Here is a 99,805-nt window from a genome sequence, read left to right as displayed (position 1 = left end):
TATCGGAATTGGTATAAAATAACTTGTTTTCTGTAAAAAAGGTATAAAAAAAGGACATCCAATTAAGGTATGTCCTTTTAACATCTCTATTATGTAAGCTAATAATTAGCTTACATAATTATTGCTAATTAAAGAGCAACGATGTTTTCAGCTTGAGGGCCTTTTTGACCGTCAGTAACTGTAAATTCAACTTTTTGACCTTCAGCAAGAGTTTTAAAACCTTCACCAACGATAGCGTTGAAGTGAGCAAAAACGTCTGGACCGTTTTCTTGCTCGATAAAACCAAAACCTTTAGCTTCGTTAAACCATTTTACTGTACCAGTAGTAGTAGACATATGTGTATCCTATAAATATTTAAGAGTAATTGTGCTAATACATTTAACATTAAGTTAATGTTTAGCGGGTTTGCTAAAAAGAGTTGATATTACTTATAAATCAGGACGTGTTACAGATATCTTATCTAAAGTAAGCATGAGATAACATCGAAATGGTGTACAAAAAAATAAACTAACTTCAAGCTAGTTGCATTATATAGTTAGCGGCTAGGATGTCAACAAATAGTATAAGTAAAGCTGTAAGTTAAAATAAAAAATAAACTTAAAGCTTTACTGTATACATCCAATTTATCTCTATAATTTAAATTCTTGTACAGATTGTTGTAGCTCTTCTGCTAAGCGGGCAACTTCACTACTTGAAGCGGCTGTTTGCTGTGAACCGGCAGTTGTTTGCTCTGCGATTGTTACAATTGATTCAAGGTTTTCACTTATTTCATGGGCAACAACACTTTGCTCCTCCGCTGCAGTTGCTATTTGTGAACTTCTATCAAATGCTTCATGTACTGCGTGAGTGATAATTTCAAGTGCTTGATCTGCTTCTTCACTTTGTGTCACACATTCGCTAGCTTTAGACTTACCTGCATCCATCACTATTACCGCTTTGCCAGCACCGGTTTGTAGTGCTTCTATCATTGTTTGGATTTCAGAGGTGGATGTTTGTGTTCTGCTGGCAAGTGTTCTTACTTCATCAGCAACAACAGCAAACCCTCGTCCTTGCTCTCCTGCACGAGCAGCTTCTATAGCGGCATTTAAAGCGAGCAAATTAGTTTGCTCTGCGATGCCACGAATAACATCTAGAATGCTACCAATTGAAGCACTGTCTTGTTGTAATTGGTTGATAACCTGTGCTGCGGACTCTACTTCCGTTGCTAATAATTCAATTGTTTGGCGGTTTCTTTCAGAAATAACTTTTACACGCTCTGCTTCATCATCAGCATGTTTTATTTCACCTAATGCATCGTTAGCGCTTGATAGTACGCTTTGTGCTGTACTACTCATCTCAGTTGTTGCCGAGGCAGCTTGTTCCACTTGATTACGTTGCTCTTCAATAGCACTAGTACTTTGCGCAGTAACAGCAGATGTCTCTTCGGCTGCTGCAGCGAGTTGTGCAGAACGATTAACAATACTTTCAATTAAGTGACGTAAACTATCGATTAATAGATTACAGTTTTTTGATAATTGCGCAAATTCATCCTCACCACTTTCATCGAGTTTTCTTGATAGATCGCCTGAGGCAACAATATTAAGCATTTCATTGACGCGCGCCAGTGGGCGAGTAATGCCAATTAAGGTCATGCGAGCAATAAATAAAGCAACAATAATTGAAATAATCATAATAATTGTTGTTTGTGTCGTGCCGCTACTTACAGAGTCTTCAACCAACTGACTTGTAATAACCGTTGTTTGGTTCGCCAACTCCACTTGTGCATCTAAAATTTTAGTAACTTGTTTTGCTACTTTTTCTACTTCTTTAAGTTGTTGTGTAGCGTTGCTATTAGCGGCTAATTGCTTCGCTTTATGCGATAAAATACCATCGTTTTGTGATAGTAATTGTTGTATATCGTTAAATGCTTCTTGTACTTCTTCCGCAACATCATCAATATCATACTTATTTAGTTCAGCAATAATTGCTGATACTGAATCTTGAGCATCAATTATGTTGCGGTTAATTTCATTTTCAATAAGTTGTGCTGTACTTTCGTTAATAATGTCGCGATATTCTAGTGATGAAGATACGACTGAATTAAACTGTGTTTCTAATCGTTCACCTAATGTAATTGCTTTTTGTAATTTAGAATCAGCTAAATCATGATCGGCCAAGTCTAATAATAAGGTTACGGTGTCATCAGACTTTTCTTCCAGGTTATCTATTTTGTCCGTTAATAGTTGTTTTTGTTCAATGCTGATTTTATGGTTATTAAACAATAACGACCCTGCTTTATAAAAGCTTGAAAAATCGTTTTCTGCTAAACTTAAATTAGTTAATAAACTTTCTTCATCAGCAACTATATTTTTTAGCTCTGATAATATTTGAGTAAATTGGTCTGCAGTATTGTTGTAGTCTTTTAACTCAACGGCTAATCTCGCAAGATCACTCTGGTAGTAACCCTTTAACGTTAAGTAAGTCATTTGATTAAGTTCTAGGGAAAGTTTATTACTCGCTTTTAACGTGGGTATTGCTAATGTTTTTTGTTGCAGCGTTGAGTCGCTGATAGTACTTAAATTTGATAATGAGATGCTACTTATTAGGATCAATAATATGGAAATAGTGGCAAAACCACCAATTATTTTTACAGCTACAGTTAAATTCATAGAGTCCACCAACTTGGAAGGCTACTAACCTAGTTAATACATTTGTTTTTATATAAAGCTTAGCCTGTATCGACTAAAAAAAGGAAATATTTAATTAAATATTTCCTTTTTTATTTTTTTTTAGCGCAAAAGCAGGGGTTGCTAATGTACAATACTAGCTGCTTTTAATCTTTATTGATAGCGGATTGGGTGAAGTATTTTTTGTCGTGCCAGCGCAGCATTGTAAGGTGGTTTCCCCATACGCAACCGGTATCTAAAGGGTATATGTTAGGGTGTGCGACATTACCCATAAGTGAAGCCCAGTGTCCAAAAATCCATGGTGTCTTATTAATAGTTGTTGATAACTCAAACCAAGGTGTTATTAGTGGTTGAACTTCTGTTGGAAGGCTATTTATATTTTCATTTTTATCGGGCGCTTTTTTTTGAGTAAACTCTAAAGAACCATCCTCAAAACAATAGCGCATACGAGTAAAAGCATTAATGCTAAAGCGGAATTTCTCTATCTCCGTTTTAGCTTCTAACCAACTGTTAGGCTCTTCGCCATACATCAAAGATAGCCAATGTTCACGAGAGTCCCCAGCTAATCTTTGTTGAATAAATTTTGCTTGTTTTTTTGCTTCTGAAAGACCCCATTGCGGTGAAATACCTGCATGGCTCATATATGCATTTTTAGCTATGTCGGTAGTTTTTTTATTGCCTTTATTTTTTATCTTGTTGCCATCATTAGATAAAAATTTTGCGTTAGGTATTTTTTGCAATAAAGGCTGTTCAGCAAGCCAATCCATAAGTTCATCAACATCTGGGGCGGCAAGTAAGTCATCTAAATTATCGCTTATTTTAGCTTTTTTTATGCCAGCATGTACTGCTAACAAATGCAGGTCGTGATTGCCTAAAACGACTTTAGCACTTTTACCTAAGGATTTTATTAAACGAAGAGTATCAAGTGAATCTGGACCGCGAGCGACTAAATCACCCGCAAGATAGAGGGTGTCTTTAGTCGTGTCAAAATTTACTTGTGATAACAATGCTGTTAGTTCTTTGTAGCAGCCTTGTATATCACCTACCAGATAAATTGCCATAGGTTATTCTGCGGAGGGAGCAGGATCCTCCGTTAATTCATTGTTTAATATTGACTCAATACTATCGTCACCATTGTCATCACTTTGCTTTTGTCTATTTTTTGACATGCGTCGCTTTTCTTTTATTGGTGCTATTTCAGCTGGGTTATCTACAATAAAATTAGCAAGTTTAATGTAATCATCAAGGGTTAAGTTTTCAGGGCGTAAATTGGCATCAAGCCCTAAATTGGTTAACTGCTCTTCAGTGATCAACTTTTTAAAGCTGTTTCGAATAGTTTTTCTGCGTTGATTAAAGGCGGTTAAACAAACAGTGTTTAATGCATTAATATCTTTCACTGGGTTGGCAATATGCGCATGTGGGATTAATCGGACGATTGCCGAGTCAACTTTTGGTGCGGGCTTAAATGCTTCAGGGCCAATCTCCATTACCGGTAATACTTGGCATTGATACTGGGTCATAATTGATAAACGGCCGTAAGTTTTACAATCTGGACCTGCGGCCATGCGCTCTACTACTTCTTTTTGTAGCATGAAGTGCATATCTTTCACTTTGTCTTTAAAGGTTAATAAATGAAAAATAAGTGGGGTAGAAATATTGTAAGGCAGGTTACCAAAAATACGTAATGGCTTGTCGTCACTTGCTAGTTGGGCAAAATCAAATTTCAACGCATCGGTTTCATAAATAGTTAAATCTTTAGCGATGAAAGGGTGATGGCGTAATCTGTGCGCTAAATCTCTATCTAATTCTACTACCGAAATTTTACCAGCTCGTTCGATAACAGGCTCGGTTAGCGCGCCTAAACCAGGGCCAATTTCGATAAGATTTTCACCTGGCTCAGGGTTAATGGCATCGACAATGTCACTGATCACAGCATCATTATGGAGAAAGTTTTGCCCAAAGCGTTTTTTAGCTTGGTGACCTAAATGTTTTTTGTCGTTCATAGTAATTACTTAATTGATCTTTATGTTTAGCTAGCTCATAAGTGTTATTTGATTAGGGCTAGTCTAATAAATGTTAACCTTAACTACTCGTTTTGGCTAAATTGATGGCATTGTTCATTGCTTCAATAAAACTACCTGAATCGGCGGTTCCTGTGCCTGCTAATTCTAATGCGGTGCCATGATCTACTGAGGTACGAACAAAAGGTAAGCCAAGGGTAATATTAACTGATGAGCCAAAACCTTTATATTTTAATACAGGTAAGCCTTGATCGTGATACATAGCCAATATCGCGTCTGCTTGCGCTAAATATTTTTGTTGAAAAATAGTATCTGCGGGTAGTGGGCCTACTATCTCCATACCATCGGCGCGAAGCTCTGCAAATGTAGGCTCCATTACTTCTATTTCTTCAGTACCTAAATGACCATCTTCACCAGCGTGTGGGTTAATACCACAGGCATATATTTTAGGTGATTCTATACCAAACTTTGTTTTTAAGTCGTGATGTAATATACGAGTCACTTTTTGCAAACGATCAGGGGTAATCGCTTTAGATACATAAGCTAATGGTATATGTGTAGTTACTAAAGCTACACGTAGGCCTTCGGTTGCTAACATCATAACAACGTCGGCACAATTTGCTTGATTTGCAAAATATTCGGTATGGCCGCTAAAGGCAATACCTGCCTTGTTAATCAAGCCTTTATGTACTGGGCCGGTAACAATAGCATCAAACTCACCAGAAATATTTTTTTCGCTAGCAATTCTTAGTGTTTCTACTACATAAGCGCCATTGGCGGTGTCTAATGTTCCAGGAATACAAGGTGCACCTAGCTCAACATTTAAAATAGTTAAGGTACCTGCTTTTTGCGCGGTAACAGGAGCTTTTTGATCGTAGTCAATAAGGGTTAAAGGTAAAGACAGTTGTTTGGCGCGCTCTAGTAACAATGTTTTAGAGGCGATCACAACCATTTCAACAGGCCAATCTTGTTGTGCAACCTTTATGATTAGATCAGGGCCTATTCCTGCTGGCTCTCCAGGAGTAATGGCTATGCGTTGAGTCATTATCTATCGTCCTTTTCAAAAACTTCGATATAAGCTTCATCACGCATCTCTTTTAACCAACGCGCATTTTCCATTGCGTATTTTCGGTTAAATAGAAGCTGATAAGCTCTGTTTTCATTCATTTGTGAGGTGGCATCAACTATTCGTCTATCTTCTAAGTAGACAATATGCCAACCAAAAGAAGAACGGAATGGTTTATGGTAATCACCTTTTTTCATCGTAGCTAATGCATCTTGGAAAGCTGGATCATATTTCTTTGGATCTGACCAGCCTAAATCACCACCTCTTACTGACGTTGGGCCTTCAGAATGTTCTTTCGCTAATTCAGCAAAGGTTGCTTCACCGGCATCAATTTGTTGTAAAAAGCCATTTAATAAAACCTGTGCTTTTTCGTCACTTAAAATAACAGATGGTACAATGAGAATATGACTGGCTTTGACTTCTTCAACTTCAACTACTTCACGGCCACGAACATTTAACACTTTTACTATGCTGTAACCTAGACCCGTACGAATAGGACCTACAACCGTGTCTTTAGGTTGGTCAATGATTAATTCAGAAAAGAGTGTTGGCATTTCATTAATATTCTTCCAACCTAAATTACCACCTTTTAATGCATTGGAATCACCAGAGGATGTTATCGCTATTTTTGCAAAATCAGCGCCTTCATTAAGTAATTCAATAACTTTATTAGCTCTCTCTTTAGCGGCATCAAGATCTTTTTGCTTAGCGTTAGCTGGAAATTCAATTAAAATATGACCTAACTCATACTCTATATCGTTACTGCTTTGCTCTTTCATTATGGTTAATAAGTTATCTATTTCTTGTTGCGATACAAATATTCTCCGTCTAACACTGTTACGGGTTACTTCACCAACAATCAATTCAGTACGAACATCTTCACGATATTTCTCATAATTGGTGCCGTCATTAACAATTGTTTGACGAAATTGCGCCAAGCTCATTTTATTCTCTTGCGCCATTTTTTTTATTGTTTCATCAAGCTGAGCGTCACTAATTTGAATACCCATACGTTCGCCAATTTGAGTAAGTAAATTATCATTAATTAATTTATCAGTTACTTGGATACGCAGAGCGCTATCTGAGGGTAAATCTTGGTTATTATTTATAGATTGTTGTTTGATGGTATTTAATAAGTCTTCAATTTCTGATTCAAGTACTACACCACTATTTACGATAACGGCAACTCTGTCTATTAATTCCTCTTTTGCGTGAACAGTAGAGAGTGTTGCTATGATAAGGCTTGATACAAACAGTAGTTTATTTAGAATATTTTTCATTGTGTTATCTTGTTTTCATTAATTAGGTGATTTATTAAGTAAGCGTTCTTTTATACCGCTTAAGCCGCTATTTTATTTAATTTTGCAAGTAATAAGGTCGTTTGTAGCCGAATATACTTTTATCTAACATTTCTTGTGTGCCAATCGTTGATTGATTGCCATCAAAACCTTTGATGACTAATTTAAAGTCAATACCTGAATCAAAAGCTTCTCGGCCATCGATGCCAATGTTATTAGGATCTAAATTAGAGTTAATATGTCTGTAGTAGGCAATACGAACGGCCCAACAGCAACTTTCATATTGAAAACCTGCATAACTCTCTAAACTTCTCTCCTGCTTTAAGTCTTGCGTTAAACGCCCTACAAAAGCCCAGTTTTTGTTAATTCCAAAGCTAGTTAAAACCGATGCTTGCTCTATGCTCTCTCCTGAGACATTACGAGTGTACCTATGGTTCAATTGAAGTAAATTATATTTTGACATTTGATAGTCAATATTAATCTGCCCTTTATTTGTGTGGTTTTCTAATGTGTTGTATTGAATGTCACCACTAATTTGCCATTGGTGGTTTATTCGATAAAATATATCAGCCGCTAGTGCAGGTTGTACTTCATTAATTTGCCCATTATCTAATAACAATGTATCAATGGGAAGGTTTGAGTTTGAGCTACCTAAATATTGAATACGACCAAGACTTAAACGCAGTATCTCTAAATTATTTTCATTAAGTAAACGGCTTGTTAGACCCCAAGTATATTGATTTGCCGCGGTTATTCTATCTAAGCCACTGTAACTTATATCACGAAATATACCATGAAAATCATCCTGTAAATCAGTTGTATCATATAAACCAATCATCGATTGATCTTTTTCTGGTACGTATAGATATTGTAATTGAGGTTCAAGAGTATGCCGATAATTTTGATTAAATAATAAAACTTCGCGGTCAAAATTTATACCACCATGTATTCTTATTTTAGGTAATGTTCGCGATACTTTTTCTTCCAAAGGACTATCTTGTGCGATGTTATCTTGTTGATAATAAGTGTGTAGTAATTTTATTTCAGAATTTAAGAACCATGCAGGTCTCGCTATAGGGAATGTAAAACCAGCTTCAACGTGATAACGATTAGCTTCAGCTTCATCCTGTTCAGAACTTTGAAAGTTGGTTAGCTCTGAATATATTTCAAATTGTCCATTTAAAAAGTCCAATGGTTGTTGAGCTGATATATCAATGTGCGGTAATGTTTTATAACTTGGTTGGTGGTCACCTAATACTTCAAAATCTTGTAGTTTTATAGAGCTTTGCCATTGTTCGCCAAAATAAGCAATTTCAGCCGTTTGGTACAGGTAAGTGTCGTTATAATTATATTGCTCACTACCGATATCAACTAAATAGTTATCATCGCTGATAGTGGTAAAGTCTAAATAAGCACGAAAGTCATTTGAAAAAGTACCAACATGCTGTATACGAGCTAAATAACGGGCATCATCATTGGTGGTTACTTGTTTATCGTTATTTAAATATTCAATATCAATTTGACCCGATTGCATATTTTTGAGGTAACGAAATTCTGTTTGTAATTGTAAACCACGTTTTGACATATAATGTGGGGTGATTGTTGCGTCATAGTTTTCTGCTATATTCCAATAATACGGAGCACTAAATTCTATTCCTGAATTAGTTGAATTACCTGCTTCAGGATATAAAAAACCGCTTAATCTTTTTTTAGAAATAGGGAAGTAAAAGTAGGGAACATATAAAACGGGTACATCTAAAACTCTAAACTGTGCCCCATAAGCCTCACCAAAATCACCTTTTGCCGATAGGTTTATTTCTGATGCTTTTATTTGCCAATCAGGAACTTCTTGCAAACAGGTTGTAAAGGTTGAATCAGCCAAACTGAGTAAGCCATCTCCGGTTATAACTAGATCTTGAGCGTTACCACGCCCAGGGTTTCCGTCAAGTTGATAAGACGCTGCAGTCATTTGTGTTGAGCGTTCTGCCTTACTGGCACTTAAACTGTCAGCAAAAATATTAATGTCACTACTTTGATATTGAATATTACCAACTGCTTCAATTTGCATTTTTAGTCGGTTAAACGCGAGTTGGTCCGCCATTATTTTTTGAGTTTTATCAACCAAAACAACTGAGCCATTAAATAAAGCTTGCTGATCTTGTTCAATATTAGCTTCTAACGAGGAAATACGAATACTATTGTCGGTTACGGTGACACCTTGACCAATATCACTAAATACAGGTAACGGACAATGACTAGCTAATGAATTTGCTGATGATGTTGTGGTGTCAGATGCTGCGGATACTTTTTGTGCAAAACAAACAAGTAAAAGTAGTAAACTTAACGGTAATGTACGGGAAAAAAGCATTTATTGTCCGAAATATTGTCCGAAAACAGGTGAAAATTTATAAATTGATTTTATAATGATGAATCAGTTATTTTAACGGCTAATTGCTTTATGATATAGCACTTTTTTCAGTTGGGCTAAATTCTTCTGTGATTGTTTAAAAAAACATATCAGCGGAAGTGATTTATTTCCTAGTTTAACGCTTTTCTACATATTTGAAAGATATTATGAGTAAGTTGTTATTTTATTCATTGTTAAGTATTTTAAGCGCCTTAGTTACAAGCTAAAGCAATAGCGTTATCTCATTCTTTTTAATTTAGGAAAATTTAGAAATATGCATATCTGGGGTAAGATTTTAGGTTTCTTATTTGGTTTTATGCTGAGTAAAAGTTTATTCGGTGCATTACTAGGTTTATGGCTTGGTCATATTTTTGATCGCGGTAGAGGATTTAACTTTAATGGTATCGCTGGGGGCAGCGAAGATGATGTTGCTAGGCAGGCAGCTTTTTTTTATACCACTTTTTCTGTTATGGGTCATGTTGCAAAAGCAAAAGGCCAAGTAACCAGCCATGAAATTGCCTTTGCTAGCGCTTATATGGATAAATTAAATCTTAATAATGAATTACGAGAGCAAGCACAAGATGCTTTTCGGGAAGGTAAATCTTCTGGCTTTCCGTTAAAAGATCGCCTTATTAAATTCAAACGCTTGATGGGTAATAGACAAGATTTATTACTAATGTTTTTAGAGATACAAATACAAGTGGCTTTTAGTGATGGCGATTTAGATAGCTCAGAGCGTTCAGTTTTACATACCATAGCTCAGTTTTTAGGATATTCAGCACGAGATCTTGATAACTTATTAGAAATGATTATTGCCGGTAGTAGTTTTCATCAGCAACAAGCGGGCGGTAGTTATAGACAACAAAGCTCAGCTTCGAGACCTAGTACTGGGCAGCAGCTTGATAACGCTTATAAAGTGCTAGGAATAGATAGAAATTCAGACATGAAAGCCATTAAAAAATCGTACCGCAAATTAATGTCGCAACATCATCCCGATAAATTGATTGCCAAAGGCTTGCCGCCAGCCATGATGGAAAGTGCTAAAGAGAAAACTCAGGAGATTCAAGCGGCTTATGATTTAATTGTTAAAGATAATAAGTAAATCGACAGTTTATATCTTAATTTAGTTAGGAGTAATTGCGATAATAACTACCAACCAATTGCTTTTAGCCAACTATTTATTTGTCTAAGTAATTCTTTTTCTGGGTAATAGCCGGTAATAGTATTATTTAGCTGGCGTTGACGATAATAGGTTTTCACTTCTTGTGAGGCCATTACTTTTCTTTGTGGTGCTTTATTAATGACTAAGCTGTTGTCGTGCTTGAGATAAAGATCGAGCACGGGTAACTCAGAGACTGCTAATTGCTGTGCAAATTTTTCATTGTCGCTGTCAATAAGCTCATCATTACTGGACCGGTAACTACTTAATAATATAAGGGCGTTAGGACGCTGACTGTCTTCTTGACTGAAGTTATCAACTAACAGTGCACTATTATTTCCTTGTGCTATTACCACCACAATCCCAGGGTATTCTTTTGTAGTATTCATTATTGCAGTGAATAACACATCAAGCTTGCGCTTGTATTCGGATAGTATTAAGTCATTTTCTTTGATTCTGTCTTCAGTCGTTAAAGCTGCAGAGGGAAAATCTTCAGGTTTATTTTCTGGTTGGATTGCAATAGTGTTCCAACCTTGAGAGGGCAAAGTATTCTGTAAAAAATTAATGGCTTTAGGGTTGGTTGCCCCTTGTTGCCATTCAGGTAATAAAATAACAACCCCTTTACTATTGGCGCTAGTGTATTTTTGCACTAGGGTTATATACTCATCAGGGCCTGCTAATAATGGCTTTACTTGCCCCTTTGTTGAGTAATGTTGTAAGTCGTCTTTTTGTTGTTTGGTTTGACTTACAGGAGGATCTACTTTGTTGCTCTTTGTTGCAGTGTCGATTTTTCCGTCGCTATTTGTATTATTTTTGTCTGCTGCTTCTTTATTTGATAAACCATCATCTGTTTTGTTAAGCGATTGCTCTGTATTATCTTGATTAATATTAGCTGCGGCGTGTGCTAAGTGTATTGAAGTAAGAATGGTTAACAGAAAAATTGAAATAGTTACTAAGAATACATTTTTGATATTTTGATAATGGTAAGTACGCACGAAAACACCTCGAAAATTAATGAATGTCATAATACTTTTTAAACTAACAGCGACTATTACTTACATTACAGTATCGGCGCGTGAGTTAAAAACCTTAGGTAAATGGACATGGTGCGGTAAAGGTAATTTCTTCTTCACTCGTTGGATGAAATAAACGTAAAGTCAAAGCATGTAATTGCAACCTATTACGCATTGTTAATGCATCATCTGTGGCATACAATTTATCGCCCAAAATAGGGTGCCCAATCGCTAACATGTGAACTCTTAGCTGATGTGAACGCCCTGTAACCGGGGTTAATTCAACTAGTGTACTGATAGGCTCACCTGCAAGACTAGCATCTTCATCAGAATAGCTAAGTACACGAAAATGCGTTAAGGATTTTTTGCCACTTTCAAAATCTACCATCTGTTTCGGTCTATTCGGCCAATCGCAAATGAGTGGTAAATCAACACTGCCTTCACTGTCTTTTACATGACCAAATACACGAGCAATATACTGTTTTTGGGTTTTTCTTTGTTCAAACTGGCGACTAATAGCTACATGAGCGGGCTTGTTTAATGCCATGATCATAATGCCAGAGGTTGCCATATCTAAGCGATGCACTATGGTTGCGCTTGGTAATACTCGTTGTACACGATTTTGCAAACAATCTTGATGTTCAGGTAAACGTCCTGGTACGCTTAAAATACCACTGGCTTTATTTACCACTACAATATCATCATCTTGGTAAATAATATCAAGATAAGGCGACATAGGCGGTGTGTATACGAAATCAGGGTTTGCACTCATTATTTTCTCAGTTTCTGTCGTTTAGATTATTTTATCCCATCACAAAAAAAGCTAAGTTCACTTTAGTTTGCGAACTTAGCTTTATACTTGATTAACTTAATATCAATTTAATCAACCCTTAATCAATATCAGTAAGGTAAGTTTGTTAGTGAGTAACTACTATCATTCTTATTGCTTCAAAGGTCAATTGTGCTTTATCAATGTAATGCGTTAACTCTTCTTGTTGTTGGCTAATAAAGTCAATTTCTTCTTGGCGAACACTTGGATTAATTGCTTTTAAAGCGGTCAATCGTTGTTGCTCTGTCGTTAATTTCGTTTGCATTGCCGCTAATGATTTTTCTTGAATAGCGGCAATATGCTCAGCACCGTGAACTTCCGCTTTAGCAACAAGTGGGGCTATTTGCGCTCTAAGTGCTTTAACGAGCTGTAGTGCCATTTGTTTTTTAACAGGTGATAACTGTTTATCAAGCACTTGTTCACTCACTTTATCAGCTAGGTTATTACCGTTTTTGTCCACCAAAATACGTATTGGCGTGGTTGGTAAATAACGACCAAGTTGTAAATGTGCTGGCGCAGTAGCTTCTACTGTGAATAAACATTCAAGGAAAAAAGTTCCTACAGGTAAAGCTTCGTTTTTTAACAAACCAATACTGGCATTACCTATTTCATCACTCAGCACTAAATCCATAACACCGCGAACCATAGGGTGATCCCAAGTTAATAATTGATAATTTTCATTAACTAAGGCGGTATCTCGGTCAAAAGTAACTGTAGTACCATCTTCGGGTAAACACGGGAAGTTACTATTAAGCATATGCTCGCTTTGATTTAAAGCGATGGCATTATCGGCTTTGTCATCTTGCTGAATACCAAAAACATCTAATGCTTGAAACATAAATTGCGGTAAGTCGATACTGTTATCAACTTTTTCGATTTTGTTTACTAGCTCAAGCGCACGACCTTGTCCGGAAGAGTTAAGCTCTAATAGTTTATCTCGACCTGACTCTAACTCAGCTTTAATCGTTAAATGTTTTTGCCAACTATCACTAATGAGTTTTTCAGCTTCTGTTGATTGCTGTTGTGACGTTAATGCTAACGACAGTAAAGTTTCGCCGAAAGTTTCAAAAATTACTCTGCCTGTAATACAGGTATGCTCAAAACCTTGCATACCTTGATGATACCAATCGAATAATAAATGCTGCGCAGAATCTTCAAAATACGGTACGTGTAATTGAATAACATCGGTTTGACCAATACGATCAAGACGACCAATACGCTGCTCTAATAAATCAGGGTTACTCGGTAAATCAAACAATACTAGGTGATGCGCGAATTGGAAGTTACGACCTTCACTACCAATTTCTGAACATAATAATAACTGGGCGCTATCTTCATCTTGGGCGAAGTAAGCTGCGGCTTTATCACGTTCGAAAATAGATAAGCCTTCATGGAAAACAGCAGCACGAATGCCTTCTTTTATACGCAGTGCAGCTTCTAAATCAATGGCAGTTTGCGCGTGTGCACAAATCACTAATACTTTTTCTTTTTTGAGAGTTTGTAATAACTCAATTAAGTAATCAACGCGCGGGTCAAAATCTGTCCATGCTTGCTCATGGTGATCTAAACCATACAACATTTCAGGGGTAAAAATAAATTTAGCTTGTTTAGATTGTGCTAAATTTTCAGGGCTATCGCTGAGCATTAATTCATTAATGGACTCTTCGTATTGCTCTGGCAGCGTTAATGCAGTGGGCATTAATTTTCTAGCAGGGAAGCCTTTAATCGTATTACGCGAGTTCCTAAATAAAATACGGCCTGTGCCATGTCTATCAAGTAACTGTTTTAATAAACCTTGGCGTGTTGCTGCTGATTTATTTGCATCATTAAGTAGAGCAAGTTGGGCTTTAATATCGGTTTCTTTTAACAGCGTCGTTAGAGTGTTTTCTTGTTCAGAAGTAAGCTTTTCACCTTCAACTAAAGCGTTAGCGGCATCCGCAACTACGCTATACTGTGACTCTTCTTCGGTAAATTTTTGATAATCGTAAAAACGATCAGGGTCAAGTAAACGTAAACGCGCAAAATGACTTTCATGACCTAATTGATCTGGTGTTGCGGTTAATAATAGAACGCCAGGAATTACTTTAGATAATTGCTCAATGCATTGATATTCAATACTTGGGTTGTCTTGTTGCCAATTTAAGTGATGGGCTTCATCAACAATCATTAAATCCCATTCTTCTTCAAGGAGGGCTTCATACCATTCTGGATTTTTAGTAATAAAGCCTAAGTTAACTAGTACTAATTGCTCAGTGCTAAACGGATTGGCTTTTTTGCCATCAACGTAATTATCTTGGCTGGTTTCAACACAACGTTCGTTATCAAAAATACTAAAGCTAAGGTTAAAACGACGTAGCATTTCAACTAACCATTGATGCATTAATGATTCAGGTACAATAATTAGCACGCGCTTTGCTCGACCGGTCACTAATTGCTGATGAATAATTAAACCTGCTTCAATGGTTTTACCTAAACCAACTTCATCGGCAAGTAATACGCGGGGCGCAAAACGACTACCAACTTCATCGGCAATATATAATTGGTGCGGAATTAAACTAACGCGGGCGCCAGTTAAACCGGTTAAGTCAGACTGTTGCTGCTGATATTGATGGCTTAAACAATCTTTACGTAAGCGGAACCAATCTAAACGATCGACTTGGCTGTTTAGTAAACGGTCGTGTGGTTTATTGAATTTAATAAAGTGATCTATCATCACTTCTTTTAAACTGGTTTGTTCGTTAGTATCTTGGCGAACCCCTTCATAAGTAATAATGCCATGGGCTTCGCTGTAAGACGTTACTTTTAACATCCAACCTTCGTGGCTTGGAACTAGGTCATCTTTATTGAAAATAACACGCGTTAGTGGGGCATTGTCTTTAGCATATTTGCGAGACTCACCAGTGGCTGTGAAAACAATATTAACGAAGCGATGTTCAACCCCTGTTACTGTTCCTAAACCTTGATCTGATTCACTATCACTGATCCAACGCTGACCTAGCTGAAATGGCATATATATACTTCTCCGACAATTATCTTGTGGCTCCTATTATAATCAGGACTCACTAAATATAAAACTCTGCGATAAAAAAAGGCGCTATGTTACGCGGAATCCTAGACAGGATCATTAAAAAATTATGCTTGCTTCACTAAAAATAAGAGATTACTGTAGTTAAGCTATACTTTGTTTATATTAAAGCGGTTTTATATTTGTTTTGTCGGTCAATCATGGAGATTCGCGATGACTAAAGAGAATATGAATAACGAAAATAAGTTAAGTAATGATTTAAATCACAATTCAGTCCAAACCTCTCAAGCTGAGACTCCGAAGAATCTAACCACTGATTTACCCGAAAACCCTGCAACTATCTACATTTTAGATACTAATATTCTGTTACATGAGCCTTTCGCCTTCTTATCGTTTAAAGAGCATGATGTTGTTGTGCCTATGACGGTTTTAGAAGAGTTAGATTCGATTAAAGATAGAAATAAAGATGTGAGTAGAGATGCCCGTGTTGCTATTAGAGCACTTGAAGATACACTGCGTGATGCTAGTCCTGATGAGGTGTTATCAGGTGTTAAATTACCGCAAAATGATGAACAACACCCGAGTGGTTGTCTTGCTATTATTAATGATTACGCCCTAGAACAAACTGCCCATACTTTATCATTTAATGAAAACGATAATCGCATTATCAATGCAGCATTACACATCCAAAAGAAAACCCCGAATAAAAAAATAGTGTTAGTCACCAAAGACATTAATATGCGCCTCAAAGCGAAAGGTGCTGGTTTAGCGCATGTGGAAGATTATAGAACTGACCAATTAATTGATGATATTCAATTTCTAACTAAAGGTTACCATAAATTTTCGGGTGATTTTTGGGATAAAATTAAAGCTGTTGATACCGAATTAGAAGGCAGAAATACTACTCACTATGTAGCGCGTGATACTGTACCTTCAGCATACATTAATGAATACCTGTTAGATGAAAGCGAAAGTTTTGCTGGTAAAGTTACCGGTTGGGATGATGAACAGCTTGCCATTTTAGATTTAGGCCGGGAGCGATTATTAACGAAAACGGCGTGGGGCATTACCCCTAAAAATATTTATCAGGGTATGGCGATGGACGCTTTACTCGACCCTAATATCGATTTAGTTATTCTTACCGGCCCTGCAGGTTGTGGTAAAACACTTCTCGCTTTGGCAAGCGCCCTTGAGCAAGTTATTGAGCGCGGTTTGTACGACAAAATAATCGTTACTCGAAGTACCCCTGAAATAGCTGAATCTATCGGTTTTTTACCGGGTACTGAAGAAGAAAAAATGGCACCTTGGCTTGCTGCAATCACTGACTCTCTTGAAGTATTACATCAACAAGATGAAAGTATGCACGGCAGCTTAAATTACATTATGGACAAAGCCAATATTCAGTTTAAATCGGTTAACTTTATGCGCGGTAGAAGTATACAAAATGCATTAGTTTTACTCGATGAATGTCAAAACTTAACAGCGGCGCAATTAAAAACCATTATTACTCGTTGTGGTGAAGGCACTAAAATTGTCTGCTCGGGTAATTTAGCGCAAATAGATAGTAATTATTTAACCGCTGTTACCTCGGGACTAACTTATATTGTTGAACGCTTTAAGGATTTCCCAGGCTCTGCCACTATTAACCTAAACGGTGTGGTGCGTAGTCGATTGGCGTCGTTTGCGGAAGAAAACCTTTAACTTAGTTTCGTTATATTAAGTTTCGTTATATTAAATTTTTAGCTATCTTTAATTAAGCTATATTAGGATATTTGAAAAAGTAAACGAAGGTAGCTTGTTATATTAAGCTACCTTTTTTATTGGCTCAAACTGATTATTATCAAAAGTAATTAAGTAACGTTTGATAATAATCATTATTGCTAGATAACCCTTGATGACAGCCTTGCACAGAAATTCTTCCTGCTGCATTAGTATTATGTTATCTATTGAAATAAAGCGACAATTATAGGGAATAGTAAGCGTAAATAAAATTATCAATATCTAGTTGAAGTCGAGTTAATAAGTCACCTGAGCGTAAGTCAAGGTGATCATAAGACAGTAAAGGCTGCTATGTAAGCATGCATTCAGTATAACGAGCCGTGGTACGTACAATCGCTAAAAATCGATTTATTGTACACCTATAAAACTAAATTTTTAATGTCTAATTTAGTTTTACCTAATATTTATATGAATTATTTTTACATTATGAAAATGCATCAATAATTGCTCACCTTGCCTCTGTTATATTAATAGTTTGATTAACTATTAATGATATTAAAGAAGGTTGTTTGGATAAATTTTATAAATATTCATTATTTAAAGTATTACTTAAAACCTTGCTTAAAGTATGTGACTGCTTTAATTTGTTACCTTTGTTATTTCTCCGTTAATATTAAATATAATTCTACTCAATGTTAAGGCAACTCAGTGTACTATCAAACTGGCATTAATACTGTTTTCAGACGCTACAACATAACTGTCGTTGTTGCCTTTATCGTTATTATTTTAGTTGCTTTATCGGTTGCTTCACTACGTTACTTTAATCAAATAACTCAACACCAAGATGAAAGCTTATTAGCATTAAAGCAAGAAGCTCAACACTTAAATGTGATGCTTGAACAAAGTGTGCAAGCCGTTGTGGGTATACAAGTGTTTGCTGAGTATATGCTTGAACATCCTAATGAAGTAAACACTCCAATGCCTGTTTTGTCTCAAGATGATGATATATTTTATTCAGATAAACTTGAGCGTGATGTACTTCAACCTGGCAAAAGGTTAAGTAGCAGTATTACCGGCATAGGAAAAATTAGTCAATTCGATAGTCTTAAAAAGAAAGAAATCGCAATGGCGAATGCATTAACGCCGACTTTTATTGCAGCTCAAAATATTATTGAAGAAGCTAAATGGTTTTATTACATTTCATTTGATAATTTTGTAAATATTTACCCTTGGGTTGATCGTGAAATTTGGCAATTTAGTGAAAATACCTTAGCCAGTGCTCATTTCAAAAGAATGCATAAATTAACACCTAAAAACAATAGTGTTCTTTGGTCATCGCCTTACCTTGATGCTGCGGGTAGTGGTATGAGCGCATCACTTGGTACCGGTGTTTTTCATCAAGGAAAAATATTAGGTGCCGTAGTTATTGACGTAAATCTATCTCGATTGCACGACAATCTATCGGCGTTAGACTCAAGCGATCAAGGGTTAATACTATTTAATCAAGATCATGAGATATTGTTAGCGAAACGATTAGGTAAAGAATCGTTAAGCTATCGCGCTTCTTGGCAAGATTTATTACCGACAGAATTGCAACACCTTACACCTGACGCATTCGCTAAAATGAGTGATGCTCAACGCATTGGCGAGTGGTTTATAGAAAAACAAACTATTGCGGTAAATGGTTGGTCATTACTCAAATACCAACGATTTGCGAATTTTTCAGAGCCACAATACAGCGACTTCATTTTTATATTCTCAATGATGTTTATTGGTTTACTTGCTTTCCTTATGTTAATTAATAGCATGACCAAGCGTACATTTATTAAACCGACTACTGAGTTTATTCGTCATATTCAATATTGTGCTGAAGGTGATCCCGGCAAAGTGACTCCATCAGCTGATTGGTTGCATTGGTTTCAAGTAGTAGAAGATATATTTGTACAAAATAGAACCTTACTATTACAGCTTACCGAACAAAACGATGAGTTAGATTGTCGAGTGACCGAAAAAACGATGGCATTACAAGAAACAAGTGCGAAACATCAACGTGACTACGCTTTACTGCGATCGGTGATGAATGCTATTCCAGAGTTAATTGTATTTAATGATAATAATGGTTTATTGATCGGCTGTAATAATGCTTTTGAACGATTAACTAAACATTCAGTCGAGCAAATGTTAGGTGAAAAATCGGTAAGGTTTATGCCTCCTGAATTAGCCGCAGAAATAAATCGTTTAAATGCGCTTGACGATAATACATACCCACAAAGTGCGTTAATTAAAGCCGGTGACTTTACTTATCAAGGCTTTTGTAATCAATTTACTGACGAACAAGGCAATGTCCTCGGTTCTATTAGTCTTTTTCATGATGTTACGGTACAGCAAGCGACGCAATCAGCGTTGAAAAAAGCTAAGGATCAAGCTGAGTACGCTAACCGAGTAAAAATCCAATTTTTAGCGAATATGAGCCACGAGGTAAGAACCCCGATTAATGCCATGCAAGGTATGATGGACTTGTTAGCGCGTACCTCTCTTGATACTCGACAAGAACATTACTTAATTAATGCTCAAAGTGCTTCTACAACCTTGCTGCATCTGGTTGATGAACTATTAGACTTATCTAAAATAGAAGCGGGTAAAATGGTGGTCAGTCAGGCGCCAGTTAACCTCGCCAATATTATTGATAAAGCACTGAAGTTGAATATGAGCAACATTAACCATCAGCGTGTTGAAATGCTTGTTGATATGAGTGCGACCGTACCGAGTAACGTGATCAGTGATGAAATGCGCCTAGTGCAGGTACTGGCAAATTTATTTAATAATGCCATTAAGTTCACTGAGCAAGGATATATTAAATTAATTGTTGATACTTTATTAAACAATGAAAGTCATGCGCAGGTACGTTTTAGAGTTATAGACACAGGAATAGGTATTGCTAAAGAGAATCAAAGTCATCTATTTACCGCATTTAGTCAGGCTGATGAATCGATGACTCGTAAGTATGGCGGCTCAGGTTTAGGTTTGTCTATTTGTCAGCAAATTATTAAATTACTTGGCGGTAAAATAACCCTAACTAGTCAATTAGGTGAAGGTAGTGAGCTAAGTTTTATTTTGCCATTAGAAAAGGTCGCACTTGATAAGGTGCAAAATAAAATCTCTATCGCTGGCGAAGAAATAAATGATTTTAGTCAAGCAGAATTTACCCGTTTATCTGCAGACTTAGCGCACCCACTTGTTGATAGTGTTACTGTTTATTCGGTTAAACAAAAGCTTACAGAAAGCTTTATCCACAGTATCAAACAGATGAATTGGTATTTATATGAAGTAGATGATATTCAAGAATTATTGTCACTCAATATTGCTAAAGCCAGTGTATTGCTTATTGGAGAGACTCACTTTTCTCAGTTACAGCAACTGCAAACTGAAAAGGCTGTAGTGCAAAGCAAGTCTAGTAATCTATTTAATTTAACGGACTTTAAATTACTGGCCTTATCTCAGCCAGCATTAACCTCGTTGCATAACGAAACTTGTCGATATTTAGATAAGCTTGAAATCCCTTACTTATTAGTCGACTTACCTTTGTTTAGATATGCCCTTGATCAAATATCGAAAAGCTTGTTTAACTTAGATATAGTTAAAAAATTATCATTAGAAGAGTTAAAACCCGTCACTCCAAGCTTCGTAAACAGTACAAGTGAAAAACAGTTAATAAATAAGGAAGTAAGTAATACTAGGTATTTAGAAGCAGATATAGACGTTAAACAAAATCCTAAAAGCGCTATAGACGATGAAGAGGAAAACTTAAAAGATATATCAGTACTTTTAGTTGAAGATAACTTAATTAACCAACTAGTTGCGAAAGAGTTATTATCAAGTATGCAGGCAATAGTCACTATTGTAGATAATGGTCAAGCAGCGCTAGATATACTAGAAAAAGAATTATTTGATGTCGTGCTAATGGATATTCAAATGCCTATAATGGACGGACTCACAGCCACTAAACAACTTAGAAAACAGAGTAAATTTAAATACCTCCCTATCATTGCTATGACCGCTCATGCAAGAGCTGAAGATAAAGAGCAAAGCTTTGAAGCCGGCATGAACTATCACATGGCGAAGCCAGTAACAGGGAAGGTTTTACTGAGTAGCATTAAAGAAGTACTTATGCAAAGTAAAGTGACTAAGCCGCTTGTATAGTTTGTAGCGCTAATTGCAGTGATATCTTTTCTTGGTAACTATTGTTTTGACTTTAAATAAGACACTTTAACTGAACTTTATATTTGGTTTTTATGTTTAGGATTTTGACTATTAAATGAATAGAATTTAATTAATAGAAAAAAGGTGTTCTAACCGTTTAATTGTTTCGTCTATTTTACTAACGTCGGTTGGCGCAATAAAAATAGTATCATCACCGGCAATCGTACCCAGTACACCATCGCTCTTACTTAAGCTATCTAATAGCCTTGCTATTAACTGCGCAGCGCCAGGGCTGGTTTGAATAATTATCATCACCGAATTGTGTTCTATTTCTAATACTAATTGTTTGAGCGGACTTTGTGCTGTGGGCACGCCTAATTCTGCGGGTAAACAATACACCATTTCTTGGCGAGCATTGCGAGTACGTACCGCGCCATATTTACTGAGCATGCGTGATATTTTTGATTGACTAATATTGTTAAAGCCATTGGCTTTTAAAGACTCAACAATTTCACCTTGAGAACTAAATTGCTCTTGTTTTAATAAGTCTTTAAAAACTTGTACAAGCTCTTCTTGTTTGTGTAAACCGCTCATAATCTTTAACTAACCTTGTAATAGAAAAACACTTAAATCGATACCAATGTGATTAAAGCACTAATTTAATTGTTCATCATCGCATAAAATTTCATTAATATAGAATAATTATATAAAATAAATCATGCAACCTAAAAGTTGTTTTAACCGTACAACTTAATTGAATAGCGCGTCATATCAATATTTTAAGTGGATTATAGATAGTTACTGGTTAGCAATTCAGCAAATAGATAATCAATATATGCGTATATAATTTGTCTTTTGTTTGGTTATGCTATATCTTTTGCGCAGAAATAAATTAACGTATTTACTCAAATGCACTAAAATTCTTATGTTAATTAAATAATGCACAATAAATAAACCCATTTATAATTCGGAGATTTCAAATGAAAGTAGCAGTTTTAGGCGCCGCAGGCGGTATTGGTCAAGCGTTATCTTTATTATTAAAAACTCAATTACCAGCGGGTTCTGAGTTAGCTTTATATGATGTTGCACCAGTAGTTCCTGGTGTTGCTGTTGATTTATCACACATCCCTACAGCAGTTAAAGTTGAAGGTTTTGGTGCTGATGCATTAGGTCAAGCATTAACAGGTGCTGATATTGTAATCATTCCAGCGGGTATGCCACGTAAGCCTGGTATGGACCGTGCTGACTTATTCGCAGTAAACGCTGGTATTATCAAAACATTAGCAGAAGGTATTGTTGCTAACTGTCCTAAAGCATTAGTTGGTGTTATCACTAACCCAGTAAACGGCACTGTACCAATTGTTGCTGAAGTATTCAAAAAAGCAGGTACATACGACAAAAACCGTGTATTTGGTGTAACTACTTTAGATGTTATCCGTAGTGAAGCATTTGTTGCTGAACTTAAAGGTTTAAACGTTGCTGAAGTTAAAGTGCCAGTAATTGGTGGTCACTCAGGTACAACTATTTTACCTCTTCTTTCTCAAGTTGAAGGTGTAACTTTCTCTGAAGAAGAAGTTGCTGCATTAACTCCACGTATCCAAAATGCTGGTACTGAAGTTGTAAATGCTAAAGCAGGTGGCGGTTCAGCTACTTTATCTATGGGCGCTGCTGCTGCTCGTTTTTGTTTATCTTTAGTGAAAGGTTTACAAGGCGAAGACGTTGTAGATTACGCTTACGTAGATGTTGCTGACGGCGATGCTGCTTATTTTGCACACCCTGTACGTTTAGGTGTTAACGGTGTTTCTGAAATTTTACCATACGGTGAATTATCTGCTTTTGAAGAAAAAGCTAAAAACGATATGTTAGAAACATTAAACAAAGACATTCAAGAAGGTGTTGATTTTATCAACGCATAATTTTATCAATATATAATTGATAAAGCCTTACTTGCAAAAAGCCCGTCACTTCAATTGAAATGACGGGCTTTTTTTATGTCATTAATTATTTTTTCAAAGTATAAAGTAGGGCAGGTTACTTGGTTTTATTAATAGCGTATTGGCTTATTTGGCTAGCTAATAACGACAAAACACAATAGCCAAAAAAGTAATAAAAGCCTTTACCTACATTCGATATAGTCTCGCTGCTTAATGCCAATTTAATTTGAAAAGAAAATAAAGTAAATTGTTGGTGATTTATTGTTTCTGCATGATTGGTAGATAATACTGCCAGAAAAACCGCAATAACAAACACATCAGCCATTGACCACTTGCCAATAGCGCTAATCACATTAAGTATTTTTTTAGCAAGAGATGTGTTGCTTATAAAATAGGCAGTACACACTAAAGTCGCTTTAATTACAGGTATTGCTATCGAAAAGATAAACAAAGCAATAGCAACCAATAAGCGATCGTCTAACCAAAGCTCGTTGATTGTACCTAATAGTGATAACTCTTTATTGACTAGCTCGGTTGTTAATTGTGAGCCGCCAACATGTGCGTTTGCTTCCATGACTAACGAAAATATAGGTAGAGTAATGCCTGGAATAAATAAACCGATAGCAACAAGGTTTAGAAAAAAGCCTAAATGTTTAGTCATATCTTGCTACCTTTAAACAGTACGGTTAGCAGCAATATGCGCTAATGCAATCAATGCTTTTTTTTGTTCGCTATCAGCAATAACATCGAGCGCTTTGATGGCTTTGTCGGCTTCAATTTCGGCTTGTGCTTGGGTATAACGTAATGAGCCGGTTTCTTCCATAGCAGCAAGAATCAATTCAAGGTTGTCCATGCCGTTACCAAGTTCAATCGCCTCTTTGATGAGTTGTTGTTGCGTACTATTACCGTGTTTCATTGCATAAAGTAGCGGTAGGGTAGGTTTACCTTCAGCTAAATCATCACCGACATTTTTGCCCATTTCTTTAGCGTTTGCAGTGTAATCCATAATGTCATCAACTAACTGGAACGCAGTACCTAAATACTTACCGTAGTCAGCCATGGCTTTTTCGATTTTTTCATCTTGTTTAGCTACTACTGCGGCTAGGCGGGTTGCTGCTTCAAATAATTTAGCTGTTTTGCAGTAAATAACCTGCATGTAACTTTCTTCAGTGGTGCTGGCATCGTTACAATTCATTAATTGTAATACTTCACCTTCAGCAACAATATTGGTTGCATCAGATAAAATATTCATAATGCGCATATCGCCTAATTTAGTCATCATTTGAAATGAACGGGTATAGAGAAAATCACCCACTAAAACACTGGCGCTATTACCAAAAAGTGCATTTGCGGTTTCTCTACCACGGCGCATGTTCGATTCATCAACGACATCATCGTGTAATAAAGTCGCAGTATGAATAAACTCAATGATCGCGGCAATATCTAAATGTTGAGTACCTTGATAAGATAATGCTCTGGCAGCAAGCACTGTTAACATAGGGCGCATGCGTTTACCGCCAGCGTTAACAATGTATACTCCAAGTTGATTAATTAAGGCGACATCAGATTGTAATTGATCATAGATAAGATCGTTTACCGCGCTCATATCGTTTTGTGCTAATGCCTGTATTGCTTTAATATCTACGTTATTGCCCATATTACTTTCTTTAGCTAGTGTAATTTTTTATTAATTAAAAGGTTTCAATTAGTTAAGAAGGCAAAGTTTACACTAAATTCACTGCAAAAGTAGTTTTCTAATCGCTTTGTTTTAATTCTTGAGTGAAAACCTAATAAAAAGCATTAAATGCTAATAAACTTGGTAAATGATCGTTTTTATACTTGCTCTCTCTAATTTCTTAGCGTAGAATTCGCGCCCTATATTTTTAAATTTAGCGTCATAAAACTTTAACTTAATAAGTAATTGGCGCAGTACGGAGTAGCTATGTACGCGGTATTCCAAAGCGGTGGTAAACAACATCGTGTAACCGAAGGACAAACAGTTCGTCTAGAAAAGCTTGAGCTTGAAGTAGGCGCAACAGTAGAATTTGATAACGTTTTAATGATCGCCAACGGCGAAAACATCAATGTAGGCGCGCCTTACGTTGCTGGTGGTAAAGTAGTTGCAGAGGTTGTTACACAAGCTCGCGCACCTAAAGTTACTATCGTTAAATTCAAACGTCGTAAGCATTCACGCAAACAAGCGGGCCATCGTCAATGGTTCACTGAAGTGAAAATTACTGGTATTAACGGCTAATTAGGAGCATTTTGACATGGCACATAAGAAAGCTGCAGGTAGTACACGAAATGGTCGCGATTCAGAAGCTAAACGCCTAGGTGTTAAGCGTTTTGGTGGCGAATCTGTTTTAGCTGGTAACATTATTGTTCGTCAACGTGGTACTCGTTTCCACGCTGGTGACAACATGGGTATCGGTAAAGATCATACTTTATTTGCTTTATCTGACGGTAAAGTTCAATTTGAAGTTAAAGGTCCAAAAAGTCGTAAGTTTGTTAGCATTATTGCTGACTAATTAAAACTTAGACTCATAAAAACCTCGCTTCATGCGAGGTTTTTTTTTAGATTTTTTTTGATGGACACAAATATATTTAGTCGGTCAAAAATAGTTTATACTAACGTTAATTACATTGATGTTAGATAAACGACATTAGTTACCACATTAGGGTTATTGAGATACCATGAAATTTGTTGATGAAGTTGAGATCAGAGTTGAAGCGGGCGACGGTGGCAACGGCTGTGTCAGTTTCCGTAGAGAAAAATTTATTGAGTATGGAGGTCCTAACGGTGGTGATGGCGGCGATGGCGGCGATGTTTTTTTAATTGCCGATGAAAGCTTAAATACCCTTATTGATTATCGTTTTGAACGTTTTCACCGAGCGAAGCGTGGCCAGAATGGTCAACCACAAAACTGTACTGGTAAAGGTTCGGATGACCTTGTACTTAAAGTACCTGTTGGCACACGTGCTATCGATCAAGATACCGGTGAGCAAATTGGTGATTTAACCCACAAAGGCCAAAAGTTACTGGTTGCTAAAGGTGGCTGGCATGGTTTAGGTAATTTACGCTTTAAAAGTAGCACCAATCGTACACCTCGTCAAAAAACAGATGGTACGCCAGGAGAAATTCGTAACCTTAAATTAGAGTTACTGTTATTGGCTGATGTTGGCCTTTTAGGTTTACCTAATGCGGGTAAATCGACCTTGATTCGCAGTGTTTCGGCTGCAAAGCCTAAAGTAGCGGATTACCCATTTACAACCCTAGTACCTAACTTAGGTGTAGTGCGTTTAGATAGCTCTCGTAGTTTTGTTATTGCCGATATTCCAGGACTTATTGAAGGTGCAGCAGACGGCGCCGGCTTAGGTACACAATTTTTAAAGCATCTTGAGCGTTGTCGTATCTTATTACACGTGATTGATATCTTACCTGTTGACGGCTCGGATCCTTTAGAAAATGCACAAACGATCATTAGTGAACTTGAGCAGCACAACGAAAAGCTTGCCGGTAAACCTCGTTGGATTGTTTTCAATAAAACTGATTTAGTGCTTGAAGAAGAAGCGAAAGAAATTACCGATAGAATTCTTGAAGGTTTAGATTGGCAAGGCGAAGTACACAGTATTTCCGCTTTTAACCGTACAGGTACTGAAGAGTTATCACAAAGAGTGATGACTTTTATTGAAGAATTACCAGTAGAAGAAGAGGAAGCGCCAATTGACGGTAAAACCGTTGAGTTTAAGTGGGATACCTATCATGAAGAAACGATAGCCGCTTACGACGACGATTTAGATGACGACGATTGGAACGAAGATGATTATGACGTTGAAGTTGAATACCGTCCTTAATTAATAGCTTGTTCGTTTATATGATTAATTTTTAAAGCACTCGTTTATTCAGTTAAACTAGTGCTTTTTTATTGCCTTAAATAAGTGAGAAAAAACAATGACCATTTTATCCATGATAGTTGCCACCGCCGATAACAACATTATCGGTAAAGACAATGATATGCCATGGCATTTACCTGCGGACTTAGCGTACTTTAAACAAGTTACTTTAGGTAAACCGATTATTATGGGACGTAAAACTTATGAATCCATTGGGCGCCCATTACCGGGGCGTCGCAATATAGTTATTTCTCGTGATGAAAATTATTTACCACAGGGAAAAGGCGCTGAAGGTGTCGACATAGTCACTTCAGTTGAGCAAGCATTAGCGTTAGTTGATGGTTCAAATGGTAGTGAAGCGGTTGAAGAAATTATGGTGATTGGTGGTGGTGCTATTTACGCACATTGTCTACCAAAAGCCGATCGCTTATACGTTACGCATATTAAAGCGTCTATTGACGGAGATACAAAATTCCCCGATTATAATGAAGCGAATTGGAAAAAAATTAGAAGTGACATTCGAGAGGCTGATGAGAAAAATGCCTATCAACTAGATTTTTGTTTATACCAGCGTATTGATTGAGAAAGAATATAATCAAGGTAGTACAACAATTAAATATTATTAACAATATAGTTAACTGATATTTCTGTAACAATGGAGAAGTATGATGCGGACATTTGAAAAGGGTATTATTTTAAGTTTATTTTTATCGTTAGGATTATTTGGCTGTTCTGGTGATACTGAAGAGAGTGAAGAACCAAATGAGTTTTCAATTTCTGGGACAATAAAAGGAATTGATGGCGAAATAATATTAATATTGACAAAAAATGGCCAAGACTGGAATTCAGGGCAACTTATTGGTAACGGTGTTGCTGATGTTAGCTTTACCATAGGTGAATTTGAAGCAGGTATAAATTATGCTGTGGAAGTTGTTAATCCACCTGAAAACCAAACATGTGTTGTGACCAATGGTAGTGGCACGGTATCGGGCGAGGTTTCAAATATTGTTATTACATGTGAAAACTTAGCAGTAGCTCAAACGGGTGTCTTTATCGATAGCCCTGTAGCTGGTTTGAGTTATTTTACTGATACTTTCTCTGGACAAACACTAGCAGATGGTAGTTTTGAATATATGCAGAATGAAAGCGTAACTTTTGTTATGGGCAGTACCCAGTTTAGTGTTGAGAATTTAGCTGATGGCGCAATAATTTCACCTTTAGATGCATTTTCAACCACAGACAGCGCTGATAGACGTGTTGTTAACCTTGCTCGATTATTGCAAACCCTTGACTCAAATAGTTTTGTTGATGATGGTATAAATTTGAATACAACATTAATTGAAGAGAATGGCCCAGCCATTAATTTTGATGTATCAACAGAAGCATTTGGTAATGATGCTAGTATTATTGCTTTTGCTCAGGTTGCTAATCCTGAAGCGGGTATTGAAGAATTAGTTAGTGCCGATGCCGCTAAAGCGCATTTAGATAATCAGCTTCAATTAATTGAAAATTGCGCGATAGATCGTGTTTTCGAATTAACCTCCCATGAAACTGTCATTCCAAAAGATCAAAGTGTAGCGGGCTCTAACTATAGTCTTAATGGGTCAACTTTATCTGTTAGTAAAACAGGTGTTTGTTCACTGTCTGCACCGGAGGGCTGGACTGGAAGTTGCTCTATTACGGGTTCAAGTATCGAAGTTAACATTGGTGATTCGGCCTCACTTACAGGTACAATCGCTAATAATAGTGTCACATTAGTTGCCATGCCAACGTTATCCGATGCTCAAAACAACAGCAAAGAATATGTATCAGTTTATTTCAATGGTACTAGTACTGTCTCATGCCCTGTAGAAGGTATCTCTGCAGGTAGTTATGGTTACCAAGGTCAAGAAGCCGTTTCACAGCTAGATGGCTCAGGTGAAGATGTTTACAGTGTTACTGGTACGCTTACGTTAAATGGTGAAAGCTGTAATGTAACATCAAGCGAAGGTAATTTCTCATGTCAGGTTATAGGGAACGAAGTTTTTGGTACAGGTGAAGCATCTGGTATTAAAGGTACTATTACTGATAACCAACTTACTATGTACTTTAACTCCCCAAACTCTGATGGGGAAATGGTTGTAGGTTATTTCCATGGTGTAAAATCATCTAACTAGACATTTATATTCCTTTAAATTACTTAGCTAACTCAGTTTATGCTAACTCAGTTTATGTTAGTTAAGTAATTGAGGTGATAAGTAGCTAATAAGAGTAGCTTAAGCTAAATAAAAAAGACCGCACATATTACTATGTGCGGTCTTTTTGTATTAAACTCTATTCAATATTAAATACTGTCAGAGAAACTGTCAGGATTTAAACTACTGAGTAACGTAATCTAAAATACCAATTGCTGCTTTACGACCTTGGTCGATTGCGGTAACAACAAGGTCTGAACCAAGTACCATATCACCACCAGCAAAAACGTTTTGCTTAGTCGTTTGTAATGCAAACTCAGAGTTATCAACTGCAACAACGCGACCGCGTGAGTCAAGTTCAACACCAGCGTCAATCATCCATTGTGGTGGGCTAGGTAAGAAACCAAATGCGATAACTACCGCATCTGCTTCCATAATAAACTCACTACCTGCAATTGGCTCAGGGTTACGTCTACCGTTTGCATCTGCCGCGCCTAATTGAGTTTTAACAAACTTAACACCAACTGCATTACCTTTATCATCAACAGCAATATCTAATGGTTGTAAGTTAAACTCAAAGTTAACACCTTCTTCTTTAGCGTTTTGTACTTCACGTGGAGAACCTGGCATGTTGGCTTCATCACGACGATATGCACAAGTAACTTCTGTGGCTTCTTGGCGAATTGAGCTACGTACACAATCCATCGCGGTATCACCACCACCAAGTACCACAACTTTCTTACCTTTAAAATTAACATAAGGCTTAACCTGCGCGTTATCTTCAGCTTTAATACCCATTAAGTGTTGAGTATTGCCAATAAGGAAATCTAGAGCGTTATAAACGCCGCTAGCGCCTTCATTGTCAAAGCCACCACTCATGTCTTTGTATGTACCTAAAGCTAGGAATACTGCATCGTATTCGTCACTTAAATCACTAAAGCTAACGTCAGTACCCACATTAGTATTTAAACGAAACTCAATACCCATGCCTTCTAATATTTCGCGACGGGTTTGAATCACTTCTTTTTCAAGCTTAAATGATGGAATACCAAAGGTTAGTAAACCACCTATTTGCGCGTGTCTGTCATAAACTACAGTATCAACACCATTACGTGTGAGTACGTCAGCACAAGCAATACCTGCTGGGCCTGCGCCAATTACAGCAACACGTTTACCTGTTTTTATTACGTGAGATAAGTCAGGTTTCCAACCTTGGGCAATAGCCGTATCGGTAATATGTTTTTCGATATTACCGATAGTTACAGCGCCAAACTCATCGTTTAAGGTACAAGCTGATTCACATAATCTGTCTTGCGGGCAAACTCGACCACACATTTCTGGCAAGCTGTTAGTTTCGTGACATAAGTCAGCCGCTTCGAAGATTCGGTCTTCAGTCACTAACTCTAACCATTGTGGAATATAGTTATGTACTGGGCATTTCCATTCACAATATGGGTTACCACAGTCTAAACAACGGTCTGCTTGGCCAGCACTTTGCTCTGTGCCAAGTGGTTGATAAATTTCAACGAAGTTAATTTTACGCTCTTCAATTGACTTTTTAGCCGGGTCAATTCGTTTTACATCAATAAATTGATAAACATTTTTACTCATTATATTAATCCTCAATCTTTATCAATTATTGCGCTTGCACACGAAGTTCAGCACTTGAACGGCTACGATGACCTAATAGGGTTTTAACATCGGTTGCTGTTGGTTTGATTAGTTTAAATAATGGTGCATATTTATCAAAGTTTTGAAGAATAGCTTGGGCGCGTAAACTGCCTGTTTCTTCAAAGTGTTGATTAATAATACCGCGTAAATGTTCTTGATGAATCATTAAGTCTTCAATGGCTAACATTTCGATAGATTCTTTATTCAAGCGAGTATCTAAGTCACCTGCTTCATCTAATATGTAAGCAAAACCGCCTGTCATACCTGCGCCAAAGTTAACACCAATATCACCAAGTACAGTCACTATACCGCCAGTCATGTATTCACAACCATGGTCGCCGGTGCCTTCTACAACGGCGTGACAGCCAGAGTTACGTACACCAAAACGTTCACCTGCACGACCTGCAGCAAATAATTTACCGCCGGTAGCACCGTACAAACAAGTATTACCCATGATCATGGTTTTATGGCTAGGGTATTCAACGCCAACAGGTGCTTTTATGGTTAGCTTACCGCCAGCCATACCTTTACCAACATAATCGTTAGCATCACCGGTTAAAATCATGTTCAAGCCGCCTGCATTCCATACACCAAAACTTTGTCCGGCTGTACCTGAAAAATGCAGAGTGATTGGCGCAACTGCCATACCTTGGTCGCCATGGTTACGGGCAATTTCACCTGATAAGGTAGCACCAATAGAGCGGTCAGTATTTTGGATGTTAAAGCGAAATTCTCCACCTTTACTGTGTATTACTGCATCATTTGCGGCTTCTAAAATCTTCTTGTTTAACAAGCCTTCATCAAACGCTTTGTTTTCTTCTGTTTGATGTAGCGCGGTATTTTCACCAGCAACAACAGGCGCAATAATTGGTGATAAATCTAATTTACTTTGCTTAGAGGTAAGACCATCAATTTGTACTAATAAATCAGTACGACCAATAATATCGGTTAAGCTAGCAACACCAACACTGGCTAATATTTCACGTACATCACGAGCGATGAACTTAAAGTAGTTCATTACTTGTTCTGGTAAGCCTTTAAAGAATTGTTCACGCAATACTTCGTCTTGTGTAGCAACACCTGTTGCACAGTTATTTAAGTGACAAATTCGTAAGAATTTACAACCTAAAGCAACCATAGGTGCAGTACCAAAACCAAAACTTTCAGCACCTAAAATAGCCGCTTTAACAATATCAATACCAGTTTTTAAGCCGCCATCAACTTGTAAGCGTACTTTATGACGCAAGCCGTTGGTCACAAGAGATTGATGTGCTTCGGCTAAACCAAGCTCCCATGGACAACCGGCATATTTAACCGAAGTTAATGGGCTAGCGGCTGTTCCGCCGTCGTAACCTGAAATAGTAATAAAATCAGCGTACGCTTTGGCAACACCTGAAGCGATAGTACCAACGCCAGGGCCAGATACTAACTTAACGGAAACCACGGCTTTCGGGTTTACTTGTTTTAAATCGAAAATAAGCTGAGCTAAATCTTCAATTGAGTAAATATCGTGATGTGGTGGTGGTGAAATCAAGGTAACACCTGGCACTGAATAACGTAATTTAGCAATTAAAGGTGAGACTTTATCACCCGGTAATTGTCCACCTTCACCTGGTTTCGCACCTTGTGCTACTTTAATTTGTAGTACATCTGCGTTAACTAAGTAATGTGGAGTAACACCAAAACGGCCTGACGCTATTTGTTTGATACGTGAATTTTTAACCGTACCAAAACGACGTTCATCTTCACCACCTTCACCAGAGTTTGAGAAGCCACCTAAGCGGTTCATGGCGATAGCTAAGGCTTCATGTGCTTCTGGGCTTAGTGCACCAATAGACATAGCTGCACTATCGAAACGTTTAAACATTTCGGTATCGGGTTCAACCTGATCAAGTTCAATAGTTTGACAATCGTCTTTTAATTTTAATAAGTCACGAATGGTCGCGATTGGGCGTTGGTTTACTTCATCGGCAAAAGTGCGGTAATCGTTATAATCACCGTTAGTTACTGCGCGTTGTAAGTAGTTAACAACATTTGGGTTAAAGGCGTGATATTCGCCACCATGAACGTATTTTAATAAGCCGCCATGATGCACTTTTTGATGTGGTAAAAATGCACGACGAGTTAAGTTAACAGCGTCTTGTTGAATGTCACTAAAGTCAGCACCCTTAATACGGCTAGGTAGGTCACTAAAACAAAGTGACATGATGTCTTCGTTTAAGCCGATTACTTCAAATAAGCCTGCACAGCGGTAACTAGCAATTGTTGAAATACCCATTTTAGAAAGTATTTTTAATAAGCCTTTATTAATACCGTCACGGTAATTAATCACCGCATCACGAGTGCTAAGCTTAATTTGCCCCTGCTCGGCTAATTGCGCAATAGTTTCAAATGCTAAATATGGGTAAATAGCGGTAGCACCTAAAGCAATTAATACGGCAAAGTGATGTGAGTCACGTACCGAACCGGTTTCAACAATAATGTTTGAATCACAACGTAGTTGTTCATCTACCAAACGTTTTTGTACTGCACCAACAGCCATCGCCGCAGGAATAACAAGTAAACCTGGCTGAATGTCTTTATCTGACAGTACTAAAATAACCGTAGCACTTTCGCGCACAAGGGTTACTGCTTGGTCACAAATACGTCTAATAGCGTTTTCTAAACCTTCTTCACCTTCATAGCTTAATGATAAGGTGTCTGAGCGGTAATGTTCAGGGTCTAGCTTTAACATTTGCTCTAAGCCAGTACGCATAAGTACTGGTGTTGAGAACAACATACGATCAGCATGACCAGAGGTTTCATTAAAGACGTTATGCTCACGACCAATACAGGTGCCTAATGACATTACATAACGTTCGCGCAATGGATCAATTGGCGGGTTAGTGACTTGCGCAAATTGTTGGCGGAAGTAATCGTATAAAGTACGAGTATTACTTGAAAGCACAGCCATAGGAGTATCATCACCCATAGAGCCTGTCGCTTCTTGACCATTCTCAGCCATTGTTCTAATTACTTGCTGAATTTCTTCGTAGCTGTAATTGAACATTTTCTGATATTGATTCATTTGTGTATCAGAAAGGGCACGTTTAACAACAGAGTTTTCTTCAAGTTGATCAAACGGTACTAAATGACGTACGTGTTTATTTAACCATTCTCGGTACGGATGGCGATCTTTAAGGTTGTTATCAATATCTGATGAATGAGATATTTTACCTGTGTAAGTATCAATAGCGAGCATTTGCCCAGGGCCTACACGACCTTTTTCGATAACTTCATCTTCGCCGTAATCCCAAATACCAACTTCAGAGGCAAGGGTAATAAAACCATTACGAGTAATAACGTAACGGGCAGGGCGTAAGCCATTTCTGTCGAGGTTACAAGCTACATGACGACCATTGGTCATTACTACACCTGCAGGGCCGTCCCACGGCTCCATGTGCATTGAGTTAAACTCATAAAAAGCGCGTAAATCATCGTTCATTAATGAACTGTTTTGCCATGCTGGTGGCATTAATAAACGCATAGCACGGTATAAATCCATACCGCCCGCTAAAAATAGCTCAAGCATGTTATCTAATGAAGATGAATCTGAGCCTTTTTGACCAACAAATGGCGCAGCATCTTGTAAATCAGGCAATAATGGTGATTTAAAACGATGTGTTCTGGCACGGCTCCATTGACGGTTACCATTAATAGTATTAATTTCACCATTGTGCGCTAAGTAGCGGAACGGTTGTGCTAAATGCCATTGCGGTGATGTATTTGTAGAAAAACGCTGATGGAATACACAAATAGCACTTTGCATGCGAATGTCAGCTAAATCTAAATAGAAGTTAGGTAAATCTACCGGCATCATTAAGCCTTTGTAGATAGTAACTAAACAAGAAAGGCTTGCTACGTAAAAACGTTCATCTGTAATGCGTTTTTCAGCACGGCGACGTGCCATATATAAACGACGTTCTAAATCTAGGTTTCTCCAACCCGGAGGTGCATTAACAAATATTTGTTCAATGGTTGGTAAATTACCTATGGCAATTTCACCCAATACAGAAGTATCGGTAGGTACTGTACGCCAGCCTAATAAGGTTAAGCTCTCTTCAGATAGCTCTTCTTCTAATATCTTTTTTGAAAGGGCGGCTTCAATAGGATCAGGGCTTAAAAAAATCATACCAACGGCATATTTTTTACCTAAGCACCAATCATTTTCTGCAGCTACAGCGCGAAAGAAACTATCTGGCTTTTGTAATAATAAGCCACAGCCATCACCTGTTTTACCATCGCTGGCGATACCGCCACGATGTTGCATACGATCTAAAGCGGAAATAGCGGTCTTAATAAGTTTGTGACTGGTTTCACCTTGTTGATGGGCAATTAAACCAAAACCACAGTTGTCTTTTTGGACGCTATGATCATAAAGCTGCATTGTTCTCTCCTAAATAATAAGCCAACCTACTCGCAGGACATGCAAACAGCATAAATAAACAGTAAAACTGCATAATTATACTTGTGATTTAAGTAAGCGGAATGCTCTACAATAAACAGAAACAGGTTAAAGGTCAATAAAAATAGAGTGTCGGCTCATTATTTGTTTATATCTTTTTGCTGCTCAAAGTGACTAAAAAGCTTAATATATAGCTACTATCTCAATATTAATCTACTTCTTGCTTACTTAGCCTTACTTTTTATTTATTTTATATATTAAGTAATTTATAAAGATATTCAAAACTAACAATACTTATTTATAGATGAATTTAATTCACTTATGCATAATTATTCGTAATGAATTTGTAAAAAGTATAAAAAAAGCCAATAGCGGTAACACTATTGGCTTGTATAAATTTCAATTTCAATAAAAGGCTTAAGGTTGATAACCGCCTTCAATTCCTTTGGTTGCAACACTTACCGCATCATGAGCATGAAGAGATTCAAGGTGGTTGATACGCAACCAAAAATCATCAAAATGATGTGCTTGATTCATGCTGTGTTGTAAACGACGAGCTGCATCTTCACAAAACATTAAGTTCTGACCATTAAGGCGAGCAAACTCTTGTTCATCTTCACGTTTAACTGCTGCTTGCACAGGTGTCTGTAATGAGTTTTCAATTAAGTCTACTAACTCAGTAATTGGGAAGTCGTTAACATTATCATTAAGTTTAACTTTAACTTCTGCCACAGAACGCTGTGAATGTGGTGTTGCCACTACGCCATCTGTAGTGCCAAGCCATTCATGTACATCAGCCATAGCTAATTTATCGTTTTGTAAAAACTTGTCACTGAAAGCTTTTTGAATTAACTGGCGAGCAAGAGCCGCAGAGCAAGGGCAAGTAGATGAGTAAGGAACATCAATAGATAATTCTATCGTCAATTGGCCTTTATTTACTGATCCCGTCAGGGTTACAGGGTATGCTTTCCAGCCTTCTTTACCACTAATTAATGATTTTCTACGTAAATGGTACTCGAAATTAAACTGTACTTTAGCGCGATCGCTTAATTCTTGATGACTACTGATAAAGCCGTCAAGTAATGCAACGATGCTCTGATAATTCAAAACACCGCTAGTTGATAACTCATCAATAAGAAGATAAAGACGTGACATGTGAATGCCTTTAGCTTTAGCTTCTTTTAAATTAACAAAAGCATCAATATGAGCGGACACCATACGGTCACTTTGGTCTTTTGAAGCAACCATCATAGGCATTTCAATATTACTCATGCCAACCCAGTCAAGCGTACCTTCGGTTTGGGCTGTTGTATGATTAGCGATATCAGGCATTGATGTCGTCATTTCGACTCCACTTTTAAAACGATTATAGTATTAACTACTTCCTATATAGGTATAAATAAATACAGGGAGCAGGTCTAAGGGCGCATATTCTAGCCTATTTTTTAACGGTAATCATTAGTGTTGTTACTCTATCGCTAAAAAATATGATCATTAGTGATATTTTAACTTAATTTTCAGTAAGTTTGTTTGATTTCTATTAGTAGGTTAAAATGCGTTAACTTTGTATTAACTACAATATTGGTTATAGCCATGGAGATTGAACAATTGAGTGCTTACTTAGATGAAGTATTACTTGCAGACTATTTAGACAGGTTAGGCAAAAATATTATTGAGCAGATGTTTGCTTTGTATAGCCAACAAGTTGTTATTTATCTTAATGATATTGAAAAAGCGCAACAAGTAGATTCAAAAACCGATTGGCAAACGTCTTGTCATAAGATGAAAGGCGCAACAGCGAGTGTAGGGATGAGAAAATTACACCTGCAGTTGAAAACCCTAGAAAAAATCAATGCTACTCAACAAGAAAAATCTGTAATGCTAGCAGATTTAAAGGCATTAAACGAAGCGTCAACACTCGCCTTTAATACGTGGCTAGCTAGTATATAATCGTAGCTGTTTTTTTGGGATATTTTTTAGTTAATTTTATTACTATATAGGTATTCGCCAAAATCCATTAATGGCAAAGAAAATAGTCGCTTAACCTAAAAAAAAGACCAACGAAACTTAATCAACTTGGTATTATTGTATGTAGTTTCGTTGGTCTTTTTTTAATGGCTTTTTAATTGAGTTTTATCAATACTTAATCAAGTGTGCCAACAAAACGATAACCTTCACCATGAATAGTATTGATAAGTTCAGGTGTATTATCATTTAATTCAAAATGCTTGCGTAATCGTCTAATTGTTACATCGACAGTTCTGTCATTTTCGCGTAAATCTCTCCCCGTCATTTCCTTTATAAGCTCTTGGCGAGTAATAATTTTACCGACATTTTTTATCAATAAACTCAATGCTCTGTATTCGCCGCGAGGAATAGCAATTACTTCACCTTCTGGGCTAGTCATTTGGCGAGAGTTAGAATCTAAAGACCACTGATTAAAAGTGATAACACTTTGTACTTGTTCTGTTTCAGCTGCTGGCTGCCCAATTCTCGTTAAAATATTACGAGCGCGTATGGTCAGCTCACGCGGGTTAAATGGTTTGGTTAGGTAGTCGTCAGCACCAATTTCTAAACCGAGAATTTTATCAATATCACTGTCTCGCCCTGTTAAGAATATTAACCCCAAGTCTTTGTTTACAGTTAACTCTCGCGCTAATAATAAGCCATTTTTACCTGGTAAATTAATATCCATAATGACAAGGTTGATAGCGTTTTTCTTAAGCTGCTCAGCCATACTTTCGCCATCTATGGCTTCGAAAACCTCGTACCCTTCAGCTTCAAATAAACTGCGTAAATTAAAGCGGGTAACGTCTTCATCTTCGACAACTAAGACCTGATAAGTTTGCATATTGGAATTTACCTAATTTTTAATGGCTATTGATATTTTTATGATTAATATTTCTATAGAATAATGTTTATACGTTTAATACTTCTACGTCTAATGCTTAATTACTTAATATAAGAAAGAGTATAAAATGAACTATCTATTTACAATTATTTAACTATTTTAGTCAAGTGGTATTGAAAAAACAATTTATAAGCGACTTTATTTCATTAACCTGCAGCTAACGCTACAGGAAAAGAGATATCAAAACTTACACCAGGAGTATGGTCATCTTCAAGCGCAATATGCCCGGCTAATGCTTGAGTGACTAAATTATAGACTAAATGCATACCTAATCCGCTCCCACCAGAACCTCGTTTAGTTGTGGTAAAGGGGTCAAATATTTTTATTTTCATTGCGTTATCTATGCCCACACCGTCATCGCGGTAGTTAATGTGCAACTGACCACTTAAGTTTATAATATTTATGGTAATGTGGCCACTTTCTCGTCCATCAAAACCGTGAAACAAAGAATTAAGAATAAGATTTATTAGAATTTGATTAATAGGCCCTGGTTTACTCGTGATCAATAAATCTTCTGGACAATCAATTGCAACTTCAATATTTGCAGTTTCTATCTTAGCAGAGAGAGTAAGTAGTACTTCATCAATTAAATCGCGTACATTGAAATTTCTACTTTCTGCACTTGATTGATCAACGGCGACTTTTTTAAAGCTGGAAATTAAATGTGCAGCGCGTTCTAAATTTCGTAGGGTAAGTGCTATGTTTTCATCACCATCATTTAGAAATTTTTTCAACTGACTTGAACGTAGTGTTTTATTTTCAAATGCTGCTTTTATTTCAGCTAAATTATCTGCTAATAAACTTGAGGCGGTAACACCTAGGCCTATCGGTGTATTCACCTCATGAGCGATACCAGCAACCATATCTCCTAGCGAGGCCATTTTTTCTGTTTCTACTAACTGCCCCTGAAATTCATGTAATTTTTCCAAAGTAGATAATAATTCTTGGTTAGACTCTTTTAGCGCATCTGTTCTGGCACTTAAGCGGTTTTCTAATGCTTGATTTTTGGCTTGTGTATGCTGATGCTCTTCAATTAAGCTATTAATATGCTTTTCTACACGAAGTAGTAATACATTAATATTTACAGTTAATGTATCAAGCTCTTTGAAAGGCAGTTGAGTTAATTGTGTTTGATAGTTTCGACTACGGGATATTTGCGCTAATTCATCAATAATACCATCAATGGGTTGGTTTATATTATTGAATAATGATCGGGCAACATAAAAAGAAAGAATGAGAGCGAATAAGAAAAAAACCAACATCACATAAACCAGTCGGTTAAGGAAAGTCTGTTTTTCAAGCAGACTTGTTTGAATGAATAAATAGCCGATAGTCTTTTGAGCTTGAGTGATGTTTACAATAAGCTCTAGATGGTTAGTATAATGTTGAATGCTACTTAACCTTGAAATGTCTGAAATTCTATCTCTGATTGGCGGAAAGTTATGGTTGCGATTGTAACTACTAAAGTACTCAATGCTTTCGTCTTGGTTAATACGGTATACATGAATGTGGTTAATTAACGGAGTAGTTACGAGCTTTTTTAATTGATTTTTTAATTTAACTTGGCCGTTATCGCTATGTAAATATTGAGCACTATTGCTAGCCAGTAGATTTGCCCATGCGTGTGTATCATCGGCAATAATATGAGTGCCTTGTTTATCAACCATATAAAAAATAGCAGCAGAAGCAGTTAATATGATTATTGTCGTTAAAGCCATAATACTTCGTACTAAACGATTATGAAGAGAAACACTATGTTCAGATCTTCTCATGATGCTCAATATGTTTATTTTTATTACTTTGATAATAGCTGAGCTTGGTAAATAGTAAACCCTTTATCTTTGGCGATAATGTGGGTATTGCCTATATGGGCTTGCATAATTGGCTGATAACGCAGAAAACTATTAGCTACAATAGTAATTGAAGCAGATTTATTCATTTGTTTTTTTATGCCCATCAAAAAGTCTTCACTGGCTTGATAGTGGGTTTTAAGTCCTTGATGGAAAGGAGGGTTTGACACAACATGCTGATACTGTTCGTTAACAGTAGACAAGCTATTAGAGGCAAATACTTCACCTGTTAAGTTATTTAGCTTTAAGCTTTCTTGTGCGGAAGTTAATGCTAAAGCGCTAACGTCAAGTAATGATAACTTGGTGTTGGGAAACCTCTTGCCAACAAAACAACTTATAACGCCAGCCCCACAACCAAAATCAAGTACTTTGTCTGTCATATTATCGGATAAATTATTCAGTAATAATTCAGTACCCACATCAAGTTTTTGTTGGCTGAAAACACCTGGTAATGAAGCTATTTTCAACTCAATACCTGCAACTGTGATTTGATATTGTTTAAACCAATCTTGTAGATTAAAGGTTTCAGTTAACTTTTCTGGTTTAAATAACCCTACATAAAGCATACAGTGACGAGCAGCATCTTCTTTTCGACAGCATAGTAATATGTCTTTCGTTAATTTTTCTGCGGATTGAATACCGCCTTTTTTCTCGCCCACTAACAATATTTTTGTATTTTTGTCTACACAATGAGCAATCATTGCCAGGGTAAAGTTAAGCTCTGCTTTACTCTTCGGAAAGGCAATTATTACCAAGTCATGGCAAATATCTGTTTGATAATTACTGGCAAATGTCGTGGTTACTTTATCGCTGTGTTTGTGCTTTATCGCTTGGTAGTCAATAAAGTTGTTATTAAAGCAATGAATGTTTTGCGGACTGTGTAACTCAATATAAGCATTGATAAAACCATCTTCAGATAAATTAATGAATAAAGGTGTTTGTGAGTTAAGTAATTCACTATTTCGTAATAACAGTTGGCTAGGGTTTGATAAAGACATAAGAGGTACGTAGTTGTGATCAGTCGAAAAATAAAGGTTATATTCTACGGTAAATAAGTATAAGCGAATAGGCTTATTTACCTTAAGTTAATTGTGCCTAAGTCAAAAAAATGGTTAAATAGCGCCCGTCCTTAATTCCTATTAAATCATACTAATAGGTAGTGAGTTTCAGCGCTTTTAAATCTAGTTATTATGTTTTCCCTAGGGTAAACATAAGCTATTTTGATAATAGCCTTAGCTTCACACAAAATATCTAGTTTAATCAATCGAGTAGCGAAGGGTTGCTGGTTGGTTAATCTTACTATCAATCTTTACAATTTTCAGATAATCGGAGTAATAAATGAGCTGGCAAGACACTTTAGCGCAGTTAGAAGCAGGTACTTTACGTGCAGCAAATCAAGACGAAGCAGGCAACTGGCATGCAAACATTGAAGTAAAGCAAGGCATTTTAGCGGCATTTAAAGCAGGCGAAAATATCTCTTTTGGCGATAACTACTTAGGTTTTGTTGATAAGCATAACTTACCTGCTCGTCAATTTACCCCAGAAGACGGTGTTCGTTTAGTGCCGGGTGGTTCATCAGTACGTGCAGGTGCTCACGTTGCTAAGGGCGTTATTATTATGCCTCCAGCATACATCAATGTTGGTGCTTTTGTTGATAGCGGTACTATGGTTGATAGTCACGCGTTAGTTGGTTCATGTGCACAAATTGGTAAAAATGTTCATGTTTCTGCTGCTGTGCAAATTGGTGGCGTGTTAGAGCCAATTGGCGCTAGCCCAGTAATCATTGAAGATAACGCTTTCTTAAGTGCTGGTGTTGTTATTGTTGAAGGTATCGTTGTGAAAAAAGGTGCAGTATTAGCGCCAGGCGTATCTCTATCTAAATCAGTACCTGTATATGATTGTGTAAATCAAGTTATGCGTGAAAAAGGTGCTGAAATTCCAGAAAATGCTATTGTTGTTCCTGGTACTCGCCCAGTTAAAGGTGAGTGGGCAGAAGCACAAGGTTTAAACATGGCTTGTGCTTTAATCGTGAAATATCGCGATGAGCAAAGTGATGCAGCCTTAGAATTAGAATCAATTTTACGTTAATTATTCTCCTTGTCGCTGTAAGGTTCAATCTAGGCGTCAAAAGTACTCATTGACATGCGTCAACTCTGTGCTTTTTTCTTTAGCTTGAATCGTACAGCTTAAAGTTGAATAATTAATATTTGAGGGGGAGATACATCATTACTGTAGAGCTCAACTTATGCGTCAAAAGTACTCACAAATTCTTCTGGAAAGAATTTGCACACCTGAAAGGTGGAGTACAGGATGTACGGAATCTTGACATGCGTCAACTCCGTGCTTTTTCCTTTAATTTGAGCTTTACAACTTAGATGTTCTTTACCTCAGATTTTCTTTCATTTACGGTTTCTGGTTAAGAATATAAAAGATATTCTAAGACTTTAAACGAAAGAGAATTAAATATTATTCCTAACCTATTTTACCTATTCCGAACAATATAAAGAATCCTATCATGACAACTTCTACTTGGTTTGACACTAGTATTGAAAATGCCTTACTTGCCCACCTATCACCTGAAGATGAGCAAGCGTATTTTGTTTATAACTTGGATGCGTTAAAAGCGCATTTGGCTAAATTACAGCAACAAGATGTGATTAAGTTGTGGTTTGCGGTTAAAGCGAACCCGTTGTCTAAAATTATTCAAACGCTAGATAGCGAAGGTTTTAATTTTGATGTAGCGAGTACGGGTGAATTAAACCAAGTATTAGCGCAAGGTATCGACTCAAGTAGAGTGTTAAACACCGGCCCTGCAAAAACTAAAAAGCAGTTAGCGGCTTTTGTTAAAAAAGGTGTAAATACCTTTGTCGTAGAAAGTTTAAATCAATTGAATTGGTTAAATGAGGTAGTACTTGAGCAACAAACTGTGTCAGGTAATCTCAATGCTCCGCAAGTTTTATTACGTGTGCAATTACAGTGGGATGAAGGTGAAAAAAACCCATTGGGTGGTAATAGCTTAACACCATTTGGTTTATCTGTGGCAGAGTGGCAGAGTGTGCATGTTGATGATTATCCAGCATTAAATTTATGTGGCTTACATATTTTCCAATGGGGCAATATGTTAAGTAACGAAAAAATGTTTTCATTATGGTCACAAATGGTTGCGCCATTAACTGAGCTAGCTAATAGCATTGGTATGTCACTAGAGGTACTCGATTTAGGTGGTGGTTTAGGTATTGATTATTTAGGCGAAGGCAATACATTAGCTTGGTCTAAAATTATTGAAGATTTAGCGGTAATTAAAGCCGAAGCTGGCGTAAAAGAGTTATGGCTTGAGTTAGGTCGTTTTGCTGTGGCCGAATGTGGTTATTATGTTGTGCCAGTGGTTGATAGAAAAGTAAACTACGGACAAGAGCAATTAGTTTTAGCTGCAGGTATTAACCATATTATTCGCCCTGCCATTACCGACCAACCTTTCCCGGTTCGCATTTTACGTCCTGATTTTGATGAACAGAACACTTTGATGGAAAACTTTGACCTACATGGTCCGCTGTGTACCAGTATGGATAAATTAGGTCATTTGCCTTTACCATCTGATGTCGAAGTTGGTGAACAATTAGTGTTTGGCTACACTGGCGCTTATGGCTTTACCGAAAGTATGCCGTTTTTCTTATGTCATGAATTAGCGGCGGAATATGTTTTTCAAGCAGGTAAGCTTATTGAAGTCAGAGCAGCAAAACCTGCTTCTTCATATTTAGCATAAGTCGTTAATCAGTTATCTAGGTAAGAGGGAGAAATAATAAATGAATACCTTTACTAAAGAAGTTATGTCTGTCGGTGAAATGGCCTGTGGCACAAAACTGACTGTACCTGTTTTTTCATTTAAAGTAGCAGAAGAGCAAAAGACCGGCCCTGATGTTTATATTCAAGCCAATATGCATGGCGCTGAAGTACAAGGCAATGCGGTTATTTTTCAATTGCTTGAATTATTACCCCATTGTCAATTAAACGCTAACATTACCTTAGTACCTTACGCTAATCCTCTTGGTAATAGCCATAAAAGTGGTGAATATACCTTAGGCCGTTTTGATCCAATTACCGGTGAAAACTGGAATAGAATGTATCACTTTGACCAAAGTATTATCGAGCCTTTCGTAAAACAATATATTGATGCCAGTGACGATGAGATAGAAGCTAAATTTGCACAGCTTTTAACAAATGAAATAGAAGCTAAGTTAGCGCCTTCTGTTTGGGGATTATCAACAGGACAACGTATTGCTTATCAATTACAGCGTTTAGCGCATAAAGCCGATATTGTACTTGATTTACATACTGGCCCTATCTCAAGTAAACACTTGTACTGTTCTGAATATTCTCAAGCAAGTGCAAAATACTTTAATATTGAACACACGCTACTTATTCCTAACGGGTTTGGCGGCGCTATGGATGAGGCAATTTTTTGCCCTTGGTGGTATTTACAAGAAGCTTTTGCAGACTCAGGTAGAGAGTTTACTATGGGGCAGGGGATTTTTGATAAAGAAGCCTACACAGTCGAGTTAGGCTCACAAGAGCAAATTGATTTAGACGTAGCTAAAGGTGACGCGAAAGATCTGTTAACTTATTTACAGTATAAAGGCGTTATTGGTGGAGCTGAATATCAGCCAAAAGAAATGACGCGTTATGCTTGTCATCTTAAAGATTATAAAACCTTCTATGCGCCTATGGGCGGTATGGTTGATTATCTTGCCGGCTTTGGTAAGCCGATTGCAGCAGGTGAGCCGTTAGCTCGCATTTTGAGAATGGATGTTTACGGTGATAGTCGTCTTGGTAAAGATGACGAGAATACAACTAAAGCTTTACATTATGTCTCATTGGAAGAAGTAGCCATTCCTATTTTGCATTTTGCTTCAGCGAATGTAACTCAAGGCTCAGAGCTGTATAAGGTGTTTACTAATTACTTTGAGATTTAAGGTTAGAGACAAGAAATAGGCTCTAGATTGTAGGTATTAGGCTCTAGATTGTAGGTATTAGGCTCTAGGTTTAAGTCCTAGTACCTAGCCTCAATAACTTAGGCTCTAGGTTTTAAAATCCCAGAGCCTAGTTTTAATAACTTAGACTATAGCCCCTAAGCTCTTGTTGCTTATATCTTTAAACTAAACTGTAACGCAGCGCCACCTGTGTCGTTCTCTCCAACAAAGCCAGCAATATCTATAGCTAAAACATCCCAAGGAGAAATACCTATACCTGCAGTAAATACATCGTCATCAACATCGTTTAAATCCATTCGGTAACCAGCACGAAGTTGTAGATGTTCATAAAGACGGAATTCAGCACCAACTCGGGCGTATTTTGAAGCCTCTAATACTTTAAATTCTTCTCTGTCCATTAGATCTAGCTCGGTAGATACACTAACCCAATCGTTTTGGTAATTTAAGCCTATTATTGCACTTGTTTCTAAGTTAAATTTTATATTTTGCAGCTCATGGGTAACTGTTTGCTTCATTAGGTTGTTAGCAACTAAAGCAACACTCCATTGGCGGTTGTCACCAAAACTTGCATATAAGCCTAAATCGGCGTTTGTAGCTGTAGAGTCTGTAATGTATTCATCGTCAGTAATTTCAAAATCATCATCATCAAACTCATTGATTGTTGGGTTTGCGTAGATAAGATCGATACGTTGATATTTTAATTTTGTACCAATACTTAAATCATAACTCTCATCCTCAATTACAGGATAAGCAGCCATAATACCAAACTCTGAAATTGAATAACCTAATGCTAATGTTGAAGAGTCAAGATCCGCTATGTCAAAACTTCCTGACATAACTGCATCATTCATGATTTGTTCATCTTCTTCTACGTAGTCGACTAAGCCACCAATACGGCCATATTGATTGGCAAATAAACCAAAACTTAAGTATTGATTTGGGATCAAAACTTGAAAGTTAATACCTTCTTCTATTTTTATTACTTTTTGATCTATTTCTCCAAGTGTATAAACAATATCATCAACTTGATTGTATAGATCATCCACGTCAGGATATTGGGAGTTATTTATATCGTCTTCTAAATCATCAAGATCATCGATCACATCATCAATACTATCTAGCACACTATACTTATCTGAGCCTAAAAGACCTAAGTTCAAAGAAAAGAAAAAATCATCATCTTCATCAAACTTAGTTAATAAAGCAGGGTTACTTAATGATGAGGTAAAGTCAGCATTGATACTTGTAAAACCTTGACCAGCACTTCTTGCTGTAAAGCTTTCACCATGGCTAGGCAGTGTTACTAATATGAGTGGAGCTAATAATGAGCACTTTATCATTTTCGTGCAAAGGTTAATGGTTAGTGTTTTTTTCATAGGGGTCATAAGTTATCCTTTAATACTAATGAGATGTAACAAATAGTAACATAATATTCTGTACAAACGTTCAGTTTTTTAAGGCGTTTTTTCATTTATCAAGATGAGATCCGACCTCAGGCGTGCTACAACTTATCAGTATAGGCCGAACATTGGATTTAGGCTGAAGGTATTGTTAGCTCATAAATTGTACTTTTTGTTTATTACAATTCAAAGAAGTCATAGCAAGGTGCTAAGCTAATGATTGATGCAAACAAGTAAATGTTATAACATAACATCAATTCACTTGTGGCATGCCGATTTATTCTAACTATGTTTAAAAACCGACAAAAAATACAAAGCGTATTTATGCTTTTGCTTTTTTGTATTACTTTGTTCGCGCACAGTGAGCATTATACGCAAGCTAAGTCAGAGCCTTTACCAGAAGCGCAGCATGATTGTCACTTTTGTCAACAAAACTTAGATGATTCGTCGGGTACCATTGAGCTTAGTGTAAAGCCGGTGGGTATTATTAGTTGGATTAACACTAAAACACCAGTTAACCCTTTAATTGCTTCGAACTACCTGCTTCCTAATTTAAGGGCGCCACCAGTATTTCCCTCATATTAAAAAATTATCTTGTTACCGTTAGAGCTTACAGTAATAGATTTCGAACTGATATTTAGCGCCTAACCCTGGGTTTAGGCGTTTTATTATATTGTTAGATTTATTTAGCTGAGGTCTAATTTACTAGTTTGTGATCAACTTTTTTGAGTGCAACTTACAGTAGAATATTGTTGGAAAATTGTTATGTCTTTCACTAAAAAACAACAGGGCAGTAATGCTCAAATTAAATATATGATTAATAAAATTACCCACGCTAAAGCCCCTTTAGCGCTTGCTCTTATGTTACCTTTTACCGCGAGCACTCTAGCTCAAGAAATATCTGGGGTTGTGCTTAACACGCAGGGACAACCTATTGATAATGCTGCAATTCAAATAGGTCACGACTCACAGAAAATATTCACTAATGCTAAGGGTGAATTTAGCTTAACTGATGTCAAAGAAGGCACAGTAGAGTTGCATATTAGTTCAAAGAAATATAGCCATCAAAACCAAATGGTTACCGTAACAGCAGACGAAGTCAGCAAGGTAAACGTGGTACTGACTAAAACCGTAATGGAAGTCGTAGATGTTTATGCTACTCCATTACATGCTTCATCAATTGAATCAGCGTTACCTATTAACGTAGTAAGTGCTGATGAATTGAAAATGAAACAAGCAGCGACGCTTGGTGAAACGTTAAAAAATGAAGTAGGTATAAACACAAGCTATTACGGCCCTGTAGCAAGTACTCCTATTATTCGAGGATTAGACGGCCCTAGAGTACTGATTACGCAAAATGGTTTAGACGTAGGTGATGCATCACGCGTTGGACCTGATCATATTGTTGCCGCAGAAACTACAACAGCAACTCAAATTGAAGTATTAAGAGGCCCAGCGACTTTATTTTATGGTAGTGGTGCTATCGGCGGTGTGGTTAATGTTGTTGATGGTCGCGTACCAACAAGTAGTGATGATGAAGTCGACTACTTACTACAATATAACGATGTTGCTAAAGAAAAGCAGGCGTCGGTAAATATTCAAACCGGCACTGAATATATCGCTTTTCATGTTGATGGTTACTGGCGTGAATCTGATGATTACAAACTTGCTGGACCTGCAGAAGTAGAATCTGAAACTGATGAAGAAGATCATGATGAATCGGGTGATTATTACTTAGATAATAGTGCGTCGACAAGTAATGGTGCAACATTTGGTGCAAGTTACCTGCTAGATAATGGTTTTGTAGGGCTTTCTTATGGCTTTATGAACCGCGAATATGGCATACCAGGCCATAGCCATGCAGGACACGATCACGATCATGACCACGATCATGCTGAGGAAGGCGAAGAAGAAATTGATGTTTATGCGAATATGAATCAAGATCGATGGCAGATGTTAGGTGAATATAATTTTGACCAAGGCTTTATTACTAAAGTCGCAGGTAAACTCGCGTATAGTGATTACCAACATGAAGAAATAGAAGCTGGTTTAACAGGTACTATCTTTACAAATGAAAGTACTGAAGCGCGTTTTGATTTATACCATCAAAGTTATTTTGATTGGAAAGGTGCGTGGACAATTCATTATAAAAACTCAGACTTTGCAGCGGAGGGTGAAGAAGCTTTTACACCACCATCTGAGTCATCAATGTTGGCGCTTGCTTGGCTAGAAGAAAAACATTTTGGTTCTGTATTATTGCAATTAGGAGCCAGATTAGAACAAGTCACAATAGAGGTAGAAGACAGTGTAGTAGGCTTTGAAGATAATCAACTACTAGCTGAATTTGGTACGCAAGACTTTACCCCTATTAGCACTTCGGCGGGTTTAGTTTGGGATTATCAAGAGGGCTATAATATTGGTTTATCATTATCCTATTCACAACGAGCACCTGCTGCAAGTGAGTTATTTTCATTTGGTCCACACATAGGTACTAGTACTTTTGAGGTAGGTGCAGGTTTTGCTCTACATCAAGAAAATGGTGAAGTACACATAGAGAGTCCAGAAGAAGCAGCAACGGTTGAAACGTCATTAAACTTTGACTTAACTTTCCGTAAATTCGATGGTGACTTTGGCTATGTATTAAGTGCCTTTTATAACCGTATAGATGATTACTACTACCAGAATAATAGTGGTTTATTTTATCATGGCGATCATATTGACACGACTGAACACGATGGTGCTTTACCTATCTATATTTATCAACAAGAAGATGTTGCAATGTATGGTGGTGAAGCAGAGTTTATTTATCAAGTAACATCTGGCTTTACTGCTTCTATATTTTCAGATTATATTCGCGCGCAACTAGTTAATACTGGCGGTAATGATAATTTACCGCGTATTCCGCCATTACGTCTTGGTGCTATTTTTGATTATCAAGCAGAGTCATTTGATGCAGAATTAAGCTTTACTAATTATTTTGAGCAAGATGATACTGCAGAATTAGAAACCAGCACAGATAGCTACACCATGATTGATGCACACTTTAATTATTATATTGATGGTTTTGGTGATGATTTAATTGTATTTGTTAAAGGGCAGAACTTAGCAAATGTAGATGCAAGAGTTCATACTTCTTTCCTAAAAGATGTAGCACCTTTGCCAGCTCGTAGTTTTAGTATTGGTGTTCGTGGTAGCTTTTAATTTGAAGTCACTTTTATCTGCAAGTTATCCTTGATAAAAGTAGGTTCTCGTTTAAATAACTTGTTCTCGTTTTAAGATTTATTAAACCGAGATCAGGTTAAATAACAAAAAATAAAAAGGGGTTGTAACATTGTTACAGCCCCTTTTTTAATAAGTATGCTCTTAAAAGCAATTGTCTACATAAGTCAGCTTAGTGCTTTACATTAGGCCTTCGGTTAATGTTGCTAAACCACAAGCGTTACGTATTGTTCTTAAACTAGTTTAATACCTTCTTTTACTAAAACAACTTTGCCTTTTTTAAGTAAGTTGCCTACTGTCGCTTTAAAGGTTTTTTTACTTACGCCTAATGTTCTTTGTATTAACTCAGGGGCGCTTTTATCATTTAATGGTGTAATACCACCTCGGTCAGCAATGTGTGCTAATAGTTTTTCAGAAAAATCATTTACTTTATTTTTACTGCCACGCGATAAAATAAGATCAATACGGCCATCTTCACGTACTTGTTTGATATAACCTGGAATTTGCTTACCAATACGTAAATGTTGAAAGATCTCATTGTCGTATAATAGGCCCCAGTGCAAATCATTAATAATGGCTTTGTAACCTAAATCTGTTTTGCCTCCGATAATCAAATTAACCTTATCACCGGTTTGGTAATCAGCAGGCCAAATATCAATAAATTTATCAAGCTTGCTAGAAGCAGCAATACGGTCTGTACTTTGATCAAGAAAAACACGCACTAAGTAATATTTACCAACTTCCATTTCAGTATGTTGTTGATTATATGGAACCAGTAAATCTTTAGGTAAGCCCCAATCAAGAAATGCACCCATTTTATTTACTTGCACAACTTTTAACGATACAAATTCACCTACTTGTGCAAGCGGCGTGGTGGTTGTGGCAATAAGACGATCGGCAGAATCAACATAAAGAAAGATTTTAAGTAAGTCACCAATTTTACAAGCCTCTGGCAAATACCTTTTAGGTAATAATATTTCACCTAACTCACCTGCATTTAAATAAGCGCCATTGTCCATTAAGGCAATTACATTGAGGTTATTAAACTTACCAATTTGTGCGTGCGTAGTTGCTTGCATAGGTTTTTGCTCCGAGTCTTGCTTGGGAGTTTGCACAGTATTTTGTCGCTCAGTCATGGGAATACCATAGAAAAAATTTTCATTATTATAGCGTATTCAATGGCGTATACCCAACGATTTCACGGTTGCTTATATCAAGGTTAACCCACTCAATTTAAACCTTTTATTAAAAGCGAACAAAACGATTAAAATAAAATACCTAATAGTGTGCGTTAGGAGAAATTATTGTCAGCTGCTACATATTTCATTGTTGATTTTAGTCGTGCTTTTTAGGGATTACTAAAAGTAATAAATAGTCGAACTTTACTGATAAAGTTACTCTTGAATAAAATTAAACGCGTGGCAGGGTTGCTATATAAAAAGACCTTTAAACTAATCCAAGCAGAACTGTAGGCAATGGCTTCATGGGTGTAAAGTATTAATTATTAGACAATATAGTAACTGAATAATCAGCTAAGCCCTTGTTTGTTTATATGCGCTTTATATATTTTTTAATAACAATTAATGTTATAAATAAATGCGCTTAATGTAAATTAGCCACAGTGAATCAACAACAACGATTAAGTAAGCTATCACATCTGTATGAAAGCAGTGAAGCAAGCGCGATAAAGAGCCATAATTAACGACATGTTGCAACGTCTACCACTTTTATTACCGCTATTTTTTATAGTAACACTTGGGGGATTAAGTGTTAGCAGTAGCGTGTGGGCTCAAGAAAATGGACTTGAACAACAACTTACTGAAATAAGTGAACAAGTTGACAAACAAAAAGCACTCGACGATTTATCACTATTACTAAAATCAAAACAATATAAAGGTAGCGATAAAGCCAAAATATTACTGAAAAAAAGTAAGGTGTTATTTGCTAGTCATCGATATAACCAAGCGGTTGATATTGCTATGCAAGCAAGAGCTTTGGCAGATAAAAACAAAGATTTATTGCTGGTGGCACAAATTAATCACTTTCTCGGCATATTATTTTATTATCAAGGCGAATTAAAAAAAGCGTTAAAGCCTTATCAAGCATCACTTGCTTATTACGTGGCTAATCAAGCTAATAGTATTAATAAATTTGCTATCGAACAGGCTAACTTGTTAAATAACATCGCATTGGTCTATACCTCTTTAGGACAACCGAATCTAGCTTTAGCTAATTATGAACTTGCAGAGCCTTTATATGCAAAATATGGCACTGAGGGTGATAAAATAGATGTGCGATACAATATCGCTGCGCTGCACATTAGCTTACGACGTTTTGATAGCGCTATTGATATTTTAAAAGTGGTAATACAAAAGCGTCAGCAGCTAAATAATGAACATGGCATTGCTACTGCAAGAGCTGATATCGGTATTGCTTATAAACACTCCGGACAGTTTGCTTTAGCAAAAGAAAATATATTAGCGGCGCTAAGTTATTTTGAAAAACATGATTATAAGCATGATATCGCTTCCCAGCTACATAATATGTCAGAATTATCTAATGATATTTTTGATGTTGAACAAGCTATTTATTATGGCCAAAAAGCCTTAATCATTAGTGACCAAGTTGGACATCAAAAAGCTTACGCCGGCAGTTTACAAAGCTTAGCTAAGGCAAAATTTTATGCGGGTGACTTAGTACAAGCAGAACAATATATTCAGCGTTCTACTGATGTTGGAGAAAAAATTGATTATCAACGATTAATAACAGAAAATTTAGCTATTTCGGCATTAATCAATGCCGGTAATCAGCAATTTATTAAAGCATTAAAAGAACAACAGCAATATGAAAAAAAGCATTTGCTTATCGCTAATAACACCTTAAATGATAAATTAGCTGAGTTTGAATCAGAACAACTGAATCAAAAAATAGTTGATTTAGAGCAGCGTCAAGAATTAGAAAAACTACAGTCTGTAAAAATTGCGCAGCAACGTAATGTTATTATATTAACCCTAGTACTCATTCTTGGTGTTGTATTCTATATCTATCGTCGTCATCTTGAAAAACGCTTAACAAAAGAATTAGAACTTCGTGTAAAACAACGTACGCGTGAACTTGAAAATTTAACAAAAGAATTAGAGAAAGCGGATCAGGTTAAAAATCAATTTTTGGCAAATATGAGTCATGAAATTAGAACCCCATTAACTGCAATTGTAGGCCATGCTGAAGCACTAATTTATGATGATGTCGATAAAAGTAAAGTAAAAGAAGATGTGCAAGTAATTCATGGTAATAGCTTACATTTACTTGAACTTATCAATGATATTTTAGATTTAAGTCGAATTGAAGCGAATAAATTTGAATTAGAAACACAGACACTCGATTTAGGCGATTTGATTCAAGATTTATCCTATACATTTAAAGCGCAAGCACAGCAAAAAAATCTCTGTTTTGCAATTGAGCATGACTTACCTTTACCTTTTTGGATCGAAATAGACAGCTTACGGTTAAAACAAATATTATTAAACTTGTGCAATAATGCGATTAAATTTACAGAGCAAGGCAAAGTTACTTTAGCTATTCAATGGCAAAATGAGCAATTAACTTTTAACGTAATTGATACCGGCATAGGTCTAGATAAAGCACAGTTATCTCAAGTATTTGAAATGTTCACACAAGCAGATAATAGTATTAGTAGGCGTTTTGGAGGCTCAGGACTTGGTTTATCGTTGTCTAAACAATTAGCTAAATTGATGTCAGGTAATATTGTTGTAACAAGCATACTTGGTAAAGGGAGTCAGTTCTGTCTAACCTTACCTTGCCAGAGAAATGTAGATAATAGTCATAATGCTGAGCTGCCCGTTTTGGCATGTGCCAATACATTATTTAACGGTAGCGTATTATTAGCAGAAGATCATGATGACAACAGGCGTTTAATTGCTCGACTATTGGCTAATTTAGGCTTAACTGTTCTTGTTGCTAAAAATGGTAAAGAAGCGGTGCAATTATGTGTTGAACACCAGCCCGACTTAATACTATTGGATATACAAATGCCAGAAATGGATGGCGTTGAAGCTTTTAAAGCATTGCGTGATTTGGGTTGTAATAAGCCTATTTACGCTTTAACAGCTAATGCAATGTCGCATGAAGTAAGTCGGTACTTAGGCTTAGGGTTTACAGGGCATTTAAAAAAACCAATTGAACGGAAAAAATTTGTTGCTGCCATTGCACAGTGTTTTAATGCTAACAAAGACATAGCAGACACAGCTGAATGTGTTGCCGCTGAAGAAAAGCTAGCTGAGGTCGACTTAACTGATTTGATCGCCGAATTCACCGTTAACCTAAGTAAAGACAAACAAGATATTTTGCGCTGTATTGACAATAACGATATAAAAACACTTGCTCGTCACGCTCACCAATTAGCTGGCGCCGCTCAAATGTTTGGCTTTGTTGAACTTAATCAAGCTGCCAAAGAGCTAGAACAACTGATTAAAAAAGAGTCATCTCTAAATAGCCCTAATTTCCATTTAATTAATGAGTTAACTGATTGTCTACTTGATGAAATTAACTTAATTGAACAGCAGTAATAGCTTGAGGACAAAAACGTTATGACAAAAACCTTTTCTTATTCGCAAGCCTTATTAGCTGGTGCTATTGCATTTTTTGCCTTCGCTTTATTTAGTTTCACATTAAAAATATCACCTTTTATTGATGCCGTGAATAAAACCACCAACACTATTAATTCTGTAACGCCTCATATTGAAAAAATCATTACTGAAGTATCAGAAGTCAGGACTGAAGTAGGTAAAGTGAGATTATTACTTACTAATCAAACGCCGGCTATTTTAACGCAAGTACAAGCAACATTACCTGTTGTAGAAAGTGTTATTGAAGAAAGTAAAAATTACTCCACACAATTACCTCAACTGTTAGCACAAATCACTAAAATAGAGGAGCAAGTAGCGATTCTGCAAGCTAACTTGCCAGCAATTTTGCAAAGAGTGGACGAGGTTGTTAAAACAACTAACAATACTACCGCTGAAGTAGCTTTGTGGCGTCCTCAGTCACTTCAATACCTTAATGAAATAAAGCTTTCTAGAACTTATATTCCTGAATATTTAACACGGGCTCAAAATACCGTTAATGATGCAAAAACAATAGGTGAAGATGCGAGTAGTGGTATAGTTTCAGGTTTGTTAAAAGGCGTGATCAATCTGCCTTTAGACGTTTTTACCGGTGTTAAAGGAATTGTTAAACCTGGCTCTAAGTCAGCTGAGAATTTAACCGCTAACGATGTATTGCTTATTAAAAATAAAGTTATTTCTTTACTTAATAGTCAAGATCAACATAAAGCTTTTTGGCAAAGCTCCGATAGTGGTAACAGCGGTACTATTGTTAAGGGGGCTACAAGCTCACACGACAAAAAGCAGTGTATTGAATTAACCTTTAATAATTACTTCAAAAGCGGTGAAGAAGTTATAACTCAATTAATGTGTTTAAACGATGAAGGTGTATGGCTAGTTAATTGATTAAATTGTAAAATTAGATAGAACATTAATGCGGTATGGTCTGATTTTTACCGTCTACAGCGTGGTAAGACAATATTTATTGTGTACAATACAAACAATATAAGTTGTAACAGTAATATGTTAACAGGAAAGTAAAATGGCTAGAGAACAATTTGGTATTTGTGCAGAAGCAAACTTGCATGGTAATTATTTATTATTTAATGCACTAGATGATAAAAATGCTTTTATTCGAGCAGCAATATCACGTTTACCTCAGTTGTTTGAAAACTACGCTGAACAGTTTTCAGAAGCTAACCTTATTGGTGTTGTAGCAATTGGCGAAGCGTATTGGGATGAATTTTATCCCAAAGGACGTCCTGCCTTGTTATCACCATTTCCAACAATGAATAGCGATGATCGTGTAGCTCCTTCTAACACATACGATATTTATATAGAAATTCGTAGTGATAGAGCAGATGTTAACCATATTGTTAGCTCTAAAGTTTGCCAACTACTTGGTGATAGTGTCGAATTAGTCGAGCAAGTACAAGCGTTTAGATTTTTAGATGGTCGTGATCTTACCGGTTTTGTTGATGGCACTGAAAACCCACAAGGTATTCACCGACGTGAAGTCGCGTTAGTTAAAGAGTTAGACGATAGTGAATTTGCTGCGGGCAGTTACTTACATACGCAACGTTACCAACATAATTTAACGCTCTGGAATTCACTTGCCGAACATGAGCAAGAAGATGTTTATGGTCGTACCAAATTAGACAACATTGAATTTGCTAGTGAAGAAAAAGCGTTAACTGCGCATACTAAACGCACTAGTTTAAAAGATGAACAAGGTAAAAGTTTAGAAATTCTCAGGCAAAGTATGCCGTACGGCGATATGAAGCGTAAAGGGTTGTTTTTTGTTTCTTATTGCGCATCACCTAAACCATTTGAGTTAATGTTAAAAAGCATGATACACGGGGATGCTCATGGTAATTCTGATCATTTACTTAAGTTTACGCAAGCTGAAACAGGTAGTGCCTTTTTTGCTCCCAGCTTAACTTTCTTAGCCAATGTTGCCCAGATTGATGTGGAGCATGATGGGATAGTAGATGACAAAAGAAATGAACTAAGTGAATAGTTAACTAAACCTAAATTAACTGAACTAATCACTTAGCTATAAACTTATTCTGTTATGAGTTCATGGAAATCTTGTACCGTATATTGCCCTTGATTAATCGCTAACTCAGACTCCGGAGGGAGAGTTCCTAAGGGCAATAGACTAGGACCCGTTGGCTCGGCTAATACATACCTTACACTGTTATTCATTAATGTCACTTCACCTGGTTTTGCAGGAATGTTAATTCCTATAAAGGCATGATTATCGACAAAAATTAGCGCCATTTTAATTCTCGGCATCAACAATCTGAGTAAAGACGCTGTTAAAGTCATCTTACTATCACAGTCACCTTGATTTTCCCATAACACTTGTAATGGAGTATTAAAACCTGCTCCTGATGAAGTAAGGCGAGACTCTAAGGTGCTGTACGGAATACTTTGTACAAACCCCAAAACATAATTAGTCACTTTTCTTATATTTAACATCGAAAAATGATCTAAGATAATTGATTTCAATGGTTTTAAATCTGCTACAGAGTCATTGGCAATAGTCACGTGATTGACTTTAATTCCTGTATTACGCGTATGATCTGTAAATAATTGGTAATAATTTTCTGCTAAGTATTGCGCCGTAACCTCTTCTTCAATTTTTGCGATTAATTGATAGGCTTTAGCGACCTGTTTTTCATTCGTGCCTTTTACTTCAATATAAAACTGATCGTTATTTTTTCTATACCTTATCCTTACATGCGCTATAGGATTTTGGCGTAGCTTTTTTTTAACACCCTTAAAAATTGATTTCTGTGCGTAATTATCTTGATAACTTTTAAAATAACGAAAGCGTTCAAATAAGCCTTCATTACTCAAAGTAAAATTCATGCTTTGTTGAATTGAATTTGAATCAAGCCATTGATAATGAAATTGATAACCTTGTTCTATTTTTTTCTTAGTAAAGCTTAATTGTGCTGCCTGACTAGTGTTGATAAATAATAGTATTAGCAGCATCTTGCTTATAAGCACAATAATACTGGGTAATTGACATTGAGTTTTGCTATAGAGTAAGGCAGAAATCACGTTAAAAATGCTCTTTTACTATTTAGTTAGTATTCCGTTTAGTCTCATAAGTATTGATTTAAGATAGTAAACATTGCTCAGTTCTATTTCTAAATAATAGAAGCATAAAGACTAAATAACACATTTTATTTGTATAACAAGCTAGTACGAATATTTAGTGCTGCTTGTTACACCAATGCTGTGCTTTATATGTTTGTGTACTTAACGGTTATATATTTAGCCTGCGCCTGTACATTGTGACAATTTATATTATAGTCAAACGAGTGTTTAATTTTTTGTATGGCTTGTTAATACCGCTATTTTTATGATGCTATTTAAGTATTTATAGCTTAGGTATTAATAGATCAGGAAATCATTAAGGAGATCCCCATGGCTGATTATAAAGCCCCTTTAACTGATATGAATTTTTTGCTCTTTCAAGTATTCAGTGCTGACAAAATGTGGCAACAATCAGCAAATTTTAATGAACAAGTTGATCAAGAAACTGCCATCGCAATATTACAAGAGTGTGCGAAAATTGCTGAGCAAGAAATTGCCCCCATTGCCCGCCAAGGCGATGAAATAGGGGTAAATTTTACACTTAATGAAGAGGGCGAAGGTGGACAGGTTAAAACCGCGCCGGGTTATAAAGAGGCATTTCAAACCTTTGCACAAGGTGGTTGGTGCGCCCTTGGTGGTGATATTGAGTATGGCGGCATGGGGATGCCTAAAATCGTGAGCGCCTTTGTTGAAGAAATGCTATGCAGTGCAGATATCTCTTTTGCCCTATATCCCGTATTAACTGCAGGAGCGGCATTGTCATTAGCAAAGCATGGTAATGAAGAATTAAAAGAGCGTTATCTAACTAAGCTATACTCAGGTGAGTGGGCAGCGTCTATGTGTTTAACTGAAGCACACGCAGGCTCTGATTTAGGTATTATTAAAACCAAAGCCAAGCCTCAAGCTGATGGTAGCTATCAAATCACCGGTAGTAAAATATTTATTACTGGTGGCGAGCACGACCTTACCGACAATATTATTCATTTGGTACTTGCTAAATTACCTGACGCGCCAGATGGTCCTAAAGGCATTTCTTTATTTCTTGTTCCAAAAATTACTGTCAAAGACAACGGCGAATTAGGTAAAAATAATCAGGTAAGTTGTGGCGCGATTGAACATAAAATGGGTATTCATGCGTCATCTACTTGTGTGATGAATTTTGATAGTGCCCAAGGTTTTCTTATTGGAGAGTTAAACAAAGGCCTAGCCTGTATGTTCACTATGATGAACTTTGAACGTATTGGTGTTGGTATTCAAGGCATGTCAGCAGGAGAACGCTCTTATCAAAACGCCCTTGAGTATGCAAAAGACAGACGTCAGGGAAAAGCATTAAATCAAAATGGCACCTTATCTAAAACTTCAGAACAAATAAGCAAACAACCTGACTCTATTATGGTTCATGGCGATGTTCGTCGTATGTTACTTTCAATGAAAGCTCTAAATGAAGGTTCTCGCGCATTAAGTTGTTATATTGCTCTGCAGTTAGATTATGCAACGTTCGCGACAGGAGATTTACAGCAAAAAGGTGAGAGTTTATCTGCTTTGATGACACCATTAGCAAAAGCATTTTTTACCGACCTCGGCTTTGAAACGACAGTCGCAGGTCAGCAAGTTTTAGGTGGTCATGGTTATATTCGTGAATGGGGACAAGAACAGCTTGTACGTGATGCTCGAATTGCGCAAATATACGAAGGCACTAATGGTATTCAAGCGATGGATTTATTATTGCGTAAAGTGGTCGGCTCTAAAGGTGCAATAATTAAGGTCTTCATTGCGGAGGTAACTGACTTTATAACTGAGCAAAAAAAGCTTGATGCAGACAGTGTTGAGTCAATTAATAGCTCAGGTATGGTAGAGTTTATTGAGCCTTTACAACAAGCTATAACTGACTTAACTGATATTTCAGAATTATTGGTCACTAAAGCGGGTGATGATCTCAATGAAATTGGTGTAGCAGCAAATGACTACTTACATCTATTTGGTTACACCGCAATGGCATTTGTTTGGGCAAAAATGGCCGCGGTTGCTATAACTAAACTTCAAACGCTTGATAACGCTGCGGATACTGAGCAAAGTGAATTTGGCCGTGATTTCTACAACAGCAAGCTACACACAGCACAATATTACTATGCGCGTTTATTGCCGCGACGTTTATCATTACTGGCAACAATAAAATCTGGTAGTACTACGTTATTCACTATCGATGATGAGCTATTTTAACTAGGAGTACAATAAGTTGCAGTAAACTCAATTGCAGTAACTTAGTTTTGGGGGGGAAATTAAGTAATAAAACGAAGCAGTAAAGCTAAATAGTAATGCTAATTAATACTTCGTTCTTAAGTGGTTATTTAACGAATGATCAACCATGTTTTTTCTAATTGGGGAGAAACACCACCTAGCAAACCACATTCATCTCAAATTGTCATTATCTTTCCAAAACAGCCCTTAGAAAATATTTTTTTTAGGGCTACTTTGGGATTACCTACCACAAAAGTCCACAATTTCATCTACTTCCTTGCACCCCTCATTTTTACTGGTTTTATACCCAGTATTTCATACCTTTATTTTCAATTTAGTTACTTGACAGTCTGTTGCTTTTTTCTCTAAACTGTATCAATGTGGAAAAAAGTGGGGAAATGTGGATCTTAGTGGCACATTCATAAAAAACCACTTACTTAATCTCCAAATTTAAGGTTCGAATTTAAGTGTTTAAATTTAAACGAAAAGTAAAAATTTAACAGAGTGATGTAACAACCAATATGTTCAGAGGCACTAGCGCAATTACGCTCGACACAAAAAATAGGATCACGATACCGACCAAGTATCGTGAAGAACTATTGCGTGACTGCCAAGGAAAGATGGTCTGTACAGTTGATATTCAACAAGCTTGTTTATTGCTCTACCCATTGAGTGAATGGGAAGAAATAGAATTGTCATTATCGCGTTTGTCGAGCACAAACCCACAGGAGCGTTTGTTTAAACAAATTATTTTGGGCAATGCTAGTGATTGTGAAATGGATAAAAATGGCCGTTTATTAATTAATGGACCATTAAGAGACCATGCCAATCTTGAAAAAAATATTATGTTAGTTGGACAATTAAATAAATTTGAAATTTGGCATGACACTGCATGGCAAGAGCAAATGCAACAAGGTATTAGTCAAATACAATCGGGCGAAATTGAATTAACAGAACGTTTACTCGACTTACCGCTGTAATTTATAGCAAGTCAATCTTAAATTAATGCGCTTTAAATGCGCAAATAAGGTAATAAAAATAACAGCATGGAACTAGATACTAGTCACATTTCAGTATTGCTTAACGAAGCGGTTGACGGTTTAGCTATCGAAGCCGATGGTTGCTATATCGACTGTACTTTTGGTCGAGGCGGGCATTCATCGTTCATTCTTTCGAAGTTATCTGATAGCGGTCGTTTAATTGCTATTGACCGAGATCCTAGTGCAATTATTGCTGCTGAGAAATTTAAAGATGATCCACGCTTTTTAATTGAGCACCAAGGTTTTGCCGCTTTAGACGATATTGCCGAAAAACATGACTTAACAGGTAAAGTTGACGGTATTTTACTCGACTTAGGTGTTTCCTCTCCGCAACTTGATGAAGCAGAGCGCGGTTTTAGCTTTATGAAAGATGGCCCACTTGATATGCGTATGGATACCAGTAAAGGTCAAACTGCAGCACAATGGTTAGCGGTAGCTGATGTTGAAGATATTACTTGGGTATTACGTACTTTTGGTGAAGAAAAACATGCGTGGCGTATTGCTAATGCCATTGTTGATAGTCGAGAAGCGTCACCACTAACGCGAACCAGTGAACTAGCAAAACTGATAAAAACGACAGCGCCACAACGTGAAATTAAAAAGCACCCAGCAACACGAAGCTTTCAAGCAATTCGTATGTACATCAATAGTGAGTTAGAGCAAATAGAAAAAGCTTTAGCAGCATCGCTTGATGTTTTAGCTGTGGGTGGACGTTTAGTCGTTATCAGTTTTCATTCACTTGAAGATCGCTTAGTTAAACAATTTATGAAAAAGCATTCAGAAGGTCGAAAAGTACCACGTGGTATGCCGATCAGCGAAGCAGAATTAAATAAAGGTAAAAAGCTCACATTAATTGGTCGACAGAAACCAAGTAAGACAGAAGTTGAAGAAAATGTGCGCTCTCGCAGCTCGGTATTGCGTATTGCTGAGCGTTTAGAAAGAAATACTGACTAGCTATGGCAGCGCGTCCGTTAGTTTTCGATATTTGGCAAGATATTGTCCGTTTTATCGTTACTTACTTATTGTTGCTGTTTGTGGTGTTGTCTGCTTTTGCTGTCGTTTATTACAGCCATGTAAATCGACTAACCACGAGTGAACTTGAAATATTACGTGCTAAGAAAGATGAATTAAATATTGAATGGCGTAACTTGTTGCTAGAGCAAAACAGTTTAGCTGAACATAGCGCCATTGAAAGTAAAGCAAAACATTTACTAAACATGAAGCGACCGAATAGTAATTCTGAAGTGATTGTTACCCTAGATTAAAGTCGCTAGTTAAAGTTACCTTAGATTAAAATGAGAACGGTGTGAACAAAAAAGTAACCAAAAAAAATAACCCACTAAATACCGCCCCTTGGCGTTATTATTTAGTGCTGGCTATTGTTGGGCTTATTTATCTCGCCTTAATGGCGCGCACCGCTTATATTCAAGTTGTTGAACCTGAAATGTTACAAAAGCAAGGCGATTTACGTTCGTTACGTGTCGCCGCTAATACTGTACAGCGCGGCTCTATTGTTGATCGTAATGGCACTGAATTAGCTATCAGTGTGCCGGTACAAACAGTATGGGCTGATCCTAAAATTATTATGGACAATAACGCCTTAGCAATGACCGAACATTGGCAAGCGTTAGCGGATGTTCTTGATCAAGATATTAATAGTTTAACAGCACGTGTTGTTAAAAATCCTCGTAAACGTTTTATTTACCTTGAACGTAAAATCTCACCCGCGATGGCAAATTACATCAAAGAATTAAAAATTCCAGGTATTCATTTACGCAAAGAATCAAAACGTTTCTACCCTACCGGCGAAATTAGCGCTCACCTACTTGGTTTTACCAATGTTGATGATAAAGGTATCGAAGGTATCGAGCGTATGTACGATGAGCTACTTACAGGTACAGGTGGTGCAAAACGCTTTAGAAAAGATGCGAAAGGTCGAAAAGTTGAAATAATCTCTGTTAAAGAAGCTGAATACGCACAAGATATTACTTTAAGTATTGATCAACGTATTCAAGCAATTGCATACAAAGAATTAAAAGGTGCGGTACAAGCTTTTAAAGCAACTTCGGGATCTGTAGTGGTAGCGAATATTCACACCGGTGAAATATTAGCGATGACTAATAGTCCGTCATATAACCCGAATAATCGACGTAATACCGCAATTCATCGTTTTCGAAATAGAGCGATCACCGATATTTACGAGCCGGGTTCTACTATGAAGCCGCTTACAGCGTTAACGGCGCTAGAGTTTGGCTCAGCTAAAGCAAACACAGTAATAAATACTAGCCCAGGTTGGATGCGTTTAGGTGGCAGACGCGTTAGTGACCCTATTAATCGCGGTAAATTATCTATTGAAGATATTTTAGTCACTTCATCAAATATGGGGACCACTAAATTAGCGTTATCAGTACCAAAAGATTATTTATTAACTAAGTTTTTTGATGCAGGCTTTGCCGATGATACTGGCACTAACCTTGTTGGTGAAAGCTCAGGCATGATGCATGACAGAAGTCGCTGGTCTGAATTTGAATTAGCTACATTGTCATGGGGAGCTGGTCTTGCCATAACACCTGTACAGTTGGCTCGATTTTATGTAGCACTTGCCAATGGCGGTATTAAACGTCGATTAACCATTGTTAAGTCTGATGGAGAAGCGCCAGCATTTGATGATGAAGTAAGAATTTTTTCTGAAGAAAACAGTTTAGCAGTTACTCACATGCTCGAAGCAGTTGTTGATGAGCATGTACCAAAAGCGAAAGTTGATGGCTACCGTGTTGGCGGTAAAACTGGCACTTCAATAAAAGCGGTTGCTGGTGGTTATGGTAACGATTATGTCGGTTTGTTTGCCGGCATTGCGCCTATTTCAAACCCTGCGATAGTGGTTGTGGTTGTGATTAATGAGCCAAGTGGCGATCTTTATCATGGCGGCGAAGTGGCTGCACCGGTTTTTTCTCGGGTAATGAAAGGTGCATTACGTGTACTTAATATTGCCCCAGACGCACAAGAGTCTCGCACCGCAAGTAAGCATATTGACACTAATACTAGTAAAGCCAATAGCAGAGAAAAAACAAACACTACAGTGGCGGGAGAGCACCATGCTTAAACCTGCTACGCAACAAATTATTAATAGCTTAAAAGCTTTTGATATAAATCTTACGGTTACTGGTATTAAGCCACAATTAAACTTTACCGGTTTACACGGTGATCTACATAATGACAGCCGGCGCATTCAAAGTAATGATATTTTCTGCGCCATTATTGGTCATGAACAAGATGGCCGTCAGTATATTGAAAAAGCCATTAAGAAAGGTGCAAAGTTAGTTATTGCCGAATGTGAAAACAGCGTAGAACATGGCGAAGTGAGTTTAATCAATACTGTCGCAGTAGTTAATTTTTATCAGCTTAATCAACATTTATTTAGTTTAGCAAAAGCTTATTATCAAGCACCACAAGATAATATGACTATAGTAGGGATTACCGGCACAAACGGTAAAACTACAACGAGTCAATTACTTGCGCAAATGTTAAATGCTTACGCGAAGCCGTGCGCAGTTATTGGTACTAATGGCGCTGGTGGCTTAAATAATTTACAAACCATAGAAAACACTACGCCTGGCGCATGTGAACTACACCAATTATTGTATCGATTTGATGCGAAATCAGCGGCTACAACAGCACAGTCTAACCAAGAGCATTTTAGCTATGTGGCTATGGAGGTTTCTTCTCATGCTCTATCGCAAAAACGTGTGCAAGCTGATCTGTTTGATATTGCCTTGTTTACTAACCTTAGCCGAGACCATCTGGATTATCATGGTTCAATGGCAAATTATGGCGAAGCCAAAAAACAAATTTTTAGCGTAGCAACAAAACAGGTCGCCGTAATCAATTGTGATGATGCGCAAGGTAAAAAGTGGTTAGAAAACAGAGCAGAGCAGTCAGCCGTTAATAATCAAAACCAACAAGCTACTTGGGTTTATAGCCGCTTAGAAAAAATAGAAAACTTACAGTCTTATCAGTATTTTGTCTCAGCTAAAGATATTCTCCATCATAGTCACGGTGTTGCTTTTACATTAGCAACACATTTGGGCAATGTACAAATCACTAGCCCATTATTGGGTGACTTTAATATTGATAACTTATTGGCAGCAATTAGCGTATTACTGATCCAAGGTATTGTATTAGACGATATTCCTAACTTAGTGACTAAAGTCACAGCAATTTCTGGTCGTATGGAAGCAACAAGCGCGGAGGGTTTTGCAACAGCGGTTGTAGATTATGCCCATACCCCTGATGCCTTAGAAAAAGCACTGCAAGCTTGTCGTCAACATTGCCACGGTGAACTTTATGTGGTTTTTGGTTGTGGTGGAGATAGAGATAAAGGCAAGCGACCATTAATGGCAAAAGCCGCCGAGCAATACGCAGATGTGATTGTGGTAACTAATGATAACCCTCGTAGTGAAAACGCTCGGTTAATCGCCGATGATATTGTTGCAGGCTTTAATACACCTGAAGATAAAAAAATAACAATCACCTTAGATAGAGAGCAAGCGGTATTAAATACGCTCAAAGTAGCAAAAGCTGGTGATATCGTTTTATTAGCAGGTAAAGGCCATGAAGATTATGTGGTTGTGGCAAAACATAATGCCGCTGGCGACGTGGTAGGCACAGAAAAAATCGATTATAACGAGCGTTTAGTGGTGAGTCGCTTTTATCAACAACAGGCGAGTGTCACTAGCAAAGCTCAAGCATCAGCAACCGAGGCCAAAGTATGATTTCTATTACACTCTCTACTTTAGCGCAAGTTACTGATGGTAAGATTATTTATTGTGAGGATAGCGAAAAAAGCATTGATAACCTTGTTATTGATAGTCGCGCGATCGGGTCTTCCTCAAGTCATAGTTCAAGTAATGATCAAAATATAGCGTTCCTTGCTCTTAAAGGACCTAACTTTGACGGGCATCGCTTTGCTGAGCAAGTGGTTGAGCAAGGTTGTAAATTACTCATTGTTGAACATGAACTCACTAACATAACTAATACACCGCAGTTAGTTGTTGATGACACACGTATTGCTTTAGGGCAAATAGGTGCGTTTGTTAAAAAACAAATTTCACCTAAAACTGTTGGTATTACAGGTAGCAGCGGTAAAACAACTGTTAAAGAAATGGTCGCTGCCATTTTATCTCGTTTAGGCAATGTATTAGCAACCAATGGCAACTTTAATAATGATATTGGTGTACCACTAACTTTACTTCGTTTGAATGCGAATCATGATTTTGCTGTTATTGAAATGGGCGCAAATCACTTAGGTGAAATTGCCTACACAACGGCGCTAACCCAACCTGATGTAGCTGTTATTAATAATATTGCTGCCGCTCACTTAGAAGGTTTTGGTGATTTATGTGGTGTAGCTCGCGCTAAAGGTGAAATATTTTCAGGGCTTGGGGAAAATGGTGTTGCTCTTTATAACCAAGACACAAAATACACAAGTCAATGGCAATGGCGTTTAACAGATAAAACTGTGCGTACTTTTTCATGTGTTAGTCCAAGCGAATCAGAATCTAGCACTAATAAAGCTAATTGTTATAGTGAAAATATAGCGCTAGACGACAACGGTTGTGCAAGTTTTACATTGCAATGTGAGCAAGGTCGTTGTGAGGTTCATTTAACCGTGCCAGGTAAACATAATGTCTGTAATGCCGTTGCTGCGGCCAGTATTGCTTTAGAGTTTGGTGCCAGCCTTGACGATATTCGCTTAGGGCTTGCGCAAATGCAGCCGGTAGAAGGGCGACTTAATTTACATCAATTGATCGATGATAAAACGGGGTCTGCCATAAAGCTTATTGATGATACTTATAACGCTAATCTTGAATCAGTAAAAGCTGCAGCGTCATTGTTATCCTCATATCCGGGGAAAAAAATCCTTATTTTAGGTGATATGGGTGAATTAGGTAATGAAGCGCGAAGTTATCATCAAGAAGTTGGTGAATTTGCAAAAAAACTTGATATCAGCACCTTGCTGTCAAAAGGCGTATTAAGCCAAAGCACGAGTGATGCTTTTGCCAAAGATAATGACAAAAACGAGAAAAGTCAGCATTTTAATCAAAGAGATGATTTGCTATCGCATTTAACTCTATTACTAAATAAACACTTAACGGCGGGAGAGCAAGACATCGCTATTTTAGTAAAAGGCTCACGTAGTGCTCATATGGAAAATGTAGTTGCAGACGTAGTTAACTGGCTAACTGAAAAAAATAGAAATTTTCGAGAAAATACTCAACAAAGTACTGGTGCAAATGTTATCAGTAACACTAAAAATAAAGAAGGTATGGTGTAATGTTACTGTGGTTAGGTGAGTATTTAACTCAATTTTATTCGGGCTTTAATGTTTTTTCATATTTAACATTTCGCGCCATTATCAGCACCTTAACAGCGCTGTTTCTTGCTTTATATTTTGGTCCTAAATTAATTCGTTATTTACAAAAAATGCAAATAGGGCAAACAGTAAGAGATGATGGCCCAGAAAGTCATTTGTCTAAATCAGGTACACCAACCATGGGCGGTATTCTTATACTTGGCGCCATTGTAGCGAGTGTTTTGTTGTGGGCTGACTTAAGTAATATCTATGTTTGGGTGGTGTTATTTGTAGTGGTTAGCTTCGGCACTATTGGCTTTGTTGATGATTATCGTAAAGTTATTCGTAAAGATTCAAACGGTCTTATTGCCCGTTGGAAATACTTTTGGCAAACCGTTATAGGTTTAGCAACTGCTTTATTTCTTTTTTATATTTCGAAAGACCCAAATGAAACGGCGTTATTAATTCCTTTTGTAAAAGATGTACTACCGCAATTAGGTATTTTTTATGTGGTTATGACTTATTTCGTGATTGTTGGTACGTCGAATGCGGTTAACTTAACTGATGGCCTTGATGGTTTAGCTATAGTGCCAACTATTATGGTTGCCGGCGCTTTTGCATTGTTTGCTTATGTTACTGGGCACGTTAATTTTTCCGCGTATTTACATATTCCACATATCGCTTTAGCAAGTGAATTAGTGGTTGTGTGTACTGCCATTGTTGGTGCTGGTTTAGGTTTTTTATGGTTTAACACTTACCCAGCACAAGTATTTATGGGCGATGTAGGCTCATTAGCTTTAGGTGCAGCACTTGGTGTTATCGCTGTATTGGTTCGTCAAGAGTTAGTGTTATTTATTATGGGCGGTGTATTTGTGATGGAAACACTGTCAGTTATTTTACAAGTTGGCTCATATAAAATGCGCGGTCAGCGTATTTTCCGTATGGCACCAATTCATCATCATTATGAATTGAAAGGTTGGCCAGAGCCGCGAGTCATTGTCCGTTTTTGGATTATTTCATTGATGTTAGTGCTAATAGGTTTAGCCACATTGAAGCTTCGTTAAAGTTAAATAAAAAAGGTAAGGGAAAGCAATTTAAAGATGACTTGGTTAACAGCGTTTAAAGATAAAAAAATTGTCGTGCTAGGTGCAGGAATGACAGGTTTGTCATGCTTGCGCTTTTTGCATGCACAAAATTTATCAATAGCTGTTAACGATTCACGTGTTATGCCGTTTAGCTCTGAGGCAGAATTAGCGCAATACCAAATTGACTTCCCTCATGCGACTTTCATTTTCGGACAATGGGACCAAGCACTTATTGCTAATGCCGATATTATTGTTGCTAGTCCAGGCATTGATTTAGATAAAGAAGGGATAACCACACTCATTAATAATAATTGCCAGTTAATAGGTGATATTGAATTATTTTGTCTGGTTAATAATCGCTTACCAACACCTATGCAAATGTTAGCAGTGACAGGCTCTAATGGTAAATCAACGGTAGTATCGTTACTTGCTCATTTAGCCAAAAAGTTAGGTGTTAATGCCGTTTTAGTAGGCAACATCGGTGAGCCTATTCTTGATTTGTTGGTGACAACTAACAGCGCTGAGCAACCTGAATTAGTGATTGTTGAATTGTCGAGTTTTCAGCTTGAAACACTAACCAGTATGAAAGCAATTGCAGCAAGCGTATTAAATTTAAGTGATGATCACCTTGATAGACATAAAACTTTAGCGGTTTATCAAGCGTTGAAGCAAGGTATTTACCCACAAGCGCAAATTGCGGTTATCAGTAGAGAAGACAAAGCTACACAAAGTTTAGTTGCACAACAATCAACAATTAGCTTTGGTTTAAGCAAGCCAGAAAGCGGTCACTTTGGTTTGGCGCTCATTAGCATTAATGAAGCTGAAGAAGCAAAGCAAACGTTAATGTTTGGTGAGCAAGCACTTATCGCCTTAGATGAATTACCACTTGCAGGTATGCATAACGCATTAAATTATATGGCGGCTTTAGCATTAGGTTATACAGCAGGTTGGTCATTATCAGCTATGACAAATAACCTTGCAGGATTTACTGGCTTAGCGCATCGATGTCAACGCGTCTCAAGTGAAGATGGCATTCAATGGATTAACGACTCTAAAGCAACCAATGTTGGCGCAACACTCGCGGCGATAAGCGGTTTAGCACCGACATTAAACCAGCAGAATAAATTAATTTTAATTGCTGGTGGTGATGGTAAAGGTGCTGATTTCGCACCTTTAGTTCCAGTGTTAAATTCTCAAGTTAGTCAGTTAATTACTTTAGGAAAAGACGGCTCTGAAATAGCTGCTTTAGCTAACACGACAAATAAAGCTATTGAAGTAAACACTTTAGCTGAGGCAATTGAACAAGCGAATAAAATAGCAAATCGTGGAGATATGGTTTTACTTTCTCCTGCCTGCGCCAGTATCGACATGTTTAAAAATTACATGGTTAGAGGTGAACAGTTTATTGCTAGCGTTACTCAACTGCAAGTGGCTAGTAATGTAAATGAAAAAGCTAACGTTAAAAAAGATACTAAGGAGGCCGCATGTCGTTAGATAAAACCATGAGCTTCACTAAGAGTTTAACGTTAGCGAAAACGGTATCGTTAGAAACCACGCAAGCGATCACTAAAACCATTGCACAAGTACCGGTTCCTCCATTACCTGAATGGATAAACCGCTTGATGACAAGCTCAAATCAATATGGCACAACAGCCTTTGATCGCGGCTTTGTTGTTTTAGGGGTTACCATGTATATGCTTGGCCTAGTTATGGTGGCCTCGTCTTCTATTCCTGTGGCGGAACGTTTATTTAATAACCCATTTCATTTTGTTATTCGCCATGGCATTTATATTGGTTTAAGCCTTGCTATTGCAGGTGTTGCATTACAAGTGCCTATGTCGTGGTGGCATAAAAACAGTAGTTACTTATTAGGTTTTGCCTTAGTGCTGTTGCTTATTGTGTTGGTTATTGGACGTTCGGTCAATGGCTCTACTCGTTGGATTGTACTTGGGCCGATTACCGTACAAGCGGCAGAGCCAGCTAAGTTGTTTTTCTTTTGTTACTTGTCTGCCTATTTAGTACGTAGACGTGAACAAGTCATGGAAAATATGAAAGGCTTTATCAAGCCGCTAATCGTGTTCGGTTTTATGGCGGTGTTGTTATTATTACAGCCTGATTTAGGTACTGTCATTGTAATGTTTGTTACCACCTTTGGTTTGTTATTTTTAGCGGGTGCTAAATTATGGCAATTTATCGCTATATCGTTAGTTGGAGCGGCTTCTTTAGCGGCATTAGCATACTTTGAACCATATCGTTGGCGCCGGGTAACAAGCTTTTTAGACCCATGGCAAGACCCGTTTGGTAGCGGTTATCAGTTAACGCAATCCTTAATGGCTTATGGTCGTGGTGAATTATTAGGGCAAGGCTTAGGTAACAGTATACAAAAACTTGAATATTTACCTGAAGCGCATACCGACTTTGTTATGGCGGTATTGGCTGAAGAATTTGGTTTTGTTGGTATTAGTGTTGTACTGCTACTGAGTATGGCACTTGTATATAAAGCGCTAATTTTAGGGCGTTACGCGTTAGCGAAAGAAAAGTACTTTGAAGGTTTCCTCGCTTATGCCATTGGTATATGGATGTGTTTTCAGGCAGGCGTAAATATTGGCGCTAGTGCAGGTATAGTACCAACTAAAGGCTTAACCATGCCTTTGATTAGTTATGGTGGTAGTTCAATGATCGTCATGACCTTAGCACTGGTGATTTTAATACGCATTGACCATGAAATACGTTTACAAAGTATTCAGGCTACTAGCTCGAAAAGAGCAGATCAAAATACTAATAAAAGCGGGGCGAGATAATGACTATAAATACTAGTCACACCCAGCTTGAGGAAATTTCAGCTAATACAACTAATTCAGTTAAGTCGCCAACCTTACTGGTAATGGCTGGTGGTACTGGTGGTCATATTTTTCCAGGCATTGCCGTAGCTGATGAATTAAAAGCCCAAGGTTGGAATATACATTGGTTAGGTACAGCTGATCGAATGGAAGCTAATATTGTGCCTGCTCATGGCTACGATATATCTTTTCTTAATATCAGTGGTTTACGTGGCAAAAAATTAGTTTCAATGTTTAGTGTGCCAATTAAATTAATACGCTCAGTACAACAAGCTAGACGAGTTATTAAGCAAGTAAAACCTGATGTTGTTTTAGGTATGGGGGGGTATGCCAGTGCGCCAGGTGGTTTTGCTGCATGGTTAATGAGAGTGCCGCTAATTATTCATGAGCAAAATGCCGCAGCGGGTTTAAGTAATCGTCTATTAGCGCGTATTGCCAATAAAGTTTGTTGTGCTTTTCCTAATGCTTTTGCCAGCAATATTGAGGCAGAGGTTGTTGGTAACCCATTAAGATCAAGTATTGGTAAAAAATCGACAATTGAACAAAATGCTGAAAAGACAATCTCCCCAGTAACTAAAAATATACTTGTTGTTGGTGGTAGTTTAGGTGCTCAGGTTTTGAATAACGTGATCCCAGAAAGCTTTAAAGGATTGCTTATTCGTAATAAAAACTATTGTTTATGGCATCAAACAGGGGCGGGTAATCAACAAGCGGTTAGTGCTAATTACGAACTGGCAGATATTGAACAAGGTAAAGTTAAAGTCAGTGAATTTATTCACGATATGGCAGCAGCCTATGAATGGGCAGATCTTGTTATCTGCCGGGCCGGTGCATTAACGGTATCTGAGTTAGCCATGGCTGCTACACCGGCTATTTTTGTGCCATTGCCACATGCTGTTGATGATCATCAAACCAAAAATGCCTTGTATTTGGTTGAGCGAAGCGCAGCAAAGTTATTACCACAATCAGAATTAAATAAAGAAAGTGTGATCACATTAATTACCGAATTATTTGAACAGCCCGAAGTCTTAGTAAATATGGCTAAAGCTTCCTTTGAAGCTGCAAACCGTGATGCTAGTACGCAAGTAGCAAGGTTATGCCAACAGCTAAACAATACAAATTAAAAATAACTGTTCATCGTAGTTTGCAGTTAGAAATTAGCAATAACAAAGAGAAAATATGATTAAGCAAAGTAACATACATAATAATTCAAATTCCGCTCAGATACCTGAAATGCGTCGAGTAAAGCGTATTCATTTTGTTGGTATTGGTGGTGCGGGTATGGGCGGTATTGCCGAAGTCTTGCTTAATGAAGGTTACCAAATTTCAGGCTCTGATATTGGTGAAAACCAAGTTGTTAAACGTTTAACAGGGCTTGGCGCTACGATTGTTATTGGCCATAGTGCAGATAACGTTGCAGAGGCAAGCGTTATTGTAGTTTCTACCGCAATTAAAAGTGACAACCCAGAGTTGATCGCCGCTAAAGAATTACGTATTCCAGTAGTACGCCGTGCTGAAATGTTAGCTGAACTTATGCGCTTTAGGCACGGCATTGCGATTGCGGGTACTCATGGAAAAACGACAACAACCAGTTTAATTGCCAGCATTTTCGCACAAGGCGAACTAGACCCAACATTTGTGATTGGGGGCTTACTCAATAGCGCAGGAACAAATGCTCGATTAGGTAGTAGTCGTTACTTAGTTGCTGAAGCCGATGAAAGTGACGCCTCTTTTTTACATTTACAACCTATGGTTGCGGTAGTTACCAATATTGATGAAGATCACATGGAAACTTACCAAGGTGATTTTGAAAAGCTAAAAGATACTTACCTTGATTTTTTACACAACCTGCCATTTTATGGTTTAGCGGTAGTGTGTATTGATAATCCAGTAGTGCGTGAATTATTACCACGAATTAGCCGTCAAGTAATCACTTACGGTTTTTCTGAAGACGCTGATGTACGCGCTATAAACTTTAAGCAAAATGGCAGTGTAAGCAGCTTTACTGTAGTGGTCACAGGACAAGAGCCGGTAGATATGCGTGTTAACTTACCAGGTGAGCACAACGTACTTAACGCTTTAGCAGGTGTTGCTGTAGCTAAAGATGAAGGGGTAAATGACGCCGCCATCTGTCAAGCGCTAACTGAGTTTGAAGGTATTGGTAGACGCTTTGAGCAACTTGCTGACTTATCAACAGAAGCTGGCGATATGGTATTAGTTGATGATTATGGTCATCATCCAAGTGAAGTGAAAGCGACTATTTTAGCAATGCGCGCTGGTTGGCCTGACAAACGTTTGGTTATGGTTTTTCAGCCGCATCGTTATTCTCGTACCCGTGATTTATATGAAGATTTTGTTGAAGTACTTTCTGAGGTAGATAGCTTATTTTTACTGGATGTTTATGCTGCAGGTGAAGCGCCAATTCCTTCAGCTGACAGTAAGAGTTTAGCTCGTTCAATTCGCCAACGTGGGCAAATAGAGCCTGTATATGTGAGCGATATAGAAAAACTAGCAGAATTATTAGCAACACAACTACAAGATAATGACATGGTTATTACCCAAGGTGCAGGCAGTATTGGTAATGTTTCTCGTCACTTAGCAGAGCATAAATTATTGCATGTTGCAGGTACAAAATAATGACTGAGAATATAAACCCTGAAATAGCGCAAGCATTAGCAAAACTGAAGCAAGAAAAAATAGCCGTGCTTTTTGGCGGTAACTCAGCTGAGCGTGAAGTGTCATTAAATTCGGGGCAAGCGGTGGCTAAAGGTTTAACGCAAGCAGGTTTTACAGTTGAGTTAATTGACACAAAAAATACACCATTAAGTGATTTAGTACTTAAAAAAATAGACAGAGTATTTATTGCTTTACACGGCAGAGGTGGCGAAGACGGTTGTTTGCAAGGTGCGCTAGAGTATTTAAATATTCCGTACACCGGCTCAAATGTTTTAGGTTCATCACTATCGATGGACAAAGTACGCAGTAAACAGATTTTTAAAGCTTGTGATTTACCTACAGCACCTTTTACTGTGGTAGATAAAGCCGATTTTGAGCAATTAGAGTTAAGCATAATACTTCGCGATTTAGGCGGCAGAGTTATGGTTAAACCAGCTAATGAAGGTTCAAGCATTGGCATGGCGCAAGCAAAAACAGTAGATGAATTAAAAAACGCGTTAATTGAAGCCTTTGGTTTTGATACTCAAGTATTACTTGAGGCATGGATTGATGGTCCAGAATATACGGTCGCTATTTTAGGTGATGAAGCCTTACCCGCTATTCACATGGAAACGCCGCGTGAGTTTTACGATTACGAAGCAAAATATCAATCGAATACTACGCAATATCATTGTCCATGTGGTTTGAGTGAACAAGATGAAAATGCTATTAGAGCATTATCTCTTAAAGCCTTTAAAGCAACAGGTGCTAAAGGGTGGGGACGTGTTGATGTAATGCGCAATAGCGCCGGTGATTGGCAAATATTAGAAGTGAATACCGTACCAGGCATGACAGAAACATCCTTGGTGCCCAAAGCGGCTAATGTATTTGGTTTAAGTTTTAGTGAATTGGTCACTAAAGTTTTATTACTTAGTGTAAAAGCGTAATTAAATATGGCTAAAAAACACTTAATGGCAACGCAAAATATAGCGAAGAAATCCGTTAAGCGCGCTGTTAACAAAGCCAAGCAAAGTATCGACGAGCAAGAGCACGTTACTACCTTGTCTTTTGGTTTAGGTTTGGTGTTTTTTGTTGCGGTTTTGGTTAGTTTAATCAGTATTAGTTGGTGGCTTACACAGCACTTTATTGGACAAGAAAGCGCGCCTGTTACCTCAATTATTGTGGCGGGCGAAATGCCTTACAGTCAACGCAGCGATATTATCAATGCTATTGACCAAATAGACATGGGCAACTTCTTTCAAGTTAATGTCAATGAAGTGCAAAACCGAGTAATGACTCTGCCTTGGGTTTACTCAGTAGCGGTAAGAAAACAATGGCCGAATGAGTTGAAAATATATGTAGTTGATCAAACGCCTGTGGCTGTTTGGAATGGTGATTTTCTCATCAACCAGCAAGGGCATGTATTTCAAGCCGATATTGAACGTATAAAACATTATTTACCGAGTTTTTTTGGACCTGAAGGAAGTGAGCTATTAGCGCTAGATAATTACAGAAATCTCAATGAGTTACTTGAGTATAAAGCCTTAGCTATTGATGAATTAGTATTGAGTGAACGCTTCTCTTGGTTGTTAACCTTAAATGATGGTGTCACCTTAAATTTAGGGCGTGAAGAGCGAGTTGAAAGAATTCAACGCTTTATGGACGTATACCCAATAATTAAAGAGCAACTTAAAGTAAAAATAAATACAGAAAAACAGCAAAATCAGGCGGTTGATTACATAGATTTACGGTATGATACGGGATTGGCTGTTGGTTGGAAAACGATAGACAATATTTCGCGCTTAAAAAGTGGTGATCAGGCCAGTAAACAAGGGCGAAATACAGAAAAAAATGAATTACTAAAAAGTAACCAGAATACTGATAACAACCTTAGTAATTACCTAAAACTAGCACAATCAGTAAAGAGTTTAAGTTAAATGTCGAAAGCAGCAGAAAGAAAATTAGTGGTTGGCCTTGATATAGGCACCTCCAAAATATCTGTCGCCGTAGGTGAGATCACCCCAGACAACCAATTAAGTATTATTGGTGTGGGTAATCAACCTGCTCGCGGTATGGATAAAGGCGGAGTAAATGACTTGAATTTAGTTATTCAAGCAATTCAACGCGCTATCAATGAAGCTGAATTAATGGCTGACTGTCAAATAAGCTCAATTTACTTAGGTATATCGGGTAAGCATATTAGTTGCCAAAATGAAAATGGCATGGTGCCAATTAACGACAAAGAAGTGATTCAAGAAGACGTAGACAATGTTATTCATACTGCGCGCTCTGTACCTATTTCAGCAGAACGTCGCATGTTGCATGTACTTCCACAGGAATACAGCATTGACTGTCAAGATGGCATTAAAAGTCCAATAGGTATGTCTGGCGTACGTATGGAAGCCAAAGTTCATATCATCACTTGTGCAAATGATATGGCTAAAAATTTAGTAAAATGTGTTGAACGCTGTGATTTAACTGCCGACCAATTGATTTTTTCAGCACTCGCCTCAAGTTATGCGATATTAACCGATGATGAAAAAGAGCTCGGGGTTTGTGTTGTCGATATGGGCGCAGGCACTATGGACATGTCAGTATTTACTGGTGGTACGTTACGACATACCGCAGTTATTCCAGTAGCGGGTAATCAAGTTACTAGTGACATTTCTAAAATATTTAGAACACCATTAAGTCACGCGGAAGAGATAAAAGTGCAATATGCTTGCGCACTAAAACAATTAGTAAGCATGGAAGAAAGTATTGATGTGCCAAGTGTGGGGGGGAGACCAGCACGCTCAATGTCACGTCATACTTTATCTGAAGTGGTAGAGCCAAGATATCAAGAATTGTTCGAGCTGATCCAAGATGAGATCAGAGAATCAGGCTTAGAAGATCAAATTGCTGCAGGTTATGTGTTAACTGGCGGTACGGCAAAAATGGAAGGTGTATTAGAGTTTGCAGAAGAGATATTTCAAATGCCAGTACGTATTGCCAATCCTTTGTCAGTACAAGGCTTGAAAGAATATGTGAATGACCCTAGTTATGCCACTGTTGTTGGGCTTTTACATTATGGAATGCAAGCCAATAGTAGCGTTGAAAACGACATAAGTAAGCGTGAAAGTGTCGGTGATCTTTGGTCAAAAGTTCACGCTTGGTTTAAGGGTGAATTTTAACGCGGTTAAGGGTAAAAAGGTTTGGCTGTTGAGCGGAATAACAGTTATTTCGAGTTGTTGTTAATTACTAAGTGTAAATAAGTAAGTTAATAATTAACGTCAATTTATTAAAATTTAAGATTTGTAAGTAAAACGGAGAGAGAAAAATGTTTGAATTAATGGAAGACCATAACGAAGAAGCGGTAATTAAAGTTATCGGTGTTGGTGGCGGTGGCGGTAATGCTGTCGAGCACATGGTTTCACAAACGATTGAAGGGGTAGAGTTTGTTACAGCAAACACTGACTCGCAAGCGTTACGTAATTCTTCTGCAGATGTAACTTTGCAACTTGGTGCTGATGTAACCAAAGGCTTAGGTGCAGGTGCAAACCCTGAAATTGGGCGCTGTGCAGCAGAAGAAGACCGTGAAACAATTAAGCAAGCCCTGCAAGGTGCTGATATGATCTTTATCGCAGCGGGTATGGGCGGCGGTACAGGTACAGGTGCTGCACCAGTCGTTGCTGAAATTGCTAAAGAAATGGGGATTTTGACGGTTGCTGTTGTAACAAAACCGTTTCCATTTGAAGGTAAGAAACGAATGAACTATGCCGACCAAGGCATTGAGTTTTTATCTAAAAATGTTGATTCATTAATTACTATTCCAAATGAAAAACTACTTAAGGTACTTGGCCCAGGCACAAGTTTATTAGATGCTTTTAAAGCGGCTAATAACGTTTTACTTGGTGCGGTACAGGGTATTGCAGAGTTAATTACTCGCCCAGGTTTGATTAACGTCGATTTCGCCGATGTACGCACAGTAATGTCTGAAATGGGCACTGCCATGATGGGCTCAGGTACTGCTTCAGGTGATGACCGAGCACAAGAAGCAGCTGATGCTGCTATCTCTAGCCCGTTACTTGAAGATGTCGACTTAGCTGGTGCTCGTGGTATTCTTGTTAATATCACCGCGGGTATGGACATTAGCATTGATGAGTTTGAAACTGTAGGTAACGCTGTTAAAGCATTCGCTTCTGAAAATGCTACTGTTGTTGTTGGTGCGGTAATTGATATGGATATGTCAGACGAACTTCGCGTTACTGTTGTTGCAACAGGTATTGGCGCTGAAAGTAAACCTGATATTACCTTAGTTAATCCTATGCCAATGCCAGAGCAAAAAGTGGTAGGTAGCGACTATACGCCAGCTGCTCCACAAGCAAGTGCGGCAAGTGAGCCAGTAGCGATGACTGATAGTAATGCGCAAAAAGCAACAGCGGCAGACTTAGATAACTATTTAGATATCCCTGCATTTTTACGTAAACAAGCTGACTAATTAATACTTTGCTAAGTCATAATTATATTGATGGTTACCTTGTGATTACTCGGTATTTTTGATTCTAGCGTATTAATTTGGTATATTACGCGCCCGTTAAACCAACTGGTTCGACTTGTTAGATGTTTTGTTAGGTATGCTGATTAAATATATTAAGCTATATTTTAATAAGAATATGCTTTTAATTCGTTGGTGTAGTGGCAATAGAACGTTGATAGCAAACGTATACATATTTTGAAGGCAAAATAAGCGAGGCTAATATGATTAAGCAACGTACATTAAAAACAGAAGTTTCAACAGTAGGTGTTGGCTTACATAAAGGTGAAAAAGTGCAGGTTACTCTCCGTCCTGCGCCGATAAACACCGGTATTGTATTCCGTCGCATTGATCTCAACCCTGCAGTTGAGATTAAAGCAGTGCCTGAAGCTGTGGGTGAAACTACACTATGTACCTGTTTAGTTGATGAGCAACAAGTTAAGGTATCAACAGTTGAGCACTTACTCTCAGCTGTTGCAGGTTTAGGTATTGATAATCTTATTGTTGATGTTGATGCACCTGAAATTCCTATTATGGATGGTAGTGCCTTACCTTTCGTTTATTTAATTCAATCTGTTGGTATTGAAACGCAAAATGCCCCGAAACGCTTTTTACGTATTAAAAAACCTATTCGCGTAGAAGAAGGTGACAAATGGGCAGAGTTACTTCCTTATGAAGGTTTTAAAGTCAACTTTGCTATTGAATTTGAACACCCTGTTATTGAAAAAACTTGTCAAACCATGACCATGGATTTTTCTAGCTGTTCTTTTATTAAAGAGATCAGCCGAGCAAGAACTTTTGGTTTTATGCGAGATATTGATTTTTTACGATCTCACAATTTAGCATTAGGTGGTAGCTTAGAAAACGCTATCGTACTTGATAACTTTCGTATGCTAAATAAAAATGAATTACGTTACGATGACGAGTTCGTAAAACATAAAATCCTTGATGCGATTGGCGATTTATATATGGGTAGTGCTAGTATTTTAGGCGAGTTCAACGCTTTTAAATCAGGGCATGGCTTGAATAATATGTTGCTAAGAGAAGTATTTAAACGTACTGATTCTTGGGAGTGGGTAACCTACGAAGACGATAAAGCATCGTCTCCTATTGAATACCAAGAGATTAACGCAACAGCGTTTTAAGTTTATAAAATGTGTATTGTTAAGTTAAAAGGTGAATATTTCTGTTCACCTTTTTAGTTTATGGTGATTTGAACCGCGCGATTATAATCCCGCCTACAGGGCGAATTTACATTGCATGAATGTATTGTAACCACCGTAGGCGGGAACTTGTTCGCGTTTGCGCTCTTATCTTTTCCCTGCAACTCTCGCCAACCTCTCTAATTTCTCTTTTAAACCCTTTGGCGCATTTTTAGCAATTTCTAAAAACTGTTTAGCGGTTTTTTCATTGACTATGCCGTTGGATAAAGTATCTACCTCTATTTTTTTTAACTCATTAGCTCGGTATAACTCTGTACGTGTTTTCTCGGTTATATCATGGCGCTGTTGCCGAAACCCTTGTGGGTTTACTTTAATTTCTATGCGCTTGAAGTGACCTTCCGTATTATTTAGTAAAGCACTACAAATATTATTACGTTCAAACTGTAAGCGTTGTCCCCAAACTGGCGACTTTACTTCTATTATCAAAGTATCTTCGCGACAATTAGCAATATTAAACGCATCTGCTGGTAAATCAGGGCATATTTGCCGTACAATATCAGCCAAAGTTGCCAAAGAGTTGGTTTTTGATTGAATATGTGCCAAAGTGCCTGTCGTTTTTTGTAACAGGGCAGACATATTAATAGGGACTTTTGATTTTCTAGCCATGGTGTTTCGAAACCCAACAAATTATCAAAATGAGTAAAGATCAGTTATTATATTCAACTTACGCTCAGCTTATGCTTAGTGATAGCAAAAAACAGAATAAATTAACTGAAAAAGATACCTATGAGTTTAACACTACTATACCGTGGAAAGAACGTCCGATTTTCAATGCAGCTTAGTAAATTGCATTGGCTATCTGCGTTGTGTGCTTTTGCACTTATTTCTGGGCTAGTTGTGCATCTTCTAGCAAGTAATAAGTTACAACCTAACAATGAAACATATTTATTGTCATCACAAGTTGAGCCTGAGCCTGATAACATTAAAGCACAAAAAGTTACTGCGCTAACGATAAAACTTGCCGAGTTGCAAAGCCAAGTATTACGCCTAAATGCTTTAGGTGATCGCTTGGCCGAAGATGCGAATATTCCCGAAAAAGAATTTAATTTTAGTCACCTGCCAGCAAGTGGCGGTCCTGCCTCAGATACTATGCCGCTCATCAATCAAACCTTTGACGAATTGTTTATAGAAATAGAACAATTTGAAAATACAATAAATCATGAAGAAAAACAGTTACAAATGCTTGAATCTTTAACCTTTGGTCACCATATACAAAATAATGGCTACTTATCTGGTAGGCCAATAACTAAAGGTTGGTTATCGTCTTATTATGGCGTCCGTAAAGACCCTTTTAACGGCAGAGCAACGATGCATAAAGGTGTAGACTTTGCTGGGAAAGAAAATACTCCTGTAATATCAACCGCTTCAGGTATTGTAACTTGGTCAGGTAAGCGATTCGGTTATGGCAATTTAATTGAAATTAATCATGGCGAAGGGATATCTACTCGTTATGGTCATAACAAGGATTTACTGGTTAAAGTTGGTGATGTAGTTAATAAAGGGCAACATATTGCACTGATGGGTAGCACGGGTCGCTCAACTGGACCGCATGTTCACTATGAAATTTTAAAAAATAATAAACAAATCAATCCAATTAAGTTTGTTTATCGAAAAGGGAAGTAACGGATATACGTTAAATAAAACGTTAGTCGGTTATCATAATAATCCACAATAAGGTGACGATAAAGTCACTGATAATTCTCAATTAATGGTTTAAATAAGATGTTTGGAAGTTTGTTAACAAAAGTATTTGGTAGTCGAAATGATAGATTACTGAAAAAAATGGGCAAAGAAGTCGCTAAAATAAATGCCCTTGAGCCAGTTCTTGAAGCGTTAAGTGATGAAGAATTAAAAGGCAAAACGGTTGAATTTAAAGAACGTTATGCTAAAGGTGAAACGGTTGACGAATTATTAGTCGAAGCTTTTGCCGTGGTAAGAGAAGCCGGTAAACGTGTATTTGGTATGCGTCACTTTGACGTGCAAATGATTGGTGGCATGGTACTTAATGACGGCAAAATTGCTGAAATGCGTACTGGTGAAGGTAAAACCCTAACAGCAACTTTACCATCTTACCTAAACGCTTTAACGGGTAAAGGTGTTCATGTCATTACCGTTAATGATTATCTAGCGGCTCGTGATGCTGATTGGAGTCGCCCATTATTTGAATTTCTTGGTTTAACAGTTGGTTGTAATGTTGCCGGTATGGCGCCGCAAGATAAACAAGCAGCGTATCAAGCTGACATCACTTATGGAACAAACAACGAATTTGGTTTCGACTACTTACGTGACAATATGGTGTTTTCAGCACAAGAACGCGCACAAAAACCTCTACATTTTGCCATTATTGATGAAGTTGACTCTATTCTTATTGATGAAGCGAGAACGCCTCTAATTATTTCTGGACAAGCGGAAGATAGTTCTGCACTTTATAAAACAATCAACACCTTGGTGCCAACGCTTGAGCAACAAGAAGAGGAAGATAAAGAAGGCGAAGACAGCACAGGTGATTACACCATTGATGAAAAAGCTAAACAAATTTATCTTACCGAACGTGGTCAAATTCGCATTGAAGAGATCATGGTTGAAAAAGAACTATTAACCGAAGGCGACACTTTATTCTCAGCCGCAAATATCACTTTACTACATCATGTTATGGCAGCATTACGCGCTCATAAGCTTTTCCAAAAAGATGTTGATTATATTGTAAAAGATGGCGAAGTTGTGATTGTTGATGAGCATACGGGTCGTACAATGGACGGTCGTCGTTGGTCAGAAGGCTTACATCAAGCAGTAGAAGCGAAAGAAGGGGTTAACATTCAAAATGAAAACCAAACGCTTGCTTCTATTACCTTCCAAAACTATTTTAGAATTTATGAAAAACTGTCAGGTATGACAGGTACTGCAGATACTGAAGCGTTTGAGTTTAATCATATCTACGGTTTAGAAACGGTTATTATTCCAACTAACCAGCCTATGGTACGTAAAGATTTATCTGATTTAATTTTCTTAACAGCAGAAGAAAAATTTGAAGCGATTTTAGATGATATTCAAGATTGTGTTAAACGTGGCCAGCCAGTATTGGTTGGTACTATTGCCATTGAAACATCAGAATTTTTATCTAGCTTCCTGAAAAAAGCCAAAATTAAACATAAAGTACTGAATGCTAAGTTCCATGAACAAGAAGCAGAAATAGTTGCTGACGCAGGTAAAGAAGGCGCCGTGACTATTGCAACTAACATGGCTGGTCGTGGTACTGATATTGTTTTAGGTGGTAACTTAGATGCAATTATTGCGAAATTAAAAAATCCATCAGAAGATGATATCGCTAAAGCGAAAGCGCAATGGAAAATAGATCATGAACGCGTACTTGAGCTAGGTGGTTTACATATTGTCGCGACAGAACGTCATGAGTCACGTCGAATAGATAACCAATTACGTGGCCGTTCAGGTCGTCAAGGTGATGAAGGCTCAACACGTTTTTACTTATCAATGGAAGATTCATTGATGCGTATTTTTGCCTCAGAGCGTATTTCAAATATGATGCGTAAACTTGGTATGGAACGTGGTGAAGCCATTGAGCATCCTTGGGTTACAAAAAGTATTGAAAATGCACAACGTAAAGTTGAGAGTCGTAACTTCGACATGCGTAAGCAGCTATTAGAATATGATGATGTTGCTAACGATCAGCGTGGCGTTATTTATGAACAACGTAACGAATTACTTGATAATGAAGAAATAGGTGATGTAGTTAGCGCCATTCGTAACGATGTAATTAATGGTGTTATCGATAATCATATTCCGCGTCAGTCAATGGATGAAATGTGGGACATTCAAGGTCTTGAAGAGCAATTGAAAGGTGAATATGCAACTGACTTACCTATTGCTAAATGGCTTGAGGAAGACAGTAAGTTATATGAAGAAAGCTTACGTGAAAAAATTATTGTAGAATTTGATAAAGTATACAAAGATAAAGAAGAAGCCGTTGGCGCAGACGTATTACGTCACTTCGAAAAAGCAGTAATGCTACAAAGTTTAGATTCTCACTGGAAAGAGCACCTATCAGCAATGGATCACCTTCGTCAAGGTATTGGTCTTCGTGCTCACGCTCAAAAGAACCCTAAACAAGAATTTAAACGTGAATCTTTCCAACTATTCACTGAAATGTTAGAAAACTTAAAATACGATGTTGTGGGAATTTTATCGAAAGTACAAATCCGTGCTGAATCAGATGTAGAAGCAGTTGAAGAGCAACACAGAAAATCTGAAGAAGTACCAAAGAACTTCCAACATGAATCAACTGATGTAGAAGAAAAACAAATGCCACGTGTCGGTCGTAATGACCCGTGTCCTTGTGGCTCAGGTAAAAAATACAAGCAATGTCATGGTAAGTTAGCTTAGTAGTTTATTTCAGATATTGTTTAAAATGCCAGTCTTGTGACTGGCATTTTTTTTAGTTAATCTTGTTCAGCTTAATAATCGAGAAAAGTATGAAGAATATTGTCCATGTTGCTGTTGGTGTCATTCAAGGTATTAATGCCGAAGGTTTACCGCATTATTTCTTAACTAAACGCTTAGCAGACGTTCATCAAGGAGGAAAGTGGGAATTTCCAGGTGGTAAGGTGGAAATTGATGAAACTGTTGCTCAGGCGCTCGCTAGAGAGCTTAAAGAAGAAGTAGCCATTGACGTCTTATCTTGCCAACCCCTAATTAAAATTGAACATACTTATTTAGCAAAGAATAAAGACAAAGATGATAAACACGTATGTTTAGATGTGTACCTAGTTGATAACTTTCTTGGAGAGCCAAGTGCACAAGAAGGACAAGGTGAAGGTTGGTTTACCTTAGCACAATTTGACTCGCTAGAGTTTCCTGAAGCAAATAAAGCAATTATAGAAAAGCTGAGGTTACAAAGTTAATACTGTAAATTGCCCGTAATAACGTGATATTTTGATTGTAGATCTGAATTCATGTTGCATGTACTGTATGGGTGTAATTTATTAGACAATGCCGAAGCATATTATCCTGCTCAAGCTTATTTCTATGTTGACCTTAATTACAGCAACAAAGCTGCGCGATTAAAATCCCGCCTACGGCACAATGCTATTGAACTCTAGTTGTATGTGGGACTTACGTTGCGTAGATGCAACTTATTAGACAATGCCGAAGCATATTACTCTGCTCAAGCTTATTTCTATGTTGACCTTAATTACAGCAATAAAGCTGCGCGATTAGTACTCTGCATACAGTAGTCATATCACCAAAATCTAATTGTAGGCGGGAACTTGTTCGCGCTTGCCTGTATGCTGATTTTAATCGCTCTTGCTCTAAAGAGGTTAATATTAGAAATAAAATCTCTTTATTCTGGCTCAACAAAAAACTTATTATTCATTAAAAACTCATCTTCCATGGCATCAAGCATTTCTTCAGACAACATGGTGTCTGGTTGAATGTTTTGACTGATTTTATGGTTTTCTTCTGCCCACTCACCTAGATCAATTAATTGGCAGCGTTTACTACAAAAGGGTCTGAATTCACTACTTGCTTGCCAGAGAACAGAAGTTTGACATTGTGGACAAGGAACTTTTAAGGTCATAATAATTTATTAAATCGGTCAGAAAGTAAGTGTAATTATACACTAAAGTTGTTCGCATGGAATGATAAGAAAATCAGGTTTTATTATAGAAGAAGGTATCTAATAAAGTGAAAATAGTAGCTTTTAACTTGCCTTTTAGTTAGCAGCGAGCTAATTGAAAAACTGTTGCTTGGTTAGCGTAGCGGCGGCCTGTATATTGGCAAGGCAGCATAAAGCGTATTGAGTAACGGAATTTATTTCCACTGACGGTTGGATAGTAAGGTGCGTCTGAGGCTATTTTTATACGTAATAATAATATTCCTTCACCATTATCTTGATAAAAGCCACTATCCACTTCTATGGTTTCAAATACCGCTCGTTGTCGAATAAATTTAAGTACTAATGCTAACGATGATGAAATATCCGTTAGTAAATTGAACCAATGTTGCATTTCTTGTTTTGTTTCTGCTTCGCCTTGGTGAAGCCAAAAGTGCAACTGTGGTAAATCAAAACTTGAGCTTCCGCCTTGTATAGCAAAACGCTGCTTTAAACTGGCTAGTAATTTATCTTCTTTTAGTTTGCACCATGTTGGTTGCGGTACTCTTAAATGAGCAATAAGCTTCACCGCTTCTGATAAGTTCATTTCAAGTGCTGTGGTATCTATGTCTGGTGCTTGTGACCAAATAACCAGGCTCTGCTCAAGTTTTTCTAGATCTTTAATTAAATCACCACGCACATCATTTCGCTCTAAGGTATCAATAATAGAAAATAACGCGCTAAAAAACACTTGATGGCTAGTTTTTATTGATAGATTGTTATTAAGACAAGAATATATCTGAGCGAAAAATTGCTCAAGTTTTAGGTAATTTCTAATTCGCTCATTGAGCGGGTGTTCGTATAATACCGTAGACATATAGAAATGTAAGACCAGTTAAACTTGAAGTGGATATTTAATTATTTATTGTTGTTTTTTAAACCATTTTTGTCAAGGCTAAATACTTTTGATTAAGGTCTCTTACTTGCTTTTCTATATCAGTACGCTGATCTGTTTTGTTACTAAGTATTTCTTTGTTGTTAGTAGGCGTTTCGTTATTAATTATATCATCAGCAGCTTCTAGTCTTTCAGTGCGACTTATTTGGCTATCCATAATAGATTTTATCACTTCTGCAGAGCTACTATCCCTTAACAAAGTCCGTTCTATTTGGGTTTGTTCGCTAACATCAACGACTAATACTTTATCGACTAACAAGTTAAGGTTATTTTCAATCAATAAAGGTGCTACTAAAATACAATAATCGCTGCTTGCTGCTTTAGTTTGCGCAATAATATTTTCACGTATTAATGGGTGAAGTAAGTTATTAAGCCAAAGTTTGTCGGCTTCACTAGAAAATATTCTATTACGTAATAAGCTTCTGTTGAGTTGACCATCTTCTTCGATAAACTCTGCGCCAAAGTGTTGAGCAATTGCTGATAGCGCAGGGCTATTAATAGCGACTACTTGCCGGGCAATTATGTCAGCATCAATAATATCAACACCTAAGGTTTGAAATATATCAGTGATAGTCGTTTTACCACTGCCAATTCCACCTGTTAAGCCAATAACTAATTTAGACATAATATAGTTAACTCAAATATGTGATTAAGTACTTTAAGGATATTTACTCTGAGTGACATTTTTCGAGTATATTTACTTATCGATTTACCTGAATATTTATGAAATAGTTTGTAAATACCAAGTCCAAATTCCATTACCCCATAAAAGTGTGATCCAACCAGCGATCGCTAAGTATGGGCCGAAAGGAATACCTTGCTCTTTATTGTGGTTTTTAAATAACAATAAAGAGATGCCAATAATTGCTCCTACTACTGAAGCCATTAAAATAAGCAATGGTAATAATTGCCAACCTAGCCAAGCACCAAAAACAGCAAATAACTTAAAATCACCAAAGCCCATACCCTCTTTGCCTGTTAATAACTTAAACAGCCAAAATACAGAGAAAAGGCTCATATAGCCAACCGCTGCACCAATTACAGCATCAGTTAATGGCACAAAAGTACCGTTTATATTTAACAGTAAACCTAACCATAGTAAGGGGAGAGTAATTTGGTCGGGCAATAACATGTGATCAAAATCAATCATAGTTAATGATATTAATGACCAAGTTAACAATAACACCCAAAAAGTTTCAGCTGTAGGACCAAAGTGATGGGCAACCACCAAGCTTAACAACATGGTTGATAATTCAACAAGTGGATAACGCGCTGAAATTTTCGTCGTACAATTACTGCACTTACCTTTTAAAAATAACCAGCTGATTACTGGAATATTTTCATAGTAACGAATTTTATGATTACAGTTGGGGCAAGTAGAATCAGGTTTAGATAGAGTTATTGCCGTCATTTCTTTCGGTTTTATATCAGTTACTTCATCCGCTAAAAATTCGCGGCACTCATGATACCAAGTGTACTCCATTATTTTAGGGAGGCGATAAATGACTACATTGAGAAAACTACCAATGACTAAGGAGATTAAGCCAACGGTGGTGTAAAATAAAATAGGAGATTGATTGAAAAAAACATGAAAGTTTTGAAAAAATGAAATTAAATTATCGATCAATGGGATAGCCTTTACGTAGTATTAGCAAAATAAACATTAACAAGTTAAATGTTAGTAAATTAAGGTTAAGCATTAGCAGTAACAATTTATTACTGCTAATGCCTAGAGACACTTTAAACAATTTTACCAATTTCAAATATAGGTAAGTACATAGCTATAATTAAACCGCCGATTACTACACCTAATACTGCCATAATCATGGGTTCTAGCAAAGCAGTTAAACCATCTACGGCATCATCAACTTGCTGCTCATATACATTAGCAACTTTAGATAACATGTCATCGACAGCGCCAGACTCTTCACCAATAGCTACCATTTGAATAACCATATCAGGGAATATCTTACAATTACGCATGGCTAAATTCATTTGCATACCAGATGACACTTCAGCTTTTACTTCTAATATCGCGTCTCTAAATACCGCGTTACCAGATGCACCAGCAGCCGACTCTAAGGCATCAATTAGGTTAACACCGGCAGCAAACGTTGTTGACAGAGTACGCGCATAACGAGCAACCGCAGCCTTTTCTAATAAATCACCAATAACGGGAAGCTTTAAAATAGTGACATCAACTTTATCGCGAAATTTTAGACTATTTCTATGAGTACGCTTGAATAAGAAAAAGGCAATGTATAAACCTGCTAAACCAAAATACCAATAGGCTTGCATAAACTCTGATATTGCAATAACCATTAAGGTAAATGCTGGTAATTCAGCACCAAAACCGGAGAATATATCTTGAAATACAGGAACTACAAAAATTAACAAAATTGAAGTAACAATAAAAGCGATCACTAAAACAGCAACTGGATAAACCATAGCTTTTTTAATTTTACTTTTTAATGCTTCTGATTTTTCTTTGTAAGTCGCTATACGACCAAATATTGTTTCTAAGGCGCCAGACTGCTCACCAGAAGCGACTAAATCGCAATATAAATCATCGAAATACAGCGGATGGTCACGTAAACAATCAGATAACGGAATACCAGAGGAAAGTTTAATATTAATATCACCCAAGAGTTTACGCATTTTACCATTGTCATGACCACTACCTATCATTTCAATGGTTTGCACAAGTGGTACACCAGCACCTAACATGGTAGCTATTTGTCGAGTAATTACGGCAATATCGCCAGGAGTTATGGCTTTGTCGCCACCACCTATGCCGAATAAAGGTTTTGGTTTTTTCTTAACCCGACTAGGCGTTATTCCTTGTTTACGTAATTGAGCCTTTAACTCAATAATACTGTTGGCAGGTAGTTCACCGCTTATTTTTTTACCTTTACGGTTAACACCTTGCCAGACGAAAATTTCTAACTCTTTGACTTTACTTTTATCTTTAGCTGTTTTTTTAGTTGTTGTGGTAGCCATAGTTAACCTTGCGCTGTTAAGCTCTATTAAAGCACTATTACTCTGATGTTAATTATCAGAATAGAGTTTTTCAAATGATATTATAATATTGTGTTTGTTAAAATAACTGAATTTAACCTTAAGTGCTAGTTATACAGTTAGTTATAAAATAGTTTTACAGTATCTAAGTCTTTACTATCCGGTGGTAACCCTATTTACTTCGGCTAAACTTGTCATGCCACTCATCGCTTTTTTCAGACCTGATTGGCGTAAATTATTATAACCTTCTTTTTGACATTGCGTGGCTATGTCTAAAGAGTTGCCACCTTCCATAATTATAGAGGCTATAGTAGGGCTGATTTTTATTACTTCATAAATACCAACGCGACCTTTATAGCCGGCAGTACAATGCGTACAACCCACAGGTTTATAAAGTTGTATTTCACTTAGCTTGTCTGCCGGGAACCCTTGCTCGGCTAATTGCATTTCAGTTAACTCTTCCGGCTCTTTACACTGTGAGCATAAACGGCGAGCTAATCGCTGGGCAATAATTATAGAAACAGAGCTCGCCACATTATACGAGGGCACGCCCATATTCAGTAATCGGGTTAAGGTTTCAGCTGCTGAGTTGGTATGTAAAGTTGATAAAACTAAATGACCAGTTTGTGCTGCCTTAATGGCGATTTCTGCAGTTTCTAAATCTCGAATTTCACCTACCATGACTATATCGGGATCTTGACGAAGGAAAGACCGTAAAGCACTAGGAAAAGTTAAACCCGCTCGAATATTAATTTGTACTTGGTTAATCCCTTCAAGGTTAATCTCTACCGGATCTTCTGCGGTAGAAATATTACGCTCTTGGGTATTAAGAATATTAAGGCCAGTATAAAGCGATACTGTTTTACCCGAGCCAGTAGGTCCGGTTACTAAAATCATACCTTGTGGTTGCTCTAATGCCTCCATGTATATTTCTTTTTGTTCGGGCTCATACCCCAACATATCAATACCAAGCATAGCGCTAGAGGAATCCAAAATACGCATTACAATTTTTTCGCCCCACATGGTAGGTAGTGTACTAACACGAAAATCTATCGACTTTTTCTTTGATAAGGCTAATTTAATACGACCATCTTGTGGTACGCGTCGTTCGGCAATATCCAGTTTTGACATAACCTTTAAACGAGCCGCCATTCTTGATGCTAAATTAGCAGGTGGTCTAGCTATTTCCGTTAATATACCATCAATACGAAAACGAATACGAAAAGACTTCTCATAAGGTTCAAAGTGTAAATCAGATGCGCCTTTTTTAATGGCATCAAGTAATATTTTATTAATAAAAACAACGATTGGTGCATCATCGTCGCTGACTGCGTTATTATCACTTTTCTCAGAGTCTTCTACATCAATACCAGCGAGTTCATCTGAGTCTGCATCACTAATCTCAAGTGCCGAGCTTTCATCTTCAAGTACTTTTTCAATACAAGCCTGTAGGCTTTTTTCATCACATAAAATTAATTCTGTGCTGTAACCTGTATTAAATTGAATCTCTTCAAGGGCATCTAAATTTGTTGGATCTGACATGGCAACAAACAGTACTTTGCCACGCAAATATAAGGGCAGAGCGTTATGTTTGCTTATTAGCTTTTCATTTCTAACACCCTCTGGGATAGAGTTCATGTCAAAAAGGTTAAGTTGAATTTGTGGGTAACCAAAGCTTTTAGAAAGCACTTTGGCAACACTAACCGGATCAAGTTCTTTATTTTCGATTAAGTAACGAATAAAAGGTTTATTTTTACCGACAAAATCTTCAACTATTTCATCAATTGAATCTAATGAAATCAGGTTCTGTTTGGATAATGCCGATAATACGCTTGATTGCTGATGATTGCCTTTCATAATAAGTGCGGATAACCTTTTGGAGGAGTTGATAATATCTTATAAGTTCAGTGTAACTTATATCAGCATAAAAGGAAAAAAGGAAACTTAATCAATAGGGAAAATGGGAGCAGAGTAACCTTTTCATTTTTATGACGAACCACGTTCATTTATTATGTACAGCTAAAACAACTAATGGCATTAGTAATATGATGCAAGCATTAGGAGGTTATGTTAGATATTTTAATAACATCTATCATCGTAGTGGAACATTATGGGAAAGGCGCTTTAAATCTTGCATTGTTGAAGAAGAAGAGTATTTGTTGCAGGTTTATAGATATATAGAGTTAAATCCAGTTTGAGCCAAAATGGTTGAGACTCCGGCCGATTATAAATGGTCTAGTGATTGTGTAAATGCACTAGATAAAGCATCAACATTTTGTACGCTTCTTACACGATTACTGTACGCTTCGTTGGTTTTATCTTGCGCTTAGTAAAAATACAGCTGAGCGATTACTCGTATACCAAAAATACTTTTTTTATGTACTATAAAATGAAAAGTTCACTGAACTAAGAGATAACCGAATAAAGGATTAGCTTTTGGAGGTCAGCGATTTAAGATGGAAATAGAAAAGTTAACAGGTAGACGAATGGAAGCAGGAAAAAGAGGGAGACCAAAAACGAATGGAAAATAAGGGCTGTTTACGTCTTATTTAAAATAAAAAAGCTCCCGAGGGAGCTTTTAGCTAGGGGTAAATGGAAAAGTAATTTAAGTAGTTAAAGTTACTCTGACCCCATTTTTTGTTCCCTTTATTTTTAATATATAAAAAACAAAGGGGCTTTAGGCTGGTTTAGATATTAAAACTGTTCACAGAAACCTGAATTTATACACCCACCAGTCTGTGACCATGTTACTTGTCCATTGTTTAGCGTAGGGCTGATTAAGTAGGTATCGGTTGCTGCAACACCATTAGCTGCAACTGGAGTTACAGTAATAACACCATCACCGGTAACAGTAACTGAAGTAACTGCAGTATCACCAGCAGCGCCAGCAGCAAGAGCTGCTATTCTAGTATTGCCCAATTCATTACAAGTAGTTACGGCGCCTGTTGTTTGAGCACAAACCTCAACAGCACTTTTTACACCGCCGGCAGCAGCTTCAGTGGCTCTATAACTAGATGTAGCAATGTATTCTTGATAAGCAGGTAATGCTATTGAGGCAAGTATGCCCACAATAGCTACAACGATCATTAATTCAATTAGTGTAAAACCTTTTTGTGTGCTTTTTTTCATTTGTTGTAAGTTTTTCATATTTTATGTTTCCATTTTATTTTAAGGGGGCTGACAGCATCTTGCGACAAATTTTAGTAAATGTAAAACTTTGTTACCACTTTTTTTGATTTATTTTTACTGGTTAACCACTGTGCGATTATTTTATAACCCATTATTAACTAACGCTTAACTTTTGAGCTATTTTAAAGTTCTGTTAACATAGAGAACCTAGCTTGTTTACAAAATAAAGTTAACTTTCATGGGTAAATATAAAGGTACATTTATTGTAATACGTTTTAGGGGGCAGGTTCTAGGTTCTAGGTTTTAGGCACTAGGCTTTTCCTCCTAGCGCCTAGTATTTAGTTCCTAGTACTTAGTACCTAATTTTTTCCTTTTAAAAATAAAATGGTTGTTTTTAGATAATATAGGTGATCTTTAATACAAGTTTCTGTATAATCCGCGCTCCCTACGTTACAAATGCCTATTGTTTTCAGGTTTGTTTGCAGTGTAATGCTCTAAGCTTCCTATATACAGTGGCGCTGGGCTCGATGCTCGAAGGGGCAATGGCGTAGTCCATTTAACCGATGTTTTAAGCTTTTATGTTAAGTAACTTCTTATTTCGTCATTTAAGTAACATTTATAAAATTGGGTTTTTTAATGAAAACTTTTGTAGCAAAACCAGCAAGCGTTCAACGCGAATGGTTCTTAGTGGACGCCGAAGATAAAACTTTAGGTCGTATCGCTACTGAAATAGCTAGCCGTTTACGCGGTAAGCATAAAGCAGAATATACACCTCACGTAGATACTGGCGATTACATCGTTGTTATTAACGCTGAGAAAGTACGTGTAACAGGTAACAAAGCGAAAGGTAAAATTTACTACTCGCATACTGAGTTCCCTGGTGGTCTTAAGCAAATTAGCTTTGAAAAGTTAATTGAAAAAGCTCCTGAGCGCGTTCTTGAATTTGCTGTTAAAGGCATGTTACCTAAAGGTCCTTTAGGTCGTGAAATGTTCCGCAAATTAAAAGTGTATGCAGGTGCAGAGCATCAACATACAGCACAACAACCACAACTTTTGGAGCTTTAAGCAATGGCTGATAATCAATATTACGGTACTGGTCGTCGCAAGAGCTCAACCGCTCGTGTGTTCATGAAAGCTGGTAACGGTGCAATTACAATTAACAAACGTGACATTTCTGAGTACTTCGGTCGTGAAACTGCTCGTATGGTTGTTCGTCAACCATTAGAGTTAGTTGAAATGTTAGAAAAATTTGACTTCAACATCTCTGTAATCGGTGGTGGTATTTCTGGTCAAGCTGGCGCGATTCGTCACGGTATTACTCGTGCATTAATGGAGTTTGATGAAACTTTACGTGGTTCTCTACGTACAGCTGGTTTCGTTACTCGTGATGCGCGTAAAGTTGAGCGTAAGAAAGTGGGCTTACATAAAGCACGTAAGAAACCACAATTCTCAAAACGTTAATTTTTATTATATTCAAAATTTTTACGACATTGTCGTTGGTATTTATTTAAGATACTTATTAAGCATAAGTTTCAAGAATCATAATTCGACGACTTTGTTAAAATCTAGAATATTTGAAATGATACATTTAAAAAACCGACCTTGTGTCGGTTTTTTTATATCTGAAATTTATGGTTAATTAATTTGGGTGAGATAAAGACGAACAAATATTAGCGCGAACAGGATAATATACTCCTGCATTGTTTAATTAGTTGCATTCATGCAACGTAAGTTTCCGCCTACGGTGATGTGGTGGTTGCATTCATACAAGGTAGATTGATTCCTGCGGTAAGGTCATATTATTTGTGCTAGTTAAGTGAGCTGTTGTAGGCGGGATTTTAATCGCGCTATTTTTTAAGAATTAATGTCTGTTTGAATGATGAGAAGTTTAAAGTGTAAATTAATTAGAGCGCGAACAAGTTCTCGCCTACGGTGATGTGGTGGTTGCATTCATACAAGGTAGATTGATTCCTGCGGTAAGGTCATATTATTTGTGCTAGTTAAGTAAGCTGTTGTAGGAGGGATTTTAATCGCGCTATTTTTTAAGGATTAATGTCTGTTTGAATGATGAGAAGTTTAAAGTGTAAATTAATTAGAGCGCGAACAAGTTCCCGCCTACGGTGATGTGGCAGTTACATTTATGCAAGGTAGATTGGTTCCTGCGGTAAGGTCATACTATTTGTGTTAGTTAAGTGTGCTGTTGTAGGCGGGATTTTAATCGCGCGAATTTAATTCATTTCAAATAAATTGAATTCCAATACGGGTATTTTTTAAGGCTTTTAACAATGCCTGCACGTAACGGATTAGCAATTATATAACGGGCTTGGTTTATTAAATCTGTATCATCTTTTATTTGATGATCAAAATAATCTGATTGCCAAATACTCCCTGTATGGTTAGATATATTATTGATGAGTTGAGTGCTCCTGCCTTTAAATCGTTTTATTACTTCTGAAAGTGTATATTTATTTAATAATTGAAATTGCCAATGTAAATGATCAGGCATAAGAACATAGCTTATTGTTTTAATGGCTCCTTCACTTTCGAGAAGATAAAGTTGTTTAACTGTTATTTGTGCATTTTGTAGGTTTGAAAAATAATTAAACCTATTTTTTGTTGTGATGGTAACCACATAATAATGCCATGCCTGTGAAGATCTTCCTTTACGTAATAAGTGTGATTTATGCATATCAATTCCTTTTATATTCTGCATTTATTATTTTAGCTTCTAATAACAAAAGCGCGAACAAGTTCCCGCCTACGGTGGTCAAGCGGGTTTTTGTGCTTATTGATTGAAGCGCGAACAAGTTCCCGCCTACGGTGGTCAGGCGGGGTTTGTGTTTATTGATTGAAGCGCGAACAAGTTCCCGCCTACGGTGGTCAGGCGGGGTTTGTGTTTATTGATTGAAGCGCTAACAAGTTCCCACCTACGGTGATCAAGCGGATTTTGTGTTTATTGATTTAAGCGCGAACAAGTTCCCGCCTACGATGGTCAAGAGGGTTTTGTGTTTATTGATTGAAGCGCGAACAAGCTCCCGCCTACGGTGATCAAGCGGGTTTTGTGTTTATTGATTTAAGCGCGAACAAGTTCCCGCCTACGGTGGTCAAGAGGGTTTTGTGTTTATTGATTGAAGCGCGAACAAGTTCCCGCCTACGGTGAACAAGTGTGCCGCGTGTAATTTATAATTTTGTTGTAGGTGGGGTTTTAATTGCGCTATTTTTAACTTAAAAAACGCCTGTAGTTACAACAATGAAATAGTTGATTGATTTCTAATTTACTCAGTTTAAAATCCCCTTGTTATCTGTATTGCTAAATATTTCAAAGTATTTCTACTTTTACAGTGCCTAACTAGCTTTAGCCCTTGTAAAAAATGGGCTATTTCTTTATGATCAGAAAAATTTTTTTATCGTTATGCCCTTAGTTGGTATAAATTGAACTAACAAGAATAAAATTCAGCTTTTTTATCTAGTTATTGTGGTATTGGATGAATGGCTGTAGTTAATCTTTTGTTGGTGTCCTAGTTGGAGAGTATAAATGAGCAATGTGCCTGTAAATAACGGCCGCAGACGCTTCCTAACCGCTGCTACTGCAGTTGTTGGTGGTGCTGGTGTGGTTGGCGCTGCTGTGCCTTTTATTGCTTCCTGGAATCCAAGTGCGCGTGCGAAAGCGGCGGGTGCTCCAGTTGAAGTTAATGTAGGTAAAATGCAGCCTGGTCAATTAATTCGTGCAGAATGGCGTGGTAAACCCGTCTATATCGTTCGCCGATCAGAGCAAATACTTGAAGAATTATCTAAGCATGATAGCCACTTACGCGATCCAAGTTCAGCAGAGCCGCAACAGCCTGAATATGCAGCTAATGCTTACCGTTCAATTAAACCTGAGTATTTAGTTGCTTTAGGTATTTGTACCCACTTAGGTTGTGCGCCAACTCACCATAATGGCGATTTCGAGCAATTTGTTGAAGGTGTTCCTAACGGCTTTTTCTGTCCGTGTCATGGTAGTACTTATGATATGGCCGGTCGTGTATTTCAAAACGTTCCTGCACCATTAAACTTAATGGTTCCTGAGCATTCTTTTATTAATGATGGCACTATTATTATTGGTGTTGGTCAAGATGAAGATAAGGGAGACGCGTAATGTTAATGAAATTATTTACTGACCTTATGGGTTGGGTTGATCAACGTTTACCTGTAACTGATGCTTGGAATAAGCATGTTGCACAATACCCTGCACCAAAAAACTTTAACATCTGGTATGTATTCGGTATTTTAGCTTCTATCGTATTAGTTAACCAAATCCTTACGGGTATTTGGTTAACGATGAACTATGAGCCATCAGGTGCGGGTGCATTTGCTTCTGTAGAATACATCATGCGTGATGTTGATTATGGTTGGTTATTACGCTATATGCATTCAACAGGTGCCTCGGCATTTTTTGTTGTTATCTATTTACATATGATGCGTGGTTTAATGTACGGCTCGTACCAAAAACCGCGTGAATTGCTGTGGATCTTCGGTATGTTGATCTTCTTAGTATTAATGGCTGAAGCCTTTATGGGGTATTTATTACCTTGGGGTAATATGTCTTACTGGGGGGCACAGGTAATTATTTCCTTGTTTGGCGCTATACCAATTATTGGTGATGATTTAACACAATGGATTCGTGGCGATTACGTTATTTCAGGTGCTACCTTAAACCGCTTCTTTGCTTTACACGTTATTGCTTTACCTTTAGTTATTGTAATTCTTGTGTTTTTACACATTTTAGCATTACATGAAGTGGGCTCTAACAACCCAGACGGTGTTAACATTAAAAAGCCTAAAGGCAGTGTTAAACCTGAAGATTTAAGTAAATTTACTTTCCATAAACAATACAGTGGTAAATACGATATTGTTGATGCAGTACCTTTCCATCCTTATTATACCGTTAAAGATTTAATGGCTATTGTTGGTTTCTTATTCTTCTTCTGTTGGGTAATGTTTTTTGCGCCAGAAGGTGGTGGTTACTTTATGGAAGCGCCAAACTTTACACCGGCTAACGGCTTGAAAACACCTGAACATATTGCCCCTGTATGGTACTTTGGACCTTTCTACACCATTTTACGTGTTGTTCCTGATAAATTATTAGGTGCGGTTGCTATGTTTGGTGCTATTGTAATGTTGTTCTTATTACCTTGGTTTGACCGTGGTACTGTGCGTTCAGTACGTTTCCGTTCAAAATGGCATTTAATTAACTTAATTCAATTTGCTATTTGTTTCATTATTCTTGGTATATTGGGTACTATGCCAGCAACACCTATTGCAAACTTAATTGGTGTTATTGCTAGCTTCGGTTACTTTGGTTTCTTCGTCGCTTTGTGGTTCTATTCGAAGAATGAAAACACTAAACCAGTACCAGAGAGGGTTTCATACTAATGAAAAAATTAATTTTAGCCTTCACGCTTAGTGTTGCCGCATTACTTTCAGCTACCGCATTAGCTGCTGGACCAAGTATTCCGTTGGATAAAGCCAACAATGATTTGTCAGATAAAGAGTCATTAAAAAAAGGCTTTAAAACATACCTTAACTATTGTTTAGGTTGTCACCAACTTCAATATCAACGTTACAACCGTACCTTTGCTGATTTAGGTATAGATGATGCAGATGGTGTTGAAAATTATATGTATACTGGTGATAAAGTTGGTGATCATATTACTAATAATATGTCGAAAAAAGACGCGGCAAAATGGTTTGGTACCGCGCCACCAGATTTAACATTAGAAGCGCGTTTACGTAGCCCAGATTGGATTTACACCTACTTACGTTCTTTTTATATTGATGAATCACGCCCGTTTGGCGTAAACAACACAGTATTTAAAGATGTTGGTATGCCGCATGTTTTACAAGGCTTACAAGGTGTAAGTACTTTAGAAGTAAGCGAAGTCCGTGGTGAAGACGGTAAAATGCACAAGGTATCAACCTTATCCCCAGCAATGGGTGGTAGTTTAACAACTGAAGAATATGATGTTGTTATTCGTGACTTAACTAACTTTTTAGAATATGTTGGTGAGCCAAATAAACTTGAACGTAAAAATATAGGTTACTGGGTTCTAGTATTCTTATTCTTCTTCTTTATTCTTACTTATTTCCTTAAGAAAGAATTTTGGAAAGACGTACATTAAGTTTTTAATATAGTTATTTTCAGGGTAATTTGATGGTAAAAGATCAAATTACCCTTTGTTAGTTTTTAAAGTGGAGGCCCTATGGCCGTAGCAGCAAATAAACGCTCTGTAATGACGTTGTTCTCTCATGCAGATGATATGTATAGCCATCAAGCACGTATTGTATTAGCAGAAAAAGGTGTTGGTGTTGATATCAACTTAGTTGATTTAGACAACTTACCTGAAGATCTATTGGACTTAAACCCATATGGTACAGTACCGACGTTAATCGACCGTGAATTAGCTTTATACGAAGCTAAAATTATTGTTGAATATTTAGATGAACGTTTCCCTCATCCACCATTAATGCCAGTTTACCCTGTGTCACGTGGTCGTAGCCGCTTAATGATGCACCGCATTGAGCAAGACTGGTACAGCCTGACTAAAATTATTATGACAGGTACTGATGAAGAAGCAGCTAAAGCTCGTCAAGAGCTAAAAGAAAGTTTATTAAGTATTGCGCCTATTTTAAATGAAGCACCTTACTTTATGAGTGAAGAGTACAGTTTAGTTGATTGTTACTTAGCACCGTTACTTTGGCGTTTACCTGTATTTGGTATTGAATTAATTGGCCAAGGTTCAAAAGAGCTTAAAACCTACATGTTAAGATTGTTTGAACGTGAGTCGTTCCAAGCATCTTTAACAGAAGAAGAACGTGAATTACGCTTTGGTCACCCTGCATAATGGATGATTTAACGCCGAGTTTAATGAGTTCGAATAAGCCTTACTTAGTTAAAGCTTTCTATGAGTGGATTTCAGATAACGATCTAACTCCTTATATTATGGTGGACGTTAATGTTTACGGCGTATTAGTACCAATGAGTTATGTTTCTGATGGGCAAATAGTGTTAAATATTGCTGCATCAGCGGTTGGTAGTATTGCATTAGGCGACAGCTCTATTGAGTTCAGTGCGCGCTTTGGCGGCAAGCTTGAGCATTTAACAGTACCTTACGGTGCGATAGGTGCTATTTACGCGAAAGAAAATGGTGCGGGTACGTCGTTTGCTATTGAACACCCAGCTGAGGATGAAGTTGAAGCTATTGATGAAGTTGTTGAGAAGCCTAAATCTCCATTAAGCAGTGTTACTTCAACAGGTAGTGAAACAGACACCTCGAATAAACCAAAAAATAAAAGTAAGCCAAGCTTAAAAATTATTAAATAGTTTAACTTTTATCAACGTAATCAAAAAAACCTGTAAATAAGATAATATTTATAGGTTTTTTTATGCTTAAAATTTGAAGGATTAGGTATTATAAAGCTAGCTTCTAGAACTTATACCAAGTCCGTTAAATTACTGATCACCTTTACTGGTTAAAATACTTAA

The 99,805-nt window shown here is 37.3% G+C and carries 77 protein-coding genes; 46 read left to right on the top strand and 31 right to left on the bottom strand.

What is annotated here, in order from left to right; genetic code table 11:
* Nucleotides 1-128: 128 nt before the first annotated feature.
* The 7 genes from KO502_RS06145 to lptD form a co-directional block, all read right to left on the bottom strand.
* Entirely contained in the window at nt 129-335 is a 207-nt protein-coding gene (locus KO502_RS06145) for a cold-shock protein (protein ID WP_033092258.1), read from the bottom strand.
* Between the two features lie 294 nt (nt 336-629).
* Nucleotides 630-2,648 (bottom strand): methyl-accepting chemotaxis protein, encoded by a 2,019-nt coding sequence (locus KO502_RS06140; protein WP_216021686.1) that lies wholly within the window; start codon nt 2,646-2,648, stop codon nt 630-632.
* A gap of 164 nt (nt 2,649-2,812) precedes the next feature.
* Nucleotides 2,813-3,727, bottom strand: coding sequence for a symmetrical bis(5'-nucleosyl)-tetraphosphatase (locus KO502_RS06135; protein WP_216021685.1), 915 nt, complete (start codon nt 3,725-3,727; stop codon nt 2,813-2,815).
* Between the two features lie 3 nt (nt 3,728-3,730).
* Entirely contained in the window at nt 3,731-4,669 is a 939-nt protein-coding gene (gene rsmA, locus KO502_RS06130) for a 16S rRNA (adenine(1518)-N(6)/adenine(1519)-N(6))-dimethyltransferase RsmA (protein WP_252730536.1), read from the bottom strand.
* A 79-nt stretch (nt 4,670-4,748) separates the two neighbouring features.
* Nucleotides 4,749-5,732, bottom strand: a complete 984-nt coding sequence (gene pdxA / locus KO502_RS06125; protein WP_216021684.1) for a 4-hydroxythreonine-4-phosphate dehydrogenase PdxA — start codon at nt 5,730-5,732, stop codon at nt 4,749-4,751.
* The gene (gene surA, locus KO502_RS06120) at nt 5,732-7,033 is read right to left on the bottom strand and encodes a peptidylprolyl isomerase SurA (RefSeq protein ID WP_216021683.1); all 1,302 of its coding nucleotides are present in this window, start codon (nt 7,031-7,033) and stop codon (nt 5,732-5,734) included. Before surA ends, pdxA begins: the two co-directional genes overlap by 1 nt.
* 76 nt (nt 7,034-7,109) lie before the next feature.
* On the bottom strand, nt 7,110-9,419 hold the full coding sequence (lptD, locus tag KO502_RS06115) for an LPS assembly protein LptD (RefSeq protein WP_216021682.1): 2,310 nt from the start codon (nt 9,417-9,419) through the stop codon (nt 7,110-7,112).
* A 313-nt stretch (nt 9,420-9,732) separates the two neighbouring features.
* Between lptD and djlA the strand changes: the two genes are divergently transcribed.
* Complete coding sequence (djlA, locus tag KO502_RS06110; protein WP_216021681.1) at nt 9,733-10,560, top strand: co-chaperone DjlA; 828 nt, start codon at nt 9,733-9,735, stop codon at nt 10,558-10,560.
* Nucleotides 10,561-10,607: 47 nt separating this feature from the next.
* Here djlA and KO502_RS06105 read toward each other — a convergent pair whose 3' ends face one another.
* The 3 genes from KO502_RS06105 to rapA form a co-directional block, all read right to left on the bottom strand.
* Entirely contained in the window at nt 10,608-11,612 is a 1,005-nt protein-coding gene (locus KO502_RS06105) for a DUF3530 family protein (RefSeq protein WP_354668308.1), read from the bottom strand.
* A 94-nt stretch (nt 11,613-11,706) separates the two neighbouring features.
* Nucleotides 11,707-12,402, bottom strand: a complete 696-nt coding sequence (rluA, locus tag KO502_RS06100; protein WP_216021679.1) for a bifunctional tRNA pseudouridine(32) synthase/23S rRNA pseudouridine(746) synthase RluA — start codon at nt 12,400-12,402, stop codon at nt 11,707-11,709.
* Nucleotides 12,403-12,547: 145 nt separating this feature from the next.
* Nucleotides 12,548-15,469, bottom strand: coding sequence for an RNA polymerase-associated protein RapA (gene rapA / locus KO502_RS06095; RefSeq protein WP_216021678.1), 2,922 nt, complete (start codon nt 15,467-15,469; stop codon nt 12,548-12,550).
* Between the two features lie 228 nt (nt 15,470-15,697).
* On the opposite strand from rapA, the gene KO502_RS06090 reads away from it, so the two are divergent.
* Together KO502_RS06090 and KO502_RS17310 are read left to right on the top strand one after the other, a co-directional pair.
* Complete coding sequence (locus KO502_RS06090; protein WP_252730535.1) at nt 15,698-17,185, top strand: PhoH family protein; 1,488 nt, start codon at nt 15,698-15,700, stop codon at nt 17,183-17,185.
* A 726-nt stretch (nt 17,186-17,911) separates the two neighbouring features.
* On the top strand, nt 17,912-21,403 hold the full coding sequence (locus KO502_RS17310) for an ATP-binding protein (protein WP_216021677.1): 3,492 nt from the start codon (nt 17,912-17,914) through the stop codon (nt 21,401-21,403).
* Between the two features lie 126 nt (nt 21,404-21,529).
* On the opposite strand, the gene argR is transcribed toward KO502_RS17310, so the two are convergent.
* Entirely contained in the window at nt 21,530-21,997 is a 468-nt protein-coding gene (gene argR / locus KO502_RS06080; RefSeq protein WP_216021676.1) for a transcriptional regulator ArgR, read from the bottom strand.
* A gap of 386 nt (nt 21,998-22,383) precedes the next feature.
* On the opposite strand from argR, the gene mdh reads away from it, so the two are divergent.
* Nucleotides 22,384-23,319, top strand: a complete 936-nt coding sequence (gene mdh / locus KO502_RS06075) for a malate dehydrogenase (RefSeq protein ID WP_216021675.1) — start codon at nt 22,384-22,386, stop codon at nt 23,317-23,319.
* 115 nt (nt 23,320-23,434) lie between these two features.
* On the opposite strand, the gene KO502_RS06070 is transcribed toward mdh, so the two are convergent.
* Together KO502_RS06070 and ispB are read right to left on the bottom strand one after the other, a co-directional pair.
* Nucleotides 23,435-23,998, bottom strand: a complete 564-nt coding sequence (locus KO502_RS06070; protein ID WP_216021674.1) for a paraquat-inducible protein A — start codon at nt 23,996-23,998, stop codon at nt 23,435-23,437.
* Between the two features lie 12 nt (nt 23,999-24,010).
* Nucleotides 24,011-24,994, bottom strand: coding sequence for an octaprenyl diphosphate synthase (gene ispB / locus KO502_RS06065; RefSeq protein ID WP_216021673.1), 984 nt, complete (start codon nt 24,992-24,994; stop codon nt 24,011-24,013).
* Between the two features lie 285 nt (nt 24,995-25,279).
* Here ispB and rplU point away from each other — a divergent pair, with 285 nt between their 5' ends.
* The 5 genes from rplU (at nt 25,280) to KO502_RS06040 (ending at nt 29,387) form a co-directional block, all read left to right on the top strand.
* Nucleotides 25,280-25,591, top strand: coding sequence for a 50S ribosomal protein L21 (rplU, locus tag KO502_RS06060; protein ID WP_216021672.1), 312 nt, complete (start codon nt 25,280-25,282; stop codon nt 25,589-25,591).
* A 16-nt stretch (nt 25,592-25,607) separates the two neighbouring features.
* Nucleotides 25,608-25,865, top strand: coding sequence for a 50S ribosomal protein L27 (gene rpmA / locus KO502_RS06055; RefSeq protein WP_101343342.1), 258 nt, complete (start codon nt 25,608-25,610; stop codon nt 25,863-25,865).
* A gap of 166 nt (nt 25,866-26,031) precedes the next feature.
* Nucleotides 26,032-27,192, top strand: a complete 1,161-nt coding sequence (gene cgtA, locus KO502_RS06050; protein ID WP_216021671.1) for an Obg family GTPase CgtA — start codon at nt 26,032-26,034, stop codon at nt 27,190-27,192.
* 97 nt (nt 27,193-27,289) lie between these two features.
* Nucleotides 27,290-27,814: a type 3 dihydrofolate reductase gene (gene folA / locus KO502_RS06045; protein ID WP_252730534.1), complete on the top strand. Its 525-nt coding sequence runs from the start codon at nt 27,290-27,292 to the stop codon at nt 27,812-27,814.
* An 82-nt stretch (nt 27,815-27,896) separates the two neighbouring features.
* Nucleotides 27,897-29,387 (top strand): hypothetical protein, encoded by a 1,491-nt coding sequence (locus KO502_RS06040; RefSeq protein WP_216021670.1) that lies wholly within the window; start codon nt 27,897-27,899, stop codon nt 29,385-29,387.
* A gap of 201 nt (nt 29,388-29,588) precedes the next feature.
* Here the strand turns inward: KO502_RS06040 and KO502_RS06035 are convergent, their stop codons facing one another.
* The 3 genes from KO502_RS06035 to folE2 all read right to left on the bottom strand — a co-directional run bounded on the left by KO502_RS06035 (nt 29,589) and on the right by folE2 (nt 36,864).
* A complete protein-coding gene (locus KO502_RS06035; RefSeq protein WP_216021669.1) occupies nt 29,589-31,016 on the bottom strand; it encodes an FAD-dependent oxidoreductase in 1,428 nt (475 codons plus the stop codon).
* 25 nt (nt 31,017-31,041) lie between these two features.
* Nucleotides 31,042-35,502 (bottom strand): glutamate synthase large subunit, encoded by a 4,461-nt coding sequence (gltB, locus tag KO502_RS06030; protein ID WP_216021668.1) that lies wholly within the window; start codon nt 35,500-35,502, stop codon nt 31,042-31,044.
* 435 nt (nt 35,503-35,937) lie between these two features.
* Complete coding sequence (gene folE2 / locus KO502_RS06025; protein ID WP_216021667.1) at nt 35,938-36,864, bottom strand: GTP cyclohydrolase FolE2; 927 nt, start codon at nt 36,862-36,864, stop codon at nt 35,938-35,940.
* A gap of 249 nt (nt 36,865-37,113) precedes the next feature.
* Here folE2 and KO502_RS06020 point away from each other — a divergent pair, with 249 nt between their 5' ends.
* Nucleotides 37,114-37,470: a phosphorelay protein gene (locus tag KO502_RS06020; protein WP_252730533.1), complete on the top strand. Its 357-nt coding sequence runs from the start codon at nt 37,114-37,116 to the stop codon at nt 37,468-37,470.
* 193 nt (nt 37,471-37,663) lie between these two features.
* On the opposite strand, the gene arcA is transcribed toward KO502_RS06020, so the two are convergent.
* The 3 genes from arcA to KO502_RS06005 form a co-directional block, all read right to left on the bottom strand.
* Nucleotides 37,664-38,371, bottom strand: a complete 708-nt coding sequence (gene arcA / locus KO502_RS06015; protein ID WP_216021666.1) for a two-component system response regulator ArcA — start codon at nt 38,369-38,371, stop codon at nt 37,664-37,666.
* A 206-nt stretch (nt 38,372-38,577) separates the two neighbouring features.
* Nucleotides 38,578-40,203, bottom strand: coding sequence for an ATP-binding protein (locus tag KO502_RS06010; protein ID WP_216021665.1), 1,626 nt, complete (start codon nt 40,201-40,203; stop codon nt 38,578-38,580).
* Nucleotides 40,204-40,226: 23 nt separating this feature from the next.
* Entirely contained in the window at nt 40,227-41,279 is a 1,053-nt protein-coding gene (locus KO502_RS06005; RefSeq protein WP_216021664.1) for a methyltransferase, read from the bottom strand.
* Between the two features lie 340 nt (nt 41,280-41,619).
* Between KO502_RS06005 and KO502_RS06000 the strand changes: the two genes are divergently transcribed.
* The 3 genes from KO502_RS06000 to KO502_RS05990 all read left to right on the top strand — a co-directional run bounded on the left by KO502_RS06000 (nt 41,620) and on the right by KO502_RS05990 (nt 45,251).
* On the top strand, nt 41,620-42,369 hold the full coding sequence (locus KO502_RS06000; RefSeq protein WP_216021663.1) for a 2,3,4,5-tetrahydropyridine-2,6-dicarboxylate N-succinyltransferase: 750 nt from the start codon (nt 41,620-41,622) through the stop codon (nt 42,367-42,369).
* A gap of 427 nt (nt 42,370-42,796) precedes the next feature.
* Nucleotides 42,797-44,044, top strand: coding sequence for a PLP-dependent decarboxylase (locus KO502_RS05995; RefSeq protein ID WP_216021662.1), 1,248 nt, complete (start codon nt 42,797-42,799; stop codon nt 44,042-44,044).
* 40 nt (nt 44,045-44,084) lie between these two features.
* Nucleotides 44,085-45,251 carry a succinylglutamate desuccinylase/aspartoacylase family protein gene (locus KO502_RS05990; RefSeq protein WP_216021661.1) on the top strand — a complete coding sequence of 389 codons (1,167 nt, stop codon included), beginning with the start codon at nt 44,085-44,087 and terminating at the stop codon, nt 45,249-45,251.
* Between the two features lie 170 nt (nt 45,252-45,421).
* On the opposite strand, the gene traF is transcribed toward KO502_RS05990, so the two are convergent.
* A complete protein-coding gene (gene traF, locus KO502_RS05985; protein WP_216021660.1) occupies nt 45,422-46,654 on the bottom strand; it encodes a conjugal transfer protein TraF in 1,233 nt (410 codons plus the stop codon).
* A 339-nt stretch (nt 46,655-46,993) separates the two neighbouring features.
* On the opposite strand from traF, the gene KO502_RS05980 reads away from it, so the two are divergent.
* On the top strand, nt 46,994-47,254 hold the full coding sequence (locus KO502_RS05980) for a hypothetical protein (RefSeq protein WP_216021659.1): 261 nt from the start codon (nt 46,994-46,996) through the stop codon (nt 47,252-47,254).
* A gap of 180 nt (nt 47,255-47,434) precedes the next feature.
* Nucleotides 47,435-49,870, top strand: coding sequence for a TonB-dependent receptor (locus tag KO502_RS05975; RefSeq protein WP_216021658.1), 2,436 nt, complete (start codon nt 47,435-47,437; stop codon nt 49,868-49,870).
* Between the two features lie 251 nt (nt 49,871-50,121).
* Here KO502_RS05975 and KO502_RS05970 read toward each other — a convergent pair whose 3' ends face one another.
* On the bottom strand, nt 50,122-50,967 hold the full coding sequence (locus tag KO502_RS05970; protein WP_216021808.1) for a S1-like domain-containing RNA-binding protein: 846 nt from the start codon (nt 50,965-50,967) through the stop codon (nt 50,122-50,124).
* 627 nt (nt 50,968-51,594) lie between these two features.
* Here KO502_RS05970 and KO502_RS05965 point away from each other — a divergent pair.
* From KO502_RS05965 to KO502_RS05955, 3 genes are all read left to right on the top strand, one after another.
* Entirely contained in the window at nt 51,595-54,474 is a 2,880-nt protein-coding gene (locus KO502_RS05965; protein ID WP_216021657.1) for an ATP-binding protein, read from the top strand.
* A 21-nt stretch (nt 54,475-54,495) separates the two neighbouring features.
* Nucleotides 54,496-55,416 carry a hypothetical protein gene (locus tag KO502_RS05960; protein ID WP_216021656.1) on the top strand — a complete coding sequence of 307 codons (921 nt, stop codon included), beginning with the start codon at nt 54,496-54,498 and terminating at the stop codon, nt 55,414-55,416.
* Between the two features lie 136 nt (nt 55,417-55,552).
* Nucleotides 55,553-56,530 (top strand): Dyp-type peroxidase, encoded by a 978-nt coding sequence (locus tag KO502_RS05955; RefSeq protein WP_216021655.1) that lies wholly within the window; start codon nt 55,553-55,555, stop codon nt 56,528-56,530.
* A gap of 44 nt (nt 56,531-56,574) precedes the next feature.
* Here KO502_RS05955 and KO502_RS05950 read toward each other — a convergent pair whose 3' ends face one another.
* On the bottom strand, nt 56,575-57,513 hold the full coding sequence (locus tag KO502_RS05950; RefSeq protein ID WP_216021654.1) for a hypothetical protein: 939 nt from the start codon (nt 57,511-57,513) through the stop codon (nt 56,575-56,577).
* 438 nt (nt 57,514-57,951) lie between these two features.
* Here KO502_RS05950 and KO502_RS05945 point away from each other — a divergent pair, with 438 nt between their 5' ends.
* From KO502_RS05945 to lpxC, 17 genes are all read left to right on the top strand, one after another.
* Nucleotides 57,952-59,841 (top strand): acyl-CoA dehydrogenase C-terminal domain-containing protein, encoded by a 1,890-nt coding sequence (locus KO502_RS05945; protein WP_216021653.1) that lies wholly within the window; start codon nt 57,952-57,954, stop codon nt 59,839-59,841.
* A 539-nt stretch (nt 59,842-60,380) separates the two neighbouring features.
* Entirely contained in the window at nt 60,381-60,839 is a 459-nt protein-coding gene (gene mraZ, locus KO502_RS05940; protein ID WP_216021652.1) for a division/cell wall cluster transcriptional repressor MraZ, read from the top strand.
* Nucleotides 60,840-60,905: 66 nt separating this feature from the next.
* On the top strand, nt 60,906-61,853 hold the full coding sequence (gene rsmH, locus KO502_RS05935; RefSeq protein WP_216021651.1) for a 16S rRNA (cytosine(1402)-N(4))-methyltransferase RsmH: 948 nt from the start codon (nt 60,906-60,908) through the stop codon (nt 61,851-61,853).
* 2 nt (nt 61,854-61,855) lie between these two features.
* The gene (gene ftsL / locus KO502_RS05930; RefSeq protein ID WP_216021650.1) at nt 61,856-62,164 is read left to right on the top strand and encodes a cell division protein FtsL; all 309 of its coding nucleotides are present in this window, start codon (nt 61,856-61,858) and stop codon (nt 62,162-62,164) included.
* A 41-nt stretch (nt 62,165-62,205) separates the two neighbouring features.
* Nucleotides 62,206-64,002: a penicillin-binding transpeptidase domain-containing protein gene (locus KO502_RS05925; protein ID WP_216021649.1), complete on the top strand. Its 1,797-nt coding sequence runs from the start codon at nt 62,206-62,208 to the stop codon at nt 64,000-64,002.
* The gene (locus KO502_RS05920) at nt 63,995-65,671 is read left to right on the top strand and encodes a UDP-N-acetylmuramoyl-L-alanyl-D-glutamate--2,6-diaminopimelate ligase (RefSeq protein WP_216021648.1); all 1,677 of its coding nucleotides are present in this window, start codon (nt 63,995-63,997) and stop codon (nt 65,669-65,671) included. The genes KO502_RS05925 and KO502_RS05920 overlap by 8 nt, the downstream gene beginning before the upstream one ends.
* Nucleotides 65,668-67,233 carry a UDP-N-acetylmuramoyl-tripeptide--D-alanyl-D-alanine ligase gene (gene murF / locus KO502_RS05915; protein WP_216021647.1) on the top strand — a complete coding sequence of 522 codons (1,566 nt, stop codon included), beginning with the start codon at nt 65,668-65,670 and terminating at the stop codon, nt 67,231-67,233. Before KO502_RS05920 ends, murF begins: the two co-directional genes overlap by 4 nt.
* Entirely contained in the window at nt 67,233-68,315 is a 1,083-nt protein-coding gene (gene mraY / locus KO502_RS05910) for a phospho-N-acetylmuramoyl-pentapeptide-transferase (RefSeq protein WP_216021646.1), read from the top strand. The genes murF and mraY overlap by 1 nt, the downstream gene beginning before the upstream one ends.
* A gap of 36 nt (nt 68,316-68,351) precedes the next feature.
* The gene (murD, locus tag KO502_RS05905) at nt 68,352-69,830 is read left to right on the top strand and encodes a UDP-N-acetylmuramoyl-L-alanine--D-glutamate ligase (RefSeq protein ID WP_216021645.1); all 1,479 of its coding nucleotides are present in this window, start codon (nt 68,352-68,354) and stop codon (nt 69,828-69,830) included.
* Between the two features lie 128 nt (nt 69,831-69,958).
* Nucleotides 69,959-71,137, top strand: coding sequence for a cell division protein FtsW (ftsW, locus tag KO502_RS05900; RefSeq protein WP_252730566.1), 1,179 nt, complete (start codon nt 69,959-69,961; stop codon nt 71,135-71,137).
* A complete protein-coding gene (murG, locus tag KO502_RS05895) occupies nt 71,137-72,300 on the top strand; it encodes an undecaprenyldiphospho-muramoylpentapeptide beta-N-acetylglucosaminyltransferase (protein ID WP_216021644.1) in 1,164 nt (387 codons plus the stop codon). The genes ftsW and murG overlap by 1 nt, the downstream gene beginning before the upstream one ends.
* A gap of 55 nt (nt 72,301-72,355) precedes the next feature.
* On the top strand, nt 72,356-73,813 hold the full coding sequence (gene murC / locus KO502_RS05890; protein WP_216021643.1) for a UDP-N-acetylmuramate--L-alanine ligase: 1,458 nt from the start codon (nt 72,356-72,358) through the stop codon (nt 73,811-73,813).
* Nucleotides 73,813-74,778: a D-alanine--D-alanine ligase gene (locus tag KO502_RS05885; protein WP_216021642.1), complete on the top strand. Its 966-nt coding sequence runs from the start codon at nt 73,813-73,815 to the stop codon at nt 74,776-74,778. The genes murC and KO502_RS05885 overlap by 1 nt, the downstream gene beginning before the upstream one ends.
* Before the next feature lie 6 nt (nt 74,779-74,784).
* On the top strand, nt 74,785-75,768 hold the full coding sequence (locus KO502_RS05880; protein WP_252730532.1) for a cell division protein FtsQ/DivIB: 984 nt from the start codon (nt 74,785-74,787) through the stop codon (nt 75,766-75,768).
* Nucleotides 75,769-77,004, top strand: a complete 1,236-nt coding sequence (ftsA, locus tag KO502_RS05875; RefSeq protein ID WP_216021641.1) for a cell division protein FtsA — start codon at nt 75,769-75,771, stop codon at nt 77,002-77,004.
* 146 nt (nt 77,005-77,150) lie between these two features.
* Nucleotides 77,151-78,311 carry a cell division protein FtsZ gene (ftsZ, locus tag KO502_RS05870; RefSeq protein ID WP_216021640.1) on the top strand — a complete coding sequence of 387 codons (1,161 nt, stop codon included), beginning with the start codon at nt 77,151-77,153 and terminating at the stop codon, nt 78,309-78,311.
* 260 nt (nt 78,312-78,571) lie between these two features.
* Nucleotides 78,572-79,492 carry a UDP-3-O-acyl-N-acetylglucosamine deacetylase gene (gene lpxC, locus KO502_RS05865; protein WP_216021639.1) on the top strand — a complete coding sequence of 307 codons (921 nt, stop codon included), beginning with the start codon at nt 78,572-78,574 and terminating at the stop codon, nt 79,490-79,492.
* Between the two features lie 165 nt (nt 79,493-79,657).
* On the opposite strand, the gene KO502_RS05860 is transcribed toward lpxC, so the two are convergent.
* Nucleotides 79,658-80,176: a DciA family protein gene (locus KO502_RS05860; protein ID WP_216021638.1), complete on the bottom strand. Its 519-nt coding sequence runs from the start codon at nt 80,174-80,176 to the stop codon at nt 79,658-79,660.
* 120 nt (nt 80,177-80,296) lie between these two features.
* Between KO502_RS05860 and KO502_RS05855 the strand changes: the two genes are divergently transcribed.
* The 3 genes from KO502_RS05855 to mutT all read left to right on the top strand — a co-directional run bounded on the left by KO502_RS05855 (nt 80,297) and on the right by mutT (nt 84,486).
* Nucleotides 80,297-81,193, top strand: a complete 897-nt coding sequence (locus KO502_RS05855) for a M23 family metallopeptidase (protein ID WP_216021637.1) — start codon at nt 80,297-80,299, stop codon at nt 81,191-81,193.
* Between the two features lie 99 nt (nt 81,194-81,292).
* Nucleotides 81,293-83,968 (top strand): preprotein translocase subunit SecA, encoded by a 2,676-nt coding sequence (secA, locus tag KO502_RS05850; RefSeq protein WP_216021636.1) that lies wholly within the window; start codon nt 81,293-81,295, stop codon nt 83,966-83,968.
* Between the two features lie 89 nt (nt 83,969-84,057).
* The gene (mutT, locus tag KO502_RS05845; protein ID WP_216021635.1) at nt 84,058-84,486 is read left to right on the top strand and encodes an 8-oxo-dGTP diphosphatase MutT; all 429 of its coding nucleotides are present in this window, start codon (nt 84,058-84,060) and stop codon (nt 84,484-84,486) included.
* Nucleotides 84,487-84,926: 440 nt separating this feature from the next.
* Here mutT and yacG read toward each other — a convergent pair whose 3' ends face one another.
* From yacG to pilB, 6 genes are all read right to left on the bottom strand, one after another.
* Nucleotides 84,927-85,163: a DNA gyrase inhibitor YacG gene (yacG, locus tag KO502_RS05840; RefSeq protein ID WP_216021634.1), complete on the bottom strand. Its 237-nt coding sequence runs from the start codon at nt 85,161-85,163 to the stop codon at nt 84,927-84,929.
* Between the two features lie 139 nt (nt 85,164-85,302).
* Nucleotides 85,303-86,055, bottom strand: coding sequence for a cell division protein ZapD (gene zapD, locus KO502_RS05835; protein ID WP_216021633.1), 753 nt, complete (start codon nt 86,053-86,055; stop codon nt 85,303-85,305).
* Between the two features lie 58 nt (nt 86,056-86,113).
* Nucleotides 86,114-86,758 carry a dephospho-CoA kinase gene (gene coaE / locus KO502_RS05830; RefSeq protein WP_216021632.1) on the bottom strand — a complete coding sequence of 215 codons (645 nt, stop codon included), beginning with the start codon at nt 86,756-86,758 and terminating at the stop codon, nt 86,114-86,116.
* Between the two features lie 96 nt (nt 86,759-86,854).
* Nucleotides 86,855-87,760: an A24 family peptidase gene (locus tag KO502_RS05825; protein WP_216021631.1), complete on the bottom strand. Its 906-nt coding sequence runs from the start codon at nt 87,758-87,760 to the stop codon at nt 86,855-86,857.
* Between the two features lie 113 nt (nt 87,761-87,873).
* Nucleotides 87,874-89,133, bottom strand: coding sequence for a type II secretion system F family protein (locus KO502_RS05820; protein WP_216021630.1), 1,260 nt, complete (start codon nt 89,131-89,133; stop codon nt 87,874-87,876).
* A gap of 174 nt (nt 89,134-89,307) precedes the next feature.
* Nucleotides 89,308-91,008 carry a type IV-A pilus assembly ATPase PilB gene (gene pilB / locus KO502_RS05815; protein ID WP_216021629.1) on the bottom strand — a complete coding sequence of 567 codons (1,701 nt, stop codon included), beginning with the start codon at nt 91,006-91,008 and terminating at the stop codon, nt 89,308-89,310.
* 131 nt (nt 91,009-91,139) lie between these two features.
* On the opposite strand from pilB, the gene KO502_RS05810 reads away from it, so the two are divergent.
* Nucleotides 91,140-91,349 carry a transposase gene (locus tag KO502_RS05810; RefSeq protein WP_216021628.1) on the top strand — a complete coding sequence of 70 codons (210 nt, stop codon included), beginning with the start codon at nt 91,140-91,142 and terminating at the stop codon, nt 91,347-91,349.
* Between the two features lie 496 nt (nt 91,350-91,845).
* On the opposite strand, the gene KO502_RS05805 is transcribed toward KO502_RS05810, so the two are convergent.
* Nucleotides 91,846-92,298 carry a prepilin-type N-terminal cleavage/methylation domain-containing protein gene (locus KO502_RS05805; RefSeq protein ID WP_289846773.1) on the bottom strand — a complete coding sequence of 151 codons (453 nt, stop codon included), beginning with the start codon at nt 92,296-92,298 and terminating at the stop codon, nt 91,846-91,848.
* A 618-nt stretch (nt 92,299-92,916) separates the two neighbouring features.
* On the opposite strand from KO502_RS05805, the gene rplM reads away from it, so the two are divergent.
* Together rplM and rpsI are read left to right on the top strand one after the other, a co-directional pair.
* Nucleotides 92,917-93,345 carry a 50S ribosomal protein L13 gene (gene rplM, locus KO502_RS05800; RefSeq protein WP_216021627.1) on the top strand — a complete coding sequence of 143 codons (429 nt, stop codon included), beginning with the start codon at nt 92,917-92,919 and terminating at the stop codon, nt 93,343-93,345.
* A gap of 3 nt (nt 93,346-93,348) precedes the next feature.
* The gene (gene rpsI, locus KO502_RS05795; RefSeq protein WP_216021626.1) at nt 93,349-93,741 is read left to right on the top strand and encodes a 30S ribosomal protein S9; all 393 of its coding nucleotides are present in this window, start codon (nt 93,349-93,351) and stop codon (nt 93,739-93,741) included.
* Nucleotides 93,742-94,513: 772 nt separating this feature from the next.
* Here rpsI and KO502_RS05790 read toward each other — a convergent pair.
* Nucleotides 94,514-94,969 (bottom strand): transposase, encoded by a 456-nt coding sequence (locus KO502_RS05790; protein ID WP_216021625.1) that lies wholly within the window; start codon nt 94,967-94,969, stop codon nt 94,514-94,516.
* Between the two features lie 846 nt (nt 94,970-95,815).
* On the opposite strand from KO502_RS05790, the gene petA reads away from it, so the two are divergent.
* The 5 genes from petA (at nt 95,816) to KO502_RS05765 (ending at nt 99,643) form a co-directional block, all read left to right on the top strand.
* Complete coding sequence (petA, locus tag KO502_RS05785) at nt 95,816-96,418, top strand: ubiquinol-cytochrome c reductase iron-sulfur subunit (protein ID WP_216021624.1); 603 nt, start codon at nt 95,816-95,818, stop codon at nt 96,416-96,418.
* Nucleotides 96,418-97,695 carry a cytochrome bc complex cytochrome b subunit gene (locus tag KO502_RS05780; protein WP_216021623.1) on the top strand — a complete coding sequence of 426 codons (1,278 nt, stop codon included), beginning with the start codon at nt 96,418-96,420 and terminating at the stop codon, nt 97,693-97,695. The genes petA and KO502_RS05780 overlap by 1 nt, the downstream gene beginning before the upstream one ends.
* Nucleotides 97,695-98,441 carry a cytochrome c1 gene (locus KO502_RS05775; protein WP_216021622.1) on the top strand — a complete coding sequence of 249 codons (747 nt, stop codon included), beginning with the start codon at nt 97,695-97,697 and terminating at the stop codon, nt 98,439-98,441. The genes KO502_RS05780 and KO502_RS05775 overlap by 1 nt, the downstream gene beginning before the upstream one ends.
* 81 nt (nt 98,442-98,522) lie before the next feature.
* Nucleotides 98,523-99,164, top strand: coding sequence for a stringent starvation protein SspA (gene sspA, locus KO502_RS05770; protein ID WP_216021621.1), 642 nt, complete (start codon nt 98,523-98,525; stop codon nt 99,162-99,164).
* A 23-nt stretch (nt 99,165-99,187) separates the two neighbouring features.
* Nucleotides 99,188-99,643 carry a ClpXP protease specificity-enhancing factor gene (locus KO502_RS05765; RefSeq protein ID WP_252730530.1) on the top strand — a complete coding sequence of 152 codons (456 nt, stop codon included), beginning with the start codon at nt 99,188-99,190 and terminating at the stop codon, nt 99,641-99,643.
* The last annotated feature ends 162 nt before the right edge of the window (nt 99,644-99,805 follow it).

It is taken from the genome of Colwellia sp. E2M01 (assembly GCF_018860585.1).
In the GTDB taxonomy this organism is placed as follows: Bacteria; Pseudomonadota; Gammaproteobacteria; order Enterobacterales; family Alteromonadaceae; genus Colwellia.
Note: the sequence above shows the minus strand (reverse complement) of the source record. Positions and strands in the feature narration are given on the sequence as shown.

What these genes read in the sequence shown, in the direction of transcription:
- KO502_RS05960 (WP_216021656.1), top strand. Translation starts at nt 54,496, where the DNA reads ATGACAAAAACCTTTTCTTATTCGCAAGCCTTATTAGCTGGTGCTATT.
- traF (WP_216021660.1), bottom strand. Translation starts at nt 46,654, where the DNA reads ATGACCCCTATGAAAAAAACACTAACCATTAACCTTTGCACGAAAATG.
- KO502_RS06090 (WP_252730535.1), top strand. Translation starts at nt 15,698, where the DNA reads ATGACTAAAGAGAATATGAATAACGAAAATAAGTTAAGTAATGATTTA.
- ftsA (WP_216021641.1), top strand. Translation starts at nt 75,769, where the DNA reads ATGTCGAAAGCAGCAGAAAGAAAATTAGTGGTTGGCCTTGATATAGGC.
- KO502_RS05980 (WP_216021659.1), top strand. Translation starts at nt 46,994, where the DNA reads ATGCTTTTGCTTTTTTGTATTACTTTGTTCGCGCACAGTGAGCATTAT.
- rpmA (WP_101343342.1), top strand. Translation starts at nt 25,608, where the DNA reads ATGGCACATAAGAAAGCTGCAGGTAGTACACGAAATGGTCGCGATTCA.
- KO502_RS06040 (WP_216021670.1), top strand. Translation starts at nt 27,897, where the DNA reads ATGATGCGGACATTTGAAAAGGGTATTATTTTAAGTTTATTTTTATCG.
- murG (WP_216021644.1), top strand. Translation starts at nt 71,137, where the DNA reads ATGACTATAAATACTAGTCACACCCAGCTTGAGGAAATTTCAGCTAAT.
- yacG (WP_216021634.1), bottom strand. Translation starts at nt 85,163, where the DNA reads ATGACCTTAAAAGTTCCTTGTCCACAATGTCAAACTTCTGTTCTCTGG.
- rapA (WP_216021678.1), bottom strand. Translation starts at nt 15,469, where the DNA reads ATGCCATTTCAGCTAGGTCAGCGTTGGATCAGTGATAGTGAATCAGAT.
- rpsI (WP_216021626.1), top strand. Translation starts at nt 93,349, where the DNA reads ATGGCTGATAATCAATATTACGGTACTGGTCGTCGCAAGAGCTCAACC.
- djlA (WP_216021681.1), top strand. Translation starts at nt 9,733, where the DNA reads ATGCATATCTGGGGTAAGATTTTAGGTTTCTTATTTGGTTTTATGCTG.
- lptD (WP_216021682.1), bottom strand. Translation starts at nt 9,419, where the DNA reads ATGCTTTTTTCCCGTACATTACCGTTAAGTTTACTACTTTTACTTGTT.
- KO502_RS05790 (WP_216021625.1), bottom strand. Translation starts at nt 94,969, where the DNA reads ATGCATAAATCACACTTATTACGTAAAGGAAGATCTTCACAGGCATGG.
- rplM (WP_216021627.1), top strand. Translation starts at nt 92,917, where the DNA reads ATGAAAACTTTTGTAGCAAAACCAGCAAGCGTTCAACGCGAATGGTTC.
- mdh (WP_216021675.1), top strand. Translation starts at nt 22,384, where the DNA reads ATGAAAGTAGCAGTTTTAGGCGCCGCAGGCGGTATTGGTCAAGCGTTA.
- secA (WP_216021636.1), top strand. Translation starts at nt 81,293, where the DNA reads ATGTTTGGAAGTTTGTTAACAAAAGTATTTGGTAGTCGAAATGATAGA.
- murD (WP_216021645.1), top strand. Translation starts at nt 68,352, where the DNA reads ATGACTTGGTTAACAGCGTTTAAAGATAAAAAAATTGTCGTGCTAGGT.
- KO502_RS05920 (WP_216021648.1), top strand. Translation starts at nt 63,995, where the DNA reads ATGCTTAAACCTGCTACGCAACAAATTATTAATAGCTTAAAAGCTTTT.
- KO502_RS05780 (WP_216021623.1), top strand. Translation starts at nt 96,418, where the DNA reads ATGTTAATGAAATTATTTACTGACCTTATGGGTTGGGTTGATCAACGT.
- rluA (WP_216021679.1), bottom strand. Translation starts at nt 12,402, where the DNA reads ATGAGTGCAAACCCTGATTTCGTATACACACCGCCTATGTCGCCTTAT.
- ftsZ (WP_216021640.1), top strand. Translation starts at nt 77,151, where the DNA reads ATGTTTGAATTAATGGAAGACCATAACGAAGAAGCGGTAATTAAAGTT.
- KO502_RS05945 (WP_216021653.1), top strand. Translation starts at nt 57,952, where the DNA reads ATGGCTGATTATAAAGCCCCTTTAACTGATATGAATTTTTTGCTCTTT.
- KO502_RS05855 (WP_216021637.1), top strand. Translation starts at nt 80,297, where the DNA reads ATGAGTTTAACACTACTATACCGTGGAAAGAACGTCCGATTTTCAATG.
- argR (WP_216021676.1), bottom strand. Translation starts at nt 21,997, where the DNA reads ATGAGCGGTTTACACAAACAAGAAGAGCTTGTACAAGTTTTTAAAGAC.
- KO502_RS06020 (WP_252730533.1), top strand. Translation starts at nt 37,114, where the DNA reads ATGGAGATTGAACAATTGAGTGCTTACTTAGATGAAGTATTACTTGCA.
- folA (WP_252730534.1), top strand. Translation starts at nt 27,290, where the DNA reads ATGACCATTTTATCCATGATAGTTGCCACCGCCGATAACAACATTATC.
- KO502_RS06070 (WP_216021674.1), bottom strand. Translation starts at nt 23,998, where the DNA reads ATGACTAAACATTTAGGCTTTTTTCTAAACCTTGTTGCTATCGGTTTA.
- KO502_RS06005 (WP_216021664.1), bottom strand. Translation starts at nt 41,279, where the DNA reads ATGTCTTTATCAAACCCTAGCCAACTGTTATTACGAAATAGTGAATTA.
- rsmA (WP_252730536.1), bottom strand. Translation starts at nt 4,669, where the DNA reads ATGAACGACAAAAAACATTTAGGTCACCAAGCTAAAAAACGCTTTGGG.
- KO502_RS05880 (WP_252730532.1), top strand. Translation starts at nt 74,785, where the DNA reads ATGGCTAAAAAACACTTAATGGCAACGCAAAATATAGCGAAGAAATCC.
- ftsW (WP_252730566.1), top strand. Translation starts at nt 69,959, where the DNA reads ATGACAAGCTCAAATCAATATGGCACAACAGCCTTTGATCGCGGCTTT.
- KO502_RS05995 (WP_216021662.1), top strand. Translation starts at nt 42,797, where the DNA reads ATGACAACTTCTACTTGGTTTGACACTAGTATTGAAAATGCCTTACTT.
- mutT (WP_216021635.1), top strand. Translation starts at nt 84,058, where the DNA reads ATGAAGAATATTGTCCATGTTGCTGTTGGTGTCATTCAAGGTATTAAT.
- rsmH (WP_216021651.1), top strand. Translation starts at nt 60,906, where the DNA reads ATGGAACTAGATACTAGTCACATTTCAGTATTGCTTAACGAAGCGGTT.
- murF (WP_216021647.1), top strand. Translation starts at nt 65,668, where the DNA reads ATGATTTCTATTACACTCTCTACTTTAGCGCAAGTTACTGATGGTAAG.
- KO502_RS05955 (WP_216021655.1), top strand. Translation starts at nt 55,553, where the DNA reads ATGGCTAGAGAACAATTTGGTATTTGTGCAGAAGCAAACTTGCATGGT.
- KO502_RS05860 (WP_216021638.1), bottom strand. Translation starts at nt 80,176, where the DNA reads ATGGCTAGAAAATCAAAAGTCCCTATTAATATGTCTGCCCTGTTACAA.
- rplU (WP_216021672.1), top strand. Translation starts at nt 25,280, where the DNA reads ATGTACGCGGTATTCCAAAGCGGTGGTAAACAACATCGTGTAACCGAA.
- folE2 (WP_216021667.1), bottom strand. Translation starts at nt 36,864, where the DNA reads ATGACGACATCAATGCCTGATATCGCTAATCATACAACAGCCCAAACC.
- zapD (WP_216021633.1), bottom strand. Translation starts at nt 86,055, where the DNA reads ATGTCTACGGTATTATACGAACACCCGCTCAATGAGCGAATTAGAAAT.
- KO502_RS06140 (WP_216021686.1), bottom strand. Translation starts at nt 2,648, where the DNA reads ATGAATTTAACTGTAGCTGTAAAAATAATTGGTGGTTTTGCCACTATT.
- pdxA (WP_216021684.1), bottom strand. Translation starts at nt 5,732, where the DNA reads ATGACTCAACGCATAGCCATTACTCCTGGAGAGCCAGCAGGAATAGGC.
- KO502_RS05805 (WP_289846773.1), bottom strand. Translation starts at nt 92,298, where the DNA reads ATGAAAAACTTACAACAAATGAAAAAAAGCACACAAAAAGGTTTTACA.
- KO502_RS05950 (WP_216021654.1), bottom strand. Translation starts at nt 57,513, where the DNA reads ATGCTGCTAATACTATTATTTATCAACACTAGTCAGGCAGCACAATTA.
- KO502_RS06135 (WP_216021685.1), bottom strand. Translation starts at nt 3,727, where the DNA reads ATGGCAATTTATCTGGTAGGTGATATACAAGGCTGCTACAAAGAACTA.
- lpxC (WP_216021639.1), top strand. Translation starts at nt 78,572, where the DNA reads ATGATTAAGCAACGTACATTAAAAACAGAAGTTTCAACAGTAGGTGTT.
- KO502_RS05970 (WP_216021808.1), bottom strand. Translation starts at nt 50,967, where the DNA reads ATGCAAGCAACTACGCACGCACAAATTGGTAAGTTTAATAACCTCAAT.
- sspA (WP_216021621.1), top strand. Translation starts at nt 98,523, where the DNA reads ATGGCCGTAGCAGCAAATAAACGCTCTGTAATGACGTTGTTCTCTCAT.
- KO502_RS06145 (WP_033092258.1), bottom strand. Translation starts at nt 335, where the DNA reads ATGTCTACTACTACTGGTACAGTAAAATGGTTTAACGAAGCTAAAGGT.
- KO502_RS05820 (WP_216021630.1), bottom strand. Translation starts at nt 89,133, where the DNA reads ATGGCTACCACAACAACTAAAAAAACAGCTAAAGATAAAAGTAAAGTC.
- KO502_RS05975 (WP_216021658.1), top strand. Translation starts at nt 47,435, where the DNA reads ATGTCTTTCACTAAAAAACAACAGGGCAGTAATGCTCAAATTAAATAT.
- ispB (WP_216021673.1), bottom strand. Translation starts at nt 24,994, where the DNA reads ATGGGCAATAACGTAGATATTAAAGCAATACAGGCATTAGCACAAAAC.
- gltB (WP_216021668.1), bottom strand. Translation starts at nt 35,502, where the DNA reads ATGCAGCTTTATGATCATAGCGTCCAAAAAGACAACTGTGGTTTTGGT.
- mraY (WP_216021646.1), top strand. Translation starts at nt 67,233, where the DNA reads ATGTTACTGTGGTTAGGTGAGTATTTAACTCAATTTTATTCGGGCTTT.
- surA (WP_216021683.1), bottom strand. Translation starts at nt 7,033, where the DNA reads ATGAAAAATATTCTAAATAAACTACTGTTTGTATCAAGCCTTATCATA.
- pilB (WP_216021629.1), bottom strand. Translation starts at nt 91,008, where the DNA reads ATGAAAGGCAATCATCAGCAATCAAGCGTATTATCGGCATTATCCAAA.
- KO502_RS06010 (WP_216021665.1), bottom strand. Translation starts at nt 40,203, where the DNA reads ATGAGAAGATCTGAACATAGTGTTTCTCTTCATAATCGTTTAGTACGA.
- petA (WP_216021624.1), top strand. Translation starts at nt 95,816, where the DNA reads ATGAGCAATGTGCCTGTAAATAACGGCCGCAGACGCTTCCTAACCGCT.
- KO502_RS06035 (WP_216021669.1), bottom strand. Translation starts at nt 31,016, where the DNA reads ATGAGTAAAAATGTTTATCAATTTATTGATGTAAAACGAATTGACCCG.
- KO502_RS05990 (WP_216021661.1), top strand. Translation starts at nt 44,085, where the DNA reads ATGAATACCTTTACTAAAGAAGTTATGTCTGTCGGTGAAATGGCCTGT.
- ftsL (WP_216021650.1), top strand. Translation starts at nt 61,856, where the DNA reads ATGGCAGCGCGTCCGTTAGTTTTCGATATTTGGCAAGATATTGTCCGT.
- mraZ (WP_216021652.1), top strand. Translation starts at nt 60,381, where the DNA reads ATGTTCAGAGGCACTAGCGCAATTACGCTCGACACAAAAAATAGGATC.
- KO502_RS05765 (WP_252730530.1), top strand. Translation starts at nt 99,188, where the DNA reads ATGAGTTCGAATAAGCCTTACTTAGTTAAAGCTTTCTATGAGTGGATT.
- KO502_RS05775 (WP_216021622.1), top strand. Translation starts at nt 97,695, where the DNA reads ATGAAAAAATTAATTTTAGCCTTCACGCTTAGTGTTGCCGCATTACTT.
- cgtA (WP_216021671.1), top strand. Translation starts at nt 26,032, where the DNA reads ATGAAATTTGTTGATGAAGTTGAGATCAGAGTTGAAGCGGGCGACGGT.
- KO502_RS05885 (WP_216021642.1), top strand. Translation starts at nt 73,813, where the DNA reads ATGACTGAGAATATAAACCCTGAAATAGCGCAAGCATTAGCAAAACTG.
- arcA (WP_216021666.1), bottom strand. Translation starts at nt 38,371, where the DNA reads ATGCAAACTTATCAGGTCTTAGTTGTCGAAGATGAAGACGTTACCCGC.
- murC (WP_216021643.1), top strand. Translation starts at nt 72,356, where the DNA reads ATGATTAAGCAAAGTAACATACATAATAATTCAAATTCCGCTCAGATA.
- KO502_RS05810 (WP_216021628.1), top strand. Translation starts at nt 91,140, where the DNA reads ATGACGAACCACGTTCATTTATTATGTACAGCTAAAACAACTAATGGC.
- KO502_RS05965 (WP_216021657.1), top strand. Translation starts at nt 51,595, where the DNA reads ATGTTGCAACGTCTACCACTTTTATTACCGCTATTTTTTATAGTAACA.
- coaE (WP_216021632.1), bottom strand. Translation starts at nt 86,758, where the DNA reads ATGTCTAAATTAGTTATTGGCTTAACAGGTGGAATTGGCAGTGGTAAA.
- KO502_RS06000 (WP_216021663.1), top strand. Translation starts at nt 41,620, where the DNA reads ATGAGCTGGCAAGACACTTTAGCGCAGTTAGAAGCAGGTACTTTACGT.